The sequence below is a fragment of the Streptomyces sp. NBC_00370 genome, from assembly GCF_036084755.1.
Lineage (GTDB): Bacteria > Actinomycetota > Actinomycetes > Streptomycetales > Streptomycetaceae > Streptomyces.
Genome location: NZ_CP107968.1, coordinates 2107751 through 2221680, shown reverse-complemented (window position 1 = coordinate 2221680; position 113930 = coordinate 2107751). Strand labels below are relative to the sequence as shown.

Genomic DNA, 113930 nt, shown 5'->3' with positions numbered 1-113930 from the left:
TCGCCGCCGTCCCCGAGGTCGTGTTGCGGCCCGCCCAGGCGGAACTGCGGGCGGAGATCGGCGCACGCCCCGACCCGGCCCTGTGGGGCGAGGCGGCGCTGAACATGATGCCGTTCGAACCGGTCGTCGACGAGCATGTCCTGCCCGGCCCCGACTGCGGCGTCGAGCTGCTCGTCGGCAGCAACCGCGAGGAGTACCTGCTGTTCCTCGTGCCGACCGAGCGGCTGCGTCTGGTGTCGGAGGCGCGGCTGCGCGGAGCCGCGGAGACGTACGGCCTCGACCCGGACAAGGCCCTCGCGCTCTACCGTGAGAGCCGGCCGCAGGCGATGCCTGGGGAGATCTTCGACGCGCTGACGACGGACTGGTTCTACCGGGTACCGGCGATCCGGCTCGCCGAGGCGGTGCCCGGCTCGCATCTGTACGAGTTCGCCTGGCGCTCACCGCGCTTCGACGGCCGGCTCGGCGCCTGTCACGCCGTCGAGCTGGGCTTCGTCTTCGACCTCGTCGGCTCGGACGCCTATACGCCGATGCTCGGCGAGGGCGCGCCGCAGGCACTCGCCGACACCATGCACGGCGCGTGGGTGGCGTTCGCCACGACCGGGGACCCGGGCTGGGCCCCGTACGACAGGGACAGCCGGACGACGATGGTCTTCGACGAGGAGTCCGCGACCGTGGACGACCCGAGGCCGCAGGAGCGCGAGCTGTGGGACGGGCTGCGCTGACCTGCCCCGACCGGGGATGACCTGTTCTCACCCGTTCTGACCTGTGCCGACAACGCTTTTGGAGGGAATGTCAGACCCCCCGCCTAGACTCGCGGAGACAGTCGGATCTTGGACGGCGGTCTCGGAGCGCGTGGAGCGGGAGGTGGGGGCGGTGGAGCGGTACGGACAGAGCCTGACGCGCTGCGCCGCGGTCTTCCTGCCTGCCGGGCTGCCGCGCGAGGGCCAGGTCGCCTTCTGGGCTCCGGGAGGCGGCGAGCTGCCGGCCGAGGCGGCCGAGGCGGGCACCCGGAGCGTCATCTCGGTGGTGGGCCGGACCGAGGTTGGCGGGAGCGGAGAGGCCGGCGCGAGCGGCGAGGGCGCTGTCGGTACGAGCAAGGTGCCCGCCGTGCTGCTGCCGGTGGCCGACGCGGTGCCGCTGCTGGTGCGCGCCCGGCCGGACAGGACCGCGCATCCGGCCTCCGCCTGCTGGGGCGCCGCTGCGCTGCACGCCCTGCAACTGGCCGCGCGCGGCAGGCTCCTGCCGGGACTGACCGCATCCGACCACGACGCCTGGCGGGCCGGACCGCTCGACGCGGGGGACATCGCGCAGCTGCGGGCCATCGCCGCCGCCATGCCGTACGAGGCGTATGCCGTGCCGGTGTCCGACGAGCTGCCGCTCCGGCTCCCCGACCCGGAGGCGCTGGTGCGGGCGTTCCTCGACGCGGTGGCGGACAGCCTGCCGCGTACGCCCGCCGCCGCGTTCGCGGCGGGGGCGCCGTTCGCGGCGAAGGCCCCGCAGCATCTGCCGCGCGCGCGGGCGTGGGCGGCCGAGGCGGCGGTCGGTATGGACGCCGGGGTGCGGGTGTCGCTGCGCCTGGACCTCTCGGCCTTCGAGCTGTTCGACCATACGGAGCCCGAACCCCTCTCGGCGGAGGCTGGTTCTCCCCGGCCCGATGCGGCGGGGGCCGAGGTCGAGCGGCGGGCGGGCGCCGCGCTCGTCCAGATCCACAGCCTCGCCGATCCGACGCTCGTGATGGACGCCGCCCGGCTCTGGGCGGGCGAGGGGGACGAGAGCTTCGGGCCGCGCGCCAGGATCGACGCGATGCTCGCGCTGCGCCGCGCGGCGCGCGTCTGGAATCCGCTCGCCCGACTGCTGGAGCGCGACGTGCCCGACGCGCTGCCGCTGTCCGAGGACGAGCTGTACGAACTGCTCGGCCCGGGAGCCGCCCGGCTCGCCGCCGCGGGTGTCGCCGTGCACTGGCCGCGTGAGCTGGCCCGTACGCTCAGCGCCGCCGCCGTCGTACAGCCGGCGCCCGGCTCGGCCACGGACGGCACGCCGTTCTTCGACAGTACGGAACTGCTCAAGTTCAACTGGCAGTTGGCGCTGAACGGCGATCCGCTCAGCGACGCGGAGATGGACGCGCTCGCCGAGTCGCACCGGCCGATCGTGCGGCTGCGGGACCAGTGGGTCGTCGTCGACCCCGCGCTCGTCCGCAAGGCGCGCAAGCGGGAGCTGGGGCTGCTGGCGCCGGTCGACGCCCTGGCCGTGGCGCTCACCGGCACCGCCGAGGTGGACGGCGAGACCGTACAGGCGGTGCCGACCGGCGCCCTGGCCGTCCTGCGCGACCGGCTCACGTCCGGCACGGCCACGCTCCCGCAGCCGCCGGCGCTCGCCGCCACGCTCCGCGACTACCAGCTGCGCGGTCTCGCCTGGCTCGATCTGATGACCTCGCTCGGCCTCGGCGGCTGCCTCGCCGACGACATGGGGCTCGGCAAGACCATCACCCTCATCGCCCTGCACCTGCACCGCGCCAGGCCCACCCCGACCCTGGTGATCTGCCCCGCTTCGCTCCTCGGCAACTGGCAGCGCGAGATCACCCGGTTCGCCCCCGGTGTGCCCGTGCACCGCTTCCACGGCAGCGGCCGGAGCCTGGAGGGTGTGACCGACGGCTTCGTGCTGACCACGTACGGCACGATGCGCGGCAGCGCCCCCGAACTGGCCGCGCACAGCTGGGGCATGGTCGTCGCCGACGAGGCGCAGCACGTGAAGAACCCCTTCTCGTCCACGGCCAAGGCGCTGCGCACGATCCCCGCGCCGGCCAGGATCGCCCTGACCGGCACGCCCGTGGAGAACAACCTCTCCGAGCTGTGGGCCCTGCTCGACTGGACGACGCCGGGGCTGCTCGGACCGCTCAAGACGTTCCGCGCCCGGCACGCCCGCATCGTGGAGAACGTGGAGAACGCGAAAGCGGCCGACGTGAAGGACGCCGACAACGAGGAAGCGGTGGAGCGGCTCGCCCGGCTGGTCCGCCCGTTCCTGCTGCGCAGGAAGAAGTCCGACCCCGGCATCGTGCCCGAGCTGCCGCCGAAGACGGAGAGCGACCACCCGGTCGCGCTCACCCGGGAGCAGGCGTCGCTGTACGAGGCGGTGGTGCGCGAGACGATGGCCGCCATCGAGGCGGCGCAGGGCATCGCCCGCCGGGGTCTCGTCATGAAGCTGCTCACCGCCCTCAAGCAGATCTGCAACCACCCCGCGCAGTTCCTGAAGGAGGACACCGCCCGGCTGACGGGCCGTTCCGGCAAGCTCGCCCTGCTCGACGAGCTGCTGGACACGATCCTCACCGAGGACGGCTCCGTGCTGATCTTCACCCAGTACGTGTCGATGGCGCGGCTGCTCTCCGCGCATCTCACCGCCCGTGCCATCCCCTCCCAGCTGCTGCACGGCGGCACGCCCATCGCCGAGCGGGAGCGGATGGTCGACCGGTTCCAGTCCGGCGAGGTGCCCGTCTTCGTCCTGTCGCTGAAGGCGGCGGGCACGGGTCTGAACCTCACCCGGGCCGGCCATGTCGTCCACTTCGACCGCTGGTGGAATCCGGCGGTCGAGGAGCAGGCCACCGACCGCGCCTACCGGATCGGCCAGACCCAGCCCGTCCAGGTCCACCGGCTGATCGCCGAGGGCACGGTCGAGGACAGGATCGCCGAGATGCTGGTCTCCAAGCGGGCCCTGGCCGACGCGGTGCTCGGTTCCGGCGAGGCGGCCCTGACCGAGCTGACCGACCGTGAGCTGGCCGATCTCGTCTCGCTGCGCAGGCCGTCATGACGGCCGCCCGCGCCCCGCGGCACGACGACCGCCGCCGTACCTTCCCCGCCCTGCCGCCGCGCCCGGGCGCCGAAGGGGACTTCGCTGCGAGCTGGTGGGGCAACGCCTGGGTGGAGTCCATGGAGGACACGGCCCTCGACACCGCCCGGCTGCGGCGCGGCCGGGCGTACGCGGGCGGCGGCCATGTCGACGCGATCACGGTCACCCCCGGCAAGGTCACGGCGTACGTCCACGGCAGCAGGCCGCGCCCGTACCGTACGGAAATCCGGCTGCGCACCCTGGACGAGGCGGGCTGGGAAGATCTCCTCGACAGCGCGGCGGCCCGCCCCGACCACATCGCGGCGCTCCTCGACAAGGACATGCCGCACTCCCTCGCCGAGGTGGCGGGGCTGCTCCCGGGGCCCGGCGATCTGACCCCCGACTGTTCCTGCCCGGACGACGGCTATCCCTGTAAACACGCCGCCGCCCTCTGCTACCAGACGGCGCGTCTCCTCGACGAGGATCCGTTCGTCCTGTTCCTGATGCGCGGGCGCGGGGAGCAGGAAGTGCTCGCCGATCTGACCCGGCGCAACGCGGCGAGGTCCGCCGTGGAACGCACGGCTGCGGCGCCCGCCATGCCCACGGTCGCCGCGGGCGCCGCCCTCGCCGCGCGCGGTCTTCCGGCGCTGCCGCCGCCGTTCCCGGTGCCCGCGGGGCCGGGGCAGCCGCCCGACTTCCCGCAGGCGCCCGGCGCCCCCGACCCGCTGGCGCTGGATCTGCTCGCCACCGAAGCGGCGGCCCGCGCGCACGCGTTCCTCAGCACGGGCATCGATCCGGTGGCGGCCCTGACCCCCTGGCAGGACGCGGTGCGGCTGGCGGCCGCCCACCCCGGTTCGGGGCTCACCGCCTCGACCCGCGCCCTCTACCGCGATCTGGCAGCAGCGACCGATCGCACCCCCATGGACCTGGCGCGCGCCGTGGCGGCCTGGCGGCAGGGCGGCTTCGCCGGACTGGCCGTCCTGGAGACGCCGTGGGACCCGCCGGCCGGCCCCTTCGACCGCGCCCGACCGGCCCTCATAGCCGCCGACTTCCCGCACTTCCGTCCGTGGCGCAACCACCTCTCCACCGACACGCTCCAGCTCCGCTTCGGTCAGGACGGCCTCTGGTACGGCTACGAGTCGGACCGCGGCCGGGAGGACTGGTGGCCCAGAGGCACCCCGGACACCGACCCGGTGGGCGCGCTCACCGCGCTGCTCGGCAGATAGCGGACAGCGGTAAGCCCCGCACCCGGTCGCTGCCGACCGGATCCGGGGCTTACCGCTGTCCGAATGTCCGCGTGGTGTGTTCGCGTGGTGCGGGTCAGCCGATGAGCTGGTCCGACCGCTCCGGCGACTCGATCCTGGACGTCCCGGAATTGCGGACGTGCAGTTCGTGCACCACACGCTCGGTTGTCGACTCGTGCGCGATCAGATCGCCGAGCGCGACCACGGCGAGACCGATGGCGTTGGCGAAGATCAGCCAGTGCTGAGCGGTGCCGGTGAAGACCAGCGGTGTGATCAGCGACCACAGCGCGACGAGCGCCAGCGCGCCGTGTGCGAGCTGCTGATGGGTCCGCCTGGCCACAGCGGCCCCGGCGGCAGCGGCGACGGCGAACGCGGTGGAGACACCGAACGCGAGCCAGTGAGCGGGTGTCGCTGAGAAGCTCATCGCGGAGACCACCAGAAACGCACCGCCGACGACGGCTGTGGTGTCAAGCGCGAAACGAGAGCTGAGCGCCATGGTTGAAGCACCTCCCCGGTATCGGCGAAGAACGCCGAACCGACCATAGAAGAACAGGAAGTGAGTCGGATCGGGGCGCAGTTGATGCGCCGGGCTGGCTCGCTTGCCTCCGATTCATTGTTTCGGAGACATAAGTAGTAACCGCGTGAAGTGCTCGGTCCATGTCCGTTTCTGCCCGAAAATTAGTGTGACCTGCATCACATTCACACCGTCAGGTGTCGAGTACGGACATGTCGAGCCGACCGAGCCGCTCCGGCTCCGCGATCACCTCGATCCCGGTGATCATGAGTGACGAGTAGACTACTTTCCGTGCCGGTCGGCGTGCGAAGGGGGCCTGGTGGAAGCCGAGTTGATGGCGTTGGCGACAGCGGGCGCGACGGCGCTCGTCCAGCAGATGGCGACGGACGGCTGGACCCGGGTACGTGAGCGGATCGCCGGCTACTTCGCCGGACGCGGCTCCGCCGACCTGGATTCCGTCCAGTCCGATCTGGACACGTCCCAGGCCGAACTGGCCCTGGCCCGGCGCGAGGACGACGCGGAGGCGGCCGCCGACGTACTGGCCGACTGGCGCGGCCGGCTGCGCCGTACGCTGCGCGCCGATCCGGAGTCCGCAGCCGAACTGCGATCGCTGCTGGACGAGTTGGCCGGTGAATCCGCGACCGGTGGGAGGACCGATGTGCACAACACCATCAGCGGCGGTACGCAGCACGGCGCCGTCGTCCAGACCGGGACGATCGGCAGCCTGCATTTCGGCAGGGAGAGCTGACCTGCTGACGCGGTCGGCCCGGGGGGTTACCGCGCCCGGTCAGGCCCTGTCCGGCCTAGTGGCTCGCCGCCCACCGGGTCAGTGTGGCGAAGTCCGAGGCGCGCAGCCCCCGGCGCGGATGGATCCGCAACAGCAGCGCCGGGGCGTCGTGATGGGCCGCCACATATGCCGTGTCCCGGGCCGTGATCATGTCGTCCACCCACGCGAAGGGCCGCCCCGCCGCCCACTTCAGCAGCGGACGCGTCTTCCAGTACAGCCCGTCGGGATCCCGGGCGAACAGCTCCGGCCATTCGATCACCGGCAGATCGGCCGGCAGCCCCACCACCGGCGCGATCATCTCGTTGGCCTCGTGCATCCAGGTGGTGGCCCAGGCGAGTTCGTACGGCAGCGCCGTCAACTGGGCGCCGTGCGCGGGGTTCAGCCGTACCCGCAGACCACGGCGGTGGCTGCGGGAGCCGGGAGTCTGGCGCGCCAGCCAGGTGGCCGGGTGCAGCCGGGTGGTCGTGTAGCCGCGCGGTCGCGGGAGGCGAGCCGCGTACGGGTTGAGGGGGCCGTCGACATCGAGGAGGAGCAACGGGCGGGCTGTCATGGGGAAGTGCTGCCCGGTGCGGGCGCCCCGCACACGGTGAGCCCTGGCCGACCGGGGCGCCGGTTCACTGGCGGTAGCCGCTCAGGAAGCGGCCGATGCGGCTGATCGCCGCGTCCAGGTCGTCCGCGTACGGCAGGGTCAGGATCCGGAAGTGGTCGGGGCGCGGCCAGTTGAAGCCGGTGCCCTGCACGACCTGGATCTTCTCCTGCAACAGCAGGTCGAGGACGAACTTCTCGTCGTCGTGGATGCGGTGCACCTTCGGGTCGAGCCTCGGGAACGCGTACAGCGCGCCCTTCGGCTTGACGCAGGACACCCCGGGGATCTCGTTCAGCTTCTCCCAGGCGCGGTCGCGCTGTTCGCGCAACCGGCCGCCGGGGGAAGTGAGTTCATGGATCGACTGCCGGCCGCCGAGCGCTGCCTGAATGGCGTACTGGGCGGGCGCGTTGGCGCACAGCCGCATCGAGGCGAGCGTCGACAGGCCTTCCAGGTAGCTGCGCGCGTGCTGCTTGGGTCCCGTGACGACCAGCCAGCCGGACCGGAAACCCGCCACCCGGTACGTCTTCGAAAGACCGCAGAAGGTGAGGACGACGAGATCGGGCGCGAGGGCGGCGGCGCTGTGGTGCACCGCGTCGTCGTAGAGGATCCGGTCGTAGATCTCGTCGGCGAAGACCATCAGCTGATGGCGCCGGGCGAGGTCGAGGATCCCCTCGACGATCTCCCGCGGATAGACCGCGCCTGTCGGGTTGTTGGGGTTGATGATCACGACCGCCTTCGTCCGGTCGGTGATCTTCGACGCCATGTCGTCGAGGTCCGGGTACCAGTCGGCGGACTCGTCGCACATGTAGTGCACCGGCCGGCCGCCGGCCAGTGTCGTGACAGCCGTCCACAGCGGGAAGTCCGGTGCCGGGATGAGGACTTCGTCGCCGTCCTCCAGCAGTGCCTGCACCGCCATCGAGACCAGTTCGGAGACGCCGTTGCCGAGGAAGATGTCGTCGACGGTGACATCGGGCAGCCCCATGTTCTGGTAGCGCTGCGCGACCGCGCGGCGCGCCGACAGTACGCCCTTGGAGTCGGTGTAGCCGTGCGCCTGCGGCAGCATCCGGATCATGTCCTGGACGATCTCCTCCGGCGCCTCGAAGCCGAAGGCGGCCGGGTTGCCGGTGTTGAGGCGCAGGACCGTGTGGCCCGCCTCCTCCAGCGCGTCGGCGTGCTCGATCACCGTGCCGCGGATCTCGTAGAGGACCTCACTGAGCTTGCTCGACTGCCGGAATTCCATGCGGTGGCCTCCCCGACCTCATTGCGATACTTGGTTTTACCAAGTGCGAGCTTGGAAAGTCCAATGACATGTCTAGACTGCGACGCATGCCACCACGCCGCCGAAGCTACGACCAGTACTGCGCAGCCGCCCGAGCCCTCGACGCGGTGGGCGACCGCTGGACGCTGCTGATCGTCAGGGAACTGCTCGCAGGGTCCCGTCGCTACACCGATCTGCACGCCGATCTGCCGGGCGTCAGCACCGATGTGCTCGCCTCCCGGCTCAAGGACATGGAGCGGGACGGACTGGCGACGCGCCGCAAACTGCCGCCGCCCGCAGCGGCCTTCGTGTACGAACTCACCGAACGGGGGCGGGGGTTGCTGCCCGTCCTCGACGCACTGGCGACCTGGGGCGCACCCGAACTGGCCGAACGCAGGCCCACCGACGCGGTGCGGGCCCACTGGTTCGCCCTGCCGCTGCTGTCGCTCTTCGACCAGCTCGGCACCCCGGGCACCGTCGAAGTGCGCCTGGACGAGGGGGTGTTCCACATCGTGCTCGGCGACGGGGCGCCGGTGTACGGCGAAGGGCCCGCGCCGGCCCCCGACGCCCGCCTCGTACTCGACGCCGACACGTGCCGTGCGGTGGGCGGCGGCGCGCTGGCGGTGGAGGACGGGGTGCGGGACGGGCGGATCGAGGTGTCGGGTGAGGGCGGTATCGCGAAGGTGCTGCGCGGGGAGTGAGCGCGGGCCTGGGGCCCTGGGTCGGCTACTCGCAGGCGACCCCGTCGCCGTCGCGGTCGAGGTGCGCGCCGTAGCCGGGGTCGCCGGAGTGGATGGGCGCGGCGCCCGCGGCCCGTACGGCGGTGCAGTTGGCGTAGTACGTGTCCGAACTCCCGCCGCCGCTCGATCCGTTGCCGCTCGTGCCACCGCCGCTGGTGCCGCCGCCTCCGCTTTGTGCGCGGGCCGTGACGGTGACCCTGACCTTGGCGGTGTGCGTCGCCGTGACCGTGACCGTCGGCGCGGGTTCCGGCGCGTCCGGTGTCGCGGTCGCCGTCTGCGTCTCGGTAGCCGTGGCCGTCACCGTCGCCGTCGGCTGCGCCGAGGTGTCGGCCGCCGCCTTGACCTGCGTACCGCCTGAATCGCCCGCACCGCCGATGCCCACGCCGATGAACAGCGTCAGCAGGAGAGCGGGTAAGACGATCCGCTTCCTCGCCCAGCGCGGCCGCGCCGGTGTGTTCGGTGGTGGCTGCGGTGGCCAGGCCGGCTGTGGTGCCGTGGGATACATGAGGTGCCCCCCTCGTGCGATGTGAAGCATGGTGTGAAGGGGGACAGTGTGTTCCTGGAACGCGCTTTCCGTACCCAGTAGGGGGAAATCCGGTAGTTCCGTCTCCAACCGTCTCCGTCGCCCGTCCGATGGATGATGGACGGGTGCAACTCGAAGCGATCACCTGGGACCGGCTGACCGACGCCCTCGCCGACCGGGTCATGGAGACCGGAGCGGCCGACGGCGGCGCCTGGCCGCGCGTCGCCTTCGACGGCGCGCCCGCCGCGCGCCCCGGCGAACCGGCGGAGGCGCTCGCCGAGGCGCTGCGGCTGCGCGGCCGTTCGGTGCTGGTGGTCGGCACCGGCGGATTCCTGCGCCCCGCCTCGCTGCGGTACGAGTACGGGCGCGAGGACCCCGACACGTACTACGGCGGCTGGTTCGACACCGGCGCGCTGTGGCGCGAGGTCTTCGGACCGCTGGACCCGGGCGGCACCGGACGGGTGCTGCCCGACCTGTGGGACCCGGCCACCGACCGCGCCACCCGCAGCGACCGCCACGAACTGCCGCCGGGCGGCGTGCTGGTGGTACACGGCCCGCTGCTGCTGGGCCACTGGTTCCCGTTCGACCTCACGGTCCACCTGCACCTGTCCCCAGGCGCACTCACCCGCCGTACGCCCCCCGCCGACCGCTGGACCCTCCCGGCCTTCGCCCGCTACGAGGAGGAGGTGGACCCGTCCGCGACGGCCGACGTGGTCGTACGGACGGACCACCCGGACCACCCGGCCTGGGGCGGCCTGAGCGCGTGAGACGTCCGCGCCGAGCGCCGCGGTCGGGGTCGCGCCCGGACGTCCGCTACGTCCCGGCGTACCCGTCCGGCTCCGGAGGGCGGCCGCCCGGGAGTGTGACCGACAGGGCTCCCGCCCGGCAGCCCGCAGTCGCCGCCGCGGCGAGGTCCGCGCCCGCCAGGCGCGCCGCGAGGTACGCGCCGGTGAAGGCGTCGCCCGCGCCCGTCGAGTCGACGGCTCGCGACGGGGGCGCGGATACCCGGGCCGTCACGCGGCCTGCCTGCGCGACCAGGGCGCCCGCCGCGCCCAGGGTCACCACCGTGACCGGGACGTGACGGCTCAGTGCGGCCGCCGCCGCTTCGACGTCCGGCAGGCCGGTCAGCAGCCGGGCCTCGTCCGCGTTCGGGAGCAGGGTCTCCACGCCGGCCACCTCCGTCAGGAACCGGTCGGCGCCGAGCTGTCCGATGAAGCCCGTGGACGCCGGATCCACGCTCACCGGGATGTCGCGCTCGCGCGCCGACGCCATCGCCGCGCGGGCCGCCCGGCGGCTCGGCCCGGCGAAGAAGAGATAGCCGGAGAGATGCAGCCGGCCCACCCCGTCCAGCAGGGACGGCGACCAGTCGGCGGCGGTCAGCCGCAGGGCCGCGCCGCTGTCGGTGAGGAACGTACGCTCGGCGGCCCGGTCGGCCGTGTCCACCAGCGAGATCACCGTCGCCGTCGCGACCCGCTCGTCCACGACGAAGGCCGCCCGTACACCCGCCCGGCGGAGCACCCGCTCGTGCCAGCCGTGCGCGTCGGCGCCGACGCGCGCCAGCAGCGTCACCTCCGCGCAACCCGAACGGGCCGCCCAGCAGGCCGCGTTCGCGCCCGCCCCGCCGGGCAGCGTCCGGATCTCGGCGACGGTGTCCGTGCCGTGCGCGAGCGGTGGCCGGTAGCGGGCCACGACATCCGTCACCACGTCCCCGACGACGAGCAGCCCGGGTGTCACCGGGCGCGCGCCACGGCGATCCGCGCCGCCAGCTGTACGTTGCCGCGTACGGCCGCGAGGTTGGCCTCCAGCGAAGCACCGCCGGTCCGCCGCGTCAGCTCGGCGAGCAGGAACGGGGTGACGGCCTGCCCGGTGATCCCGCGCCGCCCGCTCTCGGCGAGCGCGTCCGCCAGCACCCGGTCGTGCAGCTCCGGGTCCAACTGCTCCGCTTCCGGAACCGGGTTGGCGACGATGACCGCAGCCTCCGGGCCGCCCAGGGAGTCCTGCGCGGCCATCACGGCCGCCACTTCCTCGGGCGTACGGACCGTCCAGTCGACCCGCTCGCCCGACGACGCCAGATAGAAACCCGGGAAGTACTCGGTGCCGAAGCCGAGGACGCCCACGCCCAGCGTCTCCAGACGCTGCAAGGTCGCCAGTACGTCCAGGATCGACTTGACTCCCGCGCAGACGACCGTGATCCGGGTCCTGGCCAGCAGCCGCAGGTCCGCCGACTCGTCCTGTGTTTCCGTCCAGCCGCGGTGGACCCCGCCGAGGCCGCCCGTCGCGAAGACCCGGATCCCGGCCCGCGCGGCGAGGAACGCCGTCGCCGAGACGGTCGTCGCCCCGCTCGCTCCGGTGGCGAGCGCGGGCGCCAGGTCGCGGTGGCCGAGCTTGCGTATCGAGTCGTCCTGGGCGATCCGCTCCACCTGGTCCTTGGTGAGACCGACATGCGGCCGCCCGTCCAGCACGGCGACCGTCGCGGGAACGGCGCCGCCGGCCCGTACGAGCGCTTCCAGCTCCTCGGCGACCGCCAGATTGCGCGGGCGCGGCAGCCCGTGCGCGATGATCGTCGACTCCAGGGCGACCACGGGACGGCGCGCGGCGACCGCCTCCCGCACCTCGGGGGACAGCTGCACAGAGATCTCAGACATGTCCCATCCTTGGCGCGCGGGAGGCGCCCGCAAACGTCCGCCTGCGACGGGGCTCCGGCGGCGCTCCGACCACGCCGCCTCCGAGCCCTCGACGCTGTCGGCTACGCCGCCTTGACGTTGTCCAGCGCGCCGTTCGGGTTCAGGACGTACTTCTTGCTCGCGCCCTGGTCGAACTCCGCGTAGCCACGCGGCGCGTCCTCCAGCGAGATCACCGTCGCGTTGACGGCCTTCGCTATGTGGACCCGGTCGTGCAGGATCGCCTGCGCGAGGCCCCGGTGGTACTTCATCACCGGGCACTGGCCCGTGCTGAACGTGTGGCTCTTCGCCCAGCCAAGACCCAGCCTGACCTTCAGCGTCCCGGACTTGGCGTCGCTGTCGACGCCACCCGGGTCGTCGGTGACGTACAGCCCGGGGATGCCGAGCGCGCCGCCCGCCCTGGTCACGCCCATCAGCGAGTTGAGCACCGTGGCCGGCGCCTCCGCCGTGTCCACGCCGTGCGCGCGGGCCTCGAAGCCCACCGCGTCGACCGCCGCGTCCACCTCCGGTTCGCCGAGGATCTCGGCGACCTGGTCCTCGACGGTGCCCTTGGTGAGGTCGACCGTCTCGCAGCCGAAGCTGCGGGCCTGCGCCAGCCGCTCCGCGTTGAGGTCGCCGACGATCACGACGGCGGCGCCGAGCAACTGGGCCGAGGCCGCGGCCGCGAGACCGACGGGCCCCGCTCCGGCGACGTACACCGTGGAACCGACGCCCGCGCCCGCCGTCACCGCGCCGTGGTAGCCGGTCGGGAAGATGTCCGACAGCATCGTCAGGTCGAGCAACTTCTCGCGCGCGGCCTCCCGGTCGGGGAAGGTCAGCAGGTTGAAGTCGGCGTACGGCGCCAGGACGTACTCCGCCTGACCGCCGACCCAGCCGCCCATGTCGACGTACCCGTACGCGGCCCCCGGCCGGGCCGGGTTGACGTTCAGACAGATACCGGTCTGGCGCTCCTTGCAGTTACGGCACCGGCCGCACGCGATGTTGAACGGCACCGACACGACATCGCCGACGTTGATGAACTCCACGTCGGAACCGCGCTCGACCACCTCGCCCGTGATCTCGTGCCCGAGGACCAGCCCCGCGGGCGCCGTGGTGCGACCACGCACCATGTGCTGGTCGCTGCCGCAGATGTTGGTCGCGAGTACCTTGAGGATCACGCCGTGTTTGAGGCTGCGCCCTACGTTCTCCTTGGCCACGCCGGGCCCGTCCTTGAGCTCGAACGTCGGGTAATCGGTGTTCTCGACCTCCACCTCACCTGGTTTGAGATATGCGACCGCCCTGTTTCCTCCACTCATCCTTACTCGCCGTCCCTTCGGCTCGTGTCGTCGGTGGATGGTTCCGATGAATCGGCTGCGATGACGCGCACGCACTCCGTTTCACATTAGGCCGGTCGGGCGAAACGTGACAACAGCTGGCAAATACCCCAGAAGGGTGACCGCCTCAGAACAACGGCTGCGGCAGCACGCCTTCCAGAGCCAGCAACTGCCGCTTGGTCTCAAGCCCGCCGCCGAATCCGCCGAGACCGCCGCCGCTCTCGACCACCCGGTGGCACGCCACCACGATCGGCAGCGGATTGGACCCCATCGCCGCGCCGACCGCCTGTGCGGCCCCTGGCTGGCCCACCCGCGCCGCGAGATCGCCGTAGCCGACCACCGAGCCGTACGGCACCCCCGCCGCCAGCTCGCGCAGCACCTGGCGGTTGAAGCCCGTGGACAGCGACCAGTCCAGCGGCAGCCCGAACTCGCGCAGCTCGCCGGCGAAATACGCCGACAGCCGGCGTATCGGCTCGGCGAGCCGGCCGGTGGCCGACCGGGTCAGCTCGGCGCCGAGCCGGTTCCGCAGCTGGTCGAGCGCCTTGTCACGTATCCGTTCCGTGGCGTGGAAGACGACGGTCACCAGCCCCTGCTCGGTTGCGGCCAGCAGCAGCGGCCCGATCGCGCTGTCGACGACGGCCCACTCCACCGACTGCGCCGGCCTGTCATCGCTCGTGGAGATCATGCGGACCACCGTAGGCGGCGCCACTGACAGTCGGGCCGGCCGCCGTAGATCCAGGCCCGCTGTCCGTGTCGACAAATCGCTGGTGAATATTTGCTTACCGGGGTCACGGTCCTAACCTCGCCGGACCGGCACTCGCGCACGGACGGCACGGGCAGCAGGGACAGCACGACCAACAGGGGTGAAGGGCCTATCGCTATGCAGGGCACAGTCGACGGATTCAGCTACGGCCTCGTCACGCCGGTGGCCGCCTTTCTCATGGCGTGCCTGGGCGCGGCTCTCGGTCTGCGCCGAACCGCGAGACCCCTGCGCGAGCGGCGGCCGTGGAAGCCCGCCGCGCTCCTGCTGGGCGCGGCGTCCATCGGCTGCGGGGTCTGGACGATGCACTTCATCGCGATGATGGGGTTCACAGTCGCCGAGGTGCCCGTCGACTACGACGGACCCACGGTCTTCGCCGGGCTCGGTGTGGGCACTCTCATGATCGGGATCGGGATCTTCATCGTGGGCCGGCGCGGCTCGACCCCGATGGGACTGGCCACCGGCGGCACCGTCACCGGGCTCGGCATCGCCACCATGCACTTCCTCTGCATGGCGGGGCTCCGGCTGCGCGGACACCTCGAATACGACACGGTGACCGTCGTGCTGTCCGTCCTGATCGCCGTCGCGGCGGCCGTCACCGCGCTCTGGGCGGTCGCCGCGCACCGCGGCCTCGGCGCCAGCCTGGCGGGCGGGCTGCTGATGGGCGGCGCCGCGACCGGTATGCACTACACGGCGATGGCCGCGGCCGACGTGCACCTGGCGGCGCCCGCAGCCACGGCCGCCACCGGCGGCACCGACGCCCGGCTGCTGCCGATGCTGCTCGGCCCCGCCGTCTTCCTGCTCCTGGCGGCCGTGATCGTGCTGTTCGAACCGAGGCTGCTGCTGGACGCCCCGGACCGCCCCGACGACCCCGGCCGGCCGGCGGGACGGCGGCCCCGGCGCACCGGCCCCCTCGTACGCGGCGCCGTGCCCGCCCAGCGGACCCGGCGCGGCCGGCAGCCCGGCGCGGGAACGGGCCGCGCCGCCGGTCGCACGACGGCGGGACGGGGCCCTCACGGCGGCTCCGACCTGCACGAATGGTGATCCCGCCGGGGTGCGCCGGCCATGATCGACGGCCGCTCGCCGCCCGACTGTCAGTGCGGGGTCGTACGGTGGATCCATGCGGCCCGTTTCCCACATCGAACGTACGGTGGCGCCTTTCGAGGTCGTCAGTTCCTACCAGCCCAGCGGTGACCAGCCGACCGCGATCGCCGACCTGGAGCGGCGCGTCCGCGGCGGCGAGAAGGATGTCGTCCTGCTCGGCGCGACCGGCACGGGCAAGTCGGCGACGACGGCCTGGATGATCGAGAAGCTTCAGCGTCCCACCCTGGTGATGGCGCCGAACAAGACCCTTGCCGCCCAGCTGGCGAACGAATTCCGCGAGCTGCTGCCCAACAACGCCGTCGAGTACTTCGTCTCGTACTACGACTACTACCAGCCCGAGGCGTACGTGCCGCAGTCGGACACGTACATCGAGAAGGACTCCTCCATCAACGAGGAGGTCGAGCGGCTGCGCCATTCCGCGACGAATTCGCTGCTCACCCGGCGCGACGTGGTCGTGGTCGCCTCCGTCTCGTGCATCTACGGCCTCGGTACGCCGCAGGAGTACGTGGACCGGATGGTGTCGCTGAAGGTCGGCGCCGAGGTCGACAGGGACGAGCTGCTGCACCGCTTCGTGGAGATGCAGTACACGCGAAACGACGTCTCGTTCACCCGTGGCACCTTCCGGGTCCGCGGCGACACCATCGAGATCTTCCCGGTCTACGAGGAGCTGGCCGTCCGGATCGAGATGTTCGGCGACGAGATCGAGGCGCTGACCACCCTCCACCCGCTGACCGGCGAGGTCATCAGCGAGGACCGCGAGCTGTACGTCTTCCCCGCCAGCCACTACGTGGCGGGCCCCGAGCGCATGGAGCGCGCGGTCAACGACATCGAGCGCGAGTTGGAGATCCGCCTCGCGGAGCTCGACAAGCAGGGCAAGCTGCTGGAGTCCCAGCGGCTGCGGATGCGCACGACGTACGACATCGAGATGATGCGCCAGATCGGCTCCTGCTCCGGCATCGAGAACTATTCGATGCACTTCGACGGCCGCGACCCCGGCACGGCGCCCAACACTCTCCTCGACTACTTCCCCGAGGACTTCCTGCTGGTCATCGACGAGTCGCATGTCACGGTGCCGCAGATCGGCGCGATGTACGAGGGCGACGCGTCCCGGAAGCGGACCCTCGTCGACCACGGCTTCCGGCTGCCGTCCGCGCTGGACAACCGCCCGCTGAAGTGGGAGGAGTTCCAGAAGCGCATCGGACAGACGGTCTATCTCTCCGCCACCCCCGGCAAGTACGAGCTGTCCCGTGGCGACGGCTTCGTCGAGCAGATCATCCGCCCCACCGGGCTCATCGACCCGGAGGTCGTCGTCAAGCCCACCGAAGGGCAGATCGACGACCTGGTGCACGAGATCCGCAAGCGCACGGAGAAGGACGAGCGGGTCCTGGTCACCACCCTCACCAAGAAGATGGCGGAGGACCTCACCGACTACTTCCTGGAGCTGGGCATCCAGGTCCGGTATCTGCACAGCGACGTCGACACGCTGCGCCGCATCGAGCTGCTGCGCGAGCTGCGCTCCGGTGAGTACGACGTACTGGTCGGCATCAACCTCCTGCGGGAGGGCCTCGACCTGCCCGAGGTGTCGCTGGTGGCCATCCTGGACGCCGACAAGCAGGGCTTCCTGCGCTCGGGCACCTCGCTCATCCAGACCATCGGCCGCGCCGCCCGTAACGTGTCGGGCCAGGTCCACATGTACGCGGACCAGGTCACCCCGGCGATGGCGCAGGCCATCGACGAGACGAACCGGCGCCGGGAGAAGCAGGTCGCCTACAACACCGAGCGCGGCCTCGACCCGCAGCCGCTGCGCAAGAAGATCAACGACATCGTCGCGACCATCGCGCGCGAGGAGATCGACACCGAGGCGCTGCTCGGCACGGGCTACCGGCAGGTGAAGAACGGCAAACCGGCCAAGACCCCCGTCCCCTCGCTCACGGCGCACACGCCCAAGGGCGGCAAGGGCGCGGCGAGCGCCGCCGTGCTCACCGACCGGCCCGCCGCCGAACTGGCCGGGATCATCGAGGAGATGACGGACCGGATGCGGGCCGCCGCCGCCGAGCTGCAGTTCGAGGTGGCCGCCCGGCTGCGCGACGAAGTGGGCGAGCTGAAGAAGGAGTTGCGGCAGATGAGGGAGGCGGGGCTGGCCTGACGCCGGTGCCGTCGGTGTGTTGCAACACCGACACAAAACCGGCCCGAGCCTGCTGCCGCTCAGGGACGACTGCGTAGGGTGCTGCGCAACCGCACACGGACGGTTGCGGGGGACCATTCGAGAAGGGGACAGCGCGTGGTGGATGCATCCAAGGGCAGTGCGCCCGGGGGCCCTGGGGTCAATCTGACCAAGGGACAGGCCATCAGCCTGGAGAAGAGGGGCGGCGGCACACTGACCGCCGTGCGGATGGGGCTCGGCTGGCAGGCCGCCCCGCGCCGAGGGCTGTTCGGCTCCCGCACCCGCGAGATCGACCTGGACGCCTCCGCGGTGCTGTTCGCCGACAAGCAGCCGGTCGACGTGGTCTTCTTCCGCCACCTCGTCAGCGACGACGGCTCGGTGAAGCACACCGGGGACAACCTCGTCGGCGGCGCGGGGCAGGGCGGGGACGACGAGGCGATCCTGGTCGACCTCCAGCGGGTGCCGGTCCATATCGACCAGATCGTCTTCACGGTCAACTCCTTCACCGGTCAGACGTTCCAGGAAGTGCAGAACGCGTTCTGCCGGATCGTCGACGAGACCAACGGCCAGGAGCTGGCCCGCTACACCCTCGACGGCGGCGGCCAGTACACCGCGCAGATCATGGCGAAGGTGCACCGCTCAGGGACCGGCTGGCAGATGACCGCCCTCGGCAACCCCGCCAACGGCCGTACGTTCCAGGACCTGATGCCGGCGATCCTGCCGCATCTGTGACGGGGGCGCCGGCGACGGCGCCGTAACCGCGAGACTCACCGTGAGCGCAGCTCCCGGCGGCCAGGCCGCCGGGAGCTGCACCCGTGTCACACCACTCAGCACCACCGGACGACGTACGACCGACGAGGGGACAAGCCGATGACGGCGGAGCTGGTCCGGGGGCAGAATCACCCCCTGCCGCACACCCGGCTGGAGATCCGGGTGACGGCCGGCGCGCCGCTGCTGGCCTGCGCCACGCTGGGCGACGCGAAGGGCACCGTGCTCGGCACGGAGTGGATCGCCCACCCCGGCTCGCCCACCCTCCCCGGCATAGAGGTGTCCCGCCAGGCGGCGGCCGGACTGCGTTTCCACGTCGATCTGGAGGCCGTGCCCGAGCGGGCGCATCTGGTGCATGTCCTGCTCGCCCTGCCCCGAGGTGTGGGCGGCCCCGCGCACTTCGGCTCGACCGCCGCCCCCTACGCCGCCGTCACCGCCACCGACGGCACGGAAGTGGCCAGCTTCACCCTCACCGGGCTCGACACCGAATCGGCCGTCGTCGCGCTGGAGCTCTACCGCAGACAGGGCGCCTGGAAGGTCAGAGCCGTCGGCCAGGGGTACGACGGCGGCCTCGCCGAACTCTTCGGCGACCAGGGACTGCCGCAGCCCGCCGTCTTCGCCGCCACCGTCCACGACGCGGTGGCGCTGCATCTCGCGGACGCCGTGCAGGCACCGCGGGCCCCCGAGCCGCCGCAGGTCCCGAACACCCCGCAGTCCCCGCCGCCCGCACAGTCCCCGCACACCCCGGAGCGGGACGGCGCGCGCGCCGTACGCGACAGGGCCGTACCGCAGCCGAGGACGGCGGGCGGCGCCGTCGACTACACCCACCCCGGGCGCCGTACGACCGCCCCGCCCACCCCGCCGCCGGCCGCCGAACCGGCAGGGGCGGGCCGCCCCGCCCGTCCCGTGGCGGGCGACGCGACCGGCTGGTCCATGGAGGAGCGGCTCTACAACCAGGTCTGGGGCATGTTCGAGGACCTGGCCCGTACCGCCGCCGCGTACCGCAGCGCGACGGACTTCGCCGAGTCCCGCCTCGAACAGGAACTGGACCGCGTGCTGTCCGACCCGCACAACCGGATCGGCGGGGCGGGCGACGCGGCGCGGGAAGCGGCCCGCGCCAAGCACGACCAGCTCGCCGCCCAGGCGCGGGAGGTCCTCGACCGCGACCTGGCCCAGCTCGTCGCGGAGTCCGAGGTCGTCGAGCCCGCCCTGCCGCTCGCGTACGCCCGCTGGGACAGCCCCGGCTGGCAGGGGTACCGGGTGCCGATGGAGATCCCGATGGCGCTGCGCCTCGGGGACGTCCATCTGCCCGAGCGCACGGAGCTGCGGATCCCGATGCTGGTACGGCTGCCGCTGGAGCGCGGCCTGTGGGTCGACAGCGGCAGGACCGCGTCGGACGAGGCCCTGCTGATGGACGGGTTCCAGCTGCGCCGGCTGGCGATGGAGACGGCGGTCAACCACGCGGCGCGGCTGCTGGCCGTCTACCCGCCGGGGGAGTTCACCGTCCATGTGATCGACCCGGCGGGTTCGGCCGCGGCGGCGCTGACGCCGCTCACCTCGACCGGGGTGCTCGACGCCGCGCCGGCCGCAGGCGCCGCGGGTGTGGCCGCCGTGCTCGGTGCGCTCACCCGCCGGGTCGATCTGGTCCAGATGGCGGTACGGGGCGGCGCCGCCTCGTCACTCCCGCCGGAGCTGGACACGGCGGAGCAGCTGCTGATCGTCAACGACTTCCCGCACGGCTTCGACGACCGTGCGGTGACCCAGCTCCGCTATCTCGCCGACGAGGGCCCCTCGGTCGGTGTGCATCTGCTGATGGTCGCCGACCGGGAGGACGCGAGCGCCTACGGCCCCGTCCTCGACCCGCTCTGGCGCTCCCTGCTGCGGCTGACCCCGGTGCCCGACAACCACCTCGCCGACCCGTGGGTCGGCCACGTCTGGACGTACGAGCCGCCGGCGCTGCCGCCGGGCAGTCAGGTGCTGCTCCAGGTACTCGGACGGGTGGCGGCCGCGCGCCGCGAATGGCGGCGCTGAGCTGGGCACTTGGCCATCCTTTACCTAGTGCTTTACCAAACCTTGGTCTTTGCTGTACTCTTCCTTTATCGGAGGGGAGTACTCCCGTAACGCGACGTACCCGTCAATACGGACCGCCATCGGTCCCGGGGCGCCGGCCCGCACAGCGGCAGGACCGCTCGGGTGGAAGAGACCTCCGGCAGCGACGACGCTGACAAGTAGCCGTACAACGCCGGAGGCGCAGTGGACGTTTCATTGACCCTGTGGACACTGACCATTCTCGGTCTGTCCGCCCTGATCGCGGTCGACTTCCTCATCGGGCGCAAGCCCCATGACGTGTCGATCAAGGAAGCCGGGATCTGGACGGTCGTCTGGGTGGCCCTCGCCGCCCTGTTCGGCCTCGGCTTGATGATCTGGGGGACGGGCCAGGCGTCGGGCGAGTTCTTCGCGGGATTCATCACGGAGAAATCGCTCAGCGTCGACAACCTCTTCGTCTTCGTGCTGATCATGGCGAAGTTCGCGGTGCCCTCGCACTTGCAGCAGCGGGTGCTGCTCATCGGGGTGCTGATCGCCCTGGTGCTGCGCGCGATCTTCATCGCGGCGGGCGCGGCGATCATCGCCAGCTTCTCCTGGGTTTTCTTCATCTTCGGCGCGTTCCTGATCTACACCGCCTGGAAGCTCATCCAGGAGGCGCGCTCCGACGACGAGGAAGAGGAGTTCGAGGAGAACCGCCTCCTCAAGAACATCGAGCGCCGCTTCGGCGTCTCCGACAAGTACGACGGCACGAAGCTGTTCATCCGGAAGAACGGCAAGCGGATCCTGACCCCGCTGATGGTGGTCATGCTCGCCATCGGTACGACGGACGTGCTGTTCGCGCTCGACTCCATCCCGGCGATCTTCGGCCTGACCCAGGACCCGTACATCGTCTTCACCGCGAACGCGTTCGCGCTGATGGGGCTGCGCCAGCTGTACTTCCTGATCGGCGGACTGCTCAAGAAGCTGGTCCACCTCAGCTACGGCCTGTCGGTGATCCTCGGCTTCATCGGCGTCAAGCTCGTGCTGCACGCGCTGCACGAGACGGGCGTCCATGTCCCGGTGATCTCCATCCCGGTCTCGCTCGCGGTCATCTGCGGTGTGCTGATCATCACCACGATCACCAGCCTGCTGGCCAACAAGAAGCAGGCGGAGCGCGAGGCCGCCGAGGCCGCGGAGAAGGACCGGATAGAGGCGTGAGCCAGGGCCGGGCGGTGTCGGTGCCGCCCGGCTCTCCCGGTGGGCGGGCTCAGTACGTGACGGTCACCCGTCGCGCGAGCCCGTCCACCCGCACCACCCCGCCGTACGGCACGACGAGTTGCGGGTCGGTGTGCCCGAAGTCCACGTCGAAGACGGCCACCGTGTCCGGCGCGTACACCGCGAGGGCCCGCAGGACCGCCTCCCGCTGCTCACGCGCGTAGCGCGCGGCCTGCTCGGGGCTGTTGCGCCGCTCCAGCGACCAGGTCTTGGGGCGGGCCATCAGCAGCGCGGGAAAGCGCCGCAGCAGATCCCGCTCGCCCATGGCGCGCAGGATCCCGAAGACCTCATCGGCGGCCGGCAACTCCTCGGAGGTCTCCAGGAGCAGTACACACCCGTCGTACGCGGCGGCGGGGGCGATCTCCCGGTCGGCCATCAGCAGCCAGGCCAGGATCTCCACGTTGCCGCCCCAGCTGCGCCCCTCGACGACCCGCTCGGGGCCGTGCCAGCGCCAGCCCGTGCCCGGGCGGGTCTCCGGCTCGGTCTCGAAGGTCGCGGGATCCGCCCAGTCGCGGTCCGTGTCCCGGAACCGCCCTGCGGGCCGCAGTTCGTACGGACCCGAGGTGAACAGCGCGGCCCGCAGCGACTCGGCGGTGAGCGGATCCATCGCCCCCGGCCGGCCCAGCTCGCACATCACACTCGCGCCGTGGTAGCCGACGATCCCGGTGTTCCACAGGTACGCCAGGAGATTGGTGTTGTCGCTGTAGCCGAAGAACGGCTTCGGGTTGGCCCGAATCAACTCCCGGTCCAGCAGCGGCAGCACGGTGATCTGGTCGTCCCCGCCGATGCTCGCGATCACGGCCTTCACCGACGGATCGGCGAACGCCGCGTGGATGTCGTCGGCCCGCTGCCGCGCCGTCGCCCCCATCGTCCGCGTCGACGGATACTCCACCGGCACCAGGCCGAACTCCTTCTCCAGCCGGGTCAGCCCCAGCTCGTACGGGAGCGGCAGCAGCCCCGGCAGCCCGGACGACGGCGAGAGCACAGCGACACGGTCGCCGGGACGGGGCTTGGGCGGTACGACAGGCATCGGCATGCGGCCGATCGTAAGGACGCGGCCCGCCCACGGGCGACCCGGTTTCCGGCGCCGGGGACCCGCCGTCTACCGTGAGCGGAGAAAACGGACGGCGGAGGCGGGAACGGATAAGAAGGTGCGTTTGTGCTGCCGGAACTGACGCTCGCCCGGGGGCTGTCGACGTGGCGGACCGACCCGGTGGCACTGGCCGCCGTCGGCGTCCTCGGCGGTCTGTACACGGCGGGCGTGGTCCGCCGCACCCGCTCGGGCCAGGGCTGGCCGGCGCTGCGGACCGCCGCCTTCTTCGTCCTCGGCCTCGGCATGATCGTCATCGCGACGATGTCCTCGCTGGCCGTCTACGACCGGGTGCTGTTCTGGCCCGCCGCCGTCCAGAACATCCTCCTCGACCTGCTCGCCCCGCTCGGCCTGGCCCTCGGCGACCCCCTCGGCCTGGCGGCCCCGGACGGCCCCCTGCACGCGGCGATGACCTCCCGCCCGGTGCGGCTGCTGACCTTCCCGCTGGTCAGTACGGTCCTGGTGCTCGCGTCCGAGCTGACCATCTACTTCACGCCGTACTTCGCGACCTCACTCGCCAACGGCCCGGTCCGCCAGCTGATGCACGCCCAACTGCTGCTCACCGGCTGCCTGTTCGTCCTGCCGATGCTCACGCGCCAGGAACTGCTGCCCCGTTGGTGCACCCACCCGGTCAGGGCGGGCCTGGTCTTCTTCGACGGCCTCTTCGACTCGGTGCCCGGCATCGTCGTGATGACCAGCGGCACCCTGGTGGCGGGCCACTGGTACACGACGCACCCCCGCACCTGGGGCCCCAGCGTCGAGCAGGACCAGATGCTCGGCGGCGGCCTGATGCTCACACTCGCCGAACTGGTCGCGCTGCCGTTCCTGATCGCGGTGTTCATCCAGTGGTGGCACGCGGAACGCGCCAGAACAGCGGAACTGGACGCCCACCTGGACCACGAACTGACCCCCGCACCCGCCCCTCCGCCCGCCACCCCGGCCACCCCGCTGCCCGAGCAGCCCCAGGACCGGGTACGCCCCTGGTGGGAGACGGACGAAGGAGAGGTAGGCCACCGCATGCGCCACGGCCGGGCACAGAATCGGCGATGATTTCATACGAATTGCTGCTCATCGGCGGTGGCGCGGGCGTCGGCAAGACGAGCGTCGCCTGGGAGGTGTCCGTGGCGCTCCAGGCGAGCGGTACCGCGCACTGTCTGATCGAGGGCGACTTCATGGGCCAGATCCACCCGGCCCCCGCCGACGACCCCCATCTCACCGGGATCACCGAACGGAACATCGCGGCGGTCTGGTCGAACTACGCGGCTCTCGGCCGGAGCCGGCTGATCTACACCAATACCGTGAGCATCCTCGAAGAGCCGATGATCAGCCGCGCCATGGGTGGCGAGGTCACAGCCACCCGCGTCCTGCTCACGGCCGAAGAAACCACCCTGCGACAACGCCTCGCCCAACGCGAGATCGGCTCACAACTGACCGCCCACATCGAACGCAGCCTCCACATGGCCCACCGCCTGAACACCGAAGCCCCGGCAGGCACGGCTCGTATCCCCACGGACGGCTTGACGGTGCAGGAAATCGCCGCTCAAGTGATCCGAGCCGCCGCCTGGTGAATCCGGAACCGTTGTCACGCACGCCGGAAAAGACAGATGAGAGCTGTGCGGTTGCCGGAGAGCGCTTTGCCTGTGGCCGCGGTCATGTCGGCCAGCGCCCAGCCCTCGGCCTCGATGGCTTCGATCTGTTCACCGACCCCGGACATGATGCCGGTCATATGACTGGTGGATGATGCCTCAATGATCTTGAAGGTGAGGACGTGCCGCCCTTCGGCAAAGGCGGCACGGGCGTTTCTCGTGGCCTCGTTGGCCATTGCCTGACTGATCCTGCCCATGATCCCCCCAGAGACTGCGTATGAGAGGGACATCCTCGCCGGTCCACGACCCCTGTGGACCGGCTGTCGTTGACCTGTGACATGGCGTAGACCGGGCGGAGCCGAGCATCACACCGCTGAACTACCAGCCGCGGGTGCGCCACTCCGGGAGGTGGGGGCGTTCGTCGCCCAGGGTGGTGTCGTTGCCGTGGCCCGGGTAGACCCAGGTCTCGTCGGACAGTTCGTCGAAGATCCTGGTCTCCACGTCGTGCAGCAGGCTCGCGAAGGCCTTCGGGTCCTTGTGGGTGTTGCCGACGCCGCCCGGGAAGAGGCAGTCGCCGGTGAAGACGTGCGCGTGGCCGTGCGGGTCGTCGTAGATCAGGGCGATCGAGCCCGGGGTGTGGCCGACCAGGTGGCGGGCGGTGAGGGTGATGTCGCCGAAGCTGATCGTGTCGAGGTCGTCCACCAGCACGTCGGTGGGCACCGGGATGCCCGGGGCGTCGGCGCGGCCCGCGTACGTGCGGGCGCCGGTGGCGGCGACGGTCGCGGCCAGGGCCTGCCAGTGGTCGCCGTGCTGGTGGGTCGTGACGACGGAGACGATGCCGTCGTCACCGATCAGGGTCAGCAGCGTCGCCGCGTCGTTGGCCGCGTCGATCAGCAGTTGCTGCCCGGTGGCCCGGCAGCGCAGCAGGTACGTGTTGTTGTTCATCGGCCCGACAGCGGCCTTGGAGATCATCAGCTCGGGCAGCTCGTGCACATCCGCCCGTCCGCCCACCGTCACCACTCCGCTGTACGTCATACGGCTCAGCCTATAGCGGGGGCAGGACGGGCAGCGGGCCGTCCGGCGAGCTGAGCCGGGCGGTGTCCGTGCGGCCCGCCAGCCACCCCATCAGCCGGCCCGCGGGGCCCGAGACGGCGAGCGGGGTGCCGTCCGTGCTGCCCGTGTGCCGGGTCCGGCCGTCGGGGGTGGTCAGGGCGAGCGGCGGGACGTCCGCGTTCCCGGCGAAGCGCTCGGCGAGGAAGTCGATCTCACGGCCGGTGAACTCGTCGGACAGGTCGTCGAGCGTGCGGCCCACGTCCAGGTCGATGTGGTGCAGCTCGATCTCGCCCCAGCGGCGGAACGGCACCCGGGCCGCCGTGTCCGTGACGCCGTTGCGCATCGTGATGGTGCGGCTCCAGTCCGCCGGGGCGCTCGCCGCCCTCTCGAACCGCGCCGCGCTCTCCCGTACGTCGCTGAGCTGCGCTTCGAGCGGCCTGGGCGCGTCACGGTCGATGTCGGCTTGACGCGCTTTGGCATCCTTGTACATAGGACGCCCCTCCAGAACATTGACCAGGGCGTCCGCATTACGTGCGATGTGGGCCAGCAGATGACCGCGGCTCCAGCCCGGCAGCCGTGACGGAGCGGCGAGCGCCGCGTTGTCCAGTCCGGCGGCTGCCGTCAGGAGCCGTTCGGTCGCCTCGTGTACCGACGCCAGGTCGCGCACGTGATCAGTCATGGCGCCGACGATAGCGGAGAGCCATGGCACCACTCGATCGGGTGAAGGAGGCAGAGACCGGCCGTAAATCGAATGCGCGTGCTATAGGCTCGTGACAGGCATTCTGGAACGGGGCGGAAAGCAGCCCGGCGGTTCCTGTGCCGCAATCCACAGCTTGGCAATCCATCGCTCTGGCGACCCCCCGTAGTCTGGGAAGGGGGCTCCGCCCCTGCTTCTCTCCAGAAAGGTGCGGACCGGCGTGGCCGACCGTCTCATCGTCCGTGGCGCTCGCGAACACAATCTCAAGAACGTCTCGCTCGACCTCCCCCGTGACTCCCTCATCGTCTTCACCGGGCTCTCCGGGTCGGGCAAGTCCTCCCTCGCGTTCGACACGATCTTCGCCGAGGGGCAGCGCCGTTACGTGGAGTCGCTGTCCTCCTACGCCCGGCAGTTCCTCGGTCAGATGGACAAGCCGGACGTCGACTTCATCGAGGGGCTTTCGCCGGCCGTCTCGATCGACCAGAAGTCGACCTCGCGCAACCCGCGCTCGACGGTCGGCACCATCACCGAGGTCTACGACTACCTCCGGCTGCTGTTCGCCCGTATCGGCAAGCCGCACTGCCCCCAGTGCGGCCGGCCGATCGCCCGCCAGTCGCCGCAGGCCATCGTGGACAAGGTGCTCGAACTGCCCGAGGGCAGCCGTTTCCAGGTCCTGTCGCCGCTCGTGCGCGAGCGCAAGGGCGAGTTCGTCGACCTCTTCGGCGATCTGCAGACCAAGGGGTACAGCAGGGCCAGGGTCGACGGGCAGACGATCCAGCTCAGCGAGCCGCCCACGCTCAAGAAGCAGGAGAAGCACACCATCGAGGTGGTCGTCGACCGCCTCACCGTGAAGGACAGCGCCAAGCGGCGGCTCACCGACTCGGTGGAGACCGCGCTCGGCCTGTCCGGCGGCATGGTCGTGCTCGACTTCGTCGACCTCCCCGAGGACGACCCCGAGCGCGAGCGGATGTACTCCGAGCATCTGTACTGCCCGTACGACGACCTCTCGTTCGAGGAGCTGGAGCCGCGCTCCTTCTCCTTCAACTCCCCGTTCGGCGCCTGCCCCGAGTGCACCGGCATCGGGACGCGCATGGAGGTCGACCCGGAGCTGATCGTCCCCGACGAGGACAAGTCGCTCGACGAGGGCGCGATCCATCCGTGGTCGCACGGCCACACCAGGGAGTACTTCGGCCGCATGATCGGCGGCCTCGCCAAGGCGCTCAACTTCAGTACGGACGTGCCGTGGGCCGCGCTGCCGCAGCGCGCCAAGAAGGCGCTGCTGTACGGGCACAAGACCCAGGTCGAGGTCCGCTACCGCAACAGGTACGGACGCGAGCGCGCCTACACGACGCCCGCCTTCGAAGGCGCCGTCTCCTTCGTCAAGCGGCGCCACTCCGAGGCCGAGAGCGACACCAGCAGGGAGCGCTTCGAGGGGTACATGCGCGAGGTGCCCTGCCCGACCTGCCACGGCACCCGGCTCAAGCCGCTCGTGCTGGCCGTGACGGTCATGGACAAGTCCATCGCCGAGGTCTCCGCGCTGTCCATCAGCGACTGCGCCGACTTCCTCGGTAAGCTCAAGCTGAACGCTCGCGACAAGCAGATCGCCGAGCGGGTGCTCAAGGAAGTCAACGAACGGCTGAGGTTCCTGGTCGACGTCGGCCTGGACTACCTCTCGCTGAACCGCGCGGCCGGCACCCTGTCCGGCGGCGAGGCCCAGCGCATCCGGCTCGCCACGCAGATCGGCTCGGGCCTGGTCGGCGTGCTGTACGTGCTGGACGAGCCGTCCATCGGGCTGCACCAGCGCGACAACCACCGGCTGATCGAGACCCTGGTCCGGCTGCGTGACATGGGCAACACCCTGATCGTCGTGGAGCACGACGAGGACACCATCAAGGTGGCCGACTGGGTCGTGGACATCGGCCCCGGCGCCGGTGAGCACGGCGGGAAGGTCGTGCATTCCGGCTCCCTGAAGGGACTCCTCGCCAACAAGGAGTCGCTGACCGGTCAGTATCTGGCGGGGAAGCGGGCCATCCCGACCCCGGAGATCCGCAGGCCGGTCACCGGCGAGCGGCAGCTCACCGTCCACGGCGCCCGGGAGAACAACCTCCAGGACATCGACGTGTCCTTCCCGCTCGGCGTCTTCACCGCGGTCACGGGCGTCTCGGGGTCGGGCAAGTCGACCCTGGTCAACGACATCCTGTACACGCATCTGGCCCGCGAGCTGAACGGCGCGAAGTCGGTGCCCGGCCGGCACACCCGGGTCGAGGGTGACGATCTGGTCGACAAGGTCGTCCATGTCGACCAGTCGCCCATCGGCCGTACGCCGCGCTCCAACCCGGCGACGTACACCGGCGTCTTCGACCATGTCCGCCGGCTCTTCGCCGAGACGATGGAGGCCAAGGTCAGGGGCTATCTCCCCGGGCGCTTCTCCTTCAACGTCAAGGGCGGCCGCTGCGAGAACTGCTCCGGTGACGGCACGATCAAGATCGAGATGAACTTCCTCCCGGACGTCTACGTCCCGTGCGAGGTCTGCCACGGCGCGCGGTACAACCGCGAGACCCTGGAGGTCCACTACAAGGGCAAGTCCATCGCCGAGGTCCTGGACATGCCGATCGAGGAGGCGCTGGACTTCTTCGAGGCGGTCCCGACGATCTCGCGCCATCTCAAGACGCTCAACGAGGTCGGCCTCGGCTATGTCAGGCTCGGCCAGTCCGCGCCGACCCTCTCGGGCGGCGAGGCGCAGCGGGTGAAGCTGTCGAGCGAGCTGCAGAAGCGCTCCACCGGCAGCACGGTCTATGTCCTGGACGAGCCCACCACCGGGCTGCACTTCGAGGACATCAGCAAGTTGATCACGGTGCTGTCGGGGCTGGTCGACAAGGGCAACACGGTCATCGTCATCGAGCACAACCTGGACGTCGTCAAGACGGCGGACTGGGTGATCGACATGGGTCCCGAGGGCGGCAACGGCGGCGGTCTCGTGATCGCCGAAGGCACCCCCGAGCAGGTGGCGGGCGTCCCGACGAGCCACACCGGCAAGTTCCTGCGGGACATCCTCGACGCGGACCGGATCAGCGACGCGACGCCGGCGCGGAAGAAGGCACCGGCGCGGAAGACGGCGGCGGCCGCAGCCAAGACGAAGGCCGCGACCAGGACGACGGCGGCGAAGACGACGACCGCCGCGAAGTCGACGACCGCGAAGAAGGCCCCGGCCAAGCGGACGGCGAAGGCGAAGTAGGGGCCGGCGGCGATCGGGACCGTACGGGCGGACGACGGCGTACGGCTCTGGGCCGCGCGGGCGGGGGACGGCGGTACGGGCGGTGCGCCCGTCGTCCTCTGCCACGGCGGCCCCGGCATCTGGGACACCCTCGCGGACGTGGCGGCGCTGCTGCCCGGCCGCGAGGTGATCCGCTGGGACCAGCGCGGCTGCGGCCGCTCCCAGCGCTCGGGTCCGTACGGCATCGCCCGCTCCGTCGCCGATCTCGACGCCGTGCGGGCCCATTTCGGCTTCGACCGTACGGCGCTGCTCGGCCACTCCTGGGGCGCCCAACTGGCCCTGCGGTACGCGCTCGCCCACCCCGGCCGGGTCAGCCGGCTCGTCTACGTCTCCGGCACGGGCATCGACGACGAGTCCACCTGGCGCCCGCCGTACCACGCCGCTTTCGGCCGGCGGCTCGGTGAACACCGCGCGCGCTGGGAGGAGTTGCGCGAGCGCGGCGACAGCCGCACCGAGGCGGAGGACCGGGAGCTGGCGGTCCTCCAGTGGTCGGCCGACTTCACCGGCCCTGACCCCGACCGGGCGTTGGCACACGCCGAGGCGATGGCCACACCGTGGCTCGGCGTGGACCACACATGCAACCGCACCATCAACGCCGAAGTCAGCCGCAGCCTCGCGACGGACGAACTGCGGCAGCGGTGCGCCGCGTTGGACGTCCCGGTCCTGATCGTGGACGGCGAACAGGACATCCGCCCACGCCGGGCGGTCGACTCCCTGGCGGCCGCGCTCCCGGACGTGACCCGTACGACGCTACGAGGCGCCGGGCACCTGCCCTGGACGGAAGCCCCGAGGGCCTTCAGCGCCGCGCTGACCGCGTTCCTCACCTGACGTGCGTCGGACGCCGCCGATCGCTCAGGACAGCTCCGCCGCGTACGGCGGCTCCGCGCCCGTGCGGGAGCAGGTCAGCGCCGCCGCCCGCGCGGCGAAGGCCAGGACCTCGCGCCAGCCGTCCGTGCCCAGCGTCGCGGCGGCCCGCGGGGTCAGGGCGTCCCGCGTCGCGAGGCCGTGCAGGAGTGCCGCGTTGATCGTGTCGCCCGCGCCGATCGTGTCCACCACGTCGACAGGAACGGCGGGCACCGAGACCTCCGTGCCGTCCGCCGTGCGTACGGTCAGTCCGTCGCCGCCCCTGGTCAGGACGACGGCCGCCGGGCCCAGCGCCGACCAAGTCCCGGGGGAGCCTCCCAGCCAGTCGGCGTCCTCCGCCGAGACCTTCAGCAGCGACACCGAAGGCAGCCAGCCTGCGAACCGCGCGCGGTAGGCCGCGGCGTCCGGGATCAGTCCCGCGCGGATGTTCGGGTCGAGCAGGGTGAAGACCCCGCGCCCCGCCTCCCGGCGCAGCAGCGCCTCGTACGCGCTCGCTCCCGGCTCCAGCACCAGCGAACACGTGCCGAGGGCTAGTGCCCGCACCGTCGGCGGCAGCGCGGGCGGCAGGGTGAACAGCCGGTCGGCGCTGCCCTCCGCGTAGAAGGCGAAACCGGCGGACCCGTCGGCGCCGAGCGTCGCCACGGCCAGGGTGGTCGGCTCGGGACCCCGCTGGACGAGCGACAGATCGACCCCGGCCGAACGCAGCCCTTCGAGCAGCGTCTCGCCGAAGGCGTCCGTCGAGACCCGGGAGCAGAAGCCGGTGGCCGCCCCGAGCCGGCCGAGGGCGACGGCCGTGTTGTACGGGCCGCCACCGCGGCGTGGCAGCAGCGGCGCGAGCACACCGTCCGCGCGCTCCTGGGGGACCAGGTCGATCAGGGACTCTCCGGCGACGACGATCACGGAGCCGAATCTAGCGCCCTCCCGGCGCGCTGTGCGGAGTCGCGATCCCTGGCACGCGCGCCCGCCGCGTCGGCGACAAGCCTGAGTGGCTTCCCCACCGGGGCTTCCGGCCGCCTTGCGACCACACGCACCGCCGCGACCACGCGCACCGCCCTCACCACGCGCACCGCCCTAACGTGCGCACCGCCGTGACCATGCGCCGGCTGCGCGGCGGACGCCGGGACAGGCACTGCCCCGGCCCCCGTCCCGGCGGCCGGACCGGCCCCGGTATCGTCGCATCTGTACCCACCCCCCTGACCAGTGGAGACACCATGTCCGGCCTGACTGCCCCGCGCCGTTCCGTGCTGAAGGGCGCCGTGCTCGCCGGTGCGGCCGGGCTCGGCGTGGCCGCCTGCTCCACCAAGTCCAAGCTGGGGCACGCCGAGACACCCACCCCCACCGCGCCCGAACCCCTCGGCGCCGCCTCGGCCGTGCCGGTCGGCGGTGCCAAGCTCTACAAGGACCAGCGAGTGGTCGTCAGCTGCTCGGCCAAGGGCGAGTACAAGGCGTTCAGCGCGCAGTGCACCCACGCCGGCTGTCTGCTCTACAAGGTCGAGGGCACCATCGGCGACTGCCCCTGCCACGGCAGCCGCTTCGACCTGACCACGGGCGAGGCGGTGCACGGGCCCGCGACCGTACCGCTGCCCGAGGTGCCCCTCACGCACGAGGACGGCAATCTCATCGCCGGCCCGAAAGCCGCCGCGAAGAGCCCGGCGCCGAAGGCCTGAGGCCGCTCACTCCCACTCCCACTCGATCCCCAGCACCCCCGGCCTGACCCCCTGCTCCACCAGGTGGACCGAACGGCTCACCGCCCCCGGCGTCAGATCGCTCCGCCCCGCACGCGGCGCACTGGCCGGGACCTGGGCGAAGCGCCGGCAGCGCGCGGGCAGCGCCGCCCTGTCGAAGCGGACCTGGAGGACGTACTGGGAGCCCGCGTAGGCGAAGCCGCGTACGTACTCCGCGCACGGGCCGCCCGTACCGTCGTCGAAGCCGTAGCCGAAGAGGTACGTCTCGCCGGCCGCCAGCGGCCCGTCGAACAGCAGCTCGGCGACGACCACACCGGTGCGCGCGTCGCGGCCGACCCGGCCCGTACGGCAGTTCTCGTACGCACGCGCCCGTACGCGTGCGGGATCGCAGCCCGGGGCGCCCCTGTGCACGGCCAGGTACCGGTCGACACCGTCCGTGTGCGCCCGTACGACCTGCTGGGAGTCACGGCCCAGCAGCTCGCGGCCCCCGCCGATCCGTACCCGCTCGTGGTGCCCCACCGTGTGCAGACCGCCGTCGCCGGGGGCGCCGAGCCCCGCCAGCAGCCGGTCGACGGCCCCTGCCGTGTCGCGGGCCGCGCCCCGCACGCCGCCGGGGGCCGTCGCCGCCTCCAGCAGCCGCAGCAGGGAGTTCACCGGCAGGTCGAGGACCGCCTCCAGCGCGCCGACGGCCCGCAGCGACTCGGGCCGCTGCGGGCGCCGCGCCCCCTGCTGCCAGTAACTCAGGCTGGTCACACCGACCTTGATCCCGCGGTGCGCCAGATGGTGCTGGACCCGTTCGAGCGGCAGCCCGCGCACCGCGAGCGCGGCGCGCAGTGCCAGGTGGAAAGGACCTGTCTGCAGCACCTGTTCCAGATCGGCCGCGGTATGTCCCACGCAGACCCCTCCAGCGCGTCCGTTCACCGCACGGTGTCACCCCGCATTGAAGCGTGTTGACCTGCGCCCGACAAGCAACGCGCGTCACAGTGTCCGCGCCCGCAAGTAGGGTGGATGTCATGGCCGACCCCTCCAGCTACCGCCCCAAGCCGGGACAGATCCCCGACTCGCCGGGGGTCTACAAATTCCGCGACGAACACCGCCGGGTGATCTACGTCGGCAAGGCGAAGAGCCTGCGGCCCCGGCTGTCCAGCTACTTCCAGGATCTGACGAATCTCCATCCCCGTACGCGCACGATGGTCACGACCGCCGCGTCCGTGGAGTGGACGGTCGTGTCGACCGAGGTCGAGGCGCTGCAGCTGGAGTACAGCTGGATCAAGGAGTTCGACCCGCGCTTCAACGTCAAGTACCGCGACGACAAGAGCTATCCGTATCTCGCCGTGACCCTCAACGAGGAGTTCCCCCGGGTCCAGGTGATGCGCGGCGCCAAGAAGAAGGGCGTGCGCTACTTCGGCCCGTACGGCCATGCGTGGGCCATCCGCGAGACGGTCGACCTGATGCTCCGCGTCTTTCCCGTGCGCACCTGCTCCGCGGGGGTGTTCAAGAACGCGGCGCGTACGGGCAGGCCGTGTCTGCTCGGCTACATCGGCAAGTGCTCGGCGCCCTGCGTGGGCCGGGTGACCCCCGAGGAGCACCGCGAACTGGCCGAGGAGTTCTGCGACTTCATGGCCGGCCGGACCGGCGCCTACATCCGCCGCCTGGAGAAGCAGATGACGGCGGCGGCCGAGGACATGGAGTACGAGCGGGCGGGCCGGCTCCGCGACGACATAGGGGCGCTGCGCCGGGCGATGGAGAAGAGTGCCGTGGTGCTCGCCGACGCCACGGACGCCGATCTGATCGCCGTCGCCGAGGACGAGCTGGAGGCGGCCGTCCAGATCTTCCACGTCAGGGGCGGCCGGGTGCGCGGCCAGCGCGGCTGGGTCACCGACAAGGTCGAGGCGGTCGAGACGGCGGGCCTCGTCGAGCACGCGCTCCAGCAGCTGTACGGCGAGGAGCGCGGCGACTCGGTGCCCAAGGAGGTGCTGGTCCCCGCCCTCCCCGAGGAGGCCGAGGCCGTCACGGAGTGGCTGAGCGAGCGGCGCGGTGCCCAGGTGTCCCTGCGGATCCCGCAGCGTGGCGACAAGAAGGACCTGATGGCGACGGTCGCGCGCAACGCCCAGCAGGCGCTCGTGCTGCACAAGACGAAGCGCGCCAGCGATCTGACCACCCGCTCGCGCGCCCTTGAGGAGATCGCCGAGGCCCTCGACCTGGACAGCGCGCCGCTGCGGATCGAGTGCTTCGACATCTCGCACCTCCAGGGGGACGACGTGGTCGCTTCCATGGTGGTCTTCGAGGACGGCCTGGCCCGCAAGAGCGAGTACCGCCGGTTCCAGATCAAGACCTTCGAGGGCCAGGACGACGTCCGGTCCATGCACGAGGTGATCAGCCGCCGCTTCCGGCGCTATCTCCACGAGCGGGAGCAGACGGGGGAGTGGCCCGAGCAGCAGCCGGCGCCCGAAGGGGCCGAGGGCGAGAGCGCCCCCGAGACCGTTTCCGAAGGGGGCGGCGTCCCCGCGTCCCCGCTCGTCGAGGACGACGGCCGGCCCAAGCGCTTCGCCTACCCGCCCCAGCTGCTCGTCGTGGACGGCGGCCAGCCGCAGGTGGCCGCGGCCAAGCGGGCCCTGGACGAGCTGGGGATCGACGACGTCGCCGTCTGCGGCCTCGCCAAGCGCCTCGAAGAGGTCTGGCTGCCCGACGACACCGACCCGGTGGTGCTGCCCCGGTCCAGCGAGGGCCTGTATCTGCTCCAGCGGGTACGGGACGAGGCGCACCGCTTCGCGATCACCTACCAGCGGGCGAAAAGGGCCAAACGGATCAGGACCAGCCCGCTGGACGACGTACCGGGTCTCGGAGAGTCGCGGAAACAGGCACTCATCAAGCATTTCGGCTCGGTGAAGAAGCTGCGGCAGGCGACAATCGAGCAGATCTGTGAGGTTCCCGGGCTCGGCCGGAAGACGGCCGAGGCCGTGGTCGTGGCGCTCGCCAAGGCGGCGCCGCCCGCACCCGCCGTCAACACGGCAACAGGAGAGATCATGGAAGACAACGAGGGCAGTGCGGATGACTGATCACGACCGGGACGGAGCAGAGCACGTGAGTACGGGCAGCGCCAAGGAGACCGGGGACGTCGCGGAACCGGCCATCCCCGAGCTGGTGATCATCTCCGGTATGTCGGGCGCCGGGCGCAGCACGGCGGCCAAGTGTCTCGAAGACCTCGGCTGGTTCGTCGTGGACAACCTGCCGCCCGCGCTGATCCCCACCATGGTGGAGCTGGGCGCCCGCTCGCAGGGCAACGTGGCCAGGATCGCCGTCGTCGTGGACGTACGGGGGCGCAGGTTCTTCGACAACCTCCGCGAGTCGCTGGCCGACCTCGACGCCAAGGGCGTCACCCGGCGGATCGTCTTCCTGGAGTCCTCCGACGAGACGCTGGTACGCCGGTTCGAGTCGGTGCGCCGCCCGCATCCGCTCCAGGGCGACGGCCGGATCGTGGACGGCATCGACGCCGAGCGTGATCTGCTGCGCGAGCTGCGCGGCGACGCCGATCTGGTGATCGACACCTCCAGCCTCAACGTCCACGAGCTGCGCGCCAAGCTGGACGCCGGGTTCGCGGGCGACGAGAAGCCCGAGCTGCGGGCGACGGTCATGTCGTTCGGCTACAAGTACGGCCTACCGGTCGACGCCGACCTCGTCGTGGACTGCCGCTTCCTGCCCAATCCGCACTGGGTCCCCGAGCTGCGCCCGTTCACCGGGCTCAACGAGGAGGTGTCCAACTACGTCTTCAACCAGCCGGGCGCCAAGGAGTTCCTCGACCGCTACACGGAGCTGCTCCAGCTGATCGCCACCGGGTACCGCCGTGAGGGCAAGCGCTATGTGACGGTCGCCGTGGGCTGTACCGGCGGCAAGCACAGATCCGTCGCCATGTCGGAGAAGCTGGCGGCGCGGCTGGCCACCGAAGGCATCGAGACCGTCGTCGTCCACAGGGACATGGGGCGCGAGTGACCGGACGTACGTTCCGTATGCGGCGGCTGCGCACCGGCACCCCCGCACTCTCCTCGCGGGAACGCGGTGCGCAGCCCAAGGTCGTCGCGCTCGGCGGCGGGATGGGCCTGTCGGCCTCGCTCGCCGCGCTGCGCCGGATCACCGGCGATCTGACGGCCGTGGTCACCGTCGCCGACGACGGGGGCTCCAGCGGCAGGCTGCGCGAGGAGCTGGGGGTGCTGCCGCCCGGCGATCTGCGCAAGGCGCTCGCCGCGCTCTGCGGTGACGACGAATGGGGACAGACCTGGGCCCGGGTCATCCAGCACCGCTTCCAGTCCAAGGGCGATCTGCACGAGCACGCGGTCGGCAATCTGCTGATCGTCGCCCTCTGGGAGCAGCTGGGCGACCATGTGGCGGCGCTCGACCTCGTCGGCAAGCTGCTCGGCGCGCACGGCAGGGTGCTGCCCATGTCCGCCGTACCGCTGGAGCTGCAGGCGCTGGTCCGCGGCCATGACCCGGCGCGGCCCGACGAGGTGGACACGGTCCGTGGCCAGGCCACGGTCGCGCTCACCCGGGGCGAGGTGCAGTCCGTCCATCTCGTGCCGCACGACCCGCCCGCGGTGCCGGAGGCCGTCTCCGCCGTGCTGGACGCGGACTGGGTGGTGCTCGGCCCCGGGTCGTGGTTCTCGTCCGTGATTCCGCATCTGCTGGTGCCGCAGCTGCTCGACGCGCTCGTCGAGACCAGGGCCCGGCGTGTCCTTTCGTTGAATCTCGCACCACAACCCGGTGAAACCGATGGCTTCTCACCGCAACGTCATTTGGAGGTTTTGGGGCGACACGCCCCTAAACTCGCCTTGGACGTGGTGTTGGCCGACGAGGCCGCCGTGCCCGACCGGGACTCACTCTCCGATGCCGCAAAACGGTTCGGTGCGACGGTCGAGCTGGCGGCGGTGGCTGCGCCCGACGGTCTTCCGAAGCATGATCCGGAGCTGTTGGCAGCCGCGTACGACCGTATTTTTCGGATGCATGGAAGGATCGGCCCATGGCGATGACGCCAGCGGTGAAGGACGAGATCGCCCGCCTCCCCGTCACCCGGACGTGCTGCAGGAAGGCCGAGGTCTCGGCGATTCTCCGCTTCGCGGGCGGGCTGCACCTGGTGAGCGGCCGGATCGTGATCGAGGCGGAGCTGGACACCAGCATCGCCGCACGCCGGCTGCGCAAGGACATCCTGGAGATCTTCGGGCACAACTCCGAGCTGGTGGTGATGGCGCCGGGCGGCCTGCGGCGCGGCAGCCGTTACGTCGTACGGGTGATCACCGGCGGTGACCAGCTGGCCCGGCAGACGGGGCTGGTCGACGGCAGAGGACGGCCGATCCGGGGGCTGCCCCCCCAGGTCGTCTCCGGCGCCACCTGCGACGCCGAGGCCGCCTGGCGGGGCGCCTTCCTCGCGCACGGCTCGCTGACCGAGCCGGGCCGTTCGTCCTCGCTCGAAGTGACCTGCCCGGGGCCCGAGGCGGCGCTCGCGCTGGTCGGCGCCGCGCGCAGGCTGCAGATCGCCGCCAAGGCCCGTGAGGTGCGCGGCGTCGACCGTGTGGTCGTACGGGACGGGGACGCGATCGGCGCGCTGCTGACCCGGCTCGGCGCCCATGAGTCGGTGCTGGCCTGGGAGGAGCGGCGGATGCGGCGCGAGGTGCGCGCCACGGCCAACCGCCTCGCCAACTTCGACGACGCGAATCTGCGCCGCTCGGCCCGCGCGGCCGTCGCCGCGGGTGCCCGGGTGGGCCGCGCGCTGGAGATCCTCGGTGAGGAGGTGCCCGAGCATCTGGCGGCGGCAGGCCGGCTCCGGATGGAGCACAAGCAGGCCTCGCTGGAGGAGCTGGGCGCGCTGGCCGACCCGCCGCTCACCAAGGACGCGGTCGCCGGCCGGATCCGCAGACTGCTGGCCATGGCCGACAAGCGGGCGCAGGACCTCGGCATCCCCGGTACGGAATCCACGCTCAGCGAGGAGATGGCCGACGGTCTCGTCGGCTGACCCTCCGTCACCTTCGTTGCTCCTGACTGCCGCCGGTACCGAATAGGTGTCGGCGGCAGCTATTTTGCCCGGCATTGACGCGCCCTTGACATGGCCATGAAGCGTCGTGACTCTGTCGTCTGCCACGCGTGTGGCACACCACGGCAAGGGGGGCACATGAGACGCAGACGCAGAGCGGGATCGATCCTCGCGGCGGGCGCACTGCTGCTGGGCGGCCTGGCGGCGGCACCCGTCGCGCAGGCGCAGCAGGGGGCAGGCCGGGAAACGGCCGACAAGGCCGGCGACAGCGTGAAGGTCTTCGAGGCCCAGGTCACCAAGGAGCAGATACCCCTGCTCCTGGCGGCGGGTCAGGACAGCCAGGAGCTGAGCGAACGGGCGCCCGCGAAGGGGACCGCCGAGGTCGAGCTGTTCCTCACCGACGCCCAGGCGGGCGCGCTGGCCAAGCAGGGCGTCGACCTCAGCGAGCGGCGCGTCCCCGCGAAGGCGACCGCACGGGCCGAGGCGGCGGGCGACGGCGTCTTCCGTCCGTACAGCGGCAAGGGCAATCTCCAGGAGGAGATCGTCAAGGCGGGCCAGGCCAACCCGGGCATCGCCAAGGTCGTCTCCATCGGCAAGACCCTGCGCGGCCAGGACATCCTCGCCCTCAAGCTCACCAAGGGCGCGCGCACCGGCAGGGACGGCGCCAAGCCGTCCGTGCTCTACATGTCCAACCAGCACGCCAGGGAGTGGATCACTCCCGAGACCAACCGCCGGCTGATGCACTACTACCTGGACAACTACGGCAAGGACCGGCGGATCACGAAGATCGTCGACTCCACCGAGCTGTGGTTCGTCCTGTCGGCCAACCCGGACGGCTACGACTACACCTTCAGCCCCGACGGCGACCGGCTCTGGCGCAAGAACCTGCGCGACGTCGACAAGGACGGCGCGATCACCTCGGGCGACGGCATCGACCTCAACCGTAACTTCCCCTACAAGTGGGGCTACGACGACGAGGGCTCCTCGCCCAGGCCCGCCAACGAGACGTACCGGGGCGCCGCTCCGGCCTCCGAGCCCGAGACCCGGGCGATCGACGCGCTGGAGAAGCGCATCGGCTTCGAGTACAGCATCAACTACCACTCCGCCTCCGAACTGCTGCTGTACGGAGTGGGCTGGCAGGTCGCGACCCCGACCCCCGACGACGTGCTGTACTCCGCGCTCGCCGGCACACCCGACAACTCCGCGATCCCCGGCTACTACCCGCAGGTCTCCTCCGAGCTGTACACCACCAACGGAGAGGCCGACGGCCACGCGGCCAACGTCAACGGGACGCTGATGTTCACCCCGGAGATGACGACCTGCCAGACCGCTTCGGCGATCGACCCCGATGACCAGTGGCTGCCCCAGGACTGCCAGTCGGGCTTCAACTTCCCCGACGACGAGAAGCTGATCCAGGGTGAGTTCGCCAAGAACCTGCCCTTCGCGCTCTCCGTCGCCGAGACCGCCGCCCACCCCGACGTGCCCTCGTCGGCGGTCGGCCTGAGCGCGGCCGACTTCACGCTCGACCCCTTCACCACCTCGTACGCGCGCGGCGCTGACCAGCAGGTCGCCGTCACCGTCCGCAGGTCGGTCAAGGACAAGCAGCTCAACTACCGCGTCAACGGCGGCCGGACGCACCGGGCCTCCCTCAAGGGGTGGAAGGGCGGCGAGACCTACGGCGGCGAGGACAACATCCGCTTCGACCAGTACCGCGCCGAGGTGAAGGGCGCGGACCCGGGCGACTCGGTCGACGTCTGGTTCACCGGAAGGACCGCGCGCGGGAAGTCCACCGCCAGTGACCACTTCCGCTACACCGTCGTCGCACGCGCCAAGGCCGACACGATCGTGATCGCCGAGGAAGGCGCCCCCGCGACCCAGGCCAAGGCGTACGTCGACGCGCTGAGGGCCAACGGCCGCAAGGCCGTCGTCTGGGACGTCGCCACCCAGGGCGCCCCGCACCCGCTGGGCGTGCTGTCGCACTTCGCCACCGCGGTCCACTACACGGGCGCCGTCGAGCCCGCAGGACCCACCCAGCTCGCCCTGCGCGACTTCATCAACGAGGGCGGCAAGCTCGTCGAGGCCGGTGAACTGGCCGGCGGCGACGCGCGGGTCGGCCGCGCCGACACCGACGACTTCAGCCAGTACTACCTCGGCGCCTACGGACGCGACTCGGCACCCGGAGCGACCGGCTTCACCGGGGCGGGCGCGCTCGCGGGCGCGGACACACCGCTGACCGCCGCCCCCGGCAACCCGCTGAACGCGGCGGGCGCCTACACCGTCACCTCCGACACCCTCGCGCCCAAGGACTACCCGCAGTTCAAGAGCGCGCAGGGCGGCTCGTACGCCGGCATCACCAACCCGTACGCGCCCTACGCCGGCGGGTGGATGGCCTCCGCCACCCACGAGGACAACGACTGGCGCAGGCTCACCCGCACCGTCGACCTCAGCTCCGTCACCGCGGCCGACCGGCCGGAGCTGCGCCTCGCGCTCAACTGGGACACCGAGCCGGGCTACGACCACGCCGTGCTCGAAGCCCACACCACCGGCGCCGACGACTGGACCACGCTCCCCGAGGCGGGCGGCGCCACCAGCACCGAGGTGCCGGCCGAGTGCGGCGCCGGGTTCTTCATCAACGGCCATCCGTTCCTCGGCCGCTACCTCACGCTCGGCGCCGACGGCTGCGCGGCCACCGGCACCAGCGGCGCCTGGAACAGCTTCACCGGCAGCTCCGACGGCTGGCGGCAGGTCGCCTTCGACCTGAGCGGCTACGCGGGCCGCAGCGTCGAGGTCTCGCTCAGCTACATCACCGACCCCGGCAGCGGCGGGCGCGGCGTCTTCGCCGACGACGCGCGGCTCGCCGTGGCCGGCGCCGAGCAGCAGGCCGAGGGCTTCGAGACGTCGCTGGGCGTCTGGAGCACACCGGGCGCCCCCGAGGGCAGCCCGGCCGTGGCGGGCGACTGGGCGCGCACCCAGGCGCTCTACACGTCGTACGCCGCGGTCACCACCCGCGACACCGTGCTGCTGGGCTTCGGCCTTGAGCACGTACCGGGCGCCGGGGAGCGCGCCACGCTGCTCGGCAAGGCGCTGCGCTCGCTGCGGCACTGACACCGGCGGCCATCGCGCCACCCGTACGGCACCTGGGCACCGATGACCCGTACCCGCTACTCGCGGGTACGGGTCATTACCAGCTCAGGGGGCGGCCGATGTCACTCAGCGAGGCCCGGCGGGGTAGGGTCGTAAGCGGTCGGGGACATCCCATACAGCTCGCCGGCGTCGAAAACCGGCGTACCAACGAGGAGATCGGTTCGTGACGATCCGCGTAGGCATCAACGGCTTTGGCCGCATCGGGCGTAATTACTTCCGCGCGCTGCTGGAGCAGGGTGCGGACATCGAGATCGTGGCTGTCAACGACCTGGGTGACACCGCGACCACAGCCCACTTGCTGAAGTACGACACCATCCTGGGCCGCCTCAAGGCAGAGGTGACGCACACCGCCGACACGATCACGGTCGACGGCAAGACCATCAAGGTGCTCTCCGAGCGCGACCCCGCCAACATCCCGTGGGGCGAGCTCGGCGTCGACATCGTCATCGAGTCGACCGGCATCTTCACCAAGAAGGCCGACGCCCAGAAGCACATCACGGGCGGCGCGAAGAAGGTCCTCATCTCGGCTCCGGCCACCGACGAGGACATCACGATCGTCCTGGGCGTCAACGAGGACAAGTACGACGCCGCCACGGACAACATCATCTCCAACGCCTCGTGCACGACGAACTGTGTCGCGCCGATGGCCAAGGTTCTCCTGGAGAACTTCGGCATCGTGTCGGGCCTGATGACCACGGTCCACGCCTACACCAGCGACCAGCGTCTGCAGGACTTCCCGCACAAGGACCTCCGCAGGGCGCGCGCCGCCGCCGAGAACATCATCCCGGCGAGCACCGGCGCGGCCAAGGCCCTCGGCCTGGTCATCCCGGAGCTGGCGGGCAAGCTCAACGGCATGGCGATGCGCGTTCCGGTCCCCACGGGCTCCATCACCGACCTGGTCGTCGAGACGGAGCGGGTGGTGACCAAGGAAGAGGTCAACGCCGCGTTCAAGAAGGCCTCCGAGGGCGAGCTGAAGGCGTACCTGGACTACACCGAGGACCCGATCGTCTCCTCGGACATCGTCAACTGGCCGGCCTCCTGCACCTTCGACTCCTCCCTGACCATGGTCCAGGGCAAGAGCGTCAAGGTTCTCGGCTGGTACGACAACGAGTGGGGCTACTCCAACCGCCTCGTCGACCTGACGGTCTTCGTCGGCGCCCGGCTCTGACCACCGGCCGGTAGGACCTCGATATGAGCGACAGGGCTCGGTCGGCGCGAACCGCGCTGTTCGGGCCCTGTCGCCTGTGTAGAACCCGCCTGGCAGTTCACCCCAAGGAGCCCAGCAACAGATGAAGACGATCGACGAACTTCTGACCGAAGGGGTCACCGGCAAGCGCGTTTTCGTCCGCGCCGACCTCAACGTGCCGCTCGAAGGCGACACCATCACCGACGACGGCCGGATCCGCGCCGTACAGCCGACGGTCGCCCGCCTCGCCGACGCCGGCGCGCGCGTGATCGTCGCCTCCCACCTCGGCCGTCCCAAGGGCGCGCCCGACCCCGCCTTCTCGCTGGCCCCCGCGGCCAAGCGTCTCGGTGAACTCCTCGGCAAGGACGTGGCGTTCGCGACCGACACGGTCGGCGATTCCGCCAAGTCCGTCGTCGCGAGCCTCACCGACGGCCAGGTCGCCGTCATCGAGAACCTCCGCTTCAACCCCGGCGAGACCGCGAAGGACGACGCCGAGCGCGGCGCCTTCGCCGACCAGCTCGCCGAGCTGGCCGACGTGTACGTGGGCGACGGCTTCGGTGCCGTGCACCGCAAGCACGCCTCGGTCTTCGACCTGCCGGCCCGGCTGCCGCACGCGGCGGGCGGGCTCATCGCCACCGAGGTCGGTGTCCTGAAGAAGCTCACCGATGACGTCAAGCGGCCGTACGCCGTCGTGCTCGGCGGCGCCAAGGTCTCCGACAAGCTCGGTGTCATCGACCATCTGCTGGAGAAGGCCGACCGCATCCTCATCGGCGGCGGCATGGCCTTCACCTTCCTGAAGGCGCAGGGCCACGAGGTCGGCTCCTCGCTCCTCCAGGAGGACCAGATCCCGGCAGTCCAGGGCTATCTCAAGCGCGCCGAGGAGCGCGGTGTGGAGTTCGTGCTCCCCGTCGACTTCCTCGTGGCGCCCGAGTTCCCCGACCTGAAGGCCAAGGCGCCGACCCACCCCGAGACGGTACGGGCCGACGCCATGCCCGAGGGCAAGATGGGCCTGGACAACGGCCCGGAGACCTGCGCGCTGTACGCGTCGAAGCTCGCCGACGCGCAGACCGTGTTCTGGAACGGCCCGATGGGCGTCTTCGAGCACCCCGACTACGCCGAGGGCACCCGGGCCGTCGCCCAGGCGCTCATCGACTCGTCCGCCTTCACGGTGGTCGGCGGCGGCGACTCCGCGGCCGCCGTACGCATCCTGGGCTTCGACGAGAACGCATTCGGCCATATTTCGACCGGCGGCGGTGCCAGCCTCGAATACCTCGAAGGCAAGACGCTGCCCGGCCTCGCCGCACTGGAGGACTGACCGTTCCATGACCGCTTCCGCTGATTCAGCAGAGAAGAACGCCGGCCGCACCCCGCTGATGGCCGGCAACTGGAAGATGAACCTCAACCACCTTGAGGCCATCGCCCACGTCCAGAAGCTGTCGTTCGGCCTCGCCGACAAGGACTACGAAGCCGTCGAGGTCGCCGTCCTGGCGCCCTTCACCGACCTGCGCTCCGTGCAGACCCTGGTCGACGGGGACAAGCTCAAGATCAAGTACGGCGCCCAGGACATCTCGGCGCACGACTCGGGCGCCTACACCGGCGAGATCTCGGGCCCGATGCTGGCCAAGCTCAAGTGCACCTACGTGGCCGTCGGTCACTCCGAGCGACGCCAGTACCACGCCGAGTCGGACGAGCTGTGCAACGCCAAGGTGAAGGCGGCGTACAAGCACGGACTGACCCCGATCCTCTGCGTCGGCGAGGGCCTGGACATCCGCAAGGCGGGCCAGCAGGTCGAGTACACGCTCGCCCAGCTCGACGGCGGCCTCAAGGACGTCACGGCCGAGCAGGCCGAGACCATCGTGATCGCCTACGAGCCGGTGTGGGCCATCGGCACCGGCGAGGTCGCGACCCCCGAGGACGCGCAGGAGGTCTGCGGGGCGATCCGCGGCAGGCTCGCCGAGCTGTACTCGCAGGAGCTGGCCGACAAGGTCCGGATCCAGTACGGCGGCTCGGTCAAGTCCGGCAATGTCGCCGCGATCATGAAGCAGCCCGATGTGGACGGCGCCCTCGTGGGCGGCGCGGCGCTCGACGCCGAGGAGTTCGTCAAGATCGTACGCTTCCGCGACCAGTGAGTATGCGCTAGAGCGGATCCGTCGTACCCTTGCGGGGATTAAGTGGCGTGCCACTTGGTCCCCGCAGTCCATTTCAGTCCTGTCAGTCCGAGAAGGTTGGTTCAGCTGTGGTTATGGGGTTCCAGATCGCCCTGATCGTCTTCAGCCTGCTGCTCATGCTGCTGGTGCTGATGCACAAGGGAAAGGGCGGCGGCCTCTCCGACATGTTCGGTGGCGGAATGCAGTCGTCCGTCGGTGGTTCCTCGGTTGCCGAGCGTAACCTCGACCGCATCACCGTAGTTGTGGGTCTGCTGTGGTTCGCGAGCATTGTCGCGCTTGGTCTGCTGATCAAGCTCGACAGCTGATTCCGCGTACGGTACGTCGCCGCGGGGCGCGGCCTATCATGAGGTTCCGCGCCCGGCGGAGGGGGTAACTCCCTTCACCGGACGCGCGTTGGGCCTTACGTAGACTGGGGCGCCCGGCAGCGGAGCTGCCTACAGATGCTTTGCGGCACCATCACGCAGGGAGTTACGACCGTGGCAAGTGGCAACGCGATCCGGGGAAGCCGGGTCGGAGCGGGGCCGATGGGTGAGGCCGAGCGTGGCGAGTCCGCGCCCCGTCTGCGCATCTCCTTCTGGTGCTCCAACGGGCACGAGACGGTGCCGAGCTTCGCCAGTGACGCACAGGTTCCGGAGACGTGGGACTGCCCGCGCTGCGGCTTCCCGGCAGGTCAGGACCGGGACAACCCGCCGGACCCGCCGCGCACCGAGCCGTACAAGACCCACCTCGCCTATGTGCGCGAGCGCCGTAGCGACGCCGACGGTGAGGCGATCCTCGCCGAGGCCCTCGCCAAGCTGCGCGGCGAGATCTGAGCTTTCCCCTTCCCGGCCGGTCGCGACACCAAGCGCCCGGCCGGTTCTTCGTACCGGGCCGGGCCGACCCCTCGCAGCGACCTCTGATCAATTAGGTTGGAGGGGCAGCAGGGCATGCACGCAGGTACGAGAAGAAGTGGGCTGATGTCCGAGATGAACGCAGAAAGCCGTACCAGGCTCAACCGGCTGCCCGAGTGGAGCGCTCTGGGCAAGCATCGTGAGCAGCTGGCCGACACGCATCTGCGGGAGCTGTTCGCCGGCGACCCGGCGCGCGGCACCGGTTACACGCTCCAGGTGGGCGATCTCCATCTGGACTACTCCAAGCATCTGGTGACCGACGAGACCCTGGCGCTGCTGCGCGAGCTGGCCGCCGCCACCAAGGTCACCGAGCTGCGGGACGCGATGTTCCGCGGCGACAAGATCAACACCACCGAGGACCGCGCGGTGCTGCACACGGCGCTGCGCGCCCCGCGCGACGCCGTCGTGGAGGTGGACGGGGAGAACGTGATCCCCGCCGTGCACGCCGTCCTCGACAAGATGGCCTCCTTCGCCGACCGGATCAGGTCCGGCGAGTGGCGCGGCCACACGGGCCTGCCCATCAAGAACGTGGTGAACATCGGCATCGGCGGCTCCGACCTCGGACCCGCGATGGCGTACGAGGCGCTGAAGTCGTTCACCGACCGCGACATCACCGTACGGTTCGTCTCCAACGTGGACGGCGCGGATCTGCACGAGGCGGTCCGGGACCTGAACGCGGCCGAGACGCTGTTCGTCATCGCCTCCAAGACCTTCACCACCGTCGAGACCATCACCAACGCCACCTCGGCGCGCAACTGGCTGCTGACCGAGCTGACGGCCGATCAGGACGCCGTCGCCAAGCACTTCGTGGCGCTGTCCACCAACGGTGTGAAGGTCTCCGACTTCGGCATCGACACGGCCAACATGTTCGAGTTCTGGGACTGGGTCGGCGGCCGTTACTCGTACGACTCCGCCATCGGCCTCTCGCTGATGATCGCGATCGGCCCCGGCCGTTTCCGCGAGATGCTGGACGGCTTCCATCTCGTCGACGAGCACTTCCGCACCGCGCCACCCGAGGCCAACGCACCTTTGCTGCTGGGCCTGTTGGGCGTCTGGTACGGCTCGTTCTTCGACGCGCAGTCGCACGCCGTGCTGCCGTACAGCCACTACCTGTCGAAGTTCACCGCCTACCTCCAGCAGTTGGACATGGAGTCCAACGGCAAGTCGGTGGACCGCGACGGCAACCCCGTCGACTGGCAGACGGGGCCCGTGGTCTGGGGCACGCCCGGCACCAACGGGCAGCACGCGTACTACCAGTTGATCCATCAGGGCACGAAGATCATCCCCGCCGACTTCATCGGCTTCGCCCGGCCGGTCGACGACCTGCGCAGCGGTCTCGTCCCGCAGCACGACCTGCTGATGGCCAACTTCTTCGCCCAGACACAGGCGTTGGCCTTCGGCAAGACCCCCGAAGAGGTACGGGCCGAGGGTGTGCCCGAGGAGCTGGTGCCGCACAAGACGTTCCGCGGCAACCACCCGACGACCACCATCCTCGCCGACACACTGACCCCCTCGGTGCTGGGTCAGCTCATCGCGCTCTACGAGCACAAGGTGTTCGTCCAGGGCGCCGTGTGGAACATCGACTCGTTCGACCAGTGGGGTGTGGAGCTCGGCAAGGTACTCGCCAAGGAGATCGAGCCGGTCCTCACCGGGGACAAGGCGGGCGACGGGCTCGACAGCTCAACGGCGGCGCTCGTCGCCACGTACCGCACCCTGCGCGGTCGCTGACCGGATGGGACCGGGGGCGGTGGAGGAGGGGCTGCGGCTGCGGGCGCCGAAGAACACACCGGCGCCGCGCGCCGTCGGCTGGTGGCGCGCGCAGTGGCTGCTGCGGACCGTGTTCCCTGTCGCGCTCCTCGTGGTCCTGGCGGTGCTCATCACGCCCGCCAGGACCTGGCTCCTGGTCCCCGCCGCCGTCCTCGCCGTGCTCGGCGCCGGCTGCGCCGTCGTCGTACCGCTCTGGCGCTTCCGGGTGCACCGGTGGGAGGTGACGGACGAGGCGGTCTACGTCCGCACCGGGGTCTTCCGGCAGGAGTGGCGGATCGCGCCGATGTCCAGGATCCAGACCGTGGACACCGTGCGCGGCCCGCTGGAGCAGCTGTTCCGGCTCTCCACGGTCATCGTCACCACCGCCTCGTCCAAGGGCGCCGTGCACATCGCCGGGCTCGACCACGGGACGGCGTCGTCGCTCGCCGAGCAACTGACCCACATCACCCAGGCAACGCCCGGGGACGCCACATGAGCGAGGCGGGGGAGGCCGAGGCCGACGTAGTCGGCGGTCTCCTGGACAAGCCCGCCGCTCAGGATTCCGCGGCGCCGGAGTCCGCAGCGCCCTGGCGGCGGCTCGCCCCCGGCACCCTCCTCGTCACCGCGGCCGTCATGGCGGGCATCGCGCTGGGCGCGGGAGTGCCGACCGCGCTCGGGATATCCAACGGCCTCGGGCCCGTACGCGCCGTCGGCTGGGTGCTGGCGGCGACGCTGCTCTTCGTCGCCTGCGGCACCGGAGCCGACTACATACGCTGGCGCCGCACCCGCTACCGCATCGGCGCCGAACGCGCCGAACTCCACACCGGACTGCTGCTGGTGAAGCGCCGCTCCCTGGCGCGCGAACGGATCCGCAGCGTCGACCTGACCGCCAACCCGATGCTGCGCGTCCTCGGTCTGGTGAAGGTGCGGATAGGGACGGGGGAGCACTCCGGCGAGTCCACACTGGAACTCGACCTGGTCACCCGCCAGGAGGGCGAACGGCTGCGCAGGGAACTGCTCGACCGCGCGCCGGGGACGCCCGGCGCACACCGCGAGGGCGTACTCGCCGCGCTCGACCCCCGCTGGATCCGGTACGCCCCGATGTCGTTCCTCGCCCCCGCCCTCGGCGGCGCGGCGGCCGGCGGACTGCTGCAGATCAGCGACTGGTTCGGGGCCCAGCGGCAGGTCGTCGACTGGATAGCGCACCGGCTCGCCGACACCCCGCTCGGCTGGGCCATCGTGCTGCTGGTGGGCGCGGCCGGGCTCGCCGGGGTCGTCGGGACGCTCGGCCTGTGGGTCGAGATGTGGTGGAACTACCGCATCGAGCGCGAACCCGGTGGCACGCTCCGGGTCAGACGCGGTCTGTTCACCGCGCGCTCCGTCTCCATCGAGGAGCGCCGGCTGCGCGGGGTGGAACTGGTCGAGCCCTTCGGCGTACGGCTGCTCGGCGCCGCCCGGCTCGACGCGGTCGCCACCGGGCTCGCCCACGACGACGAGGACAAGCACGTCGACCACAAGAACCTGCTGCCGGCCGCGCCCCGCGCGGTCGCCCAGGAACTGGCGGCGCAGGTGCTGCGGGAGCCGGTGTCGCCCACCCGGAGCGCCACCCTCACCCCGCACCCGTCGGCCGCCCGTGGCCGCCGGCTGCGCCGCGCGCTGGCCGCCGCCCTGGCGCCGGTGCTGATCCTCACGGTCCTCGGCCTGCTCGTCACGGACGTCCTGCTGCAGGTCGCGGCGGGCCTGGCCGTGGTCGCCCTGCCCACGGCGGTGCTGCTCGCCCTCGACGCGGCCCGGAACCTCGGCCACGGCATCAGCGGCGGCTATCTGGTCGCCCGCTCCGGCACCCTGCGCCGCTCGACGGTCGCCCTCCAGCGTGCGGGCGTCATCGGCTGGACGGTCCGCCAGTCCGTCTTCCAGCGCCGCGCGGGGCTGCTCACCCTGACGGCGACCACAGCGGCGGGCGACGGCGCCTACCACGTACGGGACGCGGCCCAGGCCGAAGGCCTCGCCTTCGCCGAGGAGGCCGTACCGTCCCTGCTGACCCCGTTCCTGGACCGCGGCCCCGCCTGACACGCACCACGGCCCGGTCCGCCGTGGAGGCGAACCGGGCCGTGGTGTCGGCGAGTTGACGGTGTGTCAGGCGGAAGCCGCCGGATACAGGTCGCGCGGCAGCTTCGACGCCGCCGCCTCGTCCAGCAGCCACAGCGTGCGGCTGCGACCGTACGCGCCCGCCGCCGGCGCCTGGATCTCGCCCGCGCCGGACAGCGCGATCTCCGCCGCCTCCGCCTTGTCCTCGCCCGCGGCGAGCAGCCACACCTCGTGCGCTGCCCGGATCGCCGGGAGCGTGAACGAGATGCGCAGCGGTGGCGGCTTGGGCGCGCCCTGGACGGCGACGACCGTCCGCTCCGTCTCCCGTACGCCCGGCAGCTCCGGGAAGAGCGAGGCGACATGCGTGTCGGGTCCGACGCCCAGCATCAGCACGTCGAAGCTCGGCACCTGCGCGTGGTCCTCGGGCCGTGCGGCCGCGGCGAGTTCGGTCGCGTACGCCGCTGCCGCCGCCTCCACGTCGCTGCCGTACGGACCGTCCGACGCGGCCATCGCGTGCACCCGCGCGGGGTCCAGCGGAACCGAGTCGAGCAGCGCCGCACGGGCCTGTGTCACATTGCGCTCCGGATCGCCGTCCGGCAGGAAGCGCTCGTCGCCCCACCACAGGTCGAGCCGCGACCAGTCGACCGCGTCCCGGGCGGGCGCCGACGACAGCGCGGCCAGCAGGCCGTTGCCGTTGCGCCCGCCCGTGAGGACGATCGAGGCGTGGCCACGGGAGGCCTGGGCGTCCACGATCTTCGTGATCAGCCGGGCCGCCGTGGCCTGCGCCATCAGTTCCTTGTCGCGGTGCACGACCAGCTGGGGCACGCTCACTTCGACGCCGCCTTCTTGGCCGGAGCCTTCTTCGCTGCCGCCGCCGGAGCGGCCTTGTCACCGGCCGCCGACGACGAGCCGTCGTCGAGCCGCTCGACGCCGAGCTTCAGCGCCGACGCGTACGTCTCGTCCGGGTCGAGCCTGCGCAGCTCCTCGGCGATCAGCTCCGAGGTCTCCCGGCGCTTCAGCGCCACGGCGCGGTCCGGCTGGCCCTCGATGGAGAGCGTCGCCAGCGAGCCGTCGGCCCGGTCGAGCACGATCGGACCGCAGGTCGTCTCCATCCGGACGGCGGTGAGGCCGGGACCGCTGGAGACGGAGCGCTTGACCGCCACATGCAGCCGGTCGGCGAGCCACATGCCGAGCAGCTCGCAGCTCGGGTTGAACTCCTCGCCCTCGACCTCGACCGCGGTGACCTCGCAGTCGACCTGGTCGAGCGCGGCGGCGAGCATCGAGCGCCACGGGGTGATCCGGCTCCAGGCCAGGTCCGTGTCGCCCGGGGTGTACACCGCCTGCCGGGCCGCCAGCTCCTGCACGGGGTGCTGGGCGGCGTACGTGTCCGTCACGCGCCGCTGGGCCAGCTTGCCCAGCGGGTCCTTCGCCGGGTTGGCCGGCGAGTTGACCGGCCACCAGACGACGACGGGCGCGTCGGGCAGCAGCAGTGGCAGCACCACGGACTGGGCGTGGTCGATGACCTCGCCGTACAGCCGCAGCACCACCGTCTCGCCGGTGCCCGCGTCCGCGCCGACCCGTACCTCGGCGTCGAGGCGCGCGTTGGCCCGGTCGCGCGGCGAGCGCGAGGGGCGCTTGACGACGACCAGGATCCGCGACGGGTGCTCCCTGGAGGCGTCACTCGCCGCCTTGAGCGCGTCGTACGCGTTCTCCTCGTCGGTGACGATGACCAGGGTGAGGACCATGCCGACGGCGGGCGCGCCCACCGAACGGCGGCCCTGTACCAGCGCCTTGTTGATCTTGCTGGACGTGGTGTCCGTAAGGTCGATCTTCATGGCCGACGCCAGCTCCGTCCGTCTCGTGCGAGCATTTCGTCCGCCTCGACAGGACCCCAGGTCCCGGACTCGTACTGCGCGGGCTTGCCGTGCTTGTCCCAGAACTGCTCGACCGGGTCGAGGATCGTCCAGGACAGCTCCACCTCTTCCGTGCGCGGGAAGAGGTTCGAGTCGCCGAGCAGCACATCGAGGATGAGCCGCTCGTACGCCTCGGGGCTCGACTCGGTGAAGGACTCGCCGTAGGCGAAGTCCATCGACACGTCCCGCACCTCCATCGAGGTGCCGGGCACCTTGGAGCCGAACCGCATCGTCACACCCTCGTCCGGCTGGACCCGGATCACCAGGGCGTTCTGCCCCAGCTCCTCGGTGGCCGTGTGGTCGAAGGGGGAGTGCGGCGCGCGCTGGAAGACGACCGCGATCTCGGTGACGCGGCGGCCGAGGCGCTTGCCGGTACGGAGGTAGAAGGGGACGCCCGCCCAGCGGCGGTTGTCGATCCCGACCTTGACCGCGGCGTAGGTGTCGGTCTTCGACTTGGGGTCGATACCGTCCTCCTGCAGATAGCCGACGGCACGCTCGCCGCCCTGCCATCCGGCGGCGTACTGCCCGCGCACCGTGTCGGCGCCCAGGTCCTGCGGCAGCCGTACGGCGCCCAGCACCTTGGTCTTCTCGGCCGCGAGCGCGTCCGCGTCGAAGGAGGCGGGCTCCTCCATGGCGGTCAGCGCGAGCAGCTGGAGCAGGTGGTTCTGGATGACGTCACGGGCGGCGCCGATGCCGTCGTAGTACCCGGCCCGGCCGCCGATGCCGATGTCCTCGGCCATGGTGATCTGGACGTGGTCCACGTACGACCGGTTCCAGATCGGCTCGAAGAGGGTGTTGGCGAACCGCAGCGCCAGGATGTTCTGGACGGTCTCCTTGCCCAGGTAGTGGTCGATCCTGAAGACCTCGTTGGACGGGAAGACCTCGTGGACGACCTTGTTCAGCTCCTTGGCGGACGCCAGGTCGTGGCCGAACGGCTTCTCGATGACCGCGCGGCGCCAGGAGCCTTCCTTCTGGTCGGCGAGCCCGTGCTTCTTGAGCTGCTGGACGACCTTCGGGAAGAACTTCGGCGGCACGGACAGGTAGAAGGCGAAGTTGCCTCCGGTGCCCTGCTTCTTGTCGAGGTCCTCGATCGTCGCCTTCAGGTTCTCGAACGCCTCGTCGTCGTCGAAGTCGCCCTGGACGAAGCGCATCCCCTGGATGAGCTGCTGCCAGACCTCCTCGCGGAACGGCGTGCGCGCGTGCTCCTTGACGGCGTCGTGGACCTCTTGCGCGAAGTCCTCGTCCTGCCACTCGCGGCGCGCGAAGCCGATGAGCGAGAAGCCCGGCGGCAGCAGGCCGCGGTTGGCCAGGTCATAGATGGCGGGCATCAGCTTTTTGCGGGACAAATCGCCCGTGACGCCGAAGATGACCAGGCCCGACGGCCCCGCGATACGCGGGAGCCGTCGGTCCTGAGCGTCACGGAGCGGATTCACTCCGTGGGTTGCGGTCAAGGGTTCAGCCCTCCGAAGGGGCGAGGCGCTTGAGCTCCGCCTCGGTCGACTTGAGCAGATCGGTCCAGGACGCCTCGAACTTCTCGACGCCCTCGTCCTCCAGCAGCTGGACGACCTCGTCGTACGAGATCCCCAGCTTCTCGACGGCCTCGATGTCGGCGCGCGCCTGGTCGTACGTGCCGCGCACCGTGTCACCGGTGATCGAGCCGTGGTCGGCGGTGGCGTCGAGCGTCGCCTCCGGCATGGTGTTGACCGTGTTCGGGGCGACCAGGTCGTCGACGTACAGGGTGTCCTTGTACGCCTTGTCCTTCACACCCGTGGAGGCCCACAGCGGACGCTGCTTGTTGGCCTGCGCCCGGTCGAGGGGCGCCCAGCGCTCGGAGCTGAAGACCTCTTCGTACGCCTCGTAGGCGAGCCGGGCGTTGGCCACGGCCACCTTGCCGCGCGCCGCCTTCGCCTCGTCCGTGCCCAGCGCGTCGAGCCGCTTGTCGATCTCGGTGTCCACCCGGGACACGAAGAAGGACGCCACCGAGTGGATCTTGGAGAGGTCGAGGCCGGCGGCCTTCGCCTTCTCCAGACCCGACAGGTAGGCGTCCATCACCTTGCGGTAGCGCTCCAGCGAGAAGATCAGCGTGACGTTGACGCTGATGCCCCTGGCGATGGTCTCCGTGATCGCCGGCAGGCCTGCCTCGGTCGCGGGGATCTTGATGAGCGTGTTCGGGCGGTCCACCAGCCAGGCGAGCTGCTTGGCCTCGGCGACGGTCGCCCGGGTGTTGTGCGCGAGCCGCGGGTCCACCTCGATCGAGACCCGGCCGTCCTGGCCGCCGGTCGCGTCGAAGGTCGGACGCAGGATGTCGGCCGCGTCACGCACGTCCGCCGTCGTGATCATCCGGACGGCTTCCTCGACGGTGACCCGGCGCGTGGCCAGGTCGGTGAGCTGGGTGTCGTACCCGTCGCCCTGCGAGATCGCCTTCTGGAAGATCGAGGGGTTCGTGGTCACGCCCACCACATGCTGCTGGTCGATCAGTTCGGCCAGATTGCCGGACGTGATCCGCTTGCGTGAAAGGTCGTCGAGCCAGATCGCGACGCCTTCGTCGGAGAGGCGCTTGAGTGCGTCTGTCATGAGAGTTGCATCTCCTACTGTCGTATACCGGCGTCAGCGCGCTGAGGCTTCAAGAGATTCCCGGGCCGCCGAGGCCACGGCTTCGGCGGTGAATCCGAACTCGCGGAAGAGCACCTTGCCGTCGGCCGAGGCACCGAAGTGCTCCAGCGAGACGATGCGTCCTGCCTCTCCCACGAACCGGTGCCAGGTGAGCCCGATCCCGGCCTCGACCGCCACCCGCGCCTTCACGGACGGCGGCAGCACCGAATCCCGGTACCCCTGGTCCTGCTCGTCGAACCATTCGACCGACGGCATCGACACGACACGCGCCGGGACACCTGCGGCCTGAAGCTGCTCGCGCGCCTCGACGGCGAGCTGCACCTCGGAGCCCGTGGCGATCAGCACGACCTGCGGCGCCGTCTTCTGTCCGTCCTGACCCTCGGCGTCGAACAGGACGTAACCGCCCTTGGCCGCGTCCTCGTTGGCCTCGTACGTCGGGACGCCCTGGCGGGTCAGCGCCAGACCGTGCGGCGAGCGCTTCGCGTGCCGCTTCAGGATCTCGCGCCAGGCGATCGCCGTCTCGTTGGCGTCCGCGGGCCGCACGATGTTCAGCCCGGGGATCGCGCGCAGCACCGCGAGGTGCTCGACCGGCTGGTGCGTCGGGCCGTCCTCGCCGAGACCGATCGAGTCGTGCGTCCACACGTAGGTGACGGGCACCTGCATCAGCGCCGCCAGCCTGACCGGCGCGCGCATGTAGTCGGAGAACACCAGGAAGGTGCCGCCGTAGATACGGGTGTTGCCGTGCAGCGAGATGCCGTTCATCGTCGAGCCCATGGCGTGCTCACGGATGCCGTAGTGCACCGTGCGGCCGTACGGGTCGGCGCCCGGCAGCGGGTTGTCCGCCGGGAGGAACGACGACGTCTTGTCGAAGGTGGTGTTGTTCGAGCCCGCGAGGTCGGCCGAACCGCCCCACAGCTCGGGGATGACACCGCCGAGCGCTTCCAGGACCTTGCCCGAAGCGGCGCGGGTGGCAACGGACTTGCCGGTCTCGAAGGCCGGCAGATGGCTCTCCCAGCCCTCGGGCAGCTCGCCCGCCCTGATCCGGTCGAACGTGGCGGCGCGCTCCGGGTTGGCGGTGCGCCACGCGGCGAACGACTTCTCCCACTCGCCGCGCACCTCACGGCCGCGGTCCAGCGCCTCGCGGGTGTGCGCGAGCACCTCGTCGGAGACGTCGAAGGTCTTCTCCGGGTCGAAACCGAGGACCTTCTTCGTGGCGGCGACCTCGTCCTCACCGAGCGCCGCGCCGTGCGCCGCGCCGGTGTTCTGCGCGTGCGGGGCGGGCCAGGCGATGATCGAGCGCGCCGCGATGAAGGAGGGGCGCTCGGTCTCCGCCTGCGCTGCCTTCAGCGCGTTGTACAGGCCGACCGGGTCGAGGTCGCCGTTCTCCTGCTGCTCGACGCGCTGGACGTGCCAGCCGTACGCCTCGTAGCGCTTGAGGGTGTCCTCGGAGACCGCGGTCTCCGTGTCGCCCTCGATGGAGATGTGGTTGTCGTCCCACAGCAGGACCAGATTGCCGAGCTTCTGGTGGCCCGCGAGCGAGGACGCCTCACCGGAGACACCCTCCTGGAGGCAGCCGTCACCGGCGACGGCCCAGATGGTGTGGTCGAACGGGGAGGTGCCCGGCGCCGCGTCGGGGTCGTAGAGACCGCGCTCGTAGCGCGAGGCCATCGCCATGCCCACGGCGTTCGCGACACCCTGGCCGAGCGGGCCCGTGGTGGTCTCGACGCCGACGGTGTGTCCGTACTCCGGGTGGCCGGGGGTCTTCGAACCCCAGGTGCGGAACGACTCCAGGTCGTCCAGCTCCAGGCCGTAGCCGGCCAGGTAGAGCTGGATGTAGAGGGTCAGAGACGAGTGACCGGCCGACAGGACGAATCGGTCGCGGCCGGTCCACTGGGCGTCGGCGGGGTCGTGCCGCAGAAGCTTCTGGAACAGCACATAGGCGGCAGGCGCCAGGCTCATGGCCGTACCGGGATGGCCGTTGCCGACCTTCTGTACGGCATCCATGGCCAGGACGCGGACGGTGTCGACTGCCCGACGGTCCAGATCGGTCCACTCGAGGTCTGTGGTGGTCGGCTTGGTGCTCACCCTGAGTCAGGGCTCCTCTCCACATGTCGAATCCCGGTGTCTGAGGGCGCACCGGTTCGTTGTTGAGCCTACCCTCGCGGTGCCGCCCGGCTTTTCGACTGCCCGTCGGTGAACAAGGGACACTGCCAGGGTGCCGCGCCGGGGCTCTCTTCGCCTCCCGGCGGCGGGTTCCGGCACCTCCAACACGAGCGCACCCCCGCGAAGAACGACCTATGGGCAACGTCTAGAGTGGCGTGGTAAGCGCGAGCCTTTACCGGGCCTTCACGTCCGGAGCTTGCTGAGATTTCTCTGTCAGGGGTATGCGTGACGGCCGTCGAGTCCCGACCCGCAGGGGTCGCCGCCTTGACTCCGAGCCCGAGGGGCCATCGGCCGTTCGGAGCCCGCGCCAAGGCATTCGTGGCACTGACCAAGCCACGGATCATCGAGCTGTTGCTCATCACCACCGTTCCGGTGATGTTCCTCGCCTCGCAGGACGTACCGGATCTCTGGCTGGTGCTCGTCACCTGCGTCGGCGGTTATCTCTCCGCCGGCGGCGCCAACGCGCTCAACATGTACATCGACCGCGACATCGACGCCCTGATGGACCGTACGTCGCAGCGTCCGCTGGTCACCGGCATGGTCTCGCCGCGCGAGTGCCTGGCCTTCGGTCTCGGCCTCGCGGTCTTCTCGACGCTGTGGTTCGGACTTCTGGTCAACTGGCTGTCGGCGGCGCTGTCGTTGGGCGCCCTGCTCTTCTACGTCGTCGTCTACACGATGATCCTCAAGCGGCGTACCTCGCAGAACATCGTGTGGGGCGGGATCGCCGGCTGCATGCCCGTGCTGATCGGCTGGTCCGCCGTCACCAACTCGGTGTCCTGGGCCCCGGTCATCCTCTTCCTGGTGATGTTCTTCTGGACGCCGCCGCACTACTGGCCGCTGTCGATGAAGGTGAAGGACGACTACGCACGCGTGGGCGTCCCGATGCTGCCGGTCGTCGCGTCCAATCGGGTGGTCGCCCGGCAGATCGTCGCCTACAGCTGGGTGATGGTCGCCGTCTCGCTGCTGCTGACCCCGCTGGGCTACACCGGCTGGTTCTACACCACGGTCGCGCTGGTCGCCGGCGGCTACTGGCTGTGGGAGGCGCACGGGCTGAACTCGCGCGCCAAGGCGGGCGAGGTGGGCGCCAAGCTCAAGGAGATGCGGCTGTTCCACTGGTCCATCACCTACGTCTCGATCCTCTTCGTCGCCGTAGCGGTGGACCCCTTCCTCCGATAACCCGTTCTACCGCCCGGTAGCATCGTCGGCATGGCTGAGACGGAGCAGGGCGACCAGGCGGGCAAGCCGGACCGGGCGGACGAGCCGGGCCAGGCGAACGAGTCGGGCAAGACCCAGGCGGACAAGGCGCTGGCCAGGCGCGAGGCGCGGGACGCCCGCAAGGTGGCCAGGCTCGCCAAGGAGATCAAGGCCTTCGGCGCGAAGCACGGCGGCGCCGAGGGGCATCTCGCGTACCTCGGCCAGGAGGGCACCCGTATCGTCCTCGTCGGCGAGGACGGCGGCTGGGGCGACCTGGTCGCCCCCACCCACGCCGTCGCGCTGAGCGCGGCCGAGAGCGCCGAGCTGACCCTCCACGAATCGTTCGACGGCGAGCTGGCCGCGAAGGTCAGCACAGGCCCGTACGAGTGGAAGCGGATGGCCGGCATCCAGCTCGGCCACTGACGCCGGGCCTCGTACGTCGGATACCGCGTACGTCGGGTACCGCGTACCGCGCGGGACGGAAGCGGCACCTGGGGCGCCACCGGAACGCGGCTCGGCCCGTTAGGACTGTACAAGCGGTCCACGACGGGAAACCCGATGATCGAAACAGCGTCCATGGTGGACCAGTACTGCCACGGAGTACTCCGTACGGAACTGGGCCTCGGCACCTTCGAGGCCCAGCTCGGCAGGACGGCGGGCGCCCCGGCCGCCGGCACCACCTTCTTCGACACCCAGACGGGGTTCGCCGTACGGCGCTGGTGCCCGCCGCTCCTCGGCCTTGAGCCGCACTGCGCGCCGGCCCGCTATCTGGCCCGCCGCCGTGAGCTGGGCGCCGCCGAGGCGGGCAGGCTGCTGCTGCGCGGGACGGGGATCTCCACCTATCTCGTGGACACCGGGCTGCCCGGTGATCTGACCGGGCCCGCCGAGATGGCCGTGGCGGGCGGCGCCGACGCCCGGGAGATCGTCCGGCTCGAACCGCTGGCCCAGCAGATCGCCGACACCTCGGGGTCCGTCGATGCGCTGCTCGCCAACCTCGCCGAGGCCGTGCACGCCGCAGCCGCTTCGGCCGTCGCCTTCATCTCCGTCACCGGGCTCGGCCACGGCGGCGCCCTGGCCCCGCAGCCGCCGGGGCCCGGCGAGGTCAGAGGCGCGGCGGGCCGCTGGCTCGCCGCGCGCTCGGCGGGTGACGCGGTCACCGACCCCGTACTGCTGCGGCATCTGCTGTGGACGGCCGTCGCGTCAGGACTGCCGCTGCAACTGCGCGTCGGCTCCTGCGAGCCGGTCCTGCTCCGGGACTTCGCCGAGGCGACGGAGGGGCTCGGCACCGATCTGGTGCTGCTCGGCGCGTATCCGCACCACCGTCAGGCGGCGCAGCTGACCGGGGTCTTCCCGCACGTGTACGCGGATCTGGGCCCCGTACTCGCGCACACCGGGGCGGGCGCCGCGGCCGTGCTCGCTGAGATCCTGGAACTCGCGCCGTTCGGGAAGCTGCTGTTCTCCAGCGGCGCGCGCGGGCTGCCCGAACTGCACGTGGTCGGGGCCCGGGTGTTCAGGGAAGCCCTCGCGCGGGTGCTGGGCGGCTGGGTCGCCGACGGTGCCTGGGCGATCGGCGACGCGCAGCGCGTCGCCGAGATGATCGCGTCGGGCAACGCCCGCCGGGTCTACCGGCTGCCGGACGCGGGACAGCCGGGCGGCGGTCCTTCAGACGGCGGGTGACAGCGCGGCGTCCGCCTGCGCGGGGATCTCGGCCGTGGTCACCGGGCGCTCGCGCAGACACATCCGCATCCGCAGCGTGCCGATCCACACCAGGGCCAGGCCGAACATATGCACGCCGACCAGGACTTCGGGCAGATCGGTCAGATACTGCACGTACCCGATGACCCCCTGGGCGAGCAGCACCAGCACCAGGTTGCGGGCGATCTTGCGGGTGTCGAGCGGGGCGTCGACGACCCGCAGCCCTACCCACATCGCGGCGGCCAGCGCGACGACCACGAACGCCAGCACCTCGTGCAGATGGACCGTGGCCACCCAGTCGAAGGGCATCCGCGGCACATCGCTGCTGTCGCCCGCGTGCGGTCCCGTGCCCGTCACGATCGTGCCCGCCGCCATCAGGAGCGCGGTGGCGACCAGCAGCACCGAGCAGAGCCGGAACAGCGGGCGCGGCACGCGCGGCCGCGGTGCGCCGTCGCCCTCACGGGTGCGCAGCCAGGTCAGCGTCGCGACGGTCAACAGTCCGAGGGCGGCGAGGAGATGGCCCGCCACGGTCCACGGGTTGAGGCCTGCCAGGACGGTGATGCCGCCGAGCACGGCGTTGCTCATCACCAGCCAGAACTGCGACCAGGCGAGCCGGGTGAGCGGGCGCCGCCGGGGCTTGGCCGCCCGCGCGGCGATGATCGCCCAGCCGACGGCCGCCGACAGGACGTACGTCAGCATCCGGTTGCTGAACTCGATCGCGCCGTGGATCCCCTGCTCGGGCGTGGCGACCAGGCTGTTGTCCGTGCACTTGGGCCAGGTGTCGCAGCCGAGTCCCGAGCTGGTCAGCCGGACGGCGCCGCCGGTGACGATGATGGCCACCGACATCAGTACGGCGGCGAGCGCGGCGCGCTGGAGCGTACGGGGCGAAGGCGTCCACCGCTGGGCGATATAGGCGAGGGGGGTCAACACGGCAACTATCGTAGGCGCGAGCTTGTGCAGCTTTTCACGAGGGGTCCCCGGGCCACCGTCACCCGCTCACTCCCGGCCGTCCGTACCCGCTCACTCCCAGCGGAAGAACGTGGCAGCGGCGCCGAGTCCGACGGCGGCCCACACGGCGAGGATCCCGAGGTCGCCCCACGGCATCGCGGCCCCGTGCTGCAGGACGTCCCGCAGCCCGTCGGAGAGCGCGGAGATCGGCAGCAGGTCCAGCACCGCCCGCGCCCCCTCGGGGAACTTGTCCAGCGGCACGATCACCCCGCCGCCCACCAGGAGCAGCAGGAAGACCAGGTTCGCCGCGGCCAGCGTCGCCTCGGCCCTGAGCGTGCCCGCCATCAGCAGACCGAGCCCGGAGAACGTGGCGGTGCCGAGGACGAGCAGCAGCAGGACGGCGAGCGGATTGCCGTGCGGCGACCAGCCGAGCAGCAGCGCGATGACCGCGAGCAGCACCACCTGAAGCACCTCGGTGACCAGGACGGCGAGCGTCTTCGCCGTCATCAGGCCCCACCGGGGGAGCGGCGAGACGGCGAGCCGCTTCAGCACCCCGTAACGGCGCTCGAAACCGGTGGCGATGGCCTGCCCGGTGAACGCTGTGGACAGCACGGCGAGCGCGAGGATGCCGGGCGCCAGGAAGTCCACCGACTTCGCCGCGCCGGTGTCGATGATGTCGACTGTCGAGAAGAGGACCAGCAGCAGCGAAGGGATGATCACGGTCAGCAGCAGCTGCTCCCCGTTGCGCAGCAGCAGCTTCGTCTCGAACAGCGTCTGCGCGCCGATCATGCGGCCGAGCGGGGCCGCGCCGGGCGCGGGGGCGTACGTACCCGTACCGCCCGCCGTGGTGGTACCCGTGCTCATCAGCGCAGCTCCTTGCCGGTCAGTTCGAGGAAGACGTCCTCCAGCGTGTGCCGCTCGACGGAGATCCCGGCGGCCATCACCCCGTGCTGCGCGCACCAGGAGGTGACCGTGGCCAGCAGCTGCGGATCGATCGTGCCGCTGATCCGGTAGACGCCGGAGCTGAGCTCGTCGGCGGCCGAGCCGTCGGGCAGCGCCTTCAGCAGCGAGCCGAGGTCCAGCCCGGGGCGGCCGGTGAAGCGCAGGGTGTTCTCGGCGCCGCCCCGGCACAGCGTCTCGGGGCTGCCCTGGGCGACGGCCCGGCCCGCGTCGATGATCACGACGTCGTCGGCCAGCTGCTCGGCCTCGTCCATGAAGTGCGTGGTCAGTACGACACCGACGCCGTCGGCCCGCAGCTCGCGCACCAGCTCCCAGGTGGCGCGCCGGGCCTGCGGGTCGAGTCCCGCCGTCGGCTCGTCGAGGAAGACCAGTTCGGGGCGGCCGACGACGGCGAGCGCCAGGGCGAGCCGCTGCTGCTGGCCGCCGGAGAGCCTGCGGTACGTCGTACGGCCGCAGCTGTCGAGGCCCAGCCGCTCGATGAGGGCGTCCACGTCCAGCGGACGGGCGTGCAGTCGCGCCATGTGGCGGAGCATTTCCTCGGCGCGCGCTCCCGAGTACACGCCGCCGGACTGGAGCATCACGCCGATACGCGGCCGGAGGGCCACCGCTTCCGTCACCGGGTCGAGGCCCAGCACCCGTACCGTGCCCGCGTCGGGTCTGCGGTAGCCCTCGCAGGTCTCGACCGTGGTCGTCTTGCCGGCCCCGTTGGGACCGAGGACGGCGGTGACGGTGCCGGCCCGTACCAGCAGGTCGAGGCCGTTCACCGCCGTCTTGTCGCCGTACCGTTTGACCAGTCCGCGAACCTCGACGACGGGGTCTCCGGAGGCCCGGCCCGCGGCTGAACCGCTGTCGGGCAGTGAGCCACCCGGGTTGACGCTGCGCATGCCGGGAAGTCTAGGCAGCCTTTCGGGGGGCGGGACCCGCGGGGCCGAAAGCCGCTTCAACCGGGCGCCGGAGCGGCTCCGGGCGGGCGGCAAAGCCGCTCCCACCGGGCAGTACGGGTGCGAATTAGGTAACCCTAAGTGATACAGCGCACCTCAGGTCGGGCCGGGTCGCGGTTGTCAGGGCCGAGGGAATTACGCAACAATGGCGTTGTGAAATACGTTGGCGAGGCTCCCCAGGAGGAACTCGCGACCGGTGAGCACTCCACTCGCAACCGTGTCGCGCGCTCCATCCTGGACCACGGCCCGTCCACCGTCTCCGATCTGGCGGGGCGCCTCGGGCTCACCCAGGCGGCCGTCCGCCGTCATCTCGACGCGCTCGCGGCCGACAACGTCGTGGAACCGCGCGAACAGCGCGTCTACGGCTCGCGCGGCCGTGGCAGGCCGGCCAAGGCGTTCGCCCTGACCGACTGCGGCAGGGACGCCTTCGACCAGTCGTACGACAAGCTGGCAGCCGAGGCGCTGCACTGGATCGCGCAGGCGGCCGGCGGCGGGGAACAGGGCGAGGCGGCCGTGGCCGCCTTCGCCCGTGCCCGGATCGCCGGCCAGGCCGAGGCGTACCGCGCGGCGGTCGAGGCCGCCGCGCCCGACCGGCGTACCGAGGCGCTCGCCAAGGCGCTGAGCACCGACGGGTACGCTGCCGCGGCGCGCTCCGCGCCGAACAGCCAGGGCGAGCAGCTCTGCCAGCACCACTGCCCGGTGGCCCATGTCGCCGAGAAGTTCCCGCAGCTCTGCGAGGCCGAGACGGAATTCTTTTCCGAGCTTCTCGGTACGCATGTGCAGCGACTGGCCACCATCGCCCACGGCGACGGGGTCTGCACGACCTTCATTCCCCGCTCCACCCCACAGACCACCGATCACGCAACTGAAAGCACAGCCGGGAGGAACCCCGCATGACGCTCCCCACAGAGACCGCCCATCCTGAGCTCGACGGTCTGGGTACGTACGAATTCGGCTGGGCCGACTCCGACGCCGCCGGCGCCGCCGCCAAGCGCGGACTCTCCGAAGCTGTCGTCCGCGACATCTCGCAGAAGAAGAACGAGCCGGAGTGGATGCTGAAGCTGCGGCTGAAGGGCCTCAAGCTCTTCGGCAAGAAGCCCATGCCGAACTGGGGCTCCGACCTGTCGGGCATCCACTTCGACAACATCAAGTACTTCGTGCGGTCCACCGAGAAGCAGGCCGAGTCCTGGGAGGACCTGCCGGAGGACATCAAGAACACGTACGACAAGCTCGGCATCCCCGAGGCGGAGAAGCAGCGCCTCGTGGCCGGCGTCGCCGCCCAGTACGAGTCCGAGGTCGTCTACCACCAGATCCGCGAGGACCTGGAGGAGCAGGGCGTCATCTTCAAGGACACCGACACGGCGCTGCGTGAGAACCCGGAGCTGTTCGAGGAGTACTTCGGCACGGTCATCCCGGTCGGCGACAACAAGTTCGCGTCGCTGAACTCGGCCGTGTGGTCCGGCGGCTCCTTCATCTACGTGCCGAAGGGTGTGCACGTCGACATCCCGCTCCAGGCCTACTTCCGTATCAACACGGAGAACATGGGCCAGTTCGAGCGGACGCTGATCATCGTCGACGAGGACGCCTACGTCCACTACGTCGAAGGCTGCACCGCCCCGATCTACTCCTCGGACTCGCTGCACAGCGCCGTGGTCGAGATCATCGTCAAGAAGGGCGGCCGCTGCCGCTACACGACCATCCAGAACTGGTCGAACAACGTCTACAACCTGGTCACCAAGCGCGCCGTGGCGTACGAGGGCGCGACCATGGAGTGGGTCGACGGCAACATCGGCTCCAAGGTCACCATGAAGTACCCGGCCGTCTACCTGATGGGCGAGCACGCCAAGGGTGAGACGCTGTCCATCGCCTTCGCGGGCGAGGGCCAGCACCAGGACGCCGGCGCCAAGATGGTCCACATGGCCCCGAACACCTCGTCGAACATCGTCTCCAAGTCGGTGGCCCGCGGTGGCGGCCGTACGTCCTACCGGGGACTGATCGAGATCGGCGAGGGCGCCGCGGGCTCCAAGTCCAACGTGCTCTGTGACGCGCTGCTGGTCGACACGATCTCCCGCTCCGACACGTACCCGTACGTGGACGTGCGCGAGGACGACGTGTCGATGGGCCACGAGGCGACCGTCTCCAAGGTCTCCGAGGACCAGCTCTTCTACCTGATGAGCCGGGGCATGACGGAGTTCGAGGCGATGGCGATGATCGTGCGCGGCTTCGTCGAGCCGATCGCCAAGGAGCTGCCCATGGAGTACGCCCTGGAGCTCAACCGGCTGATCGAGCTGCAGATGGAAGGCTCGGTCGGCTGACCTCAGCCACCGCCCCCGCGCCACCCGCCCCCGTGCCCGCGGCGCCAACCGATTCCCTTTCCCCAGAGGCAGAGAGAGAGCACGACGACAGCCATGGCTGAGGCTCAGAACATTCCGGCGGGTTCCACCACTGCCGGTTCGATCGCGGTGGCCGCCGAGTCGACCGTCGCCACGCGCACGAGCGCGCCCCCCTCCTACGACGTGGCGGACTTCCCCGTCCCGCACGGCCGTGAGGAGGAGTGGCGGTTCACGCCGCTGGAGCGGCTGCGCGGGCTGCACGACGGCACGGCGGACGCGACAGGCTCGGCCCTCACGGTCGAGGTGACGGCCCCCGAAGGCGTCGTCGTGGAGACCGTGGGCCGCGACGACCCGCGGGTCGGCAAGGCCGGCACCCCGGCGGACCGGGTGGCCGCGCAGGCGTTCTCCTCGTTCGAGAAGGCGTCGGTCGTCTCCGTACCGAAGGAGACCGTGCTGACCGAGCCGGTCAGGATCGCCGTGCACGGCGCCGGCGGGGTCGGCTACGCCCACCAGATCGTGGAGCTCGGCGCCTTCGCCGAGGCGGTCGTGGTCATCGACCACACCGGCGACGCCACGCTCGCCGGCAACGTCGAGTACCTCGTGGGCGACGGCGCCAAGCTGACCGTCGTCTCCGTCCAGGACTGGGACGACAAGGCCGTCCATGTCGCCCAGCACAACGCGCTGGTCGGCAGGGACGCCTCGTTCAAGTCGATCATCGTCACCTTCGGCGGCGACCTGGTACGGCTCCACCCGCGCGTCCAGTACGCGGGACCCGGCGGCGAGGCCGAGCTGTTCGGCCTGTACTTCACCGACAAGGGCCAGCACCAGGAACACCGGCTGTTCGTCGACCACAACGCCCCGCACTGCAAGTCGAACGTGGCCTACAAGGGCGCTCTCCAGGGCGCGGACGCGCACGCCGTATGGATCGGTGACGTCCTCATCCGGGCCTCGGCCGAGGGCACCGACACCTACGAGATGAACCGCAACCTCGTCCTCACGGACGGCGCGCGGGTCGACTCCGTGCCGAACCTGGAGATCGAGACCGGCGAGATCGCCGGCGCCGGACACGCGTCGGCGACCGGCCGGTTCGACGACGAGCAGCTCTTCTACCTGATGGCGCGCGGCATCCCGGAGACCGAGGCGCGCCGCCTGGTCGTGCGCGGCTTCTTCGCCGAGCTGGTCCAGCACATCGGCCTTCCCGACGTCGAGGAGCGGCTGCTCGCGTCGATCGAGAAGGAGCTGGAGGCAACGGTCTGATGGCCTTTGTCCGTGTCTGCGGTCTGGGCGAGCTGGAAGAGGACACCCCGACCCGGGTGGAACTCGACGGCACGCCCGTCGCCGTCGTCCGTACCGAGGGCGAGGTGTTCGCGATCAACGACATCTGCTCGCACGCGAACGTGTCGCTCTCGGAGGGCGAGGTGGAGGACTGCATGATCGAGTGCTGGCTGCACGGCTCCAGCTTCGACCTGCGTACCGGAAAGCCGTCGAGCCTCCCCGCGACGCGCCCCGTCCCCGTATACCCCGTACAGATCCAAGGGGACGATGTGCTCGTCTCCGTCACCCAGGAGTCCTGAGTCACCCATGGCAACCCTTGAAATCAACGACCTGCACGTCACCGTCGACACGGAGAACGGCCCCCGCGAGATCCTCAAGGGCGTCGACCTGATCGTCAAGCAGGGCGAGACCCACGCCATCATGGGCCCCAACGGCTCGGGCAAGTCGACCCTCGCGTACTCCCTCGCCGGCCACCCCAAGTACACGATCACGGGTGGCGTCGTGACGCTGGACGGCGAGGACGTCCTGGCGATGACCGTGGACGAGCGGGCGCGCGCGGGTCTTTTCCTCGCGATGCAGTACCCCGTCGAGGTCCCCGGCGTCTCCGTCTCCAACTTCCTGCGCACCTCGGCGACCGCCGTACGCGGCGAGGCCCCCAAGCTGCGGACGTGGGTGAAGGAGGTCAGGGAAACCATGGAGCGCCTCCAGATGGACCCGTCCTTCGCCGAGCGCAATCTCAACGAGGGCTTCTCCGGCGGCGAGAAGAAGCGCCACGAGATCCTTCAGCTCGAACTGCTCAAGCCGAAGATCGCGATCCTCGACGAGACCGACTCGGGCCTCGACGTGGACGCGCTGCGTGTCGTCTCCGAGGGCGTCAACCGCGTCCGCGAGAGCGGCGAGGTCGGCACCCTGCTGATCACGCACTACACGCGGATCCTGCGCTACATCAAGCCCGACTTCGTCCATGTCTTCGCGCAGGGCCGCATCGCCGAGTCCGGCGGCGCCGAGCTGGCCGACAAGCTGGAGAACGAGGGCTACGAGGCGTACGCGAAGGGAGGCGTCAGCGCGTGACACAACTTCCGGATCTGCTCTCAGTGCGGGACCGCCTGCTCGACGAGGCGATCCGCAAGGACTTCCCGATCCTCGACCGGGTGATCCACGACGACAAGAAGCTCGTCTACCTGGACTCCGCGGCCACCTCGCAGAAGCCGCGTCAGGTGCTCGACGCCTTGAGCAACTACTACGAGCAGCACAACGCGAACGTCCACCGCGGGGTGTACACCATCGCCGAAGAGGCGACGGCGCTCTACGAGGGCGCCCGCGACAAGGTCGCGGCCTTCATCAACGCGCCCAGCCGCGACGAGGTGATCTTCACCAAGAACGCCTCGGAGTCGCTGAACCTGGTCGCCAACATGCTGGGCTGGGCCGACGAGCCGTACCGCGTGGACGACTCGACCGAGATCGTCATCACGGAGATGGAGCACCACTCCAACATCGTGCCGTGGCAGCTGCTCGCGCAGCGCACGGGCGCGAAGCTGAAGTGGTTCGGCATCACCGACGACGGTCGGCTCGACCTGTCGAACATCGACGAGATCATCACGGAGAAGACGAAGATCGTCTCCTTCGTCCTGGTCTCCAACATCCTGGGCACCCAGAACCCGGTCGAGGCGATCGTCCGCCGCGCGCAGCAGGTCGGCGCGCTGGTCTGCATCGACGCCTCGCAGGCCGCCCCGCACCAGCTGCTGGACGTCCAGGCGCTCCAGGCCGACTTCGTGGCGTTCACCGGGCACAAGATGACCGGGCCCACCGGCATCGGCGTGCTCTGGGGCCGCCAGGAGCTGCTCGACGACCTGCCGCCGTTCCTCGGCGGCGGCGAGATGATCGAGACCGTGACGATGAACTCGTCCACGTACGCCCCCGCGCCGCACAAGTTCGAGGCGGGTACGCCCCCGATCGCCCAGGCCGTCGGCCTCGGCGCGGCCGTGGACTACCTCTCGGCGATCGGCATGGACAAGATCGCGGCGCACGAGCACGCGATCACCGAGTACGCGCTGGAGCGGCTGCGGGACATCCCGGGACTGCGGATCATCGGCCCGACGACGGCCGAGGACCGGGGCGCCACGATCTCGTTCACGCTGGGTGACATCCACCCGCACGACGTGGGCCAGGTCCTGGACGAACAGGGCATCGCGGTCCGGGTCGGCCACCACTGCGCGCGGCCGGTCTGCCTGCGGTACGGAATTCCTGCGACCACGCGAGCGTCGTTCTATCTGTACTCGACACAGAGCGAGGTCGACGCGCTGGTCGACGGTCTTGAGCACGTCCGCAACTTCTTCGGATGAGACCTCGTCGGACAAAGGACTGACACGTGAAGCTGGATTCGATGTACCAGGACGTCATCCTGGACCACTACAAGCACCCCCACGGGCGCGGTCTGCGGGACGGCGACGCCGAGGTGCACCACGTCAACCCCACCTGTGGTGACGAGATCACGCTGCGCGTGCGGTACGACGGGTCGCGGATCGAGGACGTCTCGTACGAGGGCCAGGGCTGCTCGATCAGCCAGGCCAGCGCGTCCGTACTGAACGACCTGCTGGTCGGCAAGGACCTGGCGGAGGCGCAGAAGATCCAGGGCGCCTTCCTGGAGCTGATGCAGTCCAAGGGGCAGCTGGAGCCGGACGACGCGATGGAGGAGCTGCTGGAGGACGCGGTGGCGTTCTCCGGCGTCTCGAAGTACCCCGCACGCGTCAAGTGCGCCCTGCTGAGCTGGATGGCGTGGAAGGACGCGACGGCCCAGGCACTGGGCGACACCGACACGGCGCACAAGGAGACCGCATGAGCGAGAACGAGACCCTGACCATGAAGCCGGCCTCGGAGGACGAGGTCCGCGAGGCGCTGTACGACGTGGTCGACCCCGAACTGGGCATCGACGTCGTCAACCTGGGCCTGATCTACGGCATCCACATCGACGAGTCCAACATCGCCACCCTGGACATGACACTGACGTCGGCGGCCTGCCCGCTGACGGACGTGATCGAGGAACAGGCCCAGACGGCGACGGAGGGCATCGTCAACGAACTCAAGATCAACTGGGTCTGGATGCCCCCGTGGGGCCCGGACAAAATCACGGACGACGGCCGCGAACAACTCCGCGCGCTGGGCTTCAACGTCTGACGCCACCCCCGCCCGTGCCAAAGGCGCGACGCACCCCTCACAAGGGGCGCGCCGCGCCTTTCCGCGTCACCGGACGCACCGGGCGACGGCAACCCCCGTACGGGAGGAAGGCTGACTGTGGCGCGCACCGAGTATTACGACGAGCCGAACGCGCCCGAGCCGAACGGCATGGTCGTGGCCGCGTCCGCCGTCGTCAGCGATGACCACGGGCGCATCCTCCTCCAGCGGCGCCGCGACAACGACCTGTGGGCGCTGCCGGGCGGGGTTATGGAGCTGACCGACTCCCTGCCGGGCACGGCCGTTCGTGAGGTCAAGGAAGAGACGGGCCTCGACGTCGAGATCACCGGCCTGGTCGGCACGTACACCGACCCGAAGCACATCATCGCCTACACCGACGGCGAGGTGCGGCGACAGTTCAACGTCTGCTTCACCGCCCGCGTCACCGGCGGCCGGCTTGCGATCTCGGACGAGTCCACCGAACTCCGGTTCGTGCCGCCCGAAGAGTTCGAGCGACTTCCGATGCACCACACTCAACGGCTCAGGCTCCAGCACTTCATGGAACAGCGCGAAAGGCCCTACCTGGGATAATCCGGCTGATGGCAGCAGCCGGGGGAAGGGGATTTCGGGATGCGGTTGATCGGCGTCGAGGTCGGATTCTTCGAGGACCGCGACGACGAAGAGGTTCTTGTCGTGGGGATCGCCGGGGTCGATGGCGGTGGTGTGGCGAGGTCGTTCGTGGTCCAGCGGTCCACCTATGAGCCCGAGGAGCAGGACATTCGGTCGGGGATGGATTCCTACTGCGTTTCGACCGAACTGGGCCACACGGCTTACGGCTGTCTGTGCGGCGTGCGGGTTACTGATTCGCTGCTCACCCTGGAGTTCACCGACAAGGGTGCGGAGATCCTTGAGATTCCGACTGTGGTGGACGCGTCCCTGGGCGGGTCGGGGATCGACCGGGCGACCTTGTCCAGGAAGCTTCGCGAGGTTGTGGACTGGGGGGCCAGCGAAAGGCGGCCGGAGTTTGTCGGGCCGTGTGTGTGAGTCGGCATGGCGGGGGGTCAGGGGGCGGGCAGACTGGACGTATGGGTGTCTCCTGCTACCAGCTCGTGATCGACGCGCACGATCTGCCCTCGCTCGCCCGCTTCTGGGTCGGGGTGCTGGACTGGCAGGTGGTGTTCGAGGCCGACGACGAGATCGTCATCGGTGCGGACGCTGCCGCGCTGCCCGGGATCTGTTTCGTGCCGGTGGGTGAGCGCAAGGCCGTCAAGAACCGGCTGCATATCGATCTGTCGCCCGACGACCAGGCCGCCGAGGTCGAGCGGATCATCGCGCTCGGTGCGCGGCGGGCCGATGTCGGGCAGGGGGAATCGGCGACCTGGGTCGTCCTCGAAGATCCTGAGGGCAATGAATTCTGCGTGCTGAGTCCGAAGAGCTCACTGCTCGACTGACCGGGGCCTGACCGGGGCGCTGCTCCGTCCTTCGTGTTCGCCGCTGAGTTCCGCGTCGAGGGTTTCCTGGGCCACCCGCATCGTCTCGGCGTACGCCGGGTCCTGGAGGCGGTCCTTGATACGCCCCCCGCGCCGGCCGAAGGCGTCGTCGGCCAGGGCCGTGACCACCTGGCCGCCCGCGGCGACGGCCCGGGTGAACGCCGTGTCCGCGTCGGCCACGAAGACCCGCAGCAGGCTCGGGGTGCGGGGCCAGGTCGGGTGGCGGTCGAAGGCCAGGACGACGGTGTCGCCGACGCGGATCTCGGCGTGGCCGATCAGGCCGTCCTCGGTCGGCACCCGGCCGAGTTCTTCGCCGCCGAACGCCTGGCTGACGAAGTCGAGGAAGGCCTCCCGGGTCGTCGGTGACGACCCAGGGCGCGACGGTGGTGTAGCCGGTCGGCGCGGCGCTGGTCTGCTCGGGCATCGCGGTCGCGGTCCTTTCGCTGGTGTCGGTCGGTCGGCAGGCAGCGACGGTAGGCGTCAACTAGGCCAGTTCCTGGCCTAAGGCCGTCGGCAGTGGTGTGTACAGGTGTACACAGCGATGCGTACACTCGTACACATGGGATACGGACTGCTCGCCGCCGCCATCGCCGCCGAGGTGGCCGGGACGACCGCGATGAAGTACAGCGACGGGTTCACCCGGCTCTGGCCCTCGCTGATCACGCTCGCCGGGTACGTACTGGCGTTCACCCTGCTCGCGCAGACCCTCAAGACGCTGTCCGTCGGCACCGCCTACGCGATCTGGGCCGGGTCAGGGACCGCGGTGATCGCGCTCATCGGGATGGTCTTCCTCAACGAGTCGACCAGCCTCGTCAAGATCGCGGGGATCGTGCTCGTGATCGTCGGGGTCGTCGTGCTCAACCTCGGCGGGTCGCACTCATGACCCGGCGTCATGACCCCGACCGTCGGCAGCGGATCATCGACGCGGCGATTCGTGTCGTCGGGCGCAGCGGGATCGCCGGGCTCAGCCACCGGACCGTCGCCGCCGAGGCCGACGTACCGCTCGGCTCCACCACGTACCACTTCGCCTCCCTCGACGAACTGCTCGTCGCCGCGCTGCGCCAGGCCAACGAGGGGCTCGCCGCCGAGATACGGGGGAGTGACGCTCTTACCGGGCCCGAAGGGGACCTCGCGGGGCAGCTCGCCCGGCTGATCGGGCGGTGGCTGGGCCGCGACCGTACCGGCGTGGAGCTGGAGTACGAGCTGTACCTCGCCGCCCTGCGCAACCCCGCGCTGCGGCCCGTCGCCGCCGAGTGGACCGACGGGGTCTCCGAGATCCTGGCCCGGCGCACCGACCCCGCGACAGCGCGGGCGCTGGTCGCCCTGCTCGACGGCATCTGTCTCCAGGTGCTGCTCACCGACAGCGCGTACGACGAGGACTACGCGCGCGCCATGCTCGGCCGGTTGATTCCGTAGGGATCGGCCGGGGACGGCTCGCGCCCCCGGCGGTAGGTTTGAGCGGTGAGCATGCCACCCCCGGACTCCGTCGACCCGATGGACGCCATAGGCCCCGTCGGTCCTGTCGATACCGTCGATACCGTCGACCCCGAGATCACCTACGCCGAGTGCCGGCAGTGCGGCACGCTCATCGCCGGGCTCGACGGCCGCTACAGCTGCGGGGTCTGCGGCTGGGTCAACCACCACTCCGAGGGGCACCGCGCGCTGCCGCGCGCCGAGGACGACGTCGACCACGCCGACGGCAGGGGCGCGGGCAACCGGCTGGGCTGAGGCGCGCCGCCGCTGCGTGAACCCACTTCGCCTCATCGGGGAACAGCGGGTGAAGGCGTCACCCCGCAGCGACCACGGAGGCACCGTGACCGGACCACCCGACGACGACGCGGCGATCATCAGCCAGTCCGTCGAGCAGCCCGAACTGTTCGGGATCGTCTACGACCGGTACGCCGCCGACATCCACCGGTACGCGACGCGCCGCCTCGGCGACAGTCACGCCGACGACCTGACCGCCGAGACCTTCCTCGTCGCCTTCCGGGCCCGGCAGCGCTACGACACGGCCCGGCGCAGCGCCCGGCCCTGGCTGTACGGGATAGCCGCCCACCTCATCGGCAAGCACCGCCGCGGCGAGGTGCGCGCGCTGCGGGCGCTGGCCCGTACGGGAGTTGACCCCGTCGTCGAGTCGTGGGCCGACAGCGCCGACAGCCGGGTGACCGCGCAGTCGGCGCAGGCGTCGCTCGCGGGCGCGCTGGCCGGGCTGTCGCCCGGCGACAGACACGTGCTGCTGCTGATCGCCTGGGCGGATCTCAGCTACCAGGAGATCGCCGACGCGCTCTCCATCCCGCTCGGCACCGTCCGGTCCCGCCTCAACCGGGCCCGCCGCAAGGTCCGTACGGCGCTCGGCGACAATCCCCTGCCCTTGAACGACGCCGTGGAGGCGATCCGACATGGATGATCTGACCGCCGTACGAGAGTTCAGGTCCGGGGCGCCGGAGGCGGACCGCTCGCGGCTTGCCCCCGGACGTCAGCGGCTGCTCGACACAGCGCACCAGGGGCGGCGCGGCTACTCGCCGCGCCACGACTGGCGGTTGGCCGTGATCGGCGCGACCACCGCCGTCGCGCTGGCCGCCGTGGTGGGGGTGCGGGTCGCCGACGACAGCGGGTGGGGGGTCGCCGACCGCAGCGCGGCCGCGCCGGCGGATCCGGCCCGGCTCAGTGCCGCGACGGTGCTGAACCGCGCGGCGGACGCCGCGGCGAAGGCTCCGGCGCCGCATCCGGCCGACGGGCAGTGGACCTACACGCAGACCGTCGAGATCGTGCGCACCAACGGTGTGACGAGCAGCCCGGAGAAGCACGAGCAGTGGCGCATGTACCGCGACCCCGCGCTCGACCTCGACAAGACGACGGGCGACGCGTCGCCGCTGCGGACGTACCAGCTGCTCGCCTCCCTGCCGGCCGACCGGTCCGCCGCGCTTCGGCGGATCGGCGCCTTCTACCGGGACAAGCAGGGGGCCAAGACCCCTTCGGCGACCGACGAGCAACTGGGGAGCCAACTGCTCGGCACGCTGGTGTCCGTCTACCCCGCCCCGCCGCGCGGCCTTTCCCGCGTCTACCGGATGCTGGCGGCGACGCCCGGCCTGACCACGGAGCGGACCGTCGACGCCGCGGGCCGCGACGTCATCGCCGTCCACCCGGCCAAGGACGATCCGCGCAGTCTGCTCCGCACCGAGACGCTCTACGACGCGACGACGTACGTCTACGCGGGGACGCGGCACATCGTGGCCAGGGAAGTGCCCGACATGACCGCCAACGACCCCGGCGCGCCGCGCGACCCGTGGCACAAGGGGCAGCTCATCAGCTCCGAGGCCGTCGTACGGCAGGCCCTCGTCGACCACCAGGACCAGCGCCCCTGACCGGCGCGCGCCTGATCAGGCGCTGAGACCGGTTCGCCCGGTGGTGCGCGCAGCCGTTAGGTTTCGGGTATGACCGACACGACTCCTCGTACCACCGGCGCCGTCGCCGCCGGACTCGCCACCGTCGCCGCCGACGGCACCGTACTCGACACCTGGTACCCCGCCCCCGAGCTGTCCGCCGAGCCCGGCCCCGCGGGCACCGAGCGGCTGTCCGCCGAGCGCGCCGTCGAGCTGCTCGGGGACGGGGCCGCCAAGGCCACCGGGCCCGACGCGCGGCGCGGGGTCGAGGTCGTCGCCGTCCGTACGGTCATCTCCTCGCTCGACGACAAGCCGCTCGACGCGCACGACGTGTATCTGCGGCTGCACCTGCTCAGCCACCGGCTGGTCAAGCCGCACGGGCAGAACCTCGACGGGCAGTTCGGCCTGCTCGCCAACGTCGCCTGGACCTCCCTCGGTCCGGTCGCCGTCGACACGCTGGAGACCGTACGGCTCAACGCCCGCGCCGAGGGGCTGCATCTGCAGGTGACCTCGGTCGACAAGTTCCCGCGTATGACCGACTACGTCGCCCCCAAGGGCGTCCGGATCGCCGACGCCGACCGGGTGCGGCTCGGCGCGCATCTCGCGGCCGGTACGACCGTGATGCACGAGGGCTTCGTCAACTTCAACGCCGGCACGCTCGGCACGTCGATGGTCGAGGGCCGGATCTCCGCGGGCGTCGTCATCGGTGACGGCTCGGACATCGGCGGCGGCGCCTCCACCATGGGCACGCTGTCCGGCGGCGGTACCGAGCGCATCGTCATCGGCGAGCGCTGCCTCATCGGGGCCGAGGCGGGCATCGGCATCGCGCTCGGTGACGAGTGCGTGGTCGAGGCGGGCCTGTACGTCACGGCCGGTACGCGCGTGACGCTGCCGGACGGCCAGATCGTCAAGGCGCGGGAACTGTCCGGTGCGAGCAACATCCTCTTCCGCCGCAACTCGGTCTCCGGCGCGGTCGAGGCGCGGCCGAACAACGCGGTCTGGGGCGGTCTCAACGACGTGCTCCACAGCCACAACTGAGCGCGGGCGGCCCCCGCCCCGCTGAGGTGGCGCCCCCGCCCTCAGAGGTGGCGGGTCGCGTGCAGCAGTTCCCCGTACGCCAGCAGCAGCCCGTCGGCCGTCTCCCGGCCGGCGGGCCGCAGCGGTTCGCGTACCGGGCCCGCCGGCAGCCCGAGGCCGTCGAGCAGCGCCTTCGCCGTGACCGTGCCCGGCAGCCCTGACGCCATCATCAGCTCGACGAGCGGCAGGGTGAGCTGGTTGAGCCGTACGGACTCGGCGTGCGCCCCCGCGTCGTACGCGTCGACGGCGGCGCGCAGCTGCCGGGGCGCGACGTTCGCGACGGTGCTGACGAAACCGGCGCCGCCGACCGCGTACAGCGGCAGGTTCAGCTCCTCGCTGCCCGCGTAGTAGGCGAGTGAGCTCCGGGCGATCACCGAGGAGCTGGCGAGCAGGTCGGACGCGCAGTCCTTGACGGCGACGATCCGTGGATGCCGGGCGAGCCTGAGCAGCGTCGCGGGTTCGACGCGGGTACCGGTGCGCGCCGGGATGTCGTACAGCATCAGGGGTACGCCCGCCGCGTCCGCGATCCGCAGGAAGTGCGCCTCGACGTCGGCCTGCGGCGGCCTGCTGTAGTACGGGGTGACGACCAACAGCCCGTCTGCGCCCGCCTGTTCGGCCTCCCGGGCCAGGGCGAGCGTGTGCCGGGTGTCCGCGCTGCCGACGCCCGCGACGACATGGGCGCGGTCACCGACCTCCTCGCACACCGCGCGCACCAGCGCGGTCTTCTCCGCGTCGGTGGTGGTGGGGGACTCGCCGGTGGTGCCGTTCAGGACGAGCCCGTCGCAGCCTTCGGCCACCAGATGGCCGGCGAGCTTGCGGGCGCCCGCCAGGTCGAGTTCGCCGGCGGCGGTGAACGGGGTGACCATCGCGCACAGGGCGCGGCCGAACGGGCGCGGAGTCGTCGGCGGGCTCGACAGCGGAGTCGTCGGAGTCGTCATGGCCGCAGTGTCCGCCCGCCCATGGTGAAGGTCCACTTAGATTCGCTTGCCGGGAGGGTGAAGCAACGCTGAAAGGTCGGGCATGCGCGGAATCCGGCCGACTGTGCCGGTATCGCCCGCGTACCCGGCCGGCCGCGCAGTACCGTACGGCTGTTCATGGACCACGGGGCCCGCGCCGGCCGTCAGTGGGGACTGTCAGTGGGGACTGGTCCAATGAGGAGCATGGAGCGTATGAACACCGAACACGCCGACCCCTGCGAACTCGAAGCGCTGCGCGCCGCCTTCGAGCCCGAACATCGCAGGCCGCCGCTGGGTGCGCAGGCCGTCGCCGCCTTCGAGCGGGAGCATGCGGTGGCCCTGCCGGAGCCCTACCGCACACTGGTGGTGGAGATATGTGACGGCTGCGCGCGCGGCCCCGCCGACATCGACGGGCTGATACCGCTGGCGGCGCTGCCCGCCGACTGGGGCTGTGACCAGACGCAGCGAGTGCTGAGCAGGCCCTTCCCGCTCACCGCGCCCTGGGTGTGGGAGGACGACCCCCGGCCGTACGAGGAGATAGAGCCGCTCATCGACGACGTGAGCAACCACGGCAGCGTGGTGCTGGGCACCGGCGGCTGCGGTCTGTACTGGCACCTGGTCGTCACGGGACCGCAGCGTGGCCGGATCTGGCAGATCAGCGACGTGGGCGCGGCGCCCGCCCGCGAACACCCGGCCGACGAAGAGGGCTTCGCCGGCTGGGTGTCGCGCTGGCGGTCCGTCAGGGGCGGAAGCGCAGCACCTGCGGGTCGTGGTCCGAGTCCTGCTGGGCGAATTCCGCGTTGATGTGCACGCTGTCGTAGCTGTAGTCCTCGACGGCGGGGCTGGTCAGGATCTGGTCGAGCACCTGGCTGTTGCCCTGGTAGACGTACGTGTAACGCTCCAGCGGCGCCAGTGAGTCGATCGCCGACGTCAGCAGCCCGCCCTTGGTGAGCGCCTTCACGGTGTTCGAGAACTGGAAGTCGTTCAGGTCGCCGAGCACCAGCACCTGCGCGTTCTTGTCCGCCTTGTGCAGGTCCTTGACGAAGGAGTTGACCGCCTGCGCCTGCAGGAGCCGCTGCGCCTCGGACGAGCGCGGCACCGGCTGATGCTGCGCGGTCAGGCTCTCGTCGCCGCCCTTCGAGGTGAAGTGGTTGCTGACGAGGAAGACGTTCTGCCCGCGGAAGGTGAACTCACCCACGAGCGGCTTGCGGCTGGCCTGCCAGGCCGGGTCGGCCGGGTCGATACGGCCGGGGGAGAGGGTCAGTCCTGCCTTGCCGCCCTTGGTGACGACCGCGGTCGGCGTCGTCGCGTCGGCCGTACCGCTGTCGACGAAGGAGACCCGCTCCGGGTTGAAGAGGAAGCCGTTGCGGATGTTGCCGCCGGGCTCGCCGCCGTCCTTGTCGTTCTCCGGGTCGACCGAGCGCCACTCGTAGGCGGGGCCGCCCGCGGCGACGATCGCCTCGGTGAACTTCTTGACCGTCTCGGTGGCGGAGACCGTACCGTCGTCCGTGGCGCCGCTGTTGTCCTGGATCTCCTCCAGGGACAGGACGTCGGGCGAGGAGAGGTTCTTCACCACGGCTGCGGCCAGTGAGTCGAACTTCGACTGCGGGTCGTCGGCGGCCAGGTTCTCGACGTTGTACGTGGCGACGGCCAGCTCGCCGTCCTTCTGCGCCCGGGTCGTCTCGCGCTTCAGACCCTTGTCGACGAGGGTGCCGAGCGTACGGGCGACCAGCGTGTAGCCGCCGAACTGGTTGAAGTCCAGGGGGCCTTCGGTGGTGCCCTTCAGCGAGTCGCCCACATTGGCGGTGGGGAACGGGCTGTCGGTGCTGAGGGCCGTCTGCTGGATCTGCAGCCGGCCGGTGTTCTGTGAGTCGTACGAGCCGTAGACCGTGCCGCCGCGCTTGGCGTTGTTCTCCTGCGGCTTGACCGTCACCCACAGCTCGTCGTACGCGTCGGTCGCGCCGACCACGCGCGAGGTGCCGACGCTGACGTTCATGCTCTCCAGCGACTCGTAGTAGTCGAGGGCGTAGTCGCGGGGCTTGAGGCGCAGTCCGTTGATGCTGTTGCCGGTGTCGGGCGTACCCGTCGGCGCGTAGGCGGCGGGCACCGACTTGGCCTTGATCTGGACCGGGGCGGGCACCTTGTTGCCGGAGGAGACCACGGTCACCTTCGGCGCGGTCAGCTCCGTGACCGACTGGCCGCCGGCCGCAGCGCCGCCGGGCACGAACTCACTGACCGTCGCGTTGACCGTGACCGAATCGCCCACGGCGACCGTCGGGTTGGAGCTGGTGTAGACGAACACGCCCTCGCTGGTGGCGGCGTCGTTGTCCGGCTTCGGGTCCTGGAGCCAGAACCCCTTCGAGCTGCCGTAGGCGCGCACACCGGTGACGATGCCGGGGACGTTCGTGACAGGGGTGCCGACCAGCGGGGATATCCGGGTGTTGCCCTGGATGCCGTGGATCCGTACACCCGCCACCGCGGCGGACGTGCCGGCGGAGGCGGGGCCGGCGGCGACGATCAGCCCCGCGGCGAGGGCGAGGGCGACAAGGGTCGGTACGGCGGCCGATCTCGGTACGGAAGCAGGCATCACAGAACTCCGAGGATGGGGTACGAGAGGTTCTACGCGCGTCAATCTCTTTCCTGGGCGGGGAACTTGTCAAGACTGCCCAGATGTACGGAGCTCGTCGGGCACATGAATCGAGTGGCGCGGGGTCACATACGTCTACGCTGGGCTCGCCGGAGGCGCGCGCCGCGACCCCGGCCCGTACACAGCGAGGAGAGACCCCACAGATGTCCGAAGACCGCCCCACCCTGCCGCCGGTGCGGCTGCCCTCGGAAGCGGAGCTGGCGCGGCAGGCGCTCGCCGCGCCGCTGCTCGCGCGGGCGGTACGTCTCGCCCGCTGGGCGGGGCCAGGGACCCGGGTAGGGGCCGGTGGTGAGCTGGTCGACGAACAATTGCCGGCGGCGGCCGAACAGCTGGGCCTGGGCGACGAGTTGTCGGAAGGTGACGGCGAGTCGTACGCGAGTGAGGCGTGGCGGGTCGCCATCGACACGGACCTCGTCGCCGTGGCCGAAGGCGACGGCACCGACTCCGACAGCGGTCTGGACGACGACGAGGCGTCCGCGGTCACCGCGGGCCCGCAGCTCGCGCTGGTGACGGCCGGCACCCCGCAGGACGTCCTGTCCCTCTGGCTGGACACCCTCGACGTGGTGTTCGCCGACGCGACGGCGCCGGTCTTCGAGGACCTGGCCGTGGCCATCGGCGACGACGGCGAGATCGACTTCGAGGCGCTCGACTGGGACCCGGAGGTGGAGGCCGAGTTCCTTGAGGGCGTCCTCGGCAACCTCTACCTGCTCACGGCGGCGGACGAGGGCGAGGGTGCGGTGCCGCTGCCCGTACTCGCCGCCTCGATGATCGTCCCCGAGGACATGGGGGAGCCGACCGACGACGTCCTCGAACAGGTGTCGCAGGCCATGATGCGGCTCGACGAGCAGTTCCGGCTGCTGGAGCCGGTCGGGCTCGTCAGTTACGTACCGGTCGACGAGGCGCTGATGGCCGAGGACGCCGAGGACGCAGCCGGCGGCGACCTGCCGGGCGCCGAGCCCGGCCTGCCCGTCGACGCGGACGACGTGACCCGCTACGGCATGGTCACGCTCACCCCGCTCGGCGTCTACGGCATCAGGTCCCGGATGCTCGAAGCCGGCGTGACGGCCCCCGCCGTCGGCGACCTGGCCGACGCCGACGCCCGCGCGCTGCTCGACGGCATCGCCCACTTCCCCGAGGCCTCGGCGCGCGCCGAGGCCGAGCAGTGGCTGGCCGGGCACGCACCGGCGGAGGCCGCGGCCGAACTGCTCGCCGCCGCGCGTGGCACCGACCCCGGTGCGCCGCTGCGCCGCCTCAACTGCCAGCAGGCGCTGACGCTCGTCGGCGCCGAGGCGGAGCCCGCCGTGCGCGCCGTGCTGGACGACGGCGAGCTGGGCGGTCTGGCCCGGGTCTGGCTCGCGGAGCTGGGGTCGGGCGACGTCCCGATGCCGTCCGAGACGATGATCTTCTGGCTGGCGATCGACACGATCGCGGCCCAACTGGACGCCGAGGGCGAACCGGACGAGCTGCGGGAACTCGTCGAGGGCCTGGTCGGCCAGAACAAGAACTTCTTCGAGGAGGCCTGGCGGGTGGACCACCCGGCGACCCCGGACGTCCTGGAGGCGATGGGCCGTCTGCACAGGGACCGCACGGTGGCGAAGGAAGCCCGTAAGGCGGCCTTCAAGGCCCGCTCGCGCGCGACCGGCTGACACCGCGCCGGGTCCGCCCCCGCGCCGCCGGGCGGCGGGGGCGGCGGCGGGGGGCGTCGTCCAAGCCGCTGATCCGCGATCACATCCTCAGATGCGACGCTCCGTTCAGGTCCAGCACCGTGCCCGACGACCACTCCGCGGCCGGGGAGGCCAGCCACAGCACCGCTTCGGCGATTTCCTGCGGCGTGGCCACCCGGCCGAACGGGCTCTGGGCGCGGATGGTCTCGCCCTCAGGGCCGGTCAGGCGGTGGGCGACGCGTTCCGTCTCGATGAAGCCAGGGGCCACCGAGGCCACCCCGATGCCGTACGGGCCCAGGGCCACGGCCAGGGACTGGCCCAGGGCGTGTACGGCCGCCTTCGTCGCCCCGTACGCCGGGTAGTCCGGTTCGCCGCGGAACGCCCCGCGGGAGCCGATGTTGACGATCCGGCCGCCGGCGCGCCGCTCGATCAGGCCGTGCGCCACCCGGTGGCTGAGCAGGGCCGTACCCAGCAGGTTGACGGACATATGGCGCTGCCAGTGCTCGGCCCACTCCTCGTACGGGGTGGTGACCGGCGGATGGGGGTCGTTGACCGCCGCGTTGTTGACGAGTACGTCGACCGGGCCCACGGCCGCCGCCGCCTCGTCGGCCACCCGTGCCGCGCCCGCCGGGTCCGAGATGTCGCCGCCGACCAGCGCGTGCCCCGTACCGGTGAGTGACTCCAGGGTCAGCCGGGCGTCCGACTCGCGGCTGCCGTAGTGGACGGCGACCCGGTCGCCGTTGGCCGCGAAGGCGCTCGCGAGGGCGCGGCCGAGCCCCCGGGAGGCTCCGCTGACAAGGACAGCGCGACCGGTGGCGGACAGTTTCATCAAGGCTCGGAACCCTTTCGGTTTCGGACGGGGCACGGTACGCTCCGCCACCCCTTTCGGCGACCCTTCCCGCCCTGCGAACAGGGCCCCGGAACGGGTGATCCGGAGGCCGGTCAGCCGCCGGGCATGGCGCGGCGGGGCTCCTTGGGCGCATACTCCAAGTAATGACAAAGTCAGCCGGATCCCGGCGCCACCTGCCGTCCAGTCCCTTCAACCGCCAGGCCCCGGCCTCTCCTCCGCCCGAGAAGTTCGATGTCGGAGACCGTGTCTCCCACGATCAGTTCGGGCTGGGGAGAGTCATCGGAGTCGAGGGCGAACATGCCGTGCTCATCGATTTCTCCGGGCGTCAGGGGAGGATCCTGAGTCCCTTCTCCAAGCTCACCAAGCTCTGAAGACAGTGGCCCACGGGCCGCCGCGGGTCATGCGCGACCGCGGCGGCCCGTGGTGCGTTCAGGGCAGCGGGACCGGACCGCGTCAGAGCAGCTTCGCCGCCGGCTTGACCATGCCGCGGACCGTGCGGGACTTCACGAACTCGCCGATGGCCGTCATCTCCCACTCGCCGGAGAACTGCCGGACGAACTTGGCCATGATCACCCCGGTCTGCGGCTCGGCGCCGGTCAGGTCGAAGCGCACCAGCTCCTGATCGGTGGCCGCGTCGATCAGCCGGCAGTACGCCTTCGCCACCTCGTTGAACTTCTGCCCCGTGAACGAGTTGACGGTGAACACCAGGCCCGTCGCCTCGGCGGGGAGCCGGCCGAGGTCGACCACGATCACCTCGTCGTCACCCGCGCCCTCACCCGTGAGGTTGTCCCCGGAGTGCTTGATCGCTCCGTTGAGGATGGAGAGCTTGCCGAAGTAGCAGCTGTCCAGGTGGTTGCGGTTCGGGCCGTACGCGATGACCGAGGCGTCCAGGTCGATGTCCTTGCCGCGGAAGGCGGGCTCCCAGCCGAGCCCCATCTTGACCTGGGAGAGCAGCGGCTTGCCGCCCTTGACCAGCGACACGGTCTCGTTCTTCCGGAGGCTGACCCGGCCCTTGTCCAGATTGATCTTCCCGCCGCCCTGCGCGGCCGGCGGACCGGGCGGTGCGGCGGGGGCCTGGGGCGCTGCCGGTGCCTGCGGGGCCGCCGGGGCCTGGGGCGTCACCGGCGCCTGCGGCGGGGCCGCGGGGGCCGGCGGTGCGGCCTGTGCGGCCGGCTCCTCGACCGATACGCCGAAGTCCGTGGCGATACCGGCGAGCCCGTTCGCGTACCCCTGGCCGACGGCACGGACCTTCCAGGCGCCGTTGCGCAGATAGATCTCCACGATCACCAGCGCCGTCTCGGCCCCGAGCTGCGGCGGGGTGAAGGTGGCGAGCACGGTTCCATTGCCGCTGTCGCGGACGGTGGCGGTGGGCTCGATGCCCTGGAAGCTCTGGCCCGCCGCGTCCGGGCTCGCGGTGATGACGATCTTCTCGATGCCCGCGGGGACCGCGCCGGTGTCGACCACGATCGCGTCCGGCGCCGAGCCGCCGCCCGAGCGGTAGCTCACGCCGGGGCCGGCCGGCTGGTTGAAGAAGATGAAGTCGTCGTCCGAGCGCACCTTGCCGTCGGCGGTGAGCAGCAGGCCCGAGACGTCGAGCCGCACGGGCCCGGCGACATCCACCGCCACATGTGCGGTGGGAAGCGGGATGTTCGAGCCGGGGGTCATAGCTGTCATGCCAGACGTAACGAACGACCCCGCTTTGCCGTTCCCTTACTTTCGGCGCCTCGTAATCCGAACGTCAGTACGGCCATTGCGGCGGATGAGTGGTGAAGTGGCCGCCGAGGTGCGCGTGGTCGGGGTTGTCCGGGTCCAGTTCGCCCTGTTCGGCGATGAGCTTGTCCGCGTACTGCTCCGAGTCGTCCCGCGGCTCGTACCCGAGCGCCCGCGCCGTCGACAGGTCCCACCACAGCCGGGTGTTGGCCGACGAGCCGTAGACGACGGTGTGCCCGACCTGCTCGGCCGTCAGCGCGGCGTGGAACAGCCGGGCACCGTCACCCGGGCTCATCCAGACCGAGAGCATGCGCACGGTCGTCGGCTCCAGGAAGCAGGAGCCGATCCGCACGGAGACGCTCTCCAGGCCGTGCAGGTCCCAGTAGAGCTGGGCGAGATCCTCGCCGAAGCACTTGGACAGGCCGTAGTACGTGTCCGGGCGGCGCGGCGTGTCGACGGGGATCAGCGGATCGTCGCCCTGCGGGCGGGGCGTGAAGCCGACCGCGTGGTTGCTCGACGCGTTGACCACGCGCGGGACACCGGCGGCGCGCGCCGCCTCGTACAGGTTGTACGTGCCCTCGATGTTGGAGCGCAGGATCTTGTCGAACGACGCCTCCAGGGAGATGCCGGCGAGATGGATGACCGCGTCGACCCCCTCGACGGCCTCGCGCAACGCTTCCTTGTCCGCGAGATCGGCCGTCACGGCGTCCGGCTCGCCCTCTATGGGGGTGGCGTCGAAGAGGCGGAGTTCGTAGCCGTACGCGGGCAGCAGGCCCCGCATCAGGGTGCCGAGGCCGCCTGCTGCGCCGGTGAGCAGGACGGTGCGCGGTGCTGGCATGGGGGGCGGCTCCTCGGCTGCGCGAATATGCGCTCAGATGCGTAGACGGAATTCACATGTATGGACACGCTAGGGAGGGCTGGCGAGCAGCGTCAAGTGTCGCGCGCGGGGTGCGAATCCGTCCGGGGGTTGGCCGATCCTGTCTTGACCTGCCCCGCGCGGCTGCCCTAGCGTGGTTCCGTTCAGAGATATGGACATCGATCAGAACTGTGCACGGGCTTCCGGGCTCGGCGCACGGCCAGGGAGCTTCCGTGACCACAGCCCCGCTCGCCGCTCGACTCACCCGGGTCGACGGGCCGCTGTTCTTCCCCGTCACCGCGTACGGACCGGACGGCGGCCTCGACCTCGACGTCTTCCGCGCCCATGTGAGACAGGGCGTCGAAGCGGGCGCCGCGGCCGTCTTCGCGTGCTGCGGCACCGGCGAGTTCCACGCTCTCACCCCCGACGAGTTCGGCGCGTGCGTCGCGGCGGCCGTCGAGGAGACGGCCGGGCGGGTGCCCGTCGTGGCCGGCGCCGGGTACGGCACGGCGCTCGCCGTCCAGTACGCCGAGCTCGCGGAGCGGGCCGGCGCCGACGGACTGCTCGCGATGCCGCCCTATCTGGTCGTCGCCGACCAGGAGGGCCTGCTGCGCCACTACACCGCGCTCGCCGCCGCCACCTCCCTGGAGACGATCGTCTACCAGCGCGACAACGCTGTCTTCACCCCGGAGACCGTCGTCGCGCTCTCCCGTGTCGACGGCATCATCGGCCTGAAGGACGGCGTCGGGGACCTCGACCTGATGCAGCGCATCCTCAGCGCCGTCCGCACGGCGGAGCCGGGGCGCGACTTCCTGTACTTCAACGGCCTGCCCACCGCCGAACTCACCGGCCTCGCCTACCGCGGCATCGGCGTGACGCTCTACTCGTCCGCCGTCTTCGCGTTCGCCCCCGACATCGCCCTCGCTTTCTACCGGGCGCTCGCCACCGGCGACGACACGACCGTCAACCGGCTGCTGGACGGCTTCTACGTGCCGCTGGTCGAACTGCGCAACCAGGGCCGCGGCTACGCCGTCTCGCTCGTCAAGGCGGGCGTACGGCTCGGCGGACTGGACGTCGGCGAGGTGCGGCCGCCGCTGGGCGAACCGCTGCCCGACCACGTCAAGGCGCTCTCGACGCTCGTCGAACGCGGCCGGGCGCTGCTGGAGGAGAGCCCGGCGAAGGACGGCGCGTGAAGGCCTCCGCGTTCGTCTACCCCTGGGACGTCGTGGGGGACCCGGAAGCGGCAGCGAGGATCGCCGGTCTCGGCGTCCAGCAGGTCACCCTGGCCGCCGCCTACCACTCCACCCGCGCGCTCACCCCGCGCCATCCGCGCCACCGCGTCGTCACCGCCGAGCACGCCGCCGTGCTCTACCCCGCCGACGAGACCCGCTGGGCGGGCCGCGTGCCGCGTCCGTACCCGTCGGGGGACTGGGCACCCGGCGACGCCTACGGCGAGGCGGCCGCCGCCCTCTCCGACGCCGGGCTCGACGTGCACACCTGGGTGGTGCTCGCCCACAACTCCCGCCTCGGCGCCGAACATCCGGCCACGTCCGTCGTCAACGCGTACGGCGACCGCTACCCCTGGGCGCCCTGCGTCGCGCAGCCCGCCGTCGTCCGGTACCTGGTCGATCTCGCGGCCGAGGCCGCCGTACGGCCCGGCGCGCGCGGGACCGAGCTGGAGTCCTGCGGCTGGTACGGGCTCGCGCATCTGCACGCCCACGACAAGATCGCCGGTGTCGGCCTCGGCGAAGCGGCGCAGTACCTGATGTCGCTCTGCTTCTGCGCCAGTTGCCGCGCCGGATACGCCGACCTCGACACCGACCCCGACCGGCTCGCCGCCGCCGTACGGAGCGCGCTCGAACCCGTCTGGGCCGGGGACGCCACACCCGGCGGAGCGAGCGGCAGGGCGGGTATCGAGAAGCTGATCGGCGCCGAACTCGCCGCCGTCACCCTCGACCGGCGCGGCCAGGTGGCCCGGGACCTCCAGGAGCAGGCGGTCGCCGCCGTACGAGCCGCCGCGCCCCCCGGCTTCCAGGTGCTGCTGCACGCCGATCCGGCCGCGCACCACACCGGCGCCAACGCGGGCGTCGACCCGGCGCACATCCTGGCCGTCGCCGACGGGGTCGTGCTGCCCTGCACGGGCGGCGCCGCCGAGACGATGCTGACCCCCTTCGCCGCCCACGCCACCCCGTCGACCGTGCTCGCCGCCAACTTCACGGTCGTCAGCGGCATGGGCGGCAGCCCCGGCACCCTCGCCGAGGACGCGGCGCGCGCCGCGGCCCTCGGTGCGGACGAACTGCGGCTGTACCACGCGGGGCTGGCGTCGGACGCCGATCTGGAGTCCGTCAAGGCCGCGCTCTCCAGCCTGCGTTGAGCGCGAGCGCCGTCAGCAGCGCGCCCGCACCGGCCGTCGGCAGAACGGCGGTGAACGGTACGACGGTGAGCAGCCCGGCGCCGAGCGCCAGCGCCACCGCGTTCGGCGCGAACATCACCGTGCCCGCGGTGGCGGCGGTACGGCCGAGCACGGCGGGCGGGATCTCGCGCTGCACCGCCGTCATCGCCGCGATCAGCACGGCCGGCAGACCGAGTCCCACGGCCAACGACCCGGCGAGCACCGGCGCGTCGTACGGCACCGCCCGCAGCGCGAGGCCCACGGCGAACAGCGCGATCCCCGCGGCGCCGAACCGCCGCTCCGGCAGCCGCCGCAGCAGCGGCCCCGCCAACAGCCCGGTGGCCACGGAACCCGCGCCCTGCACCGCCGACAACAGCCCCAGGAACGCGGGTTCCCGGCCCAGGCCCCGGTCCACGACGGCGAAGCTCATCGCGCCGTTGAACCCGGCGAGCAGCAGGGTCAGCGCGGCGGCCAGCACGAGGGGCCGCACGGCAGGGGTGTCCCGCAGCCGCCGGACGCCCTCCGCCGTGCCGGTCAGCCAGGCACCCGGCGGCTGCCGGGCCGGCTTCTCCTCCCGGACCCGCATCAGCGCGAAGACCCCGGCGGCCAGGACGAAGGTCAGCGCGTCGAGGAGGGCGACGGCCGGACCGCCGAACCGGGTGAAGAGCCCCGCGCCCGCCAGCGGCGCGACGAGCTTCATGCCCTCGTTGGCCGTCATCCGCAGCCCGTTGAAGTCCGCGAGCAGCCGGGCGTCGACCGCCGTCGCCACCAGGGCCGCCTCGGCGGCGTCCTGGACGACCCCGCCGGCTCCGTACACGAACAGCACACCGAACACGATCCACACCCGGCCCGCCGAGTCGACGGCGAACAGCGCGGCCAGCAGGGCGGCGAGTGCGAGATTGCACCAGATCAGCAGGGGCTTCCTGGGCATCAGGTCGGCGACCGTGCCCAGCAGCGGGCCGACCAGCGTCGGCGCCCACATCGCGAAGACCGTCAGCGCCGCCAGACTGTCCGATCCGGTGAGGGACTTGACCCAGATACCGGCGGCGAGCCAGAGCGAGGACGTACCGAAGCCTGACACGACCACACCGGACAGATACAGCCCGGCATCGCGGTCCTTCAGTACGCCCCCGCCGCTCCACACCACGCCCCACCCGCTTTCCGGTCGCCGGTTCTGATCGTCAGAAGCGCACAGTGGCATCTGAGGACCGGGGCCCGGCATCGGGCGGTTGACCTACATCGGGGCGCGGGCAGGTCTTAGTTCGGGCCGGGTCTACCGGCCGTACACCTCCAGCTCCCAGAGGGAATAGCCGTACGGGGTGGCCCGCTGCGTCCCGTAGAAGCGGACGTAACGGGCGTCGGTGGCGGTGAACGTCAGATCGTCCGTGCCGCCGTCACCGCCGCTCGTGCTGTAGACAGACGTCCACGTCGAGCCGTTGGTGGACGTCTGGATCTGGTACGCCTTGCCGTACGCGGCCTCCCAGTTGAGCCGTACGCGGCTGACGGACCGCACCGAGCCCAGGTCCACCTGGAGCCACTGCGGGTCCGCGAACCCGCTCGACCAGCGGGTGCCGGCGTTGCCGTCCACCGCGGCCGACGCCGCGAAAGCGGCGCTCTCCGCGGAGGACGCGGTGGCCGGACGGCCCGTCGACAGCAGCGTCGTGGTGGGCGGCGGATCGGTGGGACCGCCCGCGCCGAACGGGGTCAGCGTCAGTGTCATGGACCGTGGCGCGTTGTCCTGGATGTACGACGCCTGGTCGCCGACGTCGTCGAACGGGAAGCCGTACGCCTTGCCGTTGACACTGTTCTCGTGCAGCACGCGCGAGAAGTGGTTGCTGATGGGCTGCCGGTAGTACTGCGCCGGATCGGTGACGGGCTGGTTGGCGTTGTCGCGCAGGGTGGAGCGGTTGAACGCCGCCCCGAGCTGCGCGGCCACAGGTCCGGAGAGCCCGTCGTTGGGCGCGCTGAGCGCGCCGTTGCAGTAGAAGACGTCCAGCGTGCTGGGCTTGGGGATGGGCGCGACGCCGTTGTTGAAGCGCAGCACCCCGCCGGAGACCCGGCCGGTGTACGTGGTGGCGTTGATCTTGACGTTCAGATCGCGGCTCGCGTACGTGTCCCACACCTGGGTGATGTACGGGTCGTAGTACGTGGACGAGAAGAGACCGCCCTCGATGCCGTGGCCGGGGGCCAGCACCCGCAGCCCGTTGGCGCTGACCAGCCGGGCGAAGTCGGGCAGCGCCCTGATCGCCGAGAAGATCGCGTCACGGCCGCCCGGCTTGAGCGTGCCGGTGGTCTGGTCGGAGTTGCCGACCAGATGGATCGCCATCGGGACGCTGAACATGTCCACGAAGGTGATGTTGCAGTACATGCCGGTGCTGTTGTACGTGAACTCCATGCAGTCGTGCAGCACTTGATAGCTCGGGTCGGTGGTGACCCAGGCCGCCGGGTACTGCAGCGCCGAGTTGCCGTTGCCGTCGGTGACCACCCGGAACTTCAGCTTCGCGCCGAGCGAGAAGTAGATCCGCCCGGACATGTACGGCAGATTGACCAGGGCGTTGCCGGAACCGCTGAACGGGATCGCCAGATCGGCGTACCCGTCGGGCCCGTTGAGCCCCGGCGAGACCGGCACCTGGACGCCGTCGGCCCGCACGTAGCACTGCTGGCCCGAGGTGTTGGTGCCGACGACATAGATCCAGATCGCCGAATTGGCGTACGAACCCGTGCTGTTGACGATGGTGATCGGCAGCGGTCCAGCCGCCGACGCCGTCGTGCTCAACGCGAGGTCCAGGGCCGGGGCGGCCGCGAGCGCGGCCGCCCATCCGAGAACGTTTCTTCTGCTGGGCATCTGACTTCCTCTCAGCTCACTGTCCATACGAAGCTCGCTCTGTCGGTGGCGCCCGTGCCGCTGTCGGTGGCTGTGACGGTGACCGTCCTCGTCCCCGGTGAGGTCGCTGTCCCGGAGATCACACCCGCCGGACTGATGGTGAGACCGGCCGGCAGACCGGTCGCTGTGAAGGTGACCGCGGCAGCCGCGGACGTGGACTTCGCGGTGACCGGCAGCCGTACCGCCGTGTCGGCGGTGCTGCTCATGCCGTGCGGGTTGCTGATGGTGACGGCCTTGCCCGCGGCGCTCGCCTGACCCGTGACGGTCTTCGCGGTGAGCGTGGCGCCGACGTTGAGCGTGCCGGTCAGCGGGAGGTTCCTCGACGAGTCACCGACCGAGATCCGGTAAGCACCGGCGGCCGTGGTCCAGTTGTTCGCCGAGTCCGACCAGTACGCCAGGTCGTGCGCGGTGAGTGTGAAGCGGACCTGCTGACTCGCCCCCGGCTGGAGGTCGATCCGCTGGAACCCCTTGAGCTGCTTGACCGGCTCGCCCGTCGACGCGGGGGCGCCCACGTACAGCTGGGCCACCTCGGCCCCCGCCCGGGTGCCGTTGTTGGTGACGGTCGCCGTCACCGTCGCGTTGCCGCTGCCGTCGGGGGCGCCGACCTGGAGCCCGGAGAAGGCGAACGACGTGTACGACAGGCCGTAGCCGAACGGGAAGAGCGGCTCGATGTTCTTGTCGTCGTACCACCGGTACCCGACGTCAAGTCCCTCCGAGTACTGCACGTTCGACCCGTTGCCGGGCCACTGCGCCGTGGTGTGCGCGGGTACGTCCGCCAGGCTCTTGGGGAACGTGACGGGCAGCTTGCCGGAGAAGTTGGCGTCCCCGAACAGCAGCCTGGCCAGCGCGTTGCCGACCTCCTGACCCGCGTACCAGTTCTCCACCACGCCCTTGACCGAACCGAGCCACGGCATGGTCACCGCCGAGCCGGTGTGCAGCACCACGATGGTGTTCGGGTTGGCCGCCGCGACCTGCGTGATCAGCGAGTTCTGCTGACCCGGCAGATCGATGCCGGTGAGGTCAGTGCCCTCGTTCTCGCCGTAACTGGCGAAGACGATCGCGACGTTGGAACTCTTCGCGAGCGCCACCGCCGCGCCGATGTCGGTGGCGTCGTTGAACTGGACGTTCACCCCCGAGCCCGCGCGGTTCTTGATGCCGTCCAGCGGCGAGATCGTGCCCGAGCTGGTGGCGGTGGCACTGCCGCCGCCCACGGACTGCACGCCCGCGCCGCCGTCGGCGCCGAGGACGGCGATGGACTTCGTCGTCGCCGTCGACAGCGGAAGGATCCCGCTGTTCTTCAGCAGCACACTGCCCTGCTCGGCGACCTGCCGGGCGGTGGCCTTGTGCGCGTCCGTGGTGACCGTGGCCGTCGGTGAACCGGTGTGCGGCTTGTCGAAGAGGCCGAACGAGAACATCTGGGTGAGCACCCGGCCCACCATGGTGTTCAGCGTCGCCTGGCTGACCTGGCCACTGGCCAGCGCCTGGGCCAGGAAGTCGGCGTAGAAGTACCCGCCGGGCATCTCGACCGTCATGCCGTTGTTGGCGGCCTTCACCGTCGAGTGGGCGCCGCCCCAGTCGCTGGTGACGAACCCGCCGAAGCCCGCCTGCTGGTACAGCGCGGTGTTCAGCAGATAGCCGCTGTCACAGTCGAAGTCACCGTTGACCGTGGCGTATCCGCACATCACCGAGGCCGCGGCGCCCTTGCTCACCACGGACTGGAAGCCCGGCAGATAGATCTCCTGGAGCGTCCGCGTGGAGACGATCGCGTTGTCGGCGGGGCCGTTGCGGTTGGTCTCCTGGTTGTAGACCGCCACATGCTTGGGCTGCGCCATCACACCCTGGCTCTGCAGCCCCTGCACATTGGACGTCGCCATCGCCGACGTCAGGTACGGGTCCTCGCTGAACGTCTCGAAGGCCCGGCCCCAGCGGGGGTCGCGCACGATGTTCAGCGTCGGGCCGAGCGCCACACCCGCGCCCTTGCCGGCGAACTCGTTCCCGGCCACGGCGCCGTACTGCTGCTCAAGGCCGGTGTCCCAGGTCGCGGCCGAGGCGACGGCCGACGGCAGCTGGGTCACGCCGCCCATCCCGTCACCGACCCCGCTCGGCCCGTCCTGGAAGCCCACGTCGGGGATGCAGAGCGAGGGGATGCCGGACAGATTGCCGATGTACGGGGACGCGTTGCCGTTGCCGTGCAGCAGCGAGATCTTCTGCGCCTGCGTCATCTCGGCGAGCACCTGCGAAACCCGCGTCGCCACCGGGGCGTTGGAGCCCGCCCACGGGCAGTCGCCGTTACCGCCGGACGGCGGAGCCGTGCCGCCCGGCGTCAGCACGGTGAACTCCCAGAGCGAGTAGCCGTACTGGGTGGCCCGCGCCGTGCCGTACATCCGTACGTACCGGGCGGTGGCGGTGAAGCTCGCGTTCTCGGTGGAGCCCGCGCCGGTGGTGGTCGAGTAGCCGGTGGTCCAGTTGGTGCCGTCGTTCGACGTCTGGATCTGGTACGCCTTCGCGTACGCGGCCTCCCAGGTCAGCTGCGCGCCGCAGATCTCGGTCGCCGCGCCCAGGTCGACCTGGAGCCACTGCGGATCGGTGGCGGCGCTGGACCAGCGGGTCGCCGCGTTGCCGTCGAAGGCGGCGCCCGCGGTGAAGCTCGCGTCCTGCACGGACGAGGCGGTGGCCGGCTTGCCGAGCGCCGCCGTCGTCGTACCGCACACGTCACTGGGCCCGGAGCCGCCGCCGTACACCTGGAACTCCCAGAGGGAGTAGCCGTACGGGGTGGAGCGCTGGGTGCCGTAGACCCGGACGTAGCGTCCGGTGCCGGCGACGGTGAGCGTCTGATTGCCGCCAGGACCGGCCGAAGTCGTGTAGATCGTGGTCCAGTTGGTGCCGTCCGCCGAGGTCTGGAGCTGGAAGGCCTTCGCCGAGGCGGTCTCCCAGTTCAGTACGACCTTGCTGATGGACTGGCTGGAGCCGAGGTCGACGCGCAGCCACTGCGGGTCGGCCGCCGCGCTCGACCAGCGGGTGCCGGGGTCACCGTCGACGGCGGCGGACGCGGGGAACGCGCCGTTCTCGGTGGAGGAGGCCGTCGCCGCCTTGCCCTGCGAGAGCAGGACGGGGCCGGCGGCCGAAGCGAGTTGGGGAGCCCCGATCAGGGCCGCCACCATCAGAAAACCTATGAGGGCCGCGAGCCGCGACCTCAAGTAGGGCATGGGGGGTGTGCCTCTCTCGTCAGCGAAGACAGTGCTTCCGACGGTGGCGCCCGCACATGACAGGAGGCCATGTGCGGGCGCCTTCACTACTTGACGGCGCGTCACCACGCCGAAACCCGTTCGTCACCTTGCTGGTTGGCGCACTTCTCTCACTGCGAGACCCGCACGTAGTCGATCAGCATCTTCTGCGGGAAGACGCTGGAGGCGTCCGGGTTTCCGGGCCAGTCACCGCCCACCGCGTTGTTGAGGATGATGTAGAACGGGTGGTCGTAGACCCACGGGCCCCTGGTCGCCTCCACCGTCGCCTTGTCGGCGGTGAAGAACGCCTTGCCGTCGACGGAGAACGTCATGTGGCTGGCGTCCCAGTCCACGGCGTAGGTGTGGAAGGCGGAGGCGAAGTCGCTGCCCGCCACGGTGTACGGAGATCCGTAGCCGCCACCGCCGTTGTAGGCGGGCGCGTGCAGCGTGGAGTACACCGAGTCGGCGACCTTGCCGACGTGCTCCATGATGTCGATCTCACCCGAGTTCGGCCACGGAGTGCCGGACTTGAAGTTCGAGCCGAGCATCCAGAACGCGGGCCACAGACCCTGCGTGCCGCTCACCTTGATCCGCGCCTCGACGTGCCCGTAGGCGAAGTTGAAGTGGTCCGAGGTGTTGATACGGCCCGAGGTGTACGAGCCGTCGGCCTCCTTCCTCGCCTCGATGACGAGGTTGCCCGCGCCGTCCATGTTGGTGTTGTCACCGTTGGTGTAGGTCTCCAGCTCGCCGTTCTGGCCGCGGCCGGTGTCCTGCGTCCACTTGCCCGTGTCGGGCTTGGTGCCGGCGGCGCCGTTGAACTCGTCGCTCCACACCAGCTTCGGCGGGTTGTTGGGCGCCGGCGGCGCGGCGGGCGGCGCTGTCGGGTTGCCGCCCGTGCCGAACACGTCGAAGTCCCACAGCGAGTAGCCGTAGCCGTTGCTGCGCGCGGTGCCGTACATCCGCACGTAGCGGCCGTTGCCGTCGACGTTCAGGGTCTGCTTGAAGCCCTTGCCGGTCGTCGTGGAGTAGATGCTGGTCCAGTTGTTGCCGTCGGCCGACGTCTGGATCTGGAAGGCCGTCGCGTACGCCGGGTCCCACTGGAGGACGACCTGTGTGATGTGCGCGGTGGCGCCCAGGTCGACACTGATCCAGCCGGGGTCGACCCAGCCGTTGCTGTCACTGGTGGCCCAGCGGGTGGCCGGGTCGTGGTCGAACGCCTTGGCCGGGGTGCAGCCGACGCAGCTGTTGGCGTCCTGGTACGTCGACGCGGTGGCCGGCTTGTTGTACGACAGCAGCTTGGAGTCGCCGGGCGGGTCCGTCGGACCGCCCGGGTCGGTGCCACCGCCGCCGGTGGTGAAGACCTGGAACTCCCAGAGGGAGACGCCGTACTGGGTCGCACGGGCCGTGGTGTACACCCGGATGTAGCGGCCGGTGCCGGTGAGCGTGATCAGCTCGGTGGCGCCGGCGCCCGTGGTGGTGTTGTGCAGCGTCGTCCAGTTGGTGCCGTCGGTGGAGGACTGGATCTGGTACGCGGTGGCGTACGCCGCCTCCCAGCTCAGCTGGACCCCGCAGATGGACTGGCTGGAGCCGAGATCGACCCGCAGCCACTGCGGGTCGCCGGGCGCGCTGGACCAGCGGGTGCCCGCGTTGCCGTCGACGGCCGACGTGGCCGGCGTACCGGCGTTCTCGGTCGACGAGGCGGTGGCGGGCTTGTTGAGCGCCGCGTTGGTCGTGCTGCAGCCGGCGCCGCTCGACCCGGTGCCGCCGTAGACCTGGAACTCCCAGAGGGAGTAGCCGTAGGCGGTGGCGCGCTGGGTGCCCGTCAGCCGCACGTAGCGGCCCGAACCGGTCACGTTCAGGGTCTGGTTGCCGCCGGTGGCCGTGGTGGTCGAGTAGATGCTCGTCCAGTTGGTGCCGTCGGTCGACGTCTGGATCTGGAACGCCTTGGCGTACGCGGCCTCCCAGTTGAGCGTGACCTGGGAGATGGACGAGGTGGCACCCAGGTCCACCTGGATCCACTGCGGATCGGCGGCAGCGCTGGACCAGCGGGTCCCCGCGTTGCCGTCGACCGCGGCGGAGGCGGGGGTGCCGGCGTTCTCGACGGACGACGACGTCGCCGTCTTGCCCTGCGAGAGCAGGGTGCCCGCCGCCTTGGCGGGGGTGTTTCCGTTCAGGGCGAGAGCCAGGCTCGCGAGGACAGCGACGACCACGGCCAGGATCAGGGATCTTCTGCCGTTGGTCATCGAGAGGGGGGAACTGCTCTGCATGGCGTCTCCTAGTGGTCGCCAAATCCCGAGAGAGCGCTCTCTGGGTGAGCAGATGATTGCGGCGTTGTTGCCGACACGTCAAGAAGTTGAACGCGATCCGCCGGAACTCGCACAGCGGACCGCGACACGACGTCAACTATTGAAGGGCGGGGGAGAGTTGCCCGCGCTCACGCTTCCGGGCTCGCGCGCTCACCCTTCGAGGGTGAGGATCAGCTCCTCGATCTCCTCGCCGCGCCCCATGGCGAAGTCGCGGTTGCTGCCGGTGACTTCGAAGCCGCACTTGAGCATGACCCGCAGCGAGCCCGCGTTGTCGGCGGCCGTCCTGCCGAACATCGGCCGCTCGGGGACGAGTTCGAGCAGTTCGCGCAGCGCGGCGCTGGCGATGCCCCGGCCCCAGTGCGCCTTGTCGATCCAGTACGTCACCTCGCGCTCACCCGGCGGCCCGTACACCGCCGCGTTCCCCACCACCTCGCCGTCGGCCAGCACGGTGCGCAGCACATCGGCCGAGGCGAGGATCTTGGCCCAGTGGGCGTCGAAGCGCTCGCGGTCCGAGGGATCGGCGGGGGTGAAGGCGGCCATCCTGTTGGCCTCGGGGTCCTGCGTCATGGTGAAGAACAGCGGCAGGTCCGCCGCCTCGACCTCGCGCAGTGTGACGTCCATCAGAGCCTCCGGGTGGCGAGCGTGAGCCGGTCACGGGCGTCGAACAAGGTGTCCTTGATCATCTGCTCATGGCCGGGGGTGAGCCGCGCCACCGGTACGGAACAGCTGATCGCGTCGCGCGCTGGCGTGCGGTAGGGGATCGCGATGCCGAAGCAGCGCAGGCCCAGGGTGTTCTCCTCGCGGTCGACCGCGTACCCCTGCTCCCGTACCGTACGCAGCTCCTCGATCAGCTTCTCCCGGTCGGTGATCGTGTGCTCGGTGAGCCCGGCCAGCGTCTCCGGGAGCATTTTGCGCACCTGCTCGTCGCTGTGGGTGGCGAGCAGCGCCTTTCCCAGCGAGGTGGAATGGGCGGGCAGCCGGCGGCCGACCCGGGTGAAAGGGCGCAGATAATGCTGTGACTGGCGGGTCGCGAGATAGACGACATTCGTGCCGTCGAGCCGCGCCAGGTGGATCGTCTCCGTCGTGTCGTCCGAGAGCCGGTCCAGGGTGGGCCGGGCCGCGGCGACGACCTCGTCACCGTCGATGTACGAGGTACCGACCAGCAGCGCGCGCACCCCGATGCCGTAGCGTGTGCCTGTCGCATCGGTCTCCACCCAGCCCAGCTCGACCAGGGTGCGCAGCAGCATGTAGAGGCTGGATTTCGGATATCCGACGGCCTCCTGGACGGCGGCGAGCGAGTGCATACCGGGGCTGCCGGCGAAGTATTCGAGCAACTCGACCGTCCGTACCGCGGACTTGACTTGTGCCCCACCGGATTCCACAGCCGACATCGTCGTTCGCCCCTTCTTGACCACCCTTGGCCGCCCTTGACCCCGCAGAACGGCCGGAAATAGAGTTCTCACAGATTCACCATCAGGAATCTTGTTCAGAATACCGAACAAAACCTGCTGGATGGCAGAGGTCCGAAAGCCAGGAAGGAAGCCGCGGTGGCAGCATCACCAGTCTGGAGTGTCGACCCCCGAACGGGGAAGCCACGGGAACAGGTCGCCGACGAGGCGACCTCCGAGGAGGTCGACCGCGCGGTGCGCAGAGCGTACGCCGCCAGGCCGGCGCTCGCCGACCGCACCGTCCGGGCGGCGCTGCTGCGTACGACGGCCGATCTGCTCGACGCGACGAGCGAGCACGCGATCGAGGCGGCCGACGCCGAGACCGCACTGGGTCCCGTCCGGCTCACCGGTGAACTCGCCCGCACCAGCGCGCAGTTGAGGGCCTTCGCCGATGTGGTCGACGAGGGCGCCTTCCTGGACATCCGGATCGACCACGCCGACGCGACCCGCACCCCGCCCTGGCCGGACCTGCGCCGCTGGAAGGTGCCGCTCGGTGTCGTCGCCGTCTACGCGGCGAGCAACTTCCCGTTCGCCTTCTCCGTCCCCGGCGGTGACACCGCGAGCGCGCTCGCCGCGGGCTGCCCCGTCGTCGTCAAGGCGCACCCCGACCACCCGGCGACCTCCGAGATCTGCGCCTCCGTGCTGCGCAGGGCGGCGGTCCAGGTCGGCCTGCCCGAGGACATCGTGATCCTCGTGCACGGCTTCGACGCGGGCGTGGAGCTGGTCAAGCACCCGCTGGTCAGCGCCGCGGGCTTCACCGGTTCCGTACGGGGCGGCCGGGCGCTGTTCGACGCGGCGGCGGCGCGGCCCGAGCCGATCCCCTTCCACGGCGAGCTGGGCTCCCTCAACCCCGTCGTGATCACCGCTTCGGCGGCGGCCGAGCGCGCCGAGCAGATCGGCGCGGGACTCGCCGGGTCGATGACCCTGGGCGAGGGGCAGTTCTGCACCAAGCCCGGTTTCGTGCTGGCCCCCGCGGGCGAGGCGGGGGACCGGCTGCTCGAATCGCTGACGAAGGCGGTCAGTGAGACCGAGCCGGGTGTGATGCTCGACCACCGGATGCGCGACGCCTTCGTCGCCGGCGTCAGCGAGCGGGCCGGACTGCCCGGTGTCGAGGCCCCGATCACCCCCGGAGCCGGCGGCGAACACACCGTCAGCGCCGGCTTCCTCACCCTCCCCGCCGACCTGCTCACCGAGCCGGGCGAGCACGACCTGTTGCTGGAGGAGTGCTTCGGCCCGGTCGCGGTCGTCGCCCGCTACACCTCGACCGCCGAGATCACCGCCGTACTGGACCGGCTCCCCGGCAATCTCACGGCGACGCTCCAACTGAGCGAGGCCGAGGGCGCGGGCACCGAGGAGGGCGCGGCCGAACTGCTGGCCGAGCTGACCCCGTTGGCGGGCCGCGTCCTGGTCAACGGCTGGCCGACCGGGGTCGCAGTCGCCCCCGCCCAGCAGCACGGCGGGCCCTACCCGGCGACGACGTCCACCTCGACCTCGGTCGGCGCCACGGCGATCGAGCGGTGGCTGCGCCCGGTCTCGTACCAGTCGACCCCGCCGGCGCTGCTCCCGCCCGAGCTGCGCGACGAGAACGAACTGGGCCTGCCGCGCCGCGTGGACGACCGCCCGGAGCACTGAGGTTCGCCAGGGGAGCGCTGAGGTTCCCCCGGGCTTGAGTGGTGACCGTGCGGATGGTCAGTGCCGCACGGTCACCACGATCTTGCCGGTGTGGGTGTTCGACTCCATCAGCCGATGGGCGTCCCCGATCCGGTCGAGTCCGTCGAACACCTCGCCGGTGACGGGCCGCAGCGAGCCCGCGCCGGTGGGGAATGAGTCGGTGTGTTCCTGGCGTTCCCGTAGCGGCGGAGGGGGCCTTCGCTGCGTGCGGTGATCGTCGGAGTGCGAAGGGTGACCGTGCGGCTTCCCGGGACTGTGGAGAGAAGCGGAATCATGCGCGTCGAGATCTGGAGCGACATCGCCTGCCCTTGGTGCTACATCGGCAAGGCGCGCTTCGAGAAGGGGCTTGCGGCCTTCGCCCACCGGGATGACGTGGAGGTCGTGCACCGGGCCTTCGAGCTTGATCCGAAGGCCGAGAGCGACGCCGGTCTGGTGGTCGACCTGATCGCGAAGAAGTTCGGCCGGAGCAAGGAGGAGGCGCGGTCCATGGAGGAGCACGTTGCCTCCAACGCGCGCTCCGAGGGGCTCGGCTACCGGATCGACGGGCGGGACGCCGGCAACACCTTCGACATTCACCGGCTGGTGCAGTTCGCCAAGGCGCGTGGCAAGCAGGACGAGTTCCTGAGCCTGGCCTTCCGGACCAACTTCGCCGAGGAGCGGTCCGTCTACGACCACGACATCCTGGTGGAGATCGCGGTCGAGGCAGGGCTCGACGCCGAGGAGGCGCGCAAGGTGCTCGCCGATCCCGACGCGTACGCCGACGAGGTACGGGCCGACGAGCGCGAGGCTGCCGAACTCGGCGCGAACGGGGTGCCGTTCTTCGTGCTCGACCGTAAGTACGGCGTCTCGGGCGGCCAGCCGGCCGAGCTGTTCACCCAGGCGCTGGAGCAGGCGTGGGAGGCCCGCGCGCACTCATAAGCGCTGCTACGGGGTGCTGTTCAGGGATTCGAGATTGACTCCGCGGCGGCCACGATCGCAGGGTGGAGTCATGGATCTCGACATGGACACCCTGTGTGGCGACGAGTTCGCGCCGGAGCTGACCTATCTGAACACGTCCAAGACGGGCCTGCTGCCGCGCAGGGCCGTCGCGGCCATTCAGGCACTCGCCGAGGAGAAGGCGGCCGGGCGGGCGACCGGGGGTGACACCGGGTTCGAGGTGGTCGACGCGGCGCGGGCGTCCTTCGGGCGGCTCGTGGGCGTGTCCGAAGGACGCGTCGCCGTCGGCAGTTCGGTCGCCGTGCACACCGCGGTGATCGCGGCCTCGCTGCCGCCGGGCGCCGAAGTCCTCATTCCCGAAGGGGAGTTCAGCTCACTCGTCAACCCGTTCGCCGTCCGTGACGAGCTGCGGACACGGTATGTGCCGCTGGAGAAGCTGGCGCAGTCGATCCGGCCGGACACCGCTCTCGTGGCCTTCTCGGCGGTCCAGTCGGCCGACGGCAGGAGCGCGGACCTCGCTGCCGTACGGGAAGCGGCGGCGGCGCACGGCGCCAGGACGCTCGTGGACACCACCCAGTCGGCCGGCTGGCTGCCGCTCAACGCGGGGACGTTCGACTACACCGTCACCGCCGGCTACAAGTTCCTGCTCTGCCCGCACGGCACCGCGTTCCTCACGGTGACGGAAGAGGCGCAGCGGGAGCTGCGGCCGATTCACGCGGGGTGGGTCGCCGGCGAGGACCCGTGGGTGAGCACGTACGGTCCGATCGGCGAACTGGCCCACTCGGCACGCCGGTTCGACGAGCCGATGGCCTTCCTCGCCTACCACGGGGCCGAGCAGTCCCTGGCGCTGCTGGAGAAGGTCGGGATCGAAGCGCTGCACACGCACGGCACCGCGCTGGCGGACCGCTTCCGGGCAGGCCTTGGCCGGCTCGGCCTGCCGCCCGTGGACAGCGACTCGGTGGTCGTGGCCGTCCCCGGTCTCGGCCACCGGGAGCCGGACCTGCGCGCCGCGGGGGTCGATGTCTCTGTACGCACGGGCAATCTGCGCGTGTCCTTCCACCTCTACAACTCGGCCGCCGACGTCGACAGGGCGCTGGACGTCCTGGCCGGCTGATCCGACGGGCAGTCCTGCGCGGCGGTGCAGAGATTGCCCTCGACCTTCGCCAGCAGCCTGCGCAGTTCGCTGCGCTCGGCCGCGTCGAGCCCCGCCAGGGTCCGCTCCTCCAGGCGCGACCAGGCAGCCTCGACCCCCGGGCGCAGCGCGCAGCCGTCCTCCGTCGCCTCGACCAGGACGGCGCGCCGGTCGACCGGGTCGGGGTGGCGGCGCACATGACCGGTCTGTTCGAGGCGTTGCAGCATCTTCGTGACCGTCGAAGGATCCAGCTCCATCGTCCTGATCAGCTCGGACTGGCGGACGGGGCCCGCCTCCCACAACAACTTCATCAGCAGTTCCTGGCCCGGGTAGAGGCCCGTGCAGCGCAGCAGCTTGCCCGCCGTCGCGCGGTGCAGCCGGGCCACCCGGGAGAGCGCGTCGCTCAGCGGGCCGCCGCTGGTGGCGGCGGGGGGGAGCGGCGTATCCGGACAGGCAGGGTCGTCGGAGGTCATGGCCCGAGCCTAACTTGGTCGCCCAAGGAATGCGTTAGGGTGACACGCGGTTGATTACTTGGCCGACCATATATCTGTGAGCCCTCAGGGAGAGCTTTTATGACCACCGCGTTCGACCCGATCGACCTCTCGGGTACGCAGCTCGCCAACCGCATCGCCATGGCCCCCATGACCCGCAGCCGCTCGTACGGCCCGAGTCATGTGCCGACCGATGCCGTGGCCGAGTACTACGCGCAGCGCGCGTCCGCCGGTCTGATCATCACGGAGGGGATCCAGCCCTCCGTGATCGGCCAGGGCTACCCGGACACCCCGGGGCTGCACAGCGAGGAGCAGATAGCGGGCTGGCGCAAGGTCACCGACGCCGTACACGCCAAGGGCGGCAAGATCTTCGCGCAGATCATGCACGCGGGCCGGATCGGCCACCCCGACCTGCTGCCGGACGGTCTGATCCCGGTCAGCGCCTCCGCCGTCGCCGCCCAGGGCAAGGTCTATCTGCACGACGGCCCCAAGGACCTCGTCACCCCGCACGAGCTGACGGCGGACGAGGTGCGCGGGACGATCGCCGACTTCGTCTCCGCCGCCCGCAACGCGATCGAGGCAGGATTCGACGGGGTCGAGCTGCACGGCGCCAACGGCTATCTGATCCACCAGTTCCTGGCCCCCGGCAGCAACCACCGCACCGACGAGTGGGGCGGCTCCGTCGAGGGCCGTATCCGGTTCGCCGTCGAGGTCGCCCGCGCCGTCGCCGCCGAGATCGGCGCCGCGCGCACCGCGATCCGGCTGTCGCCCGGCAACCCCCTCAACGACATCACCGAGCCCGACCCCGACGAGACGTACATCGCGCTCGTGCGGGAGCTGGAGCCGATCGGTCTCGGCTATGTGCACCTCGTCGAGAACACCCGGGATCTGACGCTCACCTTGCGCAAGTCGTTCTCCGGAACGCTCATTCTCAACGCCAAGACCGAAGGGCCCACCAGCCCGGACGAGTTGGTGCTGATCGAGGACGGCGTCGCCGACCTCATCTCGTACGGCGTGCTGTTCCTCGCCAACCCGGACCTGCCCGCGCGGCTCAAGGCCGGCGGTCCGTACAACGCCGCCGACTCGGCCTCCTTCTTCGGCGGCGACGAGAAGGGCTTCACCGACTACCCGGCGCTGACCGGCTGACAACCCGCAGCCCGACCGCACACGAAGGCGCGGGACCGGTCGTGACGACCGGTCCCGCGCCTTCGTGACAGCGGCTCCCGTTACCTCAGCGCACCGGCGTGAAGTCCCGCGCCCCGATGAAGTCCGGCCGCGGCACCGGCGCCGCGAACGGCTCCTGCGCCGTGTTCTCCACGCTGTTGAACACGATGAAGACGTTGCTGCGCGCGTACGGCGTGATGTTGTCACCCGAGCCGTGCATGCAGTTGCAGTCGAACCAGGTGGCCGAGCCCTCCTTGCCGGTGAAGAGCTTGATGCCGTGCGCGTCGGCCATCGTCGTCAGCGCCTCGTGCGACGGCGTGCCGGCGTCCTGCATCTGCAGCGACTGCTTGTAGTTGTCCTTGGGCGTCTCGCCCGCGCAGCCCAGGAACGACTTGTGCGACCCCGGCATGATCATCAGACCGCCGTTGGTGTCGAAGTTCTCGGTCAGCGCGATCGAGACCGACACGGCCCGCATGTTCGGCAGGCCGTCCTCGGCGTGCCAGGTCTCGAAGTCCGAGTGCCAGTAGAACCCGGAGGCGCCGAAGCCCGGCTTGACGTTGACCCGCGACTGGTGGACGTAGACGTCCGAGCCGAGGATCTGCCGGGCCCTGCCGACGACCCGCTCGTCGCGTACGAGCCCGGCGAAGATCTCGCTGATGCGGTGGATCTCGAAGACGGAGCGCACGTTCTGCGTCTTGGGCTCCACGATCGAGCGCTCGTCGGCCCGTACCTTCGGGTCGTTGATGAGCCGCTCCAGCTCGGTGCGGTACAGCGCGACCTCGTCGGGGCCGATCAGCTGCTCGACGCTGAGGAAGCCGTCCCGCTCGAACGAGCCCAGTTCCGCGGGCTCGATCGGTCCCGGTGCGTCGGGGGCGCCCCAGACGACGGGGTCCTGGCGGGGGGTGGTCAGCTCGGTGGCCCCACGGGTGGGGTAGAGGTCGGTACGTACGGGTGCGGTGGTCATATGGTCAGCCCTCCTCGGTGATCAGCGGGTAGACGCCGTTCTCGTCGTGCTCCTCCCGCCCGGTCACCGGCGGGTTGAACACGCAGATGGAGCGGAAGTCGGTCTTCGGCCGGACGGTGTGGCGCTCGTGTCCGTTCAGCAGGTACATCGTGCCGGGCGTGATCCAGTGGACCTCGCCGGTCTCGTCGTCGGTGACCTCGGCCTCGCCCTCCACGCACAGGACCGCCTCGATGTGGTTGGCGTACCACATGGACGTCTCCGTGCCCGCGTACATGACGGTCTCGTGGAGCGAGAAGCCGACCTTCTCCTTGGCAAGCACGATGCGCTTGCTCTCCCAGGTGCCCGACGCGGCCACGATGTGCCGGTCGGTGTTCTCGACATCCTTGAACGATCGGACGATCACGGTGTGTTCGTGCCTTTCTCTTCTGTGAATCCCCTGGCCGGGCCGTGCGACAGGCGCGCTTACGCCGTTTCGCGTACGGCGCGCTCCAGCGTCCGCAGGCCCTCGTCCAGCTCGTCGGGCGTGACGGTGAGCGGCGGAAGCAGCTTCACCACCTCGCTCTGCGGTCCTGAGGTCTCCAGCAGCAGGCCGAGCTTGAAGGCGCGGGCGCAGACGGCGGACGCCCGGCTCTTGTCGGCGAACTCCAGGCCCCAGACCAGGCCGCGGCCCCGGAATTCGACGGTCTCCTCGGCGTTCTCGGCGCAGATCGCGGCCAGCGCCTGCTCGACCTGCTCACCGCGGGCGATGGTCTGCTTCTCCATCTGCCCGTCGGCCCAGTAGGTGTTGAGCGCGGCGGCCGCCGTGACGAAGGCCGGGTTGTTGCCGCGGAACGTGCCGTTGTGCTCGCCCGGCTCCCAGATGTCCAGCTCCGGGTTGAACAGGCAGAGCGACATAGGAAGCCCGTACCCGCTGATGGACTTCGAAAGCGTCACGATGTCCGGTGTGATGCCCGCCTCCTCGAAGGAGAAGAAGGCACCGGTACGGCCGCAGCCCATCTGGATGTCGTCGACGATCAGCAGCATGTCCTGCCGTTGGCACAGGGCAGCCAGCTCACGCAGCCACTCGGGGCGCGCGACATTGATGCCGCCCTCGCCCTGGACCGTCTCGACGATCACGGCGGCCGGTTTGTTCAGCCCGGAGCCCTGGTCCTCCAGCAGCCGCTCGAACCAGAGGAAGTCGGGGGTCCGGTCGTCCAGGTAGTGGTCGAACGGCATCGGCGTGCCGTGCACCAGCGGGATCCCGGCCCCCGCCCGCTTGAACGCGTTGCCGGTGACGGCGAGCGAGCCGAGCGACATGCCGTGGAAGGCGTTGGTGAACGAGACGATCGACTCGCGGCCCTTGACCTTGCGGGCCAGCTTCAGCGCCGACTCGACCGCGTTGGTGCCGGTCGGGCCGGGGAACATGACCTTGTACGGGAGGTCGCGCGGGCGCAGCACCACGTTCTGGAACGACTCCAGAAAGGCCCGTTTGGCGGTCGTCGCCATGTCGAGGCCGTGCGTGATGCCGTCCCGTTCGATGTAGTCGATGAGCGCCCGTTTGAGTACCGGGTTGTTGTGGCCGTAGTTGAGTGATCCGGCGCCGGCGAAGAAGTCGAGGTAGCTATGACCGTCCTCGTCGGTGAGTCGGCTGCCCTGCGCGCGGTCGAACACGGCGGGCCAGCCGCGGCAGTAGCTGCGCACCTCGGACTCAAGGGTCTCGAAGACGCTCAGGGCGGGCGGGGTGATGGTCACAGGAGTCTCCTGCCGATGGGGTGAACGGAGAGTGAGGGAAGTCGGAGCGAACGCGCCCGGTGGTGGTCGGGCGGGCGCGGGGCATGGCTCGGTGCGGTCCTGGTCACACAGGGTCACAGGTGACCGGAACCGCGGCTCAGAACGAGAGGGGACCGATGCGGTAGAGCACCTCGGGCTGGTGTCCCTCGTCGGGGAACATCCCGCCGTGGAAGAGCACCTCCCGGTCCAGGATCGCGTCGTGGCGCGCCGCGTAGGCCGTGAACATCCGGTCCGAAGCGGTGTTGTCGGGGGTCACGGTCGTCTCGATCGAAGTGATTCCCAGCTCCCTGGCGACCCGGCCGGTGAGCTCGTCCAGGAGGGTGCCCGCCAGTCCCTTGCCCCGGTGGGCCGCGTCCACGGCGACCTGCCAGATGACGAGGATCTTGGGCCGTTCGGGCCGGATGTATCCGGTGACGAAGGCGACGGGGTCTCCGCCGTCGTCGCGGGCGACGACGGACGTGGTGGCGAAGTCACGACACCACAGCAAGTAGCTGTACGAGGAGTTGAGGTCGAGGACCTCGGAGTCGCGGGCGATGCGCCAGAGCGCGGCTCCGTCCTCCACTCGTGGGGTGTCGATCCCGAAGGAATGGGCGAATTCGCTGCTGGCACCTGCAAGGTCTGCTTGTGCGGGGGTCATGCAGATTTAATTTACCTAGCAAATTCAAAAGATGCATCGTCGCCAGGGGTTGGGCGAACGCCGTCGTTGTGTTAACGCACGGGGTCCACCACCGGGGGCCGCTGGTGGCAGGTTGGGGTAATTTAGTCGGACATGCCTGGTCAGAACGGTCCTACCTGTGGACTCGGTCACATATGGGTAACGCCCGCGAGACATGTCCGAAACCCGCTGATCATCCTGTTGAAACTTTAGCGTTTAAGAGAATGAAAAGCGGGCAGAAGGATACGGGAAACTGCGCAGGGTAAAACACCTTCCGGTATTCGCACTTTAACGCGTTCTTTAATTGCAGGATGCTACCGCCACATATCGGCGACCGCATCCGCTGCGGCTTTCCTGTCCACGTCGGCGCCCGTCTCGGCGAGCGCGGCGCCCAGCGCGTCGAGACAGGACAGCACGGTCTCCCGGGTGGCGTCAGGACCGTAGTGGTTGACCCGGATCATCTCCCCGGCCAGCGCGCCGCCGCCCGCGACGACCGGCAGCGCGGGACCGGCCGCCAGGACCTTCCCCACCAGCTCGGCCGCGTCCACCCCCGCAGGGGTACGCAGCGTCGTGGCCACCGGCGCCGCGGCGGCCGGATCGCGTACGTACGGGGCGAGGCCGCCGCCCAGCGCCAGCGTGCCCGCGCGGGTCGCGGCCGCCGCGAGCGCGTGCCGGGCGGTCACCGTGTCGAGCCCCGCGGCCTCGATCCGCTCCAGGCTCGCTTCGAGCGCCAGCATCTCCAGCTGCGCCGGCGCGTGCGGCAGGGCCTTGCGGCCGGTGTCGATCCACCGCTCCTTCCAGTCCAGCAGCGACAGGTACGAGCGGCGCGGCGCCTGCGGATTGGCGGCCAGCCGCTCCCAGGCACGGTCGCTCACCGACACCGCCGACACCCCGGCCGGGCCGCCCATCGCCTTCTGCGCGCCGATCACGCACAGGTCCACGCCCCACGCGTCGGGCAGCAGCGGCTCGGCGGCGACCGACGCCACGGCGTCCAGCATGAACAGCGCGCCGTGCGCCCGGACGACCTCGCCGATCTCGGCGACCGGGTTGGTGTTGCCCGTCGCCGCCTCCGCGTGCACCAGCGAGACGAAGTCCGTCTCGGGGCGGGCCGCCAGCGCCCGCTCGACCTGCGCGGGCGTGACCGCCTCGTCGAACGGGACCGTCAGGTCGACGACCGTGGCGCCGCAGTCCCGCAGCCAGTCGCCGAAGGTCTGCCCGTAGGGTCCCGTGACCACGTTCAGCGCCGTCGACCCCGGCCGCGCACCGCCCCGCACACACCCTTCGAGCGGCAGCAGCGCCTCGCCCTGGGTGATCACCACATCGTGCTCGGTGGCGAGCAGCGCGGCGACCCGCCGCTCGATGGCGGCGAAGTGCGCGGCGGTCAGCGGGGGCAGGTCGAGCAGCGGGTGCGTCACGGCGATGGCTCTCTTCAGTCCTGTGTCGGGTCGATCCTGCGTCGGGCCGGTCCTGGGTCCGGAACTCCTTGATCGAGGGTACCCACGGGCTCGTACAGTGCTGCCCATGAGTGATCACACGGTGCTGCACGTGAAGGGGCGGGTGCTCCTCGGCCCCGAGGAGACCGGCGACGAACTGTGGGTGGTGGGCGGCCGGATCACGCACAGCAGGCCGGCCGGCGCCCGTGACGTGCGTACCGTCACCGGCTGGGTGCTGCCCGGCCTGGTCGACGCGCACTGCCATGTCGGACTCGACCACGCGGGCGCCGTCGACGCCGCGACCACCGAGAAGCAGGCCGTCGAGGACCGCGACGCCGGTGCGCTGCTGCTGCGCGACGCGGGATCGCCCGCCGACACCCGGTGGACCGACGACCGCGCCGACCTGCCGAAGATCATCAGGGCGGGCCGGCACATCGCCCGCACCCGCCGCTACATCCGCAACTTCGCCCACGAGATCGAGCCCGACGAGCTGGTCGGGTACGTCGCCCGGGAGGCGGCACGCGGTGACGGGTGGGTCAAGCTCGTCGGCGACTGGATCGACAGGGACGCCGGCGACCTGACCGCCTGCTGGCCGCGCGAGGCCGTCGACGCTGCCATCGCCGAGGCGCACCGGCTGGGCGCCCGGGTCACCGCGCACTGCTTCGCCGAGGTGGCGCTGCGCGATCTGGTGGAGGCGGGCATCGACTGCGTCGAGCACGCCACGGGCCTCACCGAGGACACCATCCCGCTCTTCGCCGAGCACGGTGTCGCGATCGTGCCGACCCTCGTCAACATCGCCACCTTCCCGCAGCTGGCCGCGCCCGGCGCGGCCAAGTACCCGCGCTGGGCCGCGCACATGAACCGGCTCCACGAGCGCCGCTACGACACGGTGCGCGCGGCGTACGACGCGGGCGTGCCGGTCTTCGTCGGCACGGACGCCGGCGGCTCGCTGGCCCACGGTCTGGTCGCCGCCGAGGTGGCGGAGTTGGTGAAGGCCGGTATCCCGGCTCTGGACGCCCTTTCGGCGACGGCCTGGGCTGCCAGGCGCTGGCTGGGCCGCCCGGTGCTCGAAGAGGGCGCTCCGGCCGATCTGGTGGTGTACGACGAGGACCCGCGCGCCGACGTACGGGTACTGGCGGCGCCGCGCCGGATCGTCCTCGACGGACATGTGGTGCGCTGACGGCCCTGATGGAGTGACGTGAGGGAACTCACGTGCCACAAGAATCGAATGAAAGCACGGAAACCCCACTTTGGAGTGAACTGACGTCAGGTGACTGCCGGTTCACTCTTCGTGCGTAAAGAATCCGGATGTCTCGGTCGCCGCCGCCTCGTGTCCCCGTGTCGGCCGGTCGGCGACGCCAAATCTCTTGTGGGGGTTCCACCATCTTGAACAGCAACACCTTCAGCCTGCCCGCACGCCGCTGCGCCGCTGTCGCCGCCGCCGTGGCGCTGACGGCAGGCCCCGTGCTCCTCGCCGCGCCCGCCCAGGCCACCGGCGTCGAGGGCGACGGCAGTGCGAGCGCCTCCGTGCTCAGGACGAGCCTCGACGTGTCCCTGCTCAACAAGACCGTCGACGTGCCGCTGAACGCGTCCCTCAACGAGGTGAAGGCCCCGGCGAGCGCCGACAAGACCGCGCTCAGCGTCGAGTTGGACGGAGTCGACAAGGGCAAGGCCTTCAGTGTGCTGCGGGCCGACGTGGCCACGTCCAAGGCCACCGTCGACGAGCACAAGGCCGAGGGGTACGCCAACCTCGCCCACGCCAAGGTGCATGTGCCGGGGCTGCCGCTGCTCTCCCTCATCGAGGTCCAGCAGGTGACCTCCAAGGCGGTCTGCGCCGTCGGCGAGAAGCCCACCGCCGAATCGAATCTGCTCGGTGACGTGACCGTGCTCGGCAAGCGGGTCACGGTCTCCGCCGGCGGCCCGACACGCGTCTCCGTACCGGGAGTCGGCGAGGTGACGCTCGACCTGTCGAAGACGCGGACCACGTCCCGTACGGCGGCGGCGACCGCCCTCGCGCTCAACGTGTCGGTCAATCCACTGAAGTTGAACGTCGCCGACGTCCAGGGCTCCCTCACCATCGCCGAGGCGACCTGTGAGACACCGGACGAGCCCGAGGAGGCGGCGCCGGAGCCCGCGAAGGCCGAGGAGGAGGCGCAGCCCGATCTGAAGCCGCAGAGCGCCGCCGCACCGGAGAACCTGGCGGAGACGGGCGGCAGTTCCAAGACGCCGTACCTGGCGGGCGGCGCCGCCGTGCTGCTGGCCGCGGGCGGCACCGCCCTCGCCCTGGCACGGGCCCGCGCCAGGCGCTGACGACCACCGGCCGGGGGGCCGGGCGGTTGAGACGGGGGGAGGGGGCGCACCGCTGCCGGTGCGCCCCCCCGCGGTACCTGAACGGCCTAGGGCCTGTCTGACACATAGCGCCGTCCGCCCGTAGGGCGGGGCTTGCGGCGTCTGGTGCGTGCGATCGCAAGGCGGAGGGTCGTTCTCGTACTGGACGTACATGAACGAGCCCGACAACGCGGCGAGCGTGCGTGCCAGGCGTCGGAAGCCAGGCGGGATGTGTCAGACGGGCCCTAGGGACCGACGGCCGTCAGCGCCTGGTCCAGCGCCTGGAGGAAGCGGTTGGTCGTGGGTCTGTCCCGTACCGCGAGCCGCAGCCAGTTCCTGCCGAGCCCGGGGAAGGTGTCGCCCCGGCGCGCGGCGAAGCCCAGCGTGCGCAGCCGGGCCCGTACCGAATCGGCCCGCTCCATCCGTACGAGTACGAAGGGACCCTCGGCCGCCTCGACGGCCCGTACCTCGTCGAACTCGGTGAGCCCCGCCAGCAGATGGGCACGCTCCACGGCGATCAGCCGCGCCGCCTGCTCCGCCTCGGCCAGCGCCGTCGGCGTCATACACGCCTCGGCGGCCGCCAGGGCCGGTGTCGAGACCGGCCACAGCGGCTGGGCCCGCTCCAGGGCCGCGACCGTCGCAGGATCGGCCAGTACGTAACCGATCCGCAGCCCGGCGAGGCCCCAGGTCTTCGTGAGGCTGCGCACCACCACGAGCCCCGGCACGTCCGTACGCGCTGCCAGCGCCTCCGGTTCGCCGGGCACCGCGTCCATGAAGGCCTCGTCCACCACCAACGTCCGCCCAGGACGGGCGAGTTGAGCGACAGCGGCCGCCGGGTGCAGCACGGACGTCGGGTTGGTCGGATTCCCGATCACCACCAGGTCCGCGTCGTCGGGCACGGCGTCCGGGTCGAGCCGGAAACCGTCCCGCGCGCCCAGCAGCACCCGGCGTACCTCGTGACCCGCGTCCAGCAGCGCCGACTCGGGTTCGGTGAACTGCGGATGCACCACGACCGGGCGCCGGCACGGCAGCGCGCGGGCGAGCAGGACGAACGCCTCGGCGGCGCCCGCCGTGAGCAGCACCCGCTCCGGCGGCAGCCCGTGCCGGGCCGCGACGGCGGCGCGCGCCGCCCGCCCGTCGGGATAGGCGGCGAGCCCCGTCAGCGACGAGGCGATGCGCTCGCGCAGCCAGTCCGGTGGAGTGCCGGTGCGGACATTGACCGCGAGGTCGACCAGTCCGTGCCTGCCGTCGCGCACCTCCGCGTCACCGTGGTGGCGCAGATCGGGGGCGTCAGTGGGTGTGTGCATGGCTGCCGCGCTGTTCGCCGGATATGGCCGCCCGCTCGACGGGCCTGCTGATCGCGACGCTGTGGGGGTGGACGCGGGTCACTGTGCTCCCTCCGAAATGCCACCGGCACATGCGGGCGGCACCATGATCATGTTGCGCTCCGGGGAGTGCGGACTCCCCAGTTCCGAGCTGTTTACCGTCCCTCCTCACATCCTGTCCACGGGCAGGGCGTCCACCCCGTTCAGCGGTCGGCGAACCACCGCGCACGTGACCGCGGGGGAACGGCCGTCGGGACGCGATCTGCGTTTCGTCACGATCAGCTCGCCGCCGCCCGCCAGCGCCGCCGCCTCGGCCACCGAAGGGGTGCCGACGGCGGCCAGCGCCGCTTCCGAAGCGCCCGGCACCCGCACCGACGCCAGCAGCTCCGCCGGATACGCCCGCAGCGGCGCCCCCAGCCGCTCGGCCGCCGCCACGAGGCCCGGCTCGCCCGCCTTGGCCTCGACGGTCGCCAGCTCCACCACGTCCCGTACGGACAGGCCCGCGTCCCGCAGCGTGTCCAGGACCAGCCCCAGCACCTCGTCGCACGCCGCGCCGCGCCGCGCGCCGACCCCGACGACCAGCGCGGGACGGTTGGTGACCTTGGTCACGAGCAGCCCCTTTCCGGGCCCCGGGCCCTTCCCGGACGTGCGGAGCACACCCCTGATCGACTAAGCAGGGGCTCATGGCGGTGTTCGTCGCGCTCGGCGCGTTCCTCATGACGCTGTTCGGCGGCTGGACGGCGCAACGCGTCACCGACCGCCGCCACCTCGTGCTGGGGCTGGCCGGGGGACTGATGCTCGGCGTCGTCGGCCTCGACCTGCTGCCCGAAGCGGTACGGGCGGCGGGCGGCGACGTCTTCGGCGTGCCCCAGGCGCTGCTGCTGTTCGTCGGCGGCTTCCTCGTCGCCCATCTGGTGGAACGGCTGCTCGCCGTCCGGCAGACCTCCCACGGCGCCGATCCGCAGGACGACGGCCGCGACCTGCACGCACCGGCGTCCCGGGTGCCGCAGGTCGGCCTGACCGCCGCCGCCGCGATGGTGGGCCACAGCCTGATGGACGGGGTGGCGCTCGGCGCGGCCTTCCAGGTCAACGGCGCGATCGGCACGTCCGTCGCGCTCGCCGTCATCGCCCATGACTTCGCGGACGGCTTCAACACGTACACGATCACCAGCCTGTACGGGAACGACCGCCGCAAAGCGCTCACGATGCTCGTCGCCGACGCCGTGGCGCCCGTGGTCGGCGCGGCCTCCACCCTGCTGTTCACGCTCCCCGAGGAGGCGCTGGGCAGCTATCTCGGCTTCTTCGGCGGCGCCCTGCTCTACCTGGCCGCCGCCGAGATCCTGCCCGAGGCCCACCACGAGCACCCCGCCCGCTCCACCCTGCTCTTCACGGTCCTCGGTGTGGGCTTCATCTGGCTGGTCGTCGGGCTCGCCGGCTGACGGTCTCACCGCGCGCATCCGGCGACGAACCGCCGTGCCATCTCCGGCGTCGCCGCCCAGTGCGTGTGCAGATAGCTGGCGTGCACCCCGCCCGTGACGAACCCCTCGACCCGCCGCTCCGGGCGCACCACACCCCAGGCAGGCGCCGCGCCCGCCGCCGGATCCAGCACCGTCCGGTGGAACTCGTGCCCGCGCACCCGCGTCCCCGCGACGGCCAGCGCGCTGTCACCGACCGCGACCGCCTCCCGGTAGCCGAGCGTCAGCCGCCCCGACATCCGGCCGTCCGCCGCCAGCACCCCGCACATCGGCCTGTCGTCCAGGGAACGCGCCAGATACAGCAGCCCGGCACACTCGGCGGCCACCGGCGCGCCGCTGTAGGCCAGCTCGGCGACGGCCTTGCGCAGCGGCTCGTTGGCGGACAGCTCAGGCGCGTACACCTCGGGGAACCCGCCGCCGATCACCAGCCCGCGCGTCCCCTCCGGCAGCGCCTCGTCATGGAGCGGGTCGAACGGGACGACATCGGCGCCCGCCGCCGTCAGCAGCTCCGTGTGCTCGGCGTACGAGAAGGTGAACGCGGCCCCGCCGGCGACGGCGACCACGGGCCTCGGCCCGCCCACCGGCTCCGTCTCGGGCGACCAGACGGCCGTGTCCAGCGGGGGAGCGCTACGGGCCAGCGCCAGCAGCGCGTCCAGATCGCACCCCGCCCTGACCCGGTCGGCCAGCGCCCGCGTCGCCTCCAGCGCGTCCGCGTGCCGCTCCGCGACCGGTACGAGCCCCAGATGCCGCGACGGCGTGCCCACCTGGTCCGTCCGGCGCAGCACCCCGAGCACCGGCACCCCGGAACCGTCCAGCGCGTCGCGCAGCAGCCGCTCGTGCCGGTCGGAAGCGACCTTGTTGAGGATCACCCCGCCGATCCGCACCTCCGGGTCCCAGGAGGCGAAGCCGTGCACCAGCGCCGCGACGGAACGCGACTGCGACGACGCGTCCACGACCAGCACCACCGGCGCCCGCAGCAGCTTCGACACCTGCGCCGTCGAGGCCAGTTCGCCCTGGTCCGAAGCGCCGTCGTACAGCCCCATGACGCCTTCGACGACCGCGAGGTCACACCCCCGCGCGCCGTGCGCGAACAGCGGCCCGATCAGCCCCGTACCGCACATGAAGGAGTCGAGGTTACGGCCGGGCCTGCCGCCCGCGGCGCCCGACACGGCCAGTGTGTGATAGCCGGGATCGATGTAGTCGGGCCCGACCTTGTGCGGCGAGACGGCCAGACCGCGCTCCGAGAAAGCGGCCATCAGACCCGTCGCCACGGTCGTCTTGCCGCTCCCCGACGACGGCGCCGCGATCACCAGCCGGGGGATCACCACTCGATGCCCCGCTGGCCCTTCTGACCCGCGTCCATCGGGTGCTTGACCTTCGTCATCTCCGTGACCAGATCGGCGAAGTCCATCAGCTCCTGAGGTGCGTTGCGTCCGGTGATCACCACGTGCTGGGTACCGGGACGGTCCCGCAGCACCTCGATCACCTCAGCGGTGTCGACCCACCCCCAGTGCAGCGGGTAGGCGAACTCGTCCAGGACGTAAAGCTTGTGGGTCTCGGCCGCCAGATCACGCTTGACCTGCTCCCAACCCTCGCGCGCCGCCTCCTCGTTGGACAGCTGGCTGTCCCGCTGCACCCACGACCAGCCCTCGCCCATCTTGTGCCAGGCGACCGTGCCGCCCTCGCCGCTCGCCCCCAGCACCTTCAGCGCCTGCTCCTCACCGACCTTCCACTTCGCCGACTTCACGAACTGGAAGACCCCGACCGGCCACCCCTGCGTCCAGGCCCGCAGCGCGAGCCCGAAAGCGGCGGTCGACTTGCCCTTGCCGGTGCCCGTATGGACCAGCACCAGCGGACGGTTACGGCGCTGACGGGTCGTCAGACCATCGTTCGGCACCGACTCCGGCTGTCCCTGCGGCATTTAAGCGGCCCTCCCCTGCTGTACGTCCCTGACCAGCCCGGCGATGCTGTCGGCGCGCAGCTCGTCGAGCGTGACGGCGGTGCCGCCCAGATCGGCGGCCAACTGCCCAGCGAGCCCCAGCCGTACCGGCCCCGACTCGCAGTCCACCACCACCGAAGCCGTACCCTCCGCCGCGTGCAGCCGCGCCGCACGCCCGCCGAGCGCCACCGGATCGGGGCCGCCCGTCGCCCTGCCGTCCGTCACGACGACCAGCAGCGGCCGGCGCGCGGGATCCCGCATCCGCTCGACCCGCAGCACGTCGTGGGCGCTCAGCAGCCCGGCGGCGAGCGGGGTACGCCCACCGGTCGGCAGCGATTCAAGACGGGCCGCCGCCGCGTCCACCGACGACGTGGGCGGCAGCGCCACTGTCGCCTCCGTACCGCGGAAGGTCACCAGACCCACCTTGTCGCGCCGCTGGTAGGCGTCGAGCAGCAGCGAGAGCACAGCGCCCTTCACGGCGCTCATCCGCCGCCGCGCCGCCATCGAGCCCGAGGCGTCGACCACGAACAGCACGAGGTTCCCCTCACGCCCCTCCCTGGTCGCCTGCCGCAGATCGTCCCTGCGCACCACAAGCCCGGGACCGCTGCGGCCACGCGCCAGCTGATGCGGCGCGGCGGCCTGCACCGTCGCCGCCAGATGCAGCTTGGTCAGCGCCCCCCGCGGCCGACGGGAACCCGTCGTCCTGCCGTGCTCGGTACGGGCACGGGACCGCCGCCCCGCGGCGCCCTCACCGAGCCCGGGGACGCTCAGCATCTTCGTACGGAACGGCTCGGCGGCACCGACGGGCGCCTGCTGCCCGCCACCACCGGCAGCGGACGACTGCCCTTCGCCCTCCTCGGAGGAGGCTTCGCCCCCCTCCTCAGGCCCGTCCTGAGGCGGAACACCGCCACCAGGACCATCCGGACCAGGGTCGGGATCGTCGTCGCCCTTGAACTCCTCCAGCGTGTCGTCCAGCTTGTCCTCGTCAAGTCCCGGCGCGTCAAAGGGATTACGCCGCCGCCGGTGCGGCAGGGCGAGCAGCGCCGCCTGCCGGACGTCCTCGGCGAGCACATCCGTACGCCCGGCCCAGGCCGCCAGCGCCGTCGCCGTCCGCGCCATCACGATGTCCGCGCGCATCCCGTCCACCTCGAACGCGGCGCACGTGGCGGCGATCTGCAGCAACGCCGCGTCCCCGAGCCGCACTTCGGGCAGCAGGGCCCGCGCGGTCACGATCCGCTCGCGCAGCGTGTTCTCCTCGTCGGCCCACCGGGCGCCGAACCCGGCCGGGTCGTCGTCGTAGGCGAGCCGCCGCCGCACGACCTCGACCCGGAGCTCCGGATCACGCGAGGCCGACACCTCCACCGTCAGCCCGAACCGGTCGAGCAACTGCGGCCGCAGCTCGCCCTCTTCGGGGTTCATCGTCCCGACCAGCAAAAAGCGCGCCGCATGCCGTACGGAGACGCCCTCGCGCTCCACGTACGAGGCGCCCATGGCAGCCGCGTC

General features: G+C 70.9%; 105 protein-coding genes and 2 pseudogenes (2 of these 107 running past the window's edge). 61 read left to right on the top strand and 46 right to left on the bottom strand.

The genetic code is table 11. From position 1 onward, the window contains the following. The 3 genes from OHS57_RS09655 to OHS57_RS09645 all read left to right on the top strand — a co-directional run. On the top strand, positions 1-722 hold the 3' portion of the coding sequence (locus OHS57_RS09655) for a carboxylesterase/lipase family protein (protein WP_328581649.1). It extends 733 nt beyond the left edge of the window; 722 of the gene's 1455 nt are visible here — the last part of the coding sequence; its start codon lies off the left edge, out of view; the stop codon is at positions 720-722. Between the two features lie 67 nt (positions 723-789). Beyond that, a complete protein-coding gene (locus OHS57_RS09650) occupies positions 790-3801 on the top strand; it encodes a DEAD/DEAH box helicase (protein WP_443042862.1) in 3012 nt (1003 codons plus the stop codon). Further along, on the top strand, positions 3798-5045 hold the full coding sequence (locus OHS57_RS09645; protein ID WP_328581647.1) for an SWIM zinc finger family protein: 1248 nt from the start codon (positions 3798-3800) through the stop codon (positions 5043-5045). Before OHS57_RS09650 ends, OHS57_RS09645 begins: the two co-directional genes overlap by 4 nt. A 94-nt stretch (positions 5046-5139) precedes the next feature. On the opposite strand, the gene OHS57_RS09640 is transcribed toward OHS57_RS09645, so the two are convergent. Next, the gene (locus OHS57_RS09640) at positions 5140-5559 is read right to left on the bottom strand and encodes a hypothetical protein (protein WP_328581646.1); all 420 of its coding nucleotides are present in this window, start codon (positions 5557-5559) and stop codon (positions 5140-5142) included. Between the two features lie 337 nt (positions 5560-5896). On the opposite strand from OHS57_RS09640, the gene OHS57_RS09635 reads away from it, so the two are divergent. After that, a complete protein-coding gene (locus tag OHS57_RS09635) occupies positions 5897-6325 on the top strand; it encodes a hypothetical protein (protein ID WP_328581645.1) in 429 nt (142 codons plus the stop codon). A gap of 55 nt (positions 6326-6380) precedes the next feature. Here OHS57_RS09635 and OHS57_RS09630 read toward each other — a convergent pair whose 3' ends face one another. Both OHS57_RS09630 and OHS57_RS09625 read right to left on the bottom strand, forming a co-directional pair. Continuing rightward, positions 6381-6914, bottom strand: coding sequence for a hypothetical protein (locus tag OHS57_RS09630; protein WP_328581644.1), 534 nt, complete (start codon positions 6912-6914; stop codon positions 6381-6383). Positions 6915-6978: 64 nt separating this feature from the next. Continuing rightward, positions 6979-8190 (bottom strand): pyridoxal phosphate-dependent aminotransferase, encoded by a 1212-nt coding sequence (locus OHS57_RS09625; RefSeq protein ID WP_328581643.1) that lies wholly within the window; start codon positions 8188-8190, stop codon positions 6979-6981. A gap of 68 nt (positions 8191-8258) precedes the next feature. On the opposite strand from OHS57_RS09625, the gene OHS57_RS09620 reads away from it, so the two are divergent. Next, positions 8259-8909: a winged helix-turn-helix transcriptional regulator gene (locus tag OHS57_RS09620; RefSeq protein WP_443042861.1), complete on the top strand. Its 651-nt coding sequence runs from the start codon at positions 8259-8261 to the stop codon at positions 8907-8909. A gap of 25 nt (positions 8910-8934) precedes the next feature. Here OHS57_RS09620 and OHS57_RS09615 read toward each other — a convergent pair whose 3' ends face one another. Continuing rightward, a complete protein-coding gene (locus OHS57_RS09615) occupies positions 8935-9453 on the bottom strand; it encodes an excalibur calcium-binding domain-containing protein (RefSeq protein ID WP_328581641.1) in 519 nt (172 codons plus the stop codon). A gap of 143 nt (positions 9454-9596) precedes the next feature. Here OHS57_RS09615 and OHS57_RS09610 point away from each other — a divergent pair, with 143 nt between their 5' ends. Further along, positions 9597-10238: a uridine kinase gene (locus OHS57_RS09610; RefSeq protein ID WP_328581640.1), complete on the top strand. Its 642-nt coding sequence runs from the start codon at positions 9597-9599 to the stop codon at positions 10236-10238. A gap of 46 nt (positions 10239-10284) precedes the next feature. Here the strand turns inward: OHS57_RS09610 and OHS57_RS09605 are convergent, their stop codons facing one another. The 4 genes from OHS57_RS09605 to OHS57_RS09590 form a co-directional block, all read right to left on the bottom strand. Continuing rightward, positions 10285-11205, bottom strand: coding sequence for a carbohydrate kinase family protein (locus OHS57_RS09605; protein WP_328581639.1), 921 nt, complete (start codon positions 11203-11205; stop codon positions 10285-10287). After that, positions 11202-12116 carry a pseudouridine-5'-phosphate glycosidase gene (locus OHS57_RS09600; RefSeq protein ID WP_328581638.1) on the bottom strand — a complete coding sequence of 305 codons (915 nt, stop codon included), beginning with the start codon at positions 12114-12116 and terminating at the stop codon, positions 11202-11204. The genes OHS57_RS09605 and OHS57_RS09600 overlap by 4 nt, the downstream gene beginning before the upstream one ends. Before the next feature lie 101 nt (positions 12117-12217). Then, positions 12218-13447, bottom strand: coding sequence for a formaldehyde dehydrogenase, glutathione-independent (fdhA, locus tag OHS57_RS09595; protein WP_041990885.1), 1230 nt, complete (start codon positions 13445-13447; stop codon positions 12218-12220). A 145-nt stretch (positions 13448-13592) separates the two neighbouring features. Further along, positions 13593-14150, bottom strand: coding sequence for a methylated-DNA--[protein]-cysteine S-methyltransferase (locus OHS57_RS09590; protein WP_328581637.1), 558 nt, complete (start codon positions 14148-14150; stop codon positions 13593-13595). Between the two features lie 195 nt (positions 14151-14345). On the opposite strand from OHS57_RS09590, the gene OHS57_RS09585 reads away from it, so the two are divergent. From OHS57_RS09585 to OHS57_RS09565, 5 genes are all read left to right on the top strand, one after another. After that, complete coding sequence (locus OHS57_RS09585; RefSeq protein ID WP_328581636.1) at positions 14346-15269, top strand: MHYT domain-containing protein; 924 nt, start codon at positions 14346-14348, stop codon at positions 15267-15269. Between the two features lie 76 nt (positions 15270-15345). Then, the gene (gene uvrB, locus OHS57_RS09580; RefSeq protein WP_328581635.1) at positions 15346-17475 is read left to right on the top strand and encodes an excinuclease ABC subunit UvrB; all 2130 of its coding nucleotides are present in this window, start codon (positions 15346-15348) and stop codon (positions 17473-17475) included. A gap of 183 nt (positions 17476-17658) precedes the next feature. Next, complete coding sequence (locus OHS57_RS09575) at positions 17659-18225, top strand: TerD family protein (protein WP_041996669.1); 567 nt, start codon at positions 17659-17661, stop codon at positions 18223-18225. Between the two features lie 138 nt (positions 18226-18363). Further along, positions 18364-20292, top strand: coding sequence for a TerD family protein (locus OHS57_RS09570; protein ID WP_328581634.1), 1929 nt, complete (start codon positions 18364-18366; stop codon positions 20290-20292). Positions 20293-20514: 222 nt separating this feature from the next. Continuing rightward, a complete protein-coding gene (locus OHS57_RS09565) occupies positions 20515-21504 on the top strand; it encodes a TerC family protein (protein WP_041990897.1) in 990 nt (329 codons plus the stop codon). A 49-nt stretch (positions 21505-21553) separates the two neighbouring features. On the opposite strand, the gene OHS57_RS09560 is transcribed toward OHS57_RS09565, so the two are convergent. Next, positions 21554-22597 carry a S66 family peptidase gene (locus OHS57_RS09560; RefSeq protein WP_328581633.1) on the bottom strand — a complete coding sequence of 348 codons (1044 nt, stop codon included), beginning with the start codon at positions 22595-22597 and terminating at the stop codon, positions 21554-21556. A gap of 123 nt (positions 22598-22720) precedes the next feature. On the opposite strand from OHS57_RS09560, the gene OHS57_RS09555 reads away from it, so the two are divergent. Both OHS57_RS09555 and OHS57_RS09550 read left to right on the top strand, forming a co-directional pair. Beyond that, a complete protein-coding gene (locus tag OHS57_RS09555; RefSeq protein WP_328581632.1) occupies positions 22721-23701 on the top strand; it encodes a cytochrome c oxidase assembly protein in 981 nt (326 codons plus the stop codon). After that, entirely contained in the window at positions 23698-24219 is a 522-nt protein-coding gene (locus OHS57_RS09550; RefSeq protein ID WP_328581631.1) for a hypothetical protein, read from the top strand. The genes OHS57_RS09555 and OHS57_RS09550 overlap by 4 nt, the downstream gene beginning before the upstream one ends. 14 nt (positions 24220-24233) lie before the next feature. Here OHS57_RS09550 and OHS57_RS09545 read toward each other — a convergent pair whose 3' ends face one another. The 3 genes from OHS57_RS09545 to OHS57_RS09535 all read right to left on the bottom strand — a co-directional run bounded on the left by OHS57_RS09545 (position 24234) and on the right by OHS57_RS09535 (position 25969). Further along, on the bottom strand, positions 24234-24473 hold the full coding sequence (locus tag OHS57_RS09545) for a hypothetical protein (RefSeq protein ID WP_041990905.1): 240 nt from the start codon (positions 24471-24473) through the stop codon (positions 24234-24236). 142 nt (positions 24474-24615) lie between these two features. Then, the gene (locus OHS57_RS09540; protein ID WP_328581630.1) at positions 24616-25272 is read right to left on the bottom strand and encodes an MBL fold metallo-hydrolase; all 657 of its coding nucleotides are present in this window, start codon (positions 25270-25272) and stop codon (positions 24616-24618) included. 10 nt (positions 25273-25282) lie between these two features. Further along, the gene (locus OHS57_RS09535; protein WP_041990908.1) at positions 25283-25969 is read right to left on the bottom strand and encodes a maleylpyruvate isomerase family mycothiol-dependent enzyme; all 687 of its coding nucleotides are present in this window, start codon (positions 25967-25969) and stop codon (positions 25283-25285) included. A 238-nt stretch (positions 25970-26207) separates the two neighbouring features. Between OHS57_RS09535 and uvrA the strand changes: the two genes are divergently transcribed. Continuing rightward, entirely contained in the window at positions 26208-29222 is a 3015-nt protein-coding gene (gene uvrA, locus OHS57_RS09530) for an excinuclease ABC subunit UvrA (protein ID WP_041990909.1), read from the top strand. Between the two features lie 12 nt (positions 29223-29234). Continuing rightward, complete coding sequence (locus OHS57_RS09525; protein WP_328585029.1) at positions 29235-30089, top strand: alpha/beta fold hydrolase; 855 nt, start codon at positions 29235-29237, stop codon at positions 30087-30089. A gap of 24 nt (positions 30090-30113) precedes the next feature. Here OHS57_RS09525 and OHS57_RS09520 read toward each other — a convergent pair whose 3' ends face one another. Further along, positions 30114-31025, bottom strand: a complete 912-nt coding sequence (locus OHS57_RS09520) for a carbohydrate kinase family protein (RefSeq protein ID WP_328581629.1) — start codon at positions 31023-31025, stop codon at positions 30114-30116. 311 nt (positions 31026-31336) lie between these two features. On the opposite strand from OHS57_RS09520, the gene OHS57_RS09515 reads away from it, so the two are divergent. Then, on the top strand, positions 31337-31792 hold the full coding sequence (locus OHS57_RS09515; protein ID WP_041990911.1) for a QcrA and Rieske domain-containing protein: 456 nt from the start codon (positions 31337-31339) through the stop codon (positions 31790-31792). A 6-nt stretch (positions 31793-31798) separates the two neighbouring features. Here OHS57_RS09515 and OHS57_RS09510 read toward each other — a convergent pair whose 3' ends face one another. Beyond that, entirely contained in the window at positions 31799-32704 is a 906-nt protein-coding gene (locus tag OHS57_RS09510; RefSeq protein ID WP_328581628.1) for a hypothetical protein, read from the bottom strand. A gap of 119 nt (positions 32705-32823) precedes the next feature. Here OHS57_RS09510 and uvrC point away from each other — a divergent pair, with 119 nt between their 5' ends. The 13 genes from uvrC (at position 32824) to OHS57_RS09445 (ending at position 49033) form a co-directional block, all read left to right on the top strand. Continuing rightward, a complete protein-coding gene (gene uvrC, locus OHS57_RS09505; RefSeq protein WP_328581627.1) occupies positions 32824-34869 on the top strand; it encodes an excinuclease ABC subunit UvrC in 2046 nt (681 codons plus the stop codon). After that, complete coding sequence (gene rapZ / locus OHS57_RS09500; protein ID WP_052457145.1) at positions 34862-35800, top strand: RNase adapter RapZ; 939 nt, start codon at positions 34862-34864, stop codon at positions 35798-35800. The genes uvrC and rapZ overlap by 8 nt, the downstream gene beginning before the upstream one ends. Continuing rightward, positions 35797-36831, top strand: a complete 1035-nt coding sequence (locus tag OHS57_RS09495) for a gluconeogenesis factor YvcK family protein (RefSeq protein ID WP_107070110.1) — start codon at positions 35797-35799, stop codon at positions 36829-36831. The genes rapZ and OHS57_RS09495 overlap by 4 nt, the downstream gene beginning before the upstream one ends. After that, a complete protein-coding gene (gene whiA, locus OHS57_RS09490; protein WP_041990916.1) occupies positions 36822-37811 on the top strand; it encodes a DNA-binding protein WhiA in 990 nt (329 codons plus the stop codon). Before OHS57_RS09495 ends, whiA begins: the two co-directional genes overlap by 10 nt. A 156-nt stretch (positions 37812-37967) precedes the next feature. Continuing rightward, positions 37968-40934: a M14 family metallopeptidase gene (locus OHS57_RS09485; protein WP_328581626.1), complete on the top strand. Its 2967-nt coding sequence runs from the start codon at positions 37968-37970 to the stop codon at positions 40932-40934. A 202-nt stretch (positions 40935-41136) separates the two neighbouring features. Then, on the top strand, positions 41137-42141 hold the full coding sequence (gene gap, locus OHS57_RS09480; protein ID WP_041990920.1) for a type I glyceraldehyde-3-phosphate dehydrogenase: 1005 nt from the start codon (positions 41137-41139) through the stop codon (positions 42139-42141). Positions 42142-42262: 121 nt separating this feature from the next. Continuing rightward, positions 42263-43474 (top strand): phosphoglycerate kinase, encoded by a 1212-nt coding sequence (locus OHS57_RS09475; RefSeq protein WP_328581625.1) that lies wholly within the window; start codon positions 42263-42265, stop codon positions 43472-43474. 7 nt (positions 43475-43481) lie between these two features. Then, entirely contained in the window at positions 43482-44288 is an 807-nt protein-coding gene (gene tpiA / locus OHS57_RS09470) for a triose-phosphate isomerase (protein ID WP_041990923.1), read from the top strand. Between the two features lie 107 nt (positions 44289-44395). Then, complete coding sequence (secG, locus tag OHS57_RS09465; RefSeq protein ID WP_078863696.1) at positions 44396-44632, top strand: preprotein translocase subunit SecG; 237 nt, start codon at positions 44396-44398, stop codon at positions 44630-44632. Positions 44633-44803: 171 nt separating this feature from the next. Beyond that, positions 44804-45139: an RNA polymerase-binding protein RbpA gene (locus OHS57_RS09460; protein WP_078615979.1), complete on the top strand. Its 336-nt coding sequence runs from the start codon at positions 44804-44806 to the stop codon at positions 45137-45139. A 153-nt stretch (positions 45140-45292) separates the two neighbouring features. Then, positions 45293-46945, top strand: a complete 1653-nt coding sequence (gene pgi, locus OHS57_RS09455) for a glucose-6-phosphate isomerase (protein WP_041996684.1) — start codon at positions 45293-45295, stop codon at positions 46943-46945. Between the two features lie 4 nt (positions 46946-46949). Continuing rightward, positions 46950-47459, top strand: coding sequence for a PH domain-containing protein (locus OHS57_RS09450; RefSeq protein WP_328581624.1), 510 nt, complete (start codon positions 46950-46952; stop codon positions 47457-47459). After that, positions 47456-49033, top strand: a complete 1578-nt coding sequence (locus OHS57_RS09445; RefSeq protein ID WP_328581623.1) for a PH domain-containing protein — start codon at positions 47456-47458, stop codon at positions 49031-49033. Before OHS57_RS09450 ends, OHS57_RS09445 begins: the two co-directional genes overlap by 4 nt. Positions 49034-49099: 66 nt before the next feature. Here OHS57_RS09445 and pgl read toward each other — a convergent pair whose 3' ends face one another. Genes pgl through tkt form a run of 5 tightly spaced genes read right to left on the bottom strand, consistent with a single transcriptional unit; the run spans position 49100 to position 55662 of the window. Beyond that, positions 49100-49882: a 6-phosphogluconolactonase gene (gene pgl / locus OHS57_RS09440; protein WP_041990935.1), complete on the bottom strand. Its 783-nt coding sequence runs from the start codon at positions 49880-49882 to the stop codon at positions 49100-49102. Beyond that, positions 49879-50886 carry a glucose-6-phosphate dehydrogenase assembly protein OpcA gene (opcA, locus tag OHS57_RS09435; RefSeq protein WP_041990937.1) on the bottom strand — a complete coding sequence of 336 codons (1008 nt, stop codon included), beginning with the start codon at positions 50884-50886 and terminating at the stop codon, positions 49879-49881. Before opcA ends, pgl begins: the two co-directional genes overlap by 4 nt. Further along, positions 50883-52415: a glucose-6-phosphate dehydrogenase gene (zwf, locus tag OHS57_RS09430; protein ID WP_041990939.1), complete on the bottom strand. Its 1533-nt coding sequence runs from the start codon at positions 52413-52415 to the stop codon at positions 50883-50885. The genes opcA and zwf overlap by 4 nt, the downstream gene beginning before the upstream one ends. Before the next feature lie 4 nt (positions 52416-52419). Then, entirely contained in the window at positions 52420-53538 is a 1119-nt protein-coding gene (tal, locus tag OHS57_RS09425; RefSeq protein WP_041990941.1) for a transaldolase, read from the bottom strand. Between the two features lie 33 nt (positions 53539-53571). Further along, positions 53572-55662, bottom strand: coding sequence for a transketolase (gene tkt / locus OHS57_RS09420; RefSeq protein ID WP_328581622.1), 2091 nt, complete (start codon positions 55660-55662; stop codon positions 53572-53574). Between the two features lie 303 nt (positions 55663-55965). On the opposite strand from tkt, the gene OHS57_RS09415 reads away from it, so the two are divergent. The 3 genes from OHS57_RS09415 (at position 55966) to OHS57_RS09405 (ending at position 58611) form a co-directional block, all read left to right on the top strand. Continuing rightward, positions 55966-56916, top strand: coding sequence for a heme o synthase (locus tag OHS57_RS09415; protein WP_041990944.1), 951 nt, complete (start codon positions 55966-55968; stop codon positions 56914-56916). Between the two features lie 30 nt (positions 56917-56946). Next, a complete protein-coding gene (locus tag OHS57_RS09410) occupies positions 56947-57357 on the top strand; it encodes a hypothetical protein (RefSeq protein WP_241778628.1) in 411 nt (136 codons plus the stop codon). Positions 57358-57492: 135 nt separating this feature from the next. Beyond that, positions 57493-58611: an amidohydrolase gene (locus OHS57_RS09405; protein ID WP_328581621.1), complete on the top strand. Its 1119-nt coding sequence runs from the start codon at positions 57493-57495 to the stop codon at positions 58609-58611. Here OHS57_RS09405 and OHS57_RS09400 read toward each other — a convergent pair. Genes OHS57_RS09400 through OHS57_RS09390 form a run of 3 tightly spaced genes read right to left on the bottom strand, consistent with a single transcriptional unit; the run spans position 58597 to position 61421 of the window. Continuing rightward, positions 58597-59589 carry a COX15/CtaA family protein gene (locus OHS57_RS09400; protein WP_198533424.1) on the bottom strand — a complete coding sequence of 331 codons (993 nt, stop codon included), beginning with the start codon at positions 59587-59589 and terminating at the stop codon, positions 58597-58599. The genes OHS57_RS09405 and OHS57_RS09400 overlap by 15 nt on opposite strands. Before the next feature lie 60 nt (positions 59590-59649). After that, positions 59650-60441: an ABC transporter permease gene (locus OHS57_RS09395; RefSeq protein WP_041990952.1), complete on the bottom strand. Its 792-nt coding sequence runs from the start codon at positions 60439-60441 to the stop codon at positions 59650-59652. Continuing rightward, positions 60441-61421, bottom strand: coding sequence for an ABC transporter ATP-binding protein (locus tag OHS57_RS09390; protein ID WP_328581620.1), 981 nt, complete (start codon positions 61419-61421; stop codon positions 60441-60443). The genes OHS57_RS09395 and OHS57_RS09390 overlap by 1 nt, the downstream gene beginning before the upstream one ends. A gap of 210 nt (positions 61422-61631) precedes the next feature. On the opposite strand from OHS57_RS09390, the gene OHS57_RS09385 reads away from it, so the two are divergent. The 11 genes from OHS57_RS09385 (at position 61632) to OHS57_RS09335 (ending at position 69708) form a co-directional block, all read left to right on the top strand. Beyond that, entirely contained in the window at positions 61632-62375 is a 744-nt protein-coding gene (locus OHS57_RS09385; RefSeq protein ID WP_041990956.1) for a helix-turn-helix transcriptional regulator, read from the top strand. After that, positions 62372-63793, top strand: a complete 1422-nt coding sequence (sufB, locus tag OHS57_RS09380) for a Fe-S cluster assembly protein SufB (protein ID WP_041990958.1) — start codon at positions 62372-62374, stop codon at positions 63791-63793. Before OHS57_RS09385 ends, sufB begins: the two co-directional genes overlap by 4 nt. A 93-nt stretch (positions 63794-63886) precedes the next feature. Next, positions 63887-65068 carry a Fe-S cluster assembly protein SufD gene (gene sufD, locus OHS57_RS09375; protein WP_041990960.1) on the top strand — a complete coding sequence of 394 codons (1182 nt, stop codon included), beginning with the start codon at positions 63887-63889 and terminating at the stop codon, positions 65066-65068. Next, positions 65068-65385, top strand: a complete 318-nt coding sequence (locus OHS57_RS09370) for a bifunctional 3-phenylpropionate/cinnamic acid dioxygenase ferredoxin subunit (protein ID WP_041990963.1) — start codon at positions 65068-65070, stop codon at positions 65383-65385. Before sufD ends, OHS57_RS09370 begins: the two co-directional genes overlap by 1 nt. Positions 65386-65392: 7 nt before the next feature. Continuing rightward, positions 65393-66157, top strand: coding sequence for a Fe-S cluster assembly ATPase SufC (gene sufC / locus OHS57_RS09365; RefSeq protein ID WP_041990965.1), 765 nt, complete (start codon positions 65393-65395; stop codon positions 66155-66157). After that, complete coding sequence (locus OHS57_RS09360) at positions 66154-67428, top strand: cysteine desulfurase (RefSeq protein ID WP_041990966.1); 1275 nt, start codon at positions 66154-66156, stop codon at positions 67426-67428. The genes sufC and OHS57_RS09360 overlap by 4 nt, the downstream gene beginning before the upstream one ends. Before the next feature lie 26 nt (positions 67429-67454). Then, positions 67455-67925, top strand: a complete 471-nt coding sequence (gene sufU, locus OHS57_RS09355) for a Fe-S cluster assembly sulfur transfer protein SufU (RefSeq protein ID WP_041990969.1) — start codon at positions 67455-67457, stop codon at positions 67923-67925. Further along, positions 67922-68260: a metal-sulfur cluster assembly factor gene (locus OHS57_RS09350; RefSeq protein WP_041990971.1), complete on the top strand. Its 339-nt coding sequence runs from the start codon at positions 67922-67924 to the stop codon at positions 68258-68260. The genes sufU and OHS57_RS09350 overlap by 4 nt, the downstream gene beginning before the upstream one ends. Before the next feature lie 117 nt (positions 68261-68377). Further along, positions 68378-68848 carry an NUDIX domain-containing protein gene (locus tag OHS57_RS09345; protein ID WP_328581619.1) on the top strand — a complete coding sequence of 157 codons (471 nt, stop codon included), beginning with the start codon at positions 68378-68380 and terminating at the stop codon, positions 68846-68848. 39 nt (positions 68849-68887) lie between these two features. Then, positions 68888-69301, top strand: a complete 414-nt coding sequence (locus OHS57_RS09340; RefSeq protein WP_328581618.1) for an Imm10 family immunity protein — start codon at positions 68888-68890, stop codon at positions 69299-69301. Positions 69302-69342: 41 nt separating this feature from the next. Continuing rightward, positions 69343-69708 carry a VOC family protein gene (locus OHS57_RS09335; RefSeq protein WP_328581617.1) on the top strand — a complete coding sequence of 122 codons (366 nt, stop codon included), beginning with the start codon at positions 69343-69345 and terminating at the stop codon, positions 69706-69708. On the opposite strand, the pseudogene OHS57_RS09330 reads toward OHS57_RS09335, so the two are convergent. After that, positions 69694-70171, bottom strand: a pseudogene (locus OHS57_RS09330) (VOC family protein). The gene OHS57_RS09335 and the pseudogene OHS57_RS09330 overlap by 15 nt on opposite strands. A gap of 135 nt (positions 70172-70306) precedes the next feature. On the opposite strand from OHS57_RS09330, the gene OHS57_RS09325 reads away from it, so the two are divergent. The 6 genes from OHS57_RS09325 (at position 70307) to dapD (ending at position 74168) form a co-directional block, all read left to right on the top strand. After that, positions 70307-70630 (top strand): DMT family transporter, encoded by a 324-nt coding sequence (locus OHS57_RS09325; protein WP_328581616.1) that lies wholly within the window; start codon positions 70307-70309, stop codon positions 70628-70630. Next, entirely contained in the window at positions 70627-71163 is a 537-nt protein-coding gene (locus tag OHS57_RS09320) for a TetR/AcrR family transcriptional regulator (RefSeq protein WP_328581615.1), read from the top strand. The genes OHS57_RS09325 and OHS57_RS09320 overlap by 4 nt, the downstream gene beginning before the upstream one ends. A gap of 51 nt (positions 71164-71214) precedes the next feature. Beyond that, on the top strand, positions 71215-71475 hold the full coding sequence (locus OHS57_RS09315; protein ID WP_443043067.1) for a hypothetical protein: 261 nt from the start codon (positions 71215-71217) through the stop codon (positions 71473-71475). A gap of 85 nt (positions 71476-71560) precedes the next feature. After that, complete coding sequence (locus OHS57_RS09310; RefSeq protein WP_328581614.1) at positions 71561-72154, top strand: RNA polymerase sigma factor; 594 nt, start codon at positions 71561-71563, stop codon at positions 72152-72154. Continuing rightward, positions 72147-73112: a CU044_5270 family protein gene (locus tag OHS57_RS09305; protein WP_328581613.1), complete on the top strand. Its 966-nt coding sequence runs from the start codon at positions 72147-72149 to the stop codon at positions 73110-73112. The genes OHS57_RS09310 and OHS57_RS09305 overlap by 8 nt, the downstream gene beginning before the upstream one ends. Before the next feature lie 69 nt (positions 73113-73181). After that, positions 73182-74168 carry a 2,3,4,5-tetrahydropyridine-2,6-dicarboxylate N-succinyltransferase gene (gene dapD / locus OHS57_RS09300; RefSeq protein WP_328581612.1) on the top strand — a complete coding sequence of 329 codons (987 nt, stop codon included), beginning with the start codon at positions 73182-73184 and terminating at the stop codon, positions 74166-74168. Positions 74169-74209: 41 nt separating this feature from the next. Here the strand turns inward: dapD and dapA are convergent, their stop codons facing one another. Beyond that, entirely contained in the window at positions 74210-75145 is a 936-nt protein-coding gene (gene dapA / locus OHS57_RS09295) for a 4-hydroxy-tetrahydrodipicolinate synthase (protein WP_328581611.1), read from the bottom strand. A 231-nt stretch (positions 75146-75376) separates the two neighbouring features. On the opposite strand from dapA, the gene OHS57_RS09290 reads away from it, so the two are divergent. Beyond that, the gene (locus OHS57_RS09290; RefSeq protein ID WP_328581610.1) at positions 75377-75967 is read left to right on the top strand and encodes an SMI1/KNR4 family protein; all 591 of its coding nucleotides are present in this window, start codon (positions 75377-75379) and stop codon (positions 75965-75967) included. Here OHS57_RS09290 and OHS57_RS09285 read toward each other — a convergent pair. Further along, positions 75903-77750 (bottom strand): endonuclease/exonuclease/phosphatase family protein, encoded by a 1848-nt coding sequence (locus OHS57_RS09285; RefSeq protein WP_328581609.1) that lies wholly within the window; start codon positions 77748-77750, stop codon positions 75903-75905. The two genes, OHS57_RS09290 and OHS57_RS09285, sit on opposite strands and share 65 nt — an antisense overlap. Positions 77751-77953: 203 nt before the next feature. Here OHS57_RS09285 and OHS57_RS09280 point away from each other — a divergent pair, with 203 nt between their 5' ends. Further along, positions 77954-79456, top strand: a complete 1503-nt coding sequence (locus OHS57_RS09280) for a hypothetical protein (RefSeq protein WP_041990988.1) — start codon at positions 77954-77956, stop codon at positions 79454-79456. Between the two features lie 79 nt (positions 79457-79535). Here the strand turns inward: OHS57_RS09280 and OHS57_RS09275 are convergent, their stop codons facing one another. Continuing rightward, entirely contained in the window at positions 79536-80303 is a 768-nt protein-coding gene (locus OHS57_RS09275) for an SDR family NAD(P)-dependent oxidoreductase (protein WP_328581608.1), read from the bottom strand. A 164-nt stretch (positions 80304-80467) separates the two neighbouring features. Between OHS57_RS09275 and OHS57_RS09270 the strand changes: the two genes are divergently transcribed. Continuing rightward, the gene (locus OHS57_RS09270; protein WP_078863698.1) at positions 80468-80695 is read left to right on the top strand and encodes a hypothetical protein; all 228 of its coding nucleotides are present in this window, start codon (positions 80468-80470) and stop codon (positions 80693-80695) included. Positions 80696-80777: 82 nt separating this feature from the next. Here the strand turns inward: OHS57_RS09270 and OHS57_RS09265 are convergent, their stop codons facing one another. Both OHS57_RS09265 and OHS57_RS09260 read right to left on the bottom strand, forming a co-directional pair. Next, on the bottom strand, positions 80778-81998 hold the full coding sequence (locus OHS57_RS09265) for a TerD family protein (RefSeq protein WP_328581607.1): 1221 nt from the start codon (positions 81996-81998) through the stop codon (positions 80778-80780). 64 nt (positions 81999-82062) lie between these two features. Beyond that, positions 82063-82872 carry an NAD-dependent epimerase/dehydratase family protein gene (locus OHS57_RS09260; RefSeq protein ID WP_328581606.1) on the bottom strand — a complete coding sequence of 270 codons (810 nt, stop codon included), beginning with the start codon at positions 82870-82872 and terminating at the stop codon, positions 82063-82065. A gap of 251 nt (positions 82873-83123) precedes the next feature. Between OHS57_RS09260 and OHS57_RS09255 the strand changes: the two genes are divergently transcribed. Together OHS57_RS09255 and OHS57_RS09250 are read left to right on the top strand one after the other, a co-directional pair. Further along, positions 83124-84083 (top strand): 5-dehydro-4-deoxyglucarate dehydratase, encoded by a 960-nt coding sequence (locus OHS57_RS09255; protein WP_328581605.1) that lies wholly within the window; start codon positions 83124-83126, stop codon positions 84081-84083. Continuing rightward, positions 84080-85264 (top strand): hypothetical protein, encoded by a 1185-nt coding sequence (locus OHS57_RS09250; RefSeq protein WP_328581604.1) that lies wholly within the window; start codon positions 84080-84082, stop codon positions 85262-85264. The genes OHS57_RS09255 and OHS57_RS09250 overlap by 4 nt, the downstream gene beginning before the upstream one ends. Here the strand turns inward: OHS57_RS09250 and OHS57_RS09245 are convergent. From OHS57_RS09245 to OHS57_RS09220, 6 genes are all read right to left on the bottom strand, one after another. Next, positions 85236-86429: an MFS transporter gene (locus OHS57_RS09245; RefSeq protein WP_443042859.1), complete on the bottom strand. Its 1194-nt coding sequence runs from the start codon at positions 86427-86429 to the stop codon at positions 85236-85238. The genes OHS57_RS09250 and OHS57_RS09245 overlap by 29 nt on opposite strands. Before the next feature lie 126 nt (positions 86430-86555). Further along, positions 86556-88127, bottom strand: coding sequence for a beta-1,3-glucanase family protein (locus OHS57_RS09240; protein ID WP_328581602.1), 1572 nt, complete (start codon positions 88125-88127; stop codon positions 86556-86558). Positions 88128-88138: 11 nt separating this feature from the next. Then, positions 88139-91372, bottom strand: a complete 3234-nt coding sequence (locus OHS57_RS09235) for a glycoside hydrolase family 3 C-terminal domain-containing protein (RefSeq protein ID WP_328581601.1) — start codon at positions 91370-91372, stop codon at positions 88139-88141. 149 nt (positions 91373-91521) lie between these two features. Further along, positions 91522-93633 carry a discoidin domain-containing protein gene (locus tag OHS57_RS09230; RefSeq protein WP_443043066.1) on the bottom strand — a complete coding sequence of 704 codons (2112 nt, stop codon included), beginning with the start codon at positions 93631-93633 and terminating at the stop codon, positions 91522-91524. 213 nt (positions 93634-93846) lie between these two features. Next, on the bottom strand, positions 93847-94317 hold the full coding sequence (locus tag OHS57_RS09225) for a GNAT family N-acetyltransferase (protein ID WP_041990996.1): 471 nt from the start codon (positions 94315-94317) through the stop codon (positions 93847-93849). Continuing rightward, positions 94317-95087, bottom strand: coding sequence for an IclR family transcriptional regulator (locus tag OHS57_RS09220; RefSeq protein ID WP_041990997.1), 771 nt, complete (start codon positions 95085-95087; stop codon positions 94317-94319). The genes OHS57_RS09225 and OHS57_RS09220 overlap by 1 nt, the downstream gene beginning before the upstream one ends. Positions 95088-95243: 156 nt before the next feature. On the opposite strand from OHS57_RS09220, the gene OHS57_RS09215 reads away from it, so the two are divergent. Then, positions 95244-96776 carry an aldehyde dehydrogenase (NADP(+)) gene (locus OHS57_RS09215; protein WP_041990998.1) on the top strand — a complete coding sequence of 511 codons (1533 nt, stop codon included), beginning with the start codon at positions 95244-95246 and terminating at the stop codon, positions 96774-96776. Positions 96777-96833: 57 nt separating this feature from the next. Here OHS57_RS09215 and OHS57_RS09210 read toward each other — a convergent pair whose 3' ends face one another. Next, positions 96834-97178 (bottom strand): zinc-binding dehydrogenase, encoded by a 345-nt coding sequence (locus OHS57_RS09210; protein ID WP_328581599.1) that lies wholly within the window; start codon positions 97176-97178, stop codon positions 96834-96836. Between OHS57_RS09210 and OHS57_RS09205 the strand changes: the two genes are divergently transcribed. Together OHS57_RS09205 and OHS57_RS09200 are read left to right on the top strand one after the other, a co-directional pair. After that, positions 97089-97733: a DsbA family oxidoreductase gene (locus OHS57_RS09205; RefSeq protein ID WP_041990999.1), complete on the top strand. Its 645-nt coding sequence runs from the start codon at positions 97089-97091 to the stop codon at positions 97731-97733. The genes OHS57_RS09210 and OHS57_RS09205 overlap by 90 nt on opposite strands. A gap of 70 nt (positions 97734-97803) precedes the next feature. Continuing rightward, the gene (locus OHS57_RS09200; RefSeq protein WP_328581598.1) at positions 97804-98865 is read left to right on the top strand and encodes an aminotransferase class V-fold PLP-dependent enzyme; all 1062 of its coding nucleotides are present in this window, start codon (positions 97804-97806) and stop codon (positions 98863-98865) included. Here OHS57_RS09200 and OHS57_RS09195 read toward each other — a convergent pair. Beyond that, positions 98814-99356: a MarR family winged helix-turn-helix transcriptional regulator gene (locus OHS57_RS09195; protein ID WP_328581597.1), complete on the bottom strand. Its 543-nt coding sequence runs from the start codon at positions 99354-99356 to the stop codon at positions 98814-98816. The two genes, OHS57_RS09200 and OHS57_RS09195, sit on opposite strands and share 52 nt — an antisense overlap. 99 nt (positions 99357-99455) lie before the next feature. Between OHS57_RS09195 and OHS57_RS09190 the strand changes: the two genes are divergently transcribed. Next, a complete protein-coding gene (locus tag OHS57_RS09190) occupies positions 99456-100520 on the top strand; it encodes an alkene reductase (protein ID WP_041991006.1) in 1065 nt (354 codons plus the stop codon). 85 nt (positions 100521-100605) lie between these two features. On the opposite strand, the gene thpD is transcribed toward OHS57_RS09190, so the two are convergent. The 5 genes from thpD to OHS57_RS09165 form a co-directional block, all read right to left on the bottom strand. After that, the gene (thpD, locus tag OHS57_RS09185; protein WP_328581596.1) at positions 100606-101502 is read right to left on the bottom strand and encodes an ectoine hydroxylase; all 897 of its coding nucleotides are present in this window, start codon (positions 101500-101502) and stop codon (positions 100606-100608) included. Between the two features lie 4 nt (positions 101503-101506). After that, the gene (locus OHS57_RS09180) at positions 101507-101905 is read right to left on the bottom strand and encodes an ectoine synthase (protein ID WP_041991010.1); all 399 of its coding nucleotides are present in this window, start codon (positions 101903-101905) and stop codon (positions 101507-101509) included. A gap of 59 nt (positions 101906-101964) precedes the next feature. After that, a complete protein-coding gene (gene ectB / locus OHS57_RS09175; RefSeq protein WP_328581595.1) occupies positions 101965-103233 on the bottom strand; it encodes a diaminobutyrate--2-oxoglutarate transaminase in 1269 nt (422 codons plus the stop codon). 136 nt (positions 103234-103369) lie between these two features. After that, a complete protein-coding gene (gene ectA / locus OHS57_RS09170; RefSeq protein ID WP_078863700.1) occupies positions 103370-103909 on the bottom strand; it encodes a diaminobutyrate acetyltransferase in 540 nt (179 codons plus the stop codon). Between the two features lie 332 nt (positions 103910-104241). Next, a complete protein-coding gene (locus OHS57_RS09165; protein WP_328581594.1) occupies positions 104242-105342 on the bottom strand; it encodes a pyridoxal-phosphate-dependent aminotransferase family protein in 1101 nt (366 codons plus the stop codon). A 121-nt stretch (positions 105343-105463) separates the two neighbouring features. Here OHS57_RS09165 and OHS57_RS09160 point away from each other — a divergent pair, with 121 nt between their 5' ends. Both OHS57_RS09160 and OHS57_RS09155 read left to right on the top strand, forming a co-directional pair. Beyond that, positions 105464-106540 carry an amidohydrolase family protein gene (locus OHS57_RS09160; protein WP_443043065.1) on the top strand — a complete coding sequence of 359 codons (1077 nt, stop codon included), beginning with the start codon at positions 105464-105466 and terminating at the stop codon, positions 106538-106540. 206 nt (positions 106541-106746) lie between these two features. Then, positions 106747-107670 (top strand): SCO1860 family LAETG-anchored protein, encoded by a 924-nt coding sequence (locus tag OHS57_RS09155; RefSeq protein WP_041991019.1) that lies wholly within the window; start codon positions 106747-106749, stop codon positions 107668-107670. Positions 107671-107933: 263 nt separating this feature from the next. Here OHS57_RS09155 and cobC read toward each other — a convergent pair whose 3' ends face one another. Then, the gene (cobC, locus tag OHS57_RS09150) at positions 107934-108995 is read right to left on the bottom strand and encodes an Rv2231c family pyridoxal phosphate-dependent protein CobC (protein ID WP_328581592.1); all 1062 of its coding nucleotides are present in this window, start codon (positions 108993-108995) and stop codon (positions 107934-107936) included. A gap of 216 nt (positions 108996-109211) precedes the next feature. After that, positions 109212-109670: pseudogene (locus tag OHS57_RS09145) on the bottom strand (cobalamin biosynthesis protein); the annotation flags it as partial. 26 nt (positions 109671-109696) lie between these two features. Between OHS57_RS09145 and OHS57_RS09140 the strand changes: the two are divergent. After that, on the top strand, positions 109697-110452 hold the full coding sequence (locus OHS57_RS09140; protein WP_328581591.1) for a ZIP family metal transporter: 756 nt from the start codon (positions 109697-109699) through the stop codon (positions 110450-110452). A gap of 5 nt (positions 110453-110457) precedes the next feature. Here OHS57_RS09140 and OHS57_RS09135 read toward each other — a convergent pair whose 3' ends face one another. The 3 genes in view from OHS57_RS09135 to OHS57_RS09125 are tightly spaced (each overlapping or abutting the next) and all read right to left on the bottom strand, a layout consistent with a single transcriptional unit that may run on beyond the window. After that, positions 110458-111816: a cobyrinate a,c-diamide synthase gene (locus tag OHS57_RS09135; RefSeq protein ID WP_041991025.1), complete on the bottom strand. Its 1359-nt coding sequence runs from the start codon at positions 111814-111816 to the stop codon at positions 110458-110460. Further along, positions 111810-112409: a cob(I)yrinic acid a,c-diamide adenosyltransferase gene (gene cobO / locus OHS57_RS09130; RefSeq protein ID WP_041991027.1), complete on the bottom strand. Its 600-nt coding sequence runs from the start codon at positions 112407-112409 to the stop codon at positions 111810-111812. The genes OHS57_RS09135 and cobO overlap by 7 nt, the downstream gene beginning before the upstream one ends. Beyond that, positions 112410-113930: the 3' portion of a putative cobaltochelatase gene (locus OHS57_RS09125; RefSeq protein WP_328581590.1), read on the bottom strand. It continues 453 nt past the right edge of the window; only the last 1521 of its 1974 coding nucleotides appear in the window; its start codon lies beyond the right edge, outside the window — the gene reads right to left on this strand; it ends in the stop codon at positions 112410-112412.

What these genes read in the sequence shown, in the direction of transcription:
- OHS57_RS09650 (WP_443042862.1), top strand. Translation starts at nt 790, where the DNA reads ATGTCAGACCCCCCGCCTAGACTCGCGGAGACAGTCGGATCTTGGACG.
- OHS57_RS09645 (WP_328581647.1), top strand. Translation starts at nt 3,798, where the DNA reads ATGACGGCCGCCCGCGCCCCGCGGCACGACGACCGCCGCCGTACCTTC.
- OHS57_RS09640 (WP_328581646.1), bottom strand. Translation starts at nt 5,559, where the DNA reads ATGGCGCTCAGCTCTCGTTTCGCGCTTGACACCACAGCCGTCGTCGGC.
- OHS57_RS09630 (WP_328581644.1), bottom strand. Translation starts at nt 6,914, where the DNA reads ATGACAGCCCGCCCGTTGCTCCTCCTCGATGTCGACGGCCCCCTCAAC.
- OHS57_RS09625 (WP_328581643.1), bottom strand. Translation starts at nt 8,190, where the DNA reads ATGGAATTCCGGCAGTCGAGCAAGCTCAGTGAGGTCCTCTACGAGATC.
- OHS57_RS09620 (WP_443042861.1), top strand. Translation starts at nt 8,259, where the DNA reads ATGTCTAGACTGCGACGCATGCCACCACGCCGCCGAAGCTACGACCAG.
- OHS57_RS09615 (WP_328581641.1), bottom strand. Translation starts at nt 9,453, where the DNA reads ATGTATCCCACGGCACCACAGCCGGCCTGGCCACCGCAGCCACCACCG.
- OHS57_RS09600 (WP_328581638.1), bottom strand. Translation starts at nt 12,116, where the DNA reads ATGTCTGAGATCTCTGTGCAGCTGTCCCCCGAGGTGCGGGAGGCGGTC.
- fdhA (WP_041990885.1), bottom strand. Translation starts at nt 13,447, where the DNA reads ATGAGTGGAGGAAACAGGGCGGTCGCATATCTCAAACCAGGTGAGGTG.
- OHS57_RS09590 (WP_328581637.1), bottom strand. Translation starts at nt 14,150, where the DNA reads ATGATCTCCACGAGCGATGACAGGCCGGCGCAGTCGGTGGAGTGGGCC.
- OHS57_RS09585 (WP_328581636.1), top strand. Translation starts at nt 14,346, where the DNA reads ATGCAGGGCACAGTCGACGGATTCAGCTACGGCCTCGTCACGCCGGTG.
- uvrB (WP_328581635.1), top strand. Translation starts at nt 15,346, where the DNA reads ATGCGGCCCGTTTCCCACATCGAACGTACGGTGGCGCCTTTCGAGGTC.
- OHS57_RS09570 (WP_328581634.1), top strand. Translation starts at nt 18,364, where the DNA reads ATGACGGCGGAGCTGGTCCGGGGGCAGAATCACCCCCTGCCGCACACC.
- OHS57_RS09560 (WP_328581633.1), bottom strand. Translation starts at nt 22,597, where the DNA reads ATGCCGATGCCTGTCGTACCGCCCAAGCCCCGTCCCGGCGACCGTGTC.
- OHS57_RS09550 (WP_328581631.1), top strand. Translation starts at nt 23,698, where the DNA reads ATGATTTCATACGAATTGCTGCTCATCGGCGGTGGCGCGGGCGTCGGC.
- OHS57_RS09545 (WP_041990905.1), bottom strand. Translation starts at nt 24,473, where the DNA reads ATGGCCAACGAGGCCACGAGAAACGCCCGTGCCGCCTTTGCCGAAGGG.
- OHS57_RS09540 (WP_328581630.1), bottom strand. Translation starts at nt 25,272, where the DNA reads ATGACGTACAGCGGAGTGGTGACGGTGGGCGGACGGGCGGATGTGCAC.
- OHS57_RS09535 (WP_041990908.1), bottom strand. Translation starts at nt 25,969, where the DNA reads ATGACTGATCACGTGCGCGACCTGGCGTCGGTACACGAGGCGACCGAA.
- OHS57_RS09515 (WP_041990911.1), top strand. Translation starts at nt 31,337, where the DNA reads ATGTCCGGCCTGACTGCCCCGCGCCGTTCCGTGCTGAAGGGCGCCGTG.
- uvrC (WP_328581627.1), top strand. Translation starts at nt 32,824, where the DNA reads ATGGCCGACCCCTCCAGCTACCGCCCCAAGCCGGGACAGATCCCCGAC.
- rapZ (WP_052457145.1), top strand. Translation starts at nt 34,862, where the DNA reads ATGACTGATCACGACCGGGACGGAGCAGAGCACGTGAGTACGGGCAGC.
- whiA (WP_041990916.1), top strand. Translation starts at nt 36,822, where the DNA reads ATGGCGATGACGCCAGCGGTGAAGGACGAGATCGCCCGCCTCCCCGTC.
- OHS57_RS09485 (WP_328581626.1), top strand. Translation starts at nt 37,968, where the DNA reads ATGAGACGCAGACGCAGAGCGGGATCGATCCTCGCGGCGGGCGCACTG.
- OHS57_RS09475 (WP_328581625.1), top strand. Translation starts at nt 42,263, where the DNA reads ATGAAGACGATCGACGAACTTCTGACCGAAGGGGTCACCGGCAAGCGC.
- tpiA (WP_041990923.1), top strand. Translation starts at nt 43,482, where the DNA reads ATGACCGCTTCCGCTGATTCAGCAGAGAAGAACGCCGGCCGCACCCCG.
- pgi (WP_041996684.1), top strand. Translation starts at nt 45,293, where the DNA reads ATGAACGCAGAAAGCCGTACCAGGCTCAACCGGCTGCCCGAGTGGAGC.
- OHS57_RS09450 (WP_328581624.1), top strand. Translation starts at nt 46,950, where the DNA reads ATGGGACCGGGGGCGGTGGAGGAGGGGCTGCGGCTGCGGGCGCCGAAG.
- OHS57_RS09445 (WP_328581623.1), top strand. Translation starts at nt 47,456, where the DNA reads ATGAGCGAGGCGGGGGAGGCCGAGGCCGACGTAGTCGGCGGTCTCCTG.
- opcA (WP_041990937.1), bottom strand. Translation starts at nt 50,886, where the DNA reads ATGAAGATCGACCTTACGGACACCACGTCCAGCAAGATCAACAAGGCG.
- tal (WP_041990941.1), bottom strand. Translation starts at nt 53,538, where the DNA reads ATGACAGACGCACTCAAGCGCCTCTCCGACGAAGGCGTCGCGATCTGG.
- OHS57_RS09410 (WP_241778628.1), top strand. Translation starts at nt 56,947, where the DNA reads ATGGCTGAGACGGAGCAGGGCGACCAGGCGGGCAAGCCGGACCGGGCG.
- OHS57_RS09405 (WP_328581621.1), top strand. Translation starts at nt 57,493, where the DNA reads ATGATCGAAACAGCGTCCATGGTGGACCAGTACTGCCACGGAGTACTC.
- OHS57_RS09395 (WP_041990952.1), bottom strand. Translation starts at nt 60,441, where the DNA reads ATGAGCACGGGTACCACCACGGCGGGCGGTACGGGTACGTACGCCCCC.
- OHS57_RS09390 (WP_328581620.1), bottom strand. Translation starts at nt 61,421, where the DNA reads ATGCGCAGCGTCAACCCGGGTGGCTCACTGCCCGACAGCGGTTCAGCC.
- sufB (WP_041990958.1), top strand. Translation starts at nt 62,372, where the DNA reads ATGACGCTCCCCACAGAGACCGCCCATCCTGAGCTCGACGGTCTGGGT.
- sufD (WP_041990960.1), top strand. Translation starts at nt 63,887, where the DNA reads ATGGCTGAGGCTCAGAACATTCCGGCGGGTTCCACCACTGCCGGTTCG.
- OHS57_RS09370 (WP_041990963.1), top strand. Translation starts at nt 65,068, where the DNA reads ATGGCCTTTGTCCGTGTCTGCGGTCTGGGCGAGCTGGAAGAGGACACC.
- sufC (WP_041990965.1), top strand. Translation starts at nt 65,393, where the DNA reads ATGGCAACCCTTGAAATCAACGACCTGCACGTCACCGTCGACACGGAG.
- OHS57_RS09350 (WP_041990971.1), top strand. Translation starts at nt 67,922, where the DNA reads ATGAGCGAGAACGAGACCCTGACCATGAAGCCGGCCTCGGAGGACGAG.
- OHS57_RS09340 (WP_328581618.1), top strand. Translation starts at nt 68,888, where the DNA reads ATGCGGTTGATCGGCGTCGAGGTCGGATTCTTCGAGGACCGCGACGAC.
- OHS57_RS09335 (WP_328581617.1), top strand. Translation starts at nt 69,343, where the DNA reads ATGGGTGTCTCCTGCTACCAGCTCGTGATCGACGCGCACGATCTGCCC.
- OHS57_RS09325 (WP_328581616.1), top strand. Translation starts at nt 70,307, where the DNA reads ATGGGATACGGACTGCTCGCCGCCGCCATCGCCGCCGAGGTGGCCGGG.
- OHS57_RS09320 (WP_328581615.1), top strand. Translation starts at nt 70,627, where the DNA reads ATGACCCGGCGTCATGACCCCGACCGTCGGCAGCGGATCATCGACGCG.
- OHS57_RS09315 (WP_443043067.1), top strand. Translation starts at nt 71,215, where the DNA reads ATGCCACCCCCGGACTCCGTCGACCCGATGGACGCCATAGGCCCCGTC.
- OHS57_RS09305 (WP_328581613.1), top strand. Translation starts at nt 72,147, where the DNA reads ATGGATGATCTGACCGCCGTACGAGAGTTCAGGTCCGGGGCGCCGGAG.
- dapD (WP_328581612.1), top strand. Translation starts at nt 73,182, where the DNA reads ATGACCGACACGACTCCTCGTACCACCGGCGCCGTCGCCGCCGGACTC.
- dapA (WP_328581611.1), bottom strand. Translation starts at nt 75,145, where the DNA reads ATGACGACTCCGACGACTCCGCTGTCGAGCCCGCCGACGACTCCGCGC.
- OHS57_RS09290 (WP_328581610.1), top strand. Translation starts at nt 75,377, where the DNA reads ATGAACACCGAACACGCCGACCCCTGCGAACTCGAAGCGCTGCGCGCC.
- OHS57_RS09285 (WP_328581609.1), bottom strand. Translation starts at nt 77,750, where the DNA reads ATGCCTGCTTCCGTACCGAGATCGGCCGCCGTACCGACCCTTGTCGCC.
- OHS57_RS09280 (WP_041990988.1), top strand. Translation starts at nt 77,954, where the DNA reads ATGTCCGAAGACCGCCCCACCCTGCCGCCGGTGCGGCTGCCCTCGGAA.
- OHS57_RS09275 (WP_328581608.1), bottom strand. Translation starts at nt 80,303, where the DNA reads ATGAAACTGTCCGCCACCGGTCGCGCTGTCCTTGTCAGCGGAGCCTCC.
- OHS57_RS09270 (WP_078863698.1), top strand. Translation starts at nt 80,468, where the DNA reads ATGACAAAGTCAGCCGGATCCCGGCGCCACCTGCCGTCCAGTCCCTTC.
- OHS57_RS09265 (WP_328581607.1), bottom strand. Translation starts at nt 81,998, where the DNA reads ATGACAGCTATGACCCCCGGCTCGAACATCCCGCTTCCCACCGCACAT.
- OHS57_RS09260 (WP_328581606.1), bottom strand. Translation starts at nt 82,872, where the DNA reads ATGCCAGCACCGCGCACCGTCCTGCTCACCGGCGCAGCAGGCGGCCTC.
- OHS57_RS09240 (WP_328581602.1), bottom strand. Translation starts at nt 88,127, where the DNA reads ATGCCCAGCAGAAGAAACGTTCTCGGATGGGCGGCCGCGCTCGCGGCC.
- OHS57_RS09235 (WP_328581601.1), bottom strand. Translation starts at nt 91,372, where the DNA reads ATGCCCTACTTGAGGTCGCGGCTCGCGGCCCTCATAGGTTTTCTGATG.
- OHS57_RS09230 (WP_443043066.1), bottom strand. Translation starts at nt 93,633, where the DNA reads ATGACCAACGGCAGAAGATCCCTGATCCTGGCCGTGGTCGTCGCTGTC.
- OHS57_RS09225 (WP_041990996.1), bottom strand. Translation starts at nt 94,317, where the DNA reads ATGGACGTCACACTGCGCGAGGTCGAGGCGGCGGACCTGCCGCTGTTC.
- OHS57_RS09220 (WP_041990997.1), bottom strand. Translation starts at nt 95,087, where the DNA reads ATGTCGGCTGTGGAATCCGGTGGGGCACAAGTCAAGTCCGCGGTACGG.
- OHS57_RS09205 (WP_041990999.1), top strand. Translation starts at nt 97,089, where the DNA reads ATGCGCGTCGAGATCTGGAGCGACATCGCCTGCCCTTGGTGCTACATC.
- OHS57_RS09200 (WP_328581598.1), top strand. Translation starts at nt 97,804, where the DNA reads ATGGATCTCGACATGGACACCCTGTGTGGCGACGAGTTCGCGCCGGAG.
- OHS57_RS09195 (WP_328581597.1), bottom strand. Translation starts at nt 99,356, where the DNA reads ATGACCTCCGACGACCCTGCCTGTCCGGATACGCCGCTCCCCCCCGCC.
- OHS57_RS09190 (WP_041991006.1), top strand. Translation starts at nt 99,456, where the DNA reads ATGACCACCGCGTTCGACCCGATCGACCTCTCGGGTACGCAGCTCGCC.
- thpD (WP_328581596.1), bottom strand. Translation starts at nt 101,502, where the DNA reads ATGACCACCGCACCCGTACGTACCGACCTCTACCCCACCCGTGGGGCC.
- ectA (WP_078863700.1), bottom strand. Translation starts at nt 103,909, where the DNA reads ATGACCCCCGCACAAGCAGACCTTGCAGGTGCCAGCAGCGAATTCGCC.
- cobC (WP_328581592.1), bottom strand. Translation starts at nt 108,995, where the DNA reads ATGCACACACCCACTGACGCCCCCGATCTGCGCCACCACGGTGACGCG.
- OHS57_RS09140 (WP_328581591.1), top strand. Translation starts at nt 109,697, where the DNA reads ATGGCGGTGTTCGTCGCGCTCGGCGCGTTCCTCATGACGCTGTTCGGC.
- cobO (WP_041991027.1), bottom strand. Translation starts at nt 112,409, where the DNA reads ATGCCGCAGGGACAGCCGGAGTCGGTGCCGAACGATGGTCTGACGACC.